The 113,227-nt window shown below is 72.0% G+C and carries 102 protein-coding genes, 1 tRNA gene, 1 other RNA gene, 5 pseudogenes and 1 riboswitch (2 of these 110 only partly in view); of the genes and pseudogenes, 54 read left to right on the top strand and 55 right to left on the bottom strand.

Annotated elements, in window-relative coordinates; translation table 11 throughout:
- Together AMK33_RS28155 and AMK33_RS28150 are read left to right on the top strand one after the other, a co-directional pair.
- A protein-coding gene (locus AMK33_RS28155; protein ID WP_073935771.1) for a DUF475 domain-containing protein crosses the window boundary here: on the top strand, positions 1 to 73 show its final stretch. 1,067 nt of this gene lie to the left of the window's left edge; only the last 73 of its 1,140 coding nucleotides appear in the window; the start codon falls outside the window, past its left edge; the stop codon is at positions 71 to 73.
- A gap of 126 nt (positions 74 to 199) precedes the next feature.
- Positions 200 to 937, top strand: coding sequence for a TerD family protein (locus AMK33_RS28150; RefSeq protein ID WP_073935770.1), 738 nt, complete (start codon positions 200 to 202; stop codon positions 935 to 937).
- A 30-nt stretch (positions 938 to 967) separates the two neighbouring features.
- On the opposite strand, the gene AMK33_RS28145 is transcribed toward AMK33_RS28150, so the two are convergent.
- The gene (locus AMK33_RS28145; protein ID WP_073935769.1) at positions 968 to 1,909 is read right to left on the bottom strand and encodes a TerD family protein; all 942 of its coding nucleotides are present in this window, start codon (positions 1,907 to 1,909) and stop codon (positions 968 to 970) included.
- 173 nt (positions 1,910 to 2,082) lie between these two features.
- On the opposite strand from AMK33_RS28145, the gene AMK33_RS28140 reads away from it, so the two are divergent.
- The 3 genes from AMK33_RS28140 to AMK33_RS28130 are packed head-to-tail and all read left to right on the top strand — an operon-like array spanning position 2,083 to position 6,724.
- Positions 2,083 to 3,249: an HpcH/HpaI aldolase/citrate lyase family protein gene (locus AMK33_RS28140; RefSeq protein ID WP_073935768.1), complete on the top strand. Its 1,167-nt coding sequence runs from the start codon at positions 2,083 to 2,085 to the stop codon at positions 3,247 to 3,249.
- Between the two features lie 29 nt (positions 3,250 to 3,278).
- Positions 3,279 to 5,912 carry a phosphoribosyltransferase gene (locus AMK33_RS28135; RefSeq protein ID WP_073935807.1) on the top strand — a complete coding sequence of 878 codons (2,634 nt, stop codon included), beginning with the start codon at positions 3,279 to 3,281 and terminating at the stop codon, positions 5,910 to 5,912.
- Positions 5,912 to 6,724: an HAD family hydrolase gene (locus AMK33_RS28130; protein ID WP_073935767.1), complete on the top strand. Its 813-nt coding sequence runs from the start codon at positions 5,912 to 5,914 to the stop codon at positions 6,722 to 6,724. The genes AMK33_RS28135 and AMK33_RS28130 overlap by 1 nt, the downstream gene beginning before the upstream one ends.
- Positions 6,725 to 6,758: 34 nt before the next feature.
- On the opposite strand, the gene AMK33_RS28125 is transcribed toward AMK33_RS28130, so the two are convergent.
- Positions 6,759 to 7,553 (bottom strand): DedA family protein, encoded by a 795-nt coding sequence (locus AMK33_RS28125; protein ID WP_073935766.1) that lies wholly within the window; start codon positions 7,551 to 7,553, stop codon positions 6,759 to 6,761.
- 131 nt (positions 7,554 to 7,684) lie between these two features.
- Between AMK33_RS28125 and AMK33_RS28120 the strand changes: the two genes are divergently transcribed.
- Together AMK33_RS28120 and AMK33_RS28115 are read left to right on the top strand one after the other, a co-directional pair.
- Positions 7,685 to 8,827, top strand: a complete 1,143-nt coding sequence (locus AMK33_RS28120; protein ID WP_073935765.1) for a sensor histidine kinase — start codon at positions 7,685 to 7,687, stop codon at positions 8,825 to 8,827.
- A complete protein-coding gene (locus AMK33_RS28115; protein WP_073935764.1) occupies positions 8,818 to 9,462 on the top strand; it encodes a response regulator transcription factor in 645 nt (214 codons plus the stop codon). Before AMK33_RS28120 ends, AMK33_RS28115 begins: the two co-directional genes overlap by 10 nt.
- 61 nt (positions 9,463 to 9,523) lie before the next feature.
- Here the strand turns inward: AMK33_RS28115 and AMK33_RS28110 are convergent, their stop codons facing one another.
- From AMK33_RS28110 to AMK33_RS28090, 5 genes and pseudogenes are all read right to left on the bottom strand, one after another.
- Positions 9,524 to 9,739, bottom strand: coding sequence for an FmdB family zinc ribbon protein (locus AMK33_RS28110; protein ID WP_073935763.1), 216 nt, complete (start codon positions 9,737 to 9,739; stop codon positions 9,524 to 9,526).
- 37 nt (positions 9,740 to 9,776) lie between these two features.
- Complete coding sequence (locus AMK33_RS28105) at positions 9,777 to 11,207, bottom strand: hypothetical protein (protein ID WP_073935762.1); 1,431 nt, start codon at positions 11,205 to 11,207, stop codon at positions 9,777 to 9,779.
- A gap of 74 nt (positions 11,208 to 11,281) precedes the next feature.
- Positions 11,282 to 12,100 (bottom strand): DUF4097 family beta strand repeat-containing protein, encoded by an 819-nt coding sequence (locus tag AMK33_RS28100; protein WP_158075144.1) that lies wholly within the window; start codon positions 12,098 to 12,100, stop codon positions 11,282 to 11,284.
- Between the two features lie 190 nt (positions 12,101 to 12,290).
- Positions 12,291 to 13,784 carry an IS607 family element RNA-guided endonuclease TnpB gene (tnpB, locus tag AMK33_RS28095; protein ID WP_073935761.1) on the bottom strand — a complete coding sequence of 498 codons (1,494 nt, stop codon included), beginning with the start codon at positions 13,782 to 13,784 and terminating at the stop codon, positions 12,291 to 12,293.
- Positions 13,781 to 14,365: pseudogene (locus AMK33_RS28090) on the bottom strand (IS607 family transposase). The gene tnpB and the pseudogene AMK33_RS28090 overlap by 4 nt, the downstream one beginning before the upstream one ends.
- Before the next feature lie 155 nt (positions 14,366 to 14,520).
- On the opposite strand from AMK33_RS28090, the gene AMK33_RS28085 reads away from it, so the two are divergent.
- Positions 14,521 to 14,592, top strand: a tRNA-Val gene (locus tag AMK33_RS28085).
- 91 nt (positions 14,593 to 14,683) lie between these two features.
- Here AMK33_RS28085 and AMK33_RS28080 read toward each other — a convergent pair.
- A complete protein-coding gene (locus tag AMK33_RS28080; protein WP_073935760.1) occupies positions 14,684 to 15,025 on the bottom strand; it encodes a hypothetical protein in 342 nt (113 codons plus the stop codon).
- Between the two features lie 66 nt (positions 15,026 to 15,091).
- Here AMK33_RS28080 and AMK33_RS28075 point away from each other — a divergent pair, with 66 nt between their 5' ends.
- Positions 15,092 to 15,325 carry a DUF2277 domain-containing protein gene (locus tag AMK33_RS28075; RefSeq protein ID WP_073935759.1) on the top strand — a complete coding sequence of 78 codons (234 nt, stop codon included), beginning with the start codon at positions 15,092 to 15,094 and terminating at the stop codon, positions 15,323 to 15,325.
- A 174-nt stretch (positions 15,326 to 15,499) separates the two neighbouring features.
- Here the strand turns inward: AMK33_RS28075 and AMK33_RS28070 are convergent, their stop codons facing one another.
- The 4 genes from AMK33_RS28070 to AMK33_RS28055 all read right to left on the bottom strand — a co-directional run bounded on the left by AMK33_RS28070 (position 15,500) and on the right by AMK33_RS28055 (position 19,487).
- Positions 15,500 to 16,102, bottom strand: coding sequence for a DedA family protein (locus AMK33_RS28070; RefSeq protein ID WP_073935758.1), 603 nt, complete (start codon positions 16,100 to 16,102; stop codon positions 15,500 to 15,502).
- Between the two features lie 310 nt (positions 16,103 to 16,412).
- Positions 16,413 to 16,865, bottom strand: a complete 453-nt coding sequence (locus tag AMK33_RS28065) for a DoxX family protein (RefSeq protein ID WP_073935757.1) — start codon at positions 16,863 to 16,865, stop codon at positions 16,413 to 16,415.
- A 250-nt stretch (positions 16,866 to 17,115) separates the two neighbouring features.
- A complete protein-coding gene (locus AMK33_RS28060) occupies positions 17,116 to 18,762 on the bottom strand; it encodes an alkaline phosphatase D family protein (RefSeq protein ID WP_073935756.1) in 1,647 nt (548 codons plus the stop codon).
- A gap of 80 nt (positions 18,763 to 18,842) precedes the next feature.
- Entirely contained in the window at positions 18,843 to 19,487 is a 645-nt protein-coding gene (locus AMK33_RS28055) for an HNH endonuclease family protein (RefSeq protein WP_073935755.1), read from the bottom strand.
- 404 nt (positions 19,488 to 19,891) lie between these two features.
- Here AMK33_RS28055 and AMK33_RS28050 point away from each other — a divergent pair, with 404 nt between their 5' ends.
- Entirely contained in the window at positions 19,892 to 20,473 is a 582-nt protein-coding gene (locus tag AMK33_RS28050; RefSeq protein ID WP_073935754.1) for a TMEM165/GDT1 family protein, read from the top strand.
- 206 nt (positions 20,474 to 20,679) lie between these two features.
- On the top strand, positions 20,680 to 21,342 hold the full coding sequence (locus AMK33_RS28045) for an HAD-IA family hydrolase (RefSeq protein ID WP_073935753.1): 663 nt from the start codon (positions 20,680 to 20,682) through the stop codon (positions 21,340 to 21,342).
- Positions 21,343 to 21,753: 411 nt separating this feature from the next.
- Here the strand turns inward: AMK33_RS28045 and AMK33_RS28040 are convergent, their stop codons facing one another.
- Positions 21,754 to 22,845: a peptidoglycan-binding domain-containing protein gene (locus tag AMK33_RS28040; protein WP_079194993.1), complete on the bottom strand. Its 1,092-nt coding sequence runs from the start codon at positions 22,843 to 22,845 to the stop codon at positions 21,754 to 21,756.
- Between the two features lie 161 nt (positions 22,846 to 23,006).
- On the opposite strand from AMK33_RS28040, the gene AMK33_RS28035 reads away from it, so the two are divergent.
- Positions 23,007 to 25,127: an MDR family MFS transporter gene (locus AMK33_RS28035; RefSeq protein WP_073935804.1), complete on the top strand. Its 2,121-nt coding sequence runs from the start codon at positions 23,007 to 23,009 to the stop codon at positions 25,125 to 25,127.
- Positions 25,128 to 25,175: 48 nt separating this feature from the next.
- Here the strand turns inward: AMK33_RS28035 and AMK33_RS28030 are convergent, their stop codons facing one another.
- A complete protein-coding gene (locus AMK33_RS28030; RefSeq protein WP_073935752.1) occupies positions 25,176 to 25,667 on the bottom strand; it encodes a GNAT family N-acetyltransferase in 492 nt (163 codons plus the stop codon).
- Between the two features lie 158 nt (positions 25,668 to 25,825).
- On the opposite strand from AMK33_RS28030, the gene AMK33_RS28025 reads away from it, so the two are divergent.
- Positions 25,826 to 26,500, top strand: coding sequence for a hypothetical protein (locus tag AMK33_RS28025; protein WP_073935751.1), 675 nt, complete (start codon positions 25,826 to 25,828; stop codon positions 26,498 to 26,500).
- 3 nt (positions 26,501 to 26,503) lie between these two features.
- Positions 26,504 to 27,376 (top strand): hypothetical protein, encoded by an 873-nt coding sequence (locus AMK33_RS45280; protein ID WP_073935750.1) that lies wholly within the window; start codon positions 26,504 to 26,506, stop codon positions 27,374 to 27,376.
- Here the strand turns inward: AMK33_RS45280 and AMK33_RS28015 are convergent.
- Positions 27,365 to 27,796: a J-domain-containing protein gene (locus AMK33_RS28015; protein WP_073935749.1), complete on the bottom strand. Its 432-nt coding sequence runs from the start codon at positions 27,794 to 27,796 to the stop codon at positions 27,365 to 27,367. The two genes, AMK33_RS45280 and AMK33_RS28015, sit on opposite strands and share 12 nt — an antisense overlap.
- 101 nt (positions 27,797 to 27,897) lie before the next feature.
- Between AMK33_RS28015 and AMK33_RS28010 the strand changes: the two genes are divergently transcribed.
- Positions 27,898 to 28,290, top strand: a complete 393-nt coding sequence (locus AMK33_RS28010) for an FHA domain-containing protein (RefSeq protein WP_073935748.1) — start codon at positions 27,898 to 27,900, stop codon at positions 28,288 to 28,290.
- A gap of 24 nt (positions 28,291 to 28,314) precedes the next feature.
- On the opposite strand, the gene AMK33_RS28005 is transcribed toward AMK33_RS28010, so the two are convergent.
- On the bottom strand, positions 28,315 to 28,992 hold the full coding sequence (locus AMK33_RS28005; RefSeq protein WP_073935747.1) for an O-methyltransferase: 678 nt from the start codon (positions 28,990 to 28,992) through the stop codon (positions 28,315 to 28,317).
- A 79-nt stretch (positions 28,993 to 29,071) separates the two neighbouring features.
- A complete protein-coding gene (proP, locus tag AMK33_RS28000; protein WP_073935746.1) occupies positions 29,072 to 30,487 on the bottom strand; it encodes a glycine betaine/L-proline transporter ProP in 1,416 nt (471 codons plus the stop codon).
- A 390-nt stretch (positions 30,488 to 30,877) separates the two neighbouring features.
- On the opposite strand from proP, the gene AMK33_RS27995 reads away from it, so the two are divergent.
- The gene (locus AMK33_RS27995; protein WP_073935745.1) at positions 30,878 to 32,929 is read left to right on the top strand and encodes a bifunctional glycosyltransferase 87/phosphatase PAP2 family protein; all 2,052 of its coding nucleotides are present in this window, start codon (positions 30,878 to 30,880) and stop codon (positions 32,927 to 32,929) included.
- Between the two features lie 190 nt (positions 32,930 to 33,119).
- Positions 33,120 to 34,616: a DUF4246 domain-containing protein gene (locus AMK33_RS27990; protein ID WP_073935744.1), complete on the top strand. Its 1,497-nt coding sequence runs from the start codon at positions 33,120 to 33,122 to the stop codon at positions 34,614 to 34,616.
- A gap of 77 nt (positions 34,617 to 34,693) precedes the next feature.
- Here AMK33_RS27990 and AMK33_RS27985 read toward each other — a convergent pair whose 3' ends face one another.
- The 7 genes from AMK33_RS27985 to AMK33_RS27955 form a co-directional block, all read right to left on the bottom strand.
- Positions 34,694 to 35,113, bottom strand: coding sequence for a transglycosylase SLT domain-containing protein (locus AMK33_RS27985; protein WP_073935743.1), 420 nt, complete (start codon positions 35,111 to 35,113; stop codon positions 34,694 to 34,696).
- Positions 35,114 to 35,419: 306 nt separating this feature from the next.
- Positions 35,420 to 36,262 carry an ECF transporter S component gene (locus AMK33_RS27980; protein ID WP_073935742.1) on the bottom strand — a complete coding sequence of 281 codons (843 nt, stop codon included), beginning with the start codon at positions 36,260 to 36,262 and terminating at the stop codon, positions 35,420 to 35,422.
- The gene (locus AMK33_RS27975; protein ID WP_073935741.1) at positions 36,259 to 37,914 is read right to left on the bottom strand and encodes an ABC transporter ATP-binding protein; all 1,656 of its coding nucleotides are present in this window, start codon (positions 37,912 to 37,914) and stop codon (positions 36,259 to 36,261) included. Before AMK33_RS27975 ends, AMK33_RS27980 begins: the two co-directional genes overlap by 4 nt.
- Entirely contained in the window at positions 37,911 to 38,963 is a 1,053-nt protein-coding gene (locus AMK33_RS27970) for an energy-coupling factor transporter transmembrane component T (RefSeq protein WP_073935803.1), read from the bottom strand. The genes AMK33_RS27975 and AMK33_RS27970 overlap by 4 nt, the downstream gene beginning before the upstream one ends.
- A 274-nt stretch (positions 38,964 to 39,237) precedes the next feature.
- On the bottom strand, positions 39,238 to 39,876 hold the full coding sequence (locus AMK33_RS27965; protein ID WP_073935740.1) for an SCO2322 family protein: 639 nt from the start codon (positions 39,874 to 39,876) through the stop codon (positions 39,238 to 39,240).
- Positions 39,873 to 41,090, bottom strand: coding sequence for a prenyltransferase/squalene oxidase repeat-containing protein (locus AMK33_RS27960; RefSeq protein ID WP_073935739.1), 1,218 nt, complete (start codon positions 41,088 to 41,090; stop codon positions 39,873 to 39,875). The genes AMK33_RS27965 and AMK33_RS27960 overlap by 4 nt, the downstream gene beginning before the upstream one ends.
- Positions 41,091 to 41,234: 144 nt before the next feature.
- Positions 41,235 to 41,292: riboswitch (cobalamin riboswitch) on the bottom strand.
- Positions 41,293 to 41,439: 147 nt separating this feature from the next.
- Positions 41,440 to 42,129 carry a TetR family transcriptional regulator gene (locus AMK33_RS27955; protein ID WP_073935738.1) on the bottom strand — a complete coding sequence of 230 codons (690 nt, stop codon included), beginning with the start codon at positions 42,127 to 42,129 and terminating at the stop codon, positions 41,440 to 41,442.
- 206 nt (positions 42,130 to 42,335) lie between these two features.
- Between AMK33_RS27955 and AMK33_RS27950 the strand changes: the two genes are divergently transcribed.
- From AMK33_RS27950 to AMK33_RS27940, 3 genes are read left to right on the top strand one after another with little or no spacing between them, the layout of a single operon-like run.
- Positions 42,336 to 43,892, top strand: a complete 1,557-nt coding sequence (locus AMK33_RS27950; protein WP_073935737.1) for a glycosyltransferase family 4 protein — start codon at positions 42,336 to 42,338, stop codon at positions 43,890 to 43,892.
- Positions 43,886 to 44,644, top strand: coding sequence for a class I SAM-dependent methyltransferase (locus AMK33_RS27945; RefSeq protein ID WP_073935736.1), 759 nt, complete (start codon positions 43,886 to 43,888; stop codon positions 44,642 to 44,644). Before AMK33_RS27950 ends, AMK33_RS27945 begins: the two co-directional genes overlap by 7 nt.
- Positions 44,641 to 45,717 carry a prenyltransferase gene (locus tag AMK33_RS27940; RefSeq protein WP_073935735.1) on the top strand — a complete coding sequence of 359 codons (1,077 nt, stop codon included), beginning with the start codon at positions 44,641 to 44,643 and terminating at the stop codon, positions 45,715 to 45,717. Before AMK33_RS27945 ends, AMK33_RS27940 begins: the two co-directional genes overlap by 4 nt.
- A 200-nt stretch (positions 45,718 to 45,917) precedes the next feature.
- Here the strand turns inward: AMK33_RS27940 and AMK33_RS27930 are convergent, their stop codons facing one another.
- Both AMK33_RS27930 and AMK33_RS27925 read right to left on the bottom strand, forming a co-directional pair.
- Positions 45,918 to 46,211, bottom strand: a complete 294-nt coding sequence (locus tag AMK33_RS27930; protein WP_073935733.1) for a hypothetical protein — start codon at positions 46,209 to 46,211, stop codon at positions 45,918 to 45,920.
- A gap of 73 nt (positions 46,212 to 46,284) precedes the next feature.
- A complete protein-coding gene (locus tag AMK33_RS27925) occupies positions 46,285 to 47,067 on the bottom strand; it encodes a DUF2249 domain-containing protein (RefSeq protein ID WP_073935732.1) in 783 nt (260 codons plus the stop codon).
- 74 nt (positions 47,068 to 47,141) lie between these two features.
- Here AMK33_RS27925 and AMK33_RS43310 point away from each other — a divergent pair, with 74 nt between their 5' ends.
- The 4 genes from AMK33_RS43310 to AMK33_RS27905 all read left to right on the top strand — a co-directional run bounded on the left by AMK33_RS43310 (position 47,142) and on the right by AMK33_RS27905 (position 52,611).
- A complete protein-coding gene (locus AMK33_RS43310; RefSeq protein WP_073935731.1) occupies positions 47,142 to 48,167 on the top strand; it encodes a helix-turn-helix transcriptional regulator in 1,026 nt (341 codons plus the stop codon).
- Complete coding sequence (locus tag AMK33_RS27915; RefSeq protein ID WP_201263094.1) at positions 48,164 to 49,318, top strand: hypothetical protein; 1,155 nt, start codon at positions 48,164 to 48,166, stop codon at positions 49,316 to 49,318. Before AMK33_RS43310 ends, AMK33_RS27915 begins: the two co-directional genes overlap by 4 nt.
- The gene (locus tag AMK33_RS44125) at positions 49,315 to 52,068 is read left to right on the top strand and encodes a multicopper oxidase domain-containing protein (protein WP_079194992.1); all 2,754 of its coding nucleotides are present in this window, start codon (positions 49,315 to 49,317) and stop codon (positions 52,066 to 52,068) included. The genes AMK33_RS27915 and AMK33_RS44125 overlap by 4 nt, the downstream gene beginning before the upstream one ends.
- Positions 52,069 to 52,185: 117 nt before the next feature.
- Positions 52,186 to 52,611, top strand: a complete 426-nt coding sequence (locus AMK33_RS27905) for a putative zinc-binding protein (protein ID WP_073935730.1) — start codon at positions 52,186 to 52,188, stop codon at positions 52,609 to 52,611.
- A 95-nt stretch (positions 52,612 to 52,706) separates the two neighbouring features.
- Here the strand turns inward: AMK33_RS27905 and AMK33_RS27900 are convergent, their stop codons facing one another.
- From AMK33_RS27900 to AMK33_RS27885, 4 genes are all read right to left on the bottom strand, one after another.
- Positions 52,707 to 53,555: a DUF5336 domain-containing protein gene (locus AMK33_RS27900; protein WP_073935729.1), complete on the bottom strand. Its 849-nt coding sequence runs from the start codon at positions 53,553 to 53,555 to the stop codon at positions 52,707 to 52,709.
- A gap of 158 nt (positions 53,556 to 53,713) precedes the next feature.
- Positions 53,714 to 54,667, bottom strand: a complete 954-nt coding sequence (locus AMK33_RS27895; protein WP_073935728.1) for an N-acetylmuramoyl-L-alanine amidase — start codon at positions 54,665 to 54,667, stop codon at positions 53,714 to 53,716.
- An 18-nt stretch (positions 54,668 to 54,685) separates the two neighbouring features.
- A complete protein-coding gene (locus tag AMK33_RS27890; protein WP_073935727.1) occupies positions 54,686 to 55,336 on the bottom strand; it encodes a class I SAM-dependent methyltransferase in 651 nt (216 codons plus the stop codon).
- Between the two features lie 100 nt (positions 55,337 to 55,436).
- Positions 55,437 to 57,173: an MFS transporter gene (locus tag AMK33_RS27885; RefSeq protein WP_073935726.1), complete on the bottom strand. Its 1,737-nt coding sequence runs from the start codon at positions 57,171 to 57,173 to the stop codon at positions 55,437 to 55,439.
- A 225-nt stretch (positions 57,174 to 57,398) separates the two neighbouring features.
- Here AMK33_RS27885 and AMK33_RS27880 point away from each other — a divergent pair, with 225 nt between their 5' ends.
- From AMK33_RS27880 to AMK33_RS27870, 3 genes are all read left to right on the top strand, one after another.
- Positions 57,399 to 57,662 carry a WGxxGxxG family protein gene (locus AMK33_RS27880; protein ID WP_073935725.1) on the top strand — a complete coding sequence of 88 codons (264 nt, stop codon included), beginning with the start codon at positions 57,399 to 57,401 and terminating at the stop codon, positions 57,660 to 57,662.
- Between the two features lie 163 nt (positions 57,663 to 57,825).
- Entirely contained in the window at positions 57,826 to 59,256 is a 1,431-nt protein-coding gene (locus AMK33_RS27875) for an MFS transporter (protein WP_073935724.1), read from the top strand.
- Positions 59,257 to 59,434: 178 nt separating this feature from the next.
- Positions 59,435 to 60,295 (top strand): MaoC family dehydratase, encoded by an 861-nt coding sequence (locus AMK33_RS27870; RefSeq protein ID WP_073935723.1) that lies wholly within the window; start codon positions 59,435 to 59,437, stop codon positions 60,293 to 60,295.
- 69 nt (positions 60,296 to 60,364) lie between these two features.
- Here the strand turns inward: AMK33_RS27870 and AMK33_RS42985 are convergent, their stop codons facing one another.
- On the bottom strand, positions 60,365 to 60,532 hold the full coding sequence (locus tag AMK33_RS42985) for a hypothetical protein (protein WP_167748596.1): 168 nt from the start codon (positions 60,530 to 60,532) through the stop codon (positions 60,365 to 60,367).
- A 670-nt stretch (positions 60,533 to 61,202) separates the two neighbouring features.
- A pseudogene (locus AMK33_RS27865) lies at positions 61,203 to 62,411 on the bottom strand (hypothetical protein); the annotation flags it as partial.
- A 211-nt stretch (positions 62,412 to 62,622) separates the two neighbouring features.
- Between AMK33_RS27865 and AMK33_RS27860 the strand changes: the two are divergent.
- The 3 genes from AMK33_RS27860 to AMK33_RS27850 are packed head-to-tail and all read left to right on the top strand — an operon-like array spanning position 62,623 to position 65,816.
- Positions 62,623 to 63,480, top strand: a complete 858-nt coding sequence (locus tag AMK33_RS27860; protein WP_073935722.1) for a Nif3-like dinuclear metal center hexameric protein — start codon at positions 62,623 to 62,625, stop codon at positions 63,478 to 63,480.
- Positions 63,477 to 64,220, top strand: a complete 744-nt coding sequence (locus tag AMK33_RS27855; RefSeq protein WP_201263095.1) for a zinc ribbon domain-containing protein — start codon at positions 63,477 to 63,479, stop codon at positions 64,218 to 64,220. Before AMK33_RS27860 ends, AMK33_RS27855 begins: the two co-directional genes overlap by 4 nt.
- Positions 64,221 to 64,232: 12 nt before the next feature.
- On the top strand, positions 64,233 to 65,816 hold the full coding sequence (locus AMK33_RS27850; RefSeq protein WP_073935720.1) for a bifunctional RNase H/acid phosphatase: 1,584 nt from the start codon (positions 64,233 to 64,235) through the stop codon (positions 65,814 to 65,816).
- On the opposite strand, the gene AMK33_RS27845 is transcribed toward AMK33_RS27850, so the two are convergent.
- Genes AMK33_RS27845 through AMK33_RS27825 form a run of 5 tightly spaced genes read right to left on the bottom strand, consistent with a single transcriptional unit; the run spans position 65,791 to position 69,347 of the window.
- Entirely contained in the window at positions 65,791 to 66,450 is a 660-nt protein-coding gene (locus AMK33_RS27845; protein WP_073935719.1) for a bifunctional 4-hydroxy-2-oxoglutarate aldolase/2-dehydro-3-deoxy-phosphogluconate aldolase, read from the bottom strand. The two genes, AMK33_RS27850 and AMK33_RS27845, sit on opposite strands and share 26 nt — an antisense overlap.
- A 57-nt stretch (positions 66,451 to 66,507) precedes the next feature.
- On the bottom strand, positions 66,508 to 67,290 hold the full coding sequence (gene yaaA, locus AMK33_RS27840; protein ID WP_073935718.1) for a peroxide stress protein YaaA: 783 nt from the start codon (positions 67,288 to 67,290) through the stop codon (positions 66,508 to 66,510).
- A gap of 26 nt (positions 67,291 to 67,316) precedes the next feature.
- Positions 67,317 to 67,970: a TetR/AcrR family transcriptional regulator gene (locus AMK33_RS27835; protein ID WP_073935717.1), complete on the bottom strand. Its 654-nt coding sequence runs from the start codon at positions 67,968 to 67,970 to the stop codon at positions 67,317 to 67,319.
- 28 nt (positions 67,971 to 67,998) lie between these two features.
- Complete coding sequence (locus AMK33_RS27830) at positions 67,999 to 68,544, bottom strand: hypothetical protein (protein WP_073935800.1); 546 nt, start codon at positions 68,542 to 68,544, stop codon at positions 67,999 to 68,001.
- A 47-nt stretch (positions 68,545 to 68,591) separates the two neighbouring features.
- Entirely contained in the window at positions 68,592 to 69,347 is a 756-nt protein-coding gene (locus AMK33_RS27825; RefSeq protein ID WP_073935716.1) for a MerR family transcriptional regulator, read from the bottom strand.
- Positions 69,348 to 69,480: 133 nt separating this feature from the next.
- Between AMK33_RS27825 and AMK33_RS27820 the strand changes: the two genes are divergently transcribed.
- The 4 genes and pseudogenes from AMK33_RS27820 (at position 69,481) to rnpB (ending at position 72,224) form a co-directional block, all read left to right on the top strand.
- Positions 69,481 to 70,047 (top strand): Uma2 family endonuclease, encoded by a 567-nt coding sequence (locus AMK33_RS27820; RefSeq protein ID WP_107425228.1) that lies wholly within the window; start codon positions 69,481 to 69,483, stop codon positions 70,045 to 70,047.
- Positions 70,048 to 70,070: 23 nt separating this feature from the next.
- Positions 70,071 to 70,931, top strand: a complete 861-nt coding sequence (locus AMK33_RS27815; RefSeq protein WP_073935714.1) for an AraC family transcriptional regulator — start codon at positions 70,071 to 70,073, stop codon at positions 70,929 to 70,931.
- A pseudogene (locus AMK33_RS45275) lies at positions 70,928 to 71,707 on the top strand (DMT family transporter); the annotation flags it as partial. The gene AMK33_RS27815 and the pseudogene AMK33_RS45275, both read left to right, overlap by 4 nt.
- 115 nt (positions 71,708 to 71,822) lie before the next feature.
- Positions 71,823 to 72,224, top strand: an RNA gene (gene rnpB, locus AMK33_RS27800) — RNase P RNA component class A.
- 62 nt (positions 72,225 to 72,286) lie between these two features.
- Here rnpB and AMK33_RS27795 read toward each other — a convergent pair.
- Both AMK33_RS27795 and AMK33_RS27790 read right to left on the bottom strand, forming a co-directional pair.
- Positions 72,287 to 72,769, bottom strand: coding sequence for a hypothetical protein (locus AMK33_RS27795; RefSeq protein ID WP_143203868.1), 483 nt, complete (start codon positions 72,767 to 72,769; stop codon positions 72,287 to 72,289).
- Between the two features lie 55 nt (positions 72,770 to 72,824).
- Positions 72,825 to 73,628, bottom strand: a complete 804-nt coding sequence (locus tag AMK33_RS27790; RefSeq protein WP_073935712.1) for a hypothetical protein — start codon at positions 73,626 to 73,628, stop codon at positions 72,825 to 72,827.
- Positions 73,629 to 74,280: 652 nt separating this feature from the next.
- Between AMK33_RS27790 and AMK33_RS27785 the strand changes: the two genes are divergently transcribed.
- From AMK33_RS27785 to AMK33_RS27770, 4 genes are all read left to right on the top strand, one after another.
- Positions 74,281 to 75,456 (top strand): M23 family metallopeptidase, encoded by a 1,176-nt coding sequence (locus AMK33_RS27785; RefSeq protein ID WP_079194995.1) that lies wholly within the window; start codon positions 74,281 to 74,283, stop codon positions 75,454 to 75,456.
- 656 nt (positions 75,457 to 76,112) lie between these two features.
- Entirely contained in the window at positions 76,113 to 76,364 is a 252-nt protein-coding gene (locus AMK33_RS27780) for a type II toxin-antitoxin system Phd/YefM family antitoxin (protein WP_073935711.1), read from the top strand.
- The gene (locus tag AMK33_RS27775) at positions 76,361 to 76,792 is read left to right on the top strand and encodes a PIN domain-containing protein (RefSeq protein ID WP_073935710.1); all 432 of its coding nucleotides are present in this window, start codon (positions 76,361 to 76,363) and stop codon (positions 76,790 to 76,792) included. The genes AMK33_RS27780 and AMK33_RS27775 overlap by 4 nt, the downstream gene beginning before the upstream one ends.
- Before the next feature lie 169 nt (positions 76,793 to 76,961).
- Entirely contained in the window at positions 76,962 to 77,693 is a 732-nt protein-coding gene (locus AMK33_RS27770; protein WP_073935709.1) for a DUF7873 family protein, read from the top strand.
- Positions 77,694 to 78,217: 524 nt separating this feature from the next.
- Here AMK33_RS27770 and AMK33_RS27765 read toward each other — a convergent pair.
- Positions 78,218 to 78,703, bottom strand: a complete 486-nt coding sequence (locus AMK33_RS27765; protein WP_143203867.1) for a LysM peptidoglycan-binding domain-containing protein — start codon at positions 78,701 to 78,703, stop codon at positions 78,218 to 78,220.
- A gap of 483 nt (positions 78,704 to 79,186) precedes the next feature.
- Between AMK33_RS27765 and AMK33_RS27760 the strand changes: the two genes are divergently transcribed.
- Entirely contained in the window at positions 79,187 to 79,912 is a 726-nt protein-coding gene (locus tag AMK33_RS27760; RefSeq protein WP_073935707.1) for a lytic polysaccharide monooxygenase, read from the top strand.
- Between the two features lie 44 nt (positions 79,913 to 79,956).
- Here AMK33_RS27760 and AMK33_RS27755 read toward each other — a convergent pair whose 3' ends face one another.
- From AMK33_RS27755 to AMK33_RS27740, 4 genes are all read right to left on the bottom strand, one after another.
- Positions 79,957 to 80,781 carry a thioesterase family protein gene (locus AMK33_RS27755; RefSeq protein WP_073935706.1) on the bottom strand — a complete coding sequence of 275 codons (825 nt, stop codon included), beginning with the start codon at positions 80,779 to 80,781 and terminating at the stop codon, positions 79,957 to 79,959.
- Positions 80,782 to 80,837: 56 nt separating this feature from the next.
- Entirely contained in the window at positions 80,838 to 81,185 is a 348-nt protein-coding gene (locus AMK33_RS27750) for a MazG-like family protein (protein ID WP_073935705.1), read from the bottom strand.
- Between the two features lie 293 nt (positions 81,186 to 81,478).
- A complete protein-coding gene (locus tag AMK33_RS27745) occupies positions 81,479 to 82,276 on the bottom strand; it encodes an SDR family oxidoreductase (protein ID WP_073935704.1) in 798 nt (265 codons plus the stop codon).
- A gap of 71 nt (positions 82,277 to 82,347) precedes the next feature.
- Positions 82,348 to 83,349 carry a Gfo/Idh/MocA family protein gene (locus AMK33_RS27740; RefSeq protein ID WP_073935703.1) on the bottom strand — a complete coding sequence of 334 codons (1,002 nt, stop codon included), beginning with the start codon at positions 83,347 to 83,349 and terminating at the stop codon, positions 82,348 to 82,350.
- A 139-nt stretch (positions 83,350 to 83,488) separates the two neighbouring features.
- On the opposite strand from AMK33_RS27740, the gene AMK33_RS27735 reads away from it, so the two are divergent.
- The 3 genes from AMK33_RS27735 to AMK33_RS27725 all read left to right on the top strand — a co-directional run bounded on the left by AMK33_RS27735 (position 83,489) and on the right by AMK33_RS27725 (position 87,520).
- Positions 83,489 to 84,874, top strand: coding sequence for a multidrug effflux MFS transporter (locus tag AMK33_RS27735; protein WP_079194991.1), 1,386 nt, complete (start codon positions 83,489 to 83,491; stop codon positions 84,872 to 84,874).
- Complete coding sequence (locus tag AMK33_RS27730; RefSeq protein ID WP_073935702.1) at positions 84,826 to 86,004, top strand: serine hydrolase domain-containing protein; 1,179 nt, start codon at positions 84,826 to 84,828, stop codon at positions 86,002 to 86,004. The genes AMK33_RS27735 and AMK33_RS27730 overlap by 49 nt, the downstream gene beginning before the upstream one ends.
- A gap of 517 nt (positions 86,005 to 86,521) precedes the next feature.
- Positions 86,522 to 87,520: a small ribosomal subunit Rsm22 family protein gene (locus AMK33_RS27725; protein ID WP_073935701.1), complete on the top strand. Its 999-nt coding sequence runs from the start codon at positions 86,522 to 86,524 to the stop codon at positions 87,518 to 87,520.
- Here the strand turns inward: AMK33_RS27725 and AMK33_RS27720 are convergent.
- A complete protein-coding gene (locus AMK33_RS27720; RefSeq protein WP_073935700.1) occupies positions 87,463 to 87,708 on the bottom strand; it encodes a DUF6243 family protein in 246 nt (81 codons plus the stop codon). The genes AMK33_RS27725 and AMK33_RS27720 overlap by 58 nt on opposite strands.
- A 99-nt stretch (positions 87,709 to 87,807) precedes the next feature.
- Between AMK33_RS27720 and AMK33_RS27715 the strand changes: the two genes are divergently transcribed.
- Positions 87,808 to 88,425 (top strand): TetR/AcrR family transcriptional regulator, encoded by a 618-nt coding sequence (locus AMK33_RS27715; protein WP_073935699.1) that lies wholly within the window; start codon positions 87,808 to 87,810, stop codon positions 88,423 to 88,425.
- Between the two features lie 47 nt (positions 88,426 to 88,472).
- Here AMK33_RS27715 and AMK33_RS27710 read toward each other — a convergent pair whose 3' ends face one another.
- A complete protein-coding gene (locus tag AMK33_RS27710) occupies positions 88,473 to 89,339 on the bottom strand; it encodes a glycerophosphodiester phosphodiesterase (RefSeq protein WP_073935797.1) in 867 nt (288 codons plus the stop codon).
- Between the two features lie 214 nt (positions 89,340 to 89,553).
- On the opposite strand from AMK33_RS27710, the gene AMK33_RS27705 reads away from it, so the two are divergent.
- The gene (locus AMK33_RS27705) at positions 89,554 to 90,294 is read left to right on the top strand and encodes a bifunctional DNA primase/polymerase (RefSeq protein ID WP_073935698.1); all 741 of its coding nucleotides are present in this window, start codon (positions 89,554 to 89,556) and stop codon (positions 90,292 to 90,294) included.
- Between the two features lie 13 nt (positions 90,295 to 90,307).
- Here AMK33_RS27705 and AMK33_RS27700 read toward each other — a convergent pair whose 3' ends face one another.
- The 4 genes and pseudogenes from AMK33_RS27700 to AMK33_RS27690 form a co-directional block, all read right to left on the bottom strand.
- Complete coding sequence (locus AMK33_RS27700) at positions 90,308 to 91,288, bottom strand: hypothetical protein (protein WP_073935697.1); 981 nt, start codon at positions 91,286 to 91,288, stop codon at positions 90,308 to 90,310.
- Positions 91,263 to 91,392 (bottom strand): annotated as a pseudogene (locus AMK33_RS44110) (iron transporter); the annotation flags it as partial. The pseudogene AMK33_RS44110 and the gene AMK33_RS27700, both read right to left, overlap by 26 nt.
- Positions 91,393 to 91,397: 5 nt before the next feature.
- Positions 91,398 to 91,568, bottom strand: a complete 171-nt coding sequence (locus tag AMK33_RS42515) for a hypothetical protein (protein WP_158075143.1) — start codon at positions 91,566 to 91,568, stop codon at positions 91,398 to 91,400.
- Between the two features lie 136 nt (positions 91,569 to 91,704).
- Positions 91,705 to 96,573 carry an FG-GAP-like repeat-containing protein gene (locus tag AMK33_RS27690; protein ID WP_073935695.1) on the bottom strand — a complete coding sequence of 1,623 codons (4,869 nt, stop codon included), beginning with the start codon at positions 96,571 to 96,573 and terminating at the stop codon, positions 91,705 to 91,707.
- A gap of 376 nt (positions 96,574 to 96,949) precedes the next feature.
- On the opposite strand from AMK33_RS27690, the gene AMK33_RS27685 reads away from it, so the two are divergent.
- The 6 genes and pseudogenes from AMK33_RS27685 (at position 96,950) to AMK33_RS27660 (ending at position 107,182) form a co-directional block, all read left to right on the top strand.
- Entirely contained in the window at positions 96,950 to 104,104 is a 7,155-nt protein-coding gene (locus tag AMK33_RS27685; protein ID WP_143203866.1) for an RHS repeat-associated core domain-containing protein, read from the top strand.
- A 547-nt stretch (positions 104,105 to 104,651) separates the two neighbouring features.
- Positions 104,652 to 104,771 (top strand): annotated as a pseudogene (locus tag AMK33_RS44105) (PhzF family phenazine biosynthesis protein); the annotation flags it as partial.
- Positions 104,772 to 104,876: 105 nt separating this feature from the next.
- Positions 104,877 to 105,269 (top strand): DUF5959 family protein, encoded by a 393-nt coding sequence (locus AMK33_RS27675; protein ID WP_073935693.1) that lies wholly within the window; start codon positions 104,877 to 104,879, stop codon positions 105,267 to 105,269.
- An 85-nt stretch (positions 105,270 to 105,354) separates the two neighbouring features.
- The gene (locus tag AMK33_RS27670) at positions 105,355 to 105,636 is read left to right on the top strand and encodes a hypothetical protein (RefSeq protein WP_073935692.1); all 282 of its coding nucleotides are present in this window, start codon (positions 105,355 to 105,357) and stop codon (positions 105,634 to 105,636) included.
- Positions 105,637 to 105,744: 108 nt separating this feature from the next.
- On the top strand, positions 105,745 to 106,545 hold the full coding sequence (locus tag AMK33_RS27665; RefSeq protein WP_073935691.1) for a hypothetical protein: 801 nt from the start codon (positions 105,745 to 105,747) through the stop codon (positions 106,543 to 106,545).
- Positions 106,538 to 107,182, top strand: a complete 645-nt coding sequence (locus tag AMK33_RS27660) for a PhzF family phenazine biosynthesis protein (RefSeq protein WP_073935690.1) — start codon at positions 106,538 to 106,540, stop codon at positions 107,180 to 107,182. Before AMK33_RS27665 ends, AMK33_RS27660 begins: the two co-directional genes overlap by 8 nt.
- Here the strand turns inward: AMK33_RS27660 and AMK33_RS27655 are convergent.
- Together AMK33_RS27655 and AMK33_RS27650 are read right to left on the bottom strand one after the other, a co-directional pair.
- The gene (locus AMK33_RS27655; RefSeq protein ID WP_073935689.1) at positions 107,167 to 107,385 is read right to left on the bottom strand and encodes a DUF397 domain-containing protein; all 219 of its coding nucleotides are present in this window, start codon (positions 107,383 to 107,385) and stop codon (positions 107,167 to 107,169) included. The genes AMK33_RS27660 and AMK33_RS27655 overlap by 16 nt on opposite strands.
- A complete protein-coding gene (locus AMK33_RS27650) occupies positions 107,382 to 108,266 on the bottom strand; it encodes a helix-turn-helix domain-containing protein (protein WP_073935688.1) in 885 nt (294 codons plus the stop codon). The genes AMK33_RS27655 and AMK33_RS27650 overlap by 4 nt, the downstream gene beginning before the upstream one ends.
- A 190-nt stretch (positions 108,267 to 108,456) precedes the next feature.
- Between AMK33_RS27650 and AMK33_RS27645 the strand changes: the two genes are divergently transcribed.
- The 3 genes from AMK33_RS27645 to AMK33_RS27635 are packed head-to-tail and all read left to right on the top strand — an operon-like array spanning position 108,457 to position 110,886.
- Positions 108,457 to 109,080, top strand: a complete 624-nt coding sequence (locus AMK33_RS27645; RefSeq protein WP_073935687.1) for an ATP-binding protein — start codon at positions 108,457 to 108,459, stop codon at positions 109,078 to 109,080.
- A gap of 44 nt (positions 109,081 to 109,124) precedes the next feature.
- Positions 109,125 to 110,309 carry an AAA family ATPase gene (locus tag AMK33_RS27640; protein ID WP_073935686.1) on the top strand — a complete coding sequence of 395 codons (1,185 nt, stop codon included), beginning with the start codon at positions 109,125 to 109,127 and terminating at the stop codon, positions 110,307 to 110,309.
- Positions 110,299 to 110,886 (top strand): DUF4276 family protein, encoded by a 588-nt coding sequence (locus tag AMK33_RS27635; protein WP_073935685.1) that lies wholly within the window; start codon positions 110,299 to 110,301, stop codon positions 110,884 to 110,886. The genes AMK33_RS27640 and AMK33_RS27635 overlap by 11 nt, the downstream gene beginning before the upstream one ends.
- Positions 110,887 to 110,901: 15 nt before the next feature.
- On the opposite strand, the gene AMK33_RS27630 is transcribed toward AMK33_RS27635, so the two are convergent.
- Together AMK33_RS27630 and map are read right to left on the bottom strand one after the other, a co-directional pair.
- The gene (locus AMK33_RS27630; RefSeq protein WP_073935684.1) at positions 110,902 to 111,549 is read right to left on the bottom strand and encodes a biliverdin-producing heme oxygenase; all 648 of its coding nucleotides are present in this window, start codon (positions 111,547 to 111,549) and stop codon (positions 110,902 to 110,904) included.
- Between the two features lie 130 nt (positions 111,550 to 111,679).
- Positions 111,680 to 112,537 (bottom strand): type I methionyl aminopeptidase, encoded by an 858-nt coding sequence (gene map, locus AMK33_RS27625; RefSeq protein ID WP_073935683.1) that lies wholly within the window; start codon positions 112,535 to 112,537, stop codon positions 111,680 to 111,682.
- A gap of 83 nt (positions 112,538 to 112,620) precedes the next feature.
- Here map and AMK33_RS27620 point away from each other — a divergent pair, with 83 nt between their 5' ends.
- A complete protein-coding gene (locus AMK33_RS27620; RefSeq protein WP_073935682.1) occupies positions 112,621 to 112,851 on the top strand; it encodes a hypothetical protein in 231 nt (76 codons plus the stop codon).
- Positions 112,852 to 112,871: 20 nt separating this feature from the next.
- Here AMK33_RS27620 and AMK33_RS27615 read toward each other — a convergent pair whose 3' ends face one another.
- Positions 112,872 to 113,227 carry the 3' portion of a hypothetical protein gene (locus tag AMK33_RS27615; protein WP_073935681.1) on the bottom strand. Its footprint extends 283 nt past the window's final position, so the window shows 356 of its 639 coding nt (coding positions 284–639); its start codon lies off the right edge, out of view — the gene reads right to left on this strand; the stop codon is at positions 112,872 to 112,874.

Below are 113,227 nucleotides of genomic sequence, written 5' to 3'. Positions count from 1 at the left end.
ACGCCGCAACAAGCGGCTCGCGGAAGCCGAGGGAAACGCCGGCGACAAGACTGAGGTCACCTCCGGGGTGTGACAGCCCTTCGGGTGAGGAACGCTCTCGACGGGGCGGCACCGAGGACCACTCCTCGGGGCCGCCCCGTCGGCCGTCCGGGAGTTCCGGCGGCCCGAGCGGGGTTCGGCGACTGGACTTGGGGCGGGAATGGGTTTCCTGGACGGACTGTGGCGCGGACGTGAGAGCGCCTTCGACTCGGGCAGCGCGGCCAGCAACGCCATCGAGCTGACCAAACGACACGGTCAGGTGTCCCTGACCAAACAGGGCGCGGCCACCGGCCATCTGCGGATCAACCTGAGCTGGCGGATGCGGACCTCCGACTTCGGCGGCTCCCAGCGGGAGAGCCTGCTGCGCCACCCCCTCAAGGCGCTCAAACCGCCGGAGGTCGTCGGCCACAGCCAGTCCATGGTCAACGTCGACCTCGACCTCGGCTGCCTGTACGAGCTCCAGGACGGCACCAAGGGCGTGGTCCAGCCCCTCGGCGGCTTCCTCGGCGACGCCAACGCCGCGCCGTACGTCAAGCTCAGCGGCGACGACCGGTTCGGGTCCGGCTCGGGCGAGACCATGTACGTCAACCTGGACCACCGCGAGAACATCAAGCGCCTGCTGGTCTTCGCCTACATCTACGACCAGACGCCCGCGTTCGACCGCACGCACGCCATGGTCACGCTCTACCCCAGCAGCGGCCCGCGGATCGAGATCGGCCTCGACGAACGCCACCCCCAGGCCCGCTCCTGCGCGGTGGTGATGATCGAGAACGTCAAGAACGAGATCCTCGTCCGCCGCGAGGTGAAGTTCGTGTACGGATTCCAGGCGGAGCTGGACCGGCTGTACGGGTGGGGGCTCCAGTGGGGGAGGGGCTTCAAGACGAAGGCCGATCGCTGAGGAGCCCCTGATCGCGCAGGTGCCGGACCGTCAGCGCCCGATGAACTGCGGGCCCTGCGGCGGAAGCCGGAAGTCCGGGTCGGGGGAGGCGGCGGCCGGTGGCGGGAAACCGTACCCGCCCGGCGCCCCCGCGGCGGCCGTGGCGGGCGCCGGCGGGTAGCCGTAGGCGGGCTGACTGGTCGGCTGCGGATAGCCGTAGGCCGGCTGCGTGGCCGCGGGCTGCTGCGGCGGGTAGCCGTATGCGGGCTGCGCGGGCACCCCCGCCGGCTGCTCGGGCGGCAGCGGCCGGGACACCTCGGGCACCGGCGGGGCGAGCGGGGCCTGCGGCTGCGTCAGGGCCTCGGAGGAGGTCCGGTCGGAGGCCGGTACGTGCGCCGTCGGGGGCGGAAGCTGGGTGACGTCCGAGGGATCGGGCTCCTGCGCGGCCTCCGACTCGTCCACCGAGATGCCGAAGTCGGTCGCCAGACCCTTCAGACCGTTCGAATAGCCCTCGCCGAGCGCCCGGAACTTCCAGCCCTCGCCGCGCCGGTACAGCTCACCGCAGATCAGCGCGGTCTCCTCGCCGGTCTCCGGCTTGATGTCGAAGTACGCCAGCGCGTCCCCGTCGGCGGCCTGCGCGTCGTACAGCAGGATGCGCAGGTCCCGTACGCGGTCGAAGGCGACGCCGTCCGCCGACGCGACGAGCAGGATCCGGCCGACACCGGACTCGACACCGGCGAGATCCGTCTGGATCGTGTCGGTCAGGCCCTCGGCTACGCGCTTCTTGCCGAGCCGCCACACCTGCCCGGCAGGGTGCCGTGGCTGGTTGTAGAACACGAAGTCCTCGTCGGAGCGCACACGGCCGTCGGGGCCGAGGAGCAGCGCGGAGGCGTCGATGTCCGGCACCCCCTGCCCGGGCGACCAGCGCAGCACGGCACGTACCGTGGTGGCCTCGAGAGGGACGTTCGACCCCTTGAGCATCGCGTGCGTCATGCGGTCATCCTGCCTTCTCCGTCCTGGTCACGACAACGCGGGGGGTTGGGGTCGACACGGCGGGGTTACCTGAAGTTCATGCCCCGAGGGAACCGCCGACATGGATCCCTACGTACTATTACCGGCCACCTTTTTACATTTCAGTGATTCCCGAGAGGCCACAGGGGAGTTCAATGCGTCATTTCGGTCAGATCGCCCCTGCGGTGCGGAAACGTCTCTTCTACCGGGAGCCCTGCGAGTTCACGCCGGATTCCCCGGCCCGGCTGCTCTCCGCGGCCCTCGGTGCCACGCTCTACAGCCCCGCGACCCGGCCCCTGCTCGCCGACGACGTCGTCAAGCAGGGCGGACGCGGTGTGGTCTCCATGGTGCTGTGCCTGGAGGACTCCATCGACGACGCCGACGTGCCCGCCGGTGAGGAGAACCTCGTACGGCAGTTCACGGACCTGGCCGGGCGGCCCGGGGCGGATCTGCCGCTGCTGTTCATCCGGGTCCGCACCCCCGAACAGATCCCCGACCTCGTCCGCCGCCTCGGCCCCTCCGTCGCGCTGCTGTCCGGATTCGTACTGCCGAAGTTCACCGCGGAACGCGGCCTGCCGTTCCTGGAGGCGCTCGTCACCGCCGAGGCCGAAAGCGGCCACCGGCTCTTCGCCATGCCCGTGCTGGAATCGCCCGAGCTGCTCTACCGCGAATCCCGCGTCGAGACCCTCGAAGGCATCTTCCGCGCCGTCGACAAGTACCGCGACCGCGTCCTCGCACTGCGCCTCGGCGTGACCGACTTCTGCTCCTCCTACGGGCTGCGCAGAGGCCCCGACATGACGGCGTACGACATCCAGGTCGTCGCCTCCGTGATCTCCGACGTGGTGAACATGCTGGCCCGGGCCGACGGCACCGGATTCACCGTGACGGGACCGGTCTGGGAGTACTTCCGGGTCCAGGAACGCATGTTCAAGCCACTCCTGAGGCAGAGCCCCTTCCACGAGGTGCAGGCCGTGGCACTGCGCGAGAAGCTGATCGAACACGCCATGGACGGCCTGCTGCGCGAGATCTCCCTCGACCGGGCCAACGGCCTGCTGGGCAAGACCTGCATCCACCCCTCGCACGTACTCCCCGTGCACGCGCTGTCCGTCGTCAGCCACGAGGAGTTCAGCGACGCCCAGGACATCCTCCGGCCGGAACGCGGCGGCGGGGGTGTACTCAGGTCTGCCTACACGAACAAGATGAACGAGGTGAAACCCCACCGCGCCTGGGCCGAGCGGACCCTGCTGCGCGCCGAGGTCTTCGGCGTCACCAACGAGGACATCGGCTTCGTGGAACTGCTCGCGGCAGGCCTGGCCGAGTGACCGGGACGGAGAAGACTGTGAACGAGGGGATGCGCCACCCGGCGCGTCACGCAACCCGGGCCGGCGAGGACATATGGTCCGGCAGCTGGGTCACGGAGCGGCTCGGCGTCGAACTGGCCGGGGACGAGAGCCTGCCCGGTCTGCTGGGGCTGGCACTGCGCCGCAACCCCAAGCGGGCCCACCTGCTGGTCTCCAACGTCCTCGGCAAGCACGTCCCCCAGTCCCCGTCCGTCGTGTACGGCCACGGCGTCGCGCTCGGCCGCCGGGTGCGGGAGCTGCTGGGCGACTCGGCGGAGGACGCGGTGGTCCTCGGCTACGCCGAGACCGCGACCGGTCTGGGGCATTCCGTCGCCGACGGCCTGGGCGCCGCCCCCTACCTGCACTCCACCCGCCGCCCGGTCGTGGGGACCGCCACGGCCGGCGGCTTCGAGGAGTCCCACTCCCACGCCACGTCCCACCTGCTGCTCCCGGAGGACCCGTCCCTGCTGGCCGGGGACGGCCCGCTGGTCCTGGTCGACGACGAGTTCTCCACGGGGAACACGGTGCTGAACACCGTTCGGGATCTTCATGCGCGGTATCCGCGGGGGCGGTATGTCGTGGTCGCCCTCGTCGACATGCGGTCGCCCGCGGACGCCGGGCGGCTGGACGAGTTCGCCCGCGAGATCGGGGCGCGCATCGACCTGGTGACGACCGCGTCGGGCACGGTGCGGTTGCCTGACGGCGTCCTGGAGAGGGGCCAGTCCCTGGTGGCGCGGTACGAGAGTTCCGCGGGGAGTGGCCGGGCTTCTGCGGCTGCGTCGGGGCCGGTCGCGCAGTTCCCCGCGCCCCTTGAGGGTGCTGCTGGTCCCGCGAGCTTCGAAGCCGACGCTCGGACAAACCCCCCGGGGACGCGGGGAACTGCGCGACCGGCCCAAGACGGCCCGCACCCGAATGACAAGCTCACCACGCGAGTGGACCTGCGCTGGCCGGATGGCCTCCCCGACGGCGGCCGCCACGGCTTCACCCCCACGCACCGAGCCCGCCTCGAACACGCACTCCCCGACATGGCGGCCCGCCTCGCAAAGGCACTCCCCGATGACGCGCACCGCGTCCTCGTCCTCGGCTTCGAGGAGCTGATGTACGCCCCGCTGCGCCTGGCGGGCGAGCTGGAGCGGACCATCCGCGCCGACGTGCGTTTCTCCACCACCACCCGCTCGCCCGTCCTCGCCGTCGACGACCCCGGCTACGCGATACGCACCCGCCTGGTCTTCCCCGCCCACGACGACCCCGCCGACGGCCCCGGCGAGCGCTACGCCTACAACGTCGCCGGCGGCGGCTTCGACACCGTCGTCGCCGTCGTCGACTCGGCCGCCGACACCCCCGCACTGCACGCGCCCGACGGCCTGCTCGCCCGGCTCGCCGCGCACACCCCGCAGGTCCTCCTCGCGGTCGTACCGTCCTACGTACCCGCACCCCAGGACGCCCCCACGGACGCCCGACCGGACGCCCCCGAAAGGCCCGCCACCATGCTGCCCGAGCCCCTCAGAGGCCCCGCCTTCTCCTCGTACGCGCCCGAGGAGGTCGGCTGGCTGCTCCAGGACCTCTCGGACGTGACGCTGGAGGCGCCGACCGAGGAGCGCGAGGAGGCCATCCAGAGCGGCGGCGCCCACTACGCGGAGTCGCTGCCCGTGGAATACCAGCCGAGCGAGCAGTATCAGGAACTGTTCCACGCGGCCCTGGACGAGTCGGCGGCCCGCCTGGCCCACGCGGTGGGCGTGGTCACCGAGACCGTGCTCGCCGAACGGTCCCCCCGCCCGGTGCTCGTCTCCCTGGCCCGCGCGGGCACCCCCGTGGGCATCCTGATGCGCCGCTGGGCGCAGTACCGCCACCATCTCGACCTCCCCCACTACGCTGTTTCGATCGTCCGCGGCCGGGGCATCGACGCCAACGCGCTGCGCTGGCTGGCCGCTCACCACGACCCCCGGGACGTGGTCTTCGTCGACGGCTGGACCGGCAAGGGCGCCATCACCCGCGAACTCGCCCAGGCGGTCCAGGAGTTCGAGAAGACCGAGGGCGTCACCGGCTTCGACCCGGAGATCGCGGTCCTGGCCGACCCCGGCTCCTGCGTCCGCACCTACGGCACCCGCGAGGACTATCTGATCCCCTCCGCCTGCCTCAACTCCACGGTGTCCGGCCTGATCTCACGCACCGTGCTCCGCGCCGACCTGGTCGGCCCGCACGACTTCCACGGCGCCAAGTTCTACCGCGAACTCGCCGGCGCGGACCTCTCGGTGGCCTTCCTGGACGCCGTCTCCGCCCGCTTCCCGGAGGTCACCGACGCCGCCTGCGCCCAGGCCAAGGAGCTCCTCTCCACCGACCGCACCCCCACCTGGGAGGGCTGGGCGGCGGTCGAACGCATCAGCGAGGAGTACGGCATCCACGATGTGAACCTCGTCAAGCCCGGCGTCGGCGAGACCACCCGGGTACTGCTGCGCCGGGTGCCCTGGAAGGTGCTCGCCCGGGCCGGAGCCGGCAGCGACCTCGACCATGTACGCCTCCTCGCTCAGCAGCGGGGCGTCCCCGTCGAAGAGGTCGACGGACTCCCCTACACCTGCGTCGGACTGATCCACCCCCGCTACACCCGTGGCGCCACCGGTGCCGACGGCAAGGCGGTGACCCGCTGATGCCCGTCATCGTCGCCAGCGACCTCGACCGCACACTCATCTACTCCGCCGCCGCCCTCGCCCTGACCATGCCGGACGCACGGGCACCCCGGCTGCTGTGCGTGGAGGTCCACGAGAGCAGGCCCCTGTCCTATATGACGGAGACGGCGGCCCAGCTCCTCACCGACCTCGGCGACGAGGCCGTGTTCGTCCCCACGACGACCCGCACCCGCAAGCAGTACCAGCGCATCAACCTCCCCGGCCCGCCGCCGACCTACGCGATCTGCGCCAACGGCGGACACCTCCTCGTCGACGGCGTGTCCGACCAGGACTGGCACGCCCGGGTGCTCGCCCGGCTGGCCGACGAGTGCGCCCCGCTGTCCGAGGTGCAGGACCATCTGCTGCGGACCGCCGACCCGGTCTGGGTGCGCAAGCACCGGGTCGCCGAGGACCTCTTCGCCTACCTCGTCGTCGAGCGGGAACTGCTGCGCGAGGAGTGGGTGAAGGAACTCGGGGAGTGGGCGGAGAACCGCGGCTGGACCGTGTCCCTCCAGGGCCGCAAGATCTACGCCGTGCCCAAGCCCCTTACCAAGAGCGCGGCCATGCGCGAGGTCGCCTGTCGCACCGGAGCCGATCTCACCCTCGCCGCCGGCGACTCCCTCCTCGACGCCGACCTGCTCCTCGCCGCCGACCGGAGCTGGCGCCCCGGTCACGGCGAACTCGCCGACGCCGACTGGACGGTCCCCGCGATCAGGGCCCTCCCCGAGCGGGGCGTCCTGGCCGGCGAGCGCATCCTGCGCGAGTTCCTGCAGACGGTGCGCTCACCTCGGTGAGACCGTACGACCGAGAGGCCGTGCGGCCGGGGCGTCAGCGGTGACGTCGCAGGCTCATCGTGTCGGCGGAGTCGTACCCGTGGGCGGGTGCGTCCCCGTCGGCGTGATCGGCACCGGCGGCCGGGTGCGACGGGCGTATGTGATCCGTGCCGGCTCGCCCGTCCCGCCGCCGCCGGCGGCGGCCGTCGCCCGAGCGCAGCAGCCGCAGGACCACGAACGCCACCAAGGCCAGCGCGGCCACGCCGAGGACCACCTTCGAGTACGCCGACACGATGGTCGACACCTGCTCCCAGTTGTCCCCCAGCGCGTACCCCGCGAGCACGAACGCGGTGTTCCAGATCGCGCTGCCCAGTGTGGTCAGACCGAGGAACAGCGGCAGCCGCATGCGCTCCACACCGGCCGGCACCGATATGAAACTGCGGAAGAGCGGAATCATCCGGCCGAGGAACACCGCCTTCGGCCCGTGCCGCAGGAACCAGGCCTCCGTCCTCTCGATGTCCGCGACCTTCACCAACGGCAGCCGCTCCGCTATCGCCACCGTCCGGTCCCGGCCGAGCAGCGCGCCCACTCCGTACAACGCGAGCGCGCCGATCACCGAGCCGGCGGTCGTCCACAGCAGCACGGCGAGCAGACCCATCCGCCCACTGCTCGCGGCGAACCCCGCCAGCGGCAGGATCACCTCGCTGGGGATGGGAGGGAAGAGGTTCTCCAGCGCGATGGCGAGGCCGGCCCCGGGGGCGCCCATGGCGTCCATGAGGTCGTTGACCCACTGCGGTCCGGCACTCCCGTCCGCTGCCGCTGTGATCGTGTGCGCTGCGATGGCTGTCATGCCTGCCACGCTAGAGAACCGGAGCTGAAGGAACGCTGAGGAAAGCCGCACGATGCCCTGCGGTACTCCACAGCCGCAATTGCGGTTTTCCGCAGTGTGCCCCCATGCCGCGTCCGACTAGCCTCGCGATCATGCGAGACATGGTGCGGCGCGTGACGCGGTGCGCGGTGGGGCTGATCTGGGGCGCCGCCGCGGCCGTCGTCGAGCTGCTCTACACCGTCCTGGCCGGCCTGCTCCTCCTGCTCGTCGTGGCCTGGCCGCGCGGCCGTCGCGCCGTGCTCCGCCCGGTCCTCGCGGGCGCGCGGAGACTGACGGAACTGAACCGCACCCGGCTGCGGACATGGCTGAGAGCGCACACCTCGCCCGCGTACGAGGACACGCAGGCCCTGGGGTACCTGGCCTGTCGCTGGACCCTGGGAGTCCTGGGCGCGGTGGTGATGCTCTCGGTGGCGATCGGCCTCGGGTACGGCACGTCGTGGCTGTACCTCTGGCTGCTGGTCGACGAGATACGCACGCCCGGAGCGGTCACCCTCACCTCCCTCGGAGGGCTCTTCCTGCTCTTCCTCGCCGTCCAGGGCATAGTCGGCGTGGCCGAACTGGAGGGGAAGCTGGCCCGCCGCCTGCTGGGCCCCCGCCACCAGGACGCGCTGGAGCAGCGCATCGCCGAACTGTCCGCGAGCCGCGCGGCCGTGGTCGACGCGGTGAACGACGAGCGGCGGCGCATCGAGCGGGACCTGCACGACGGAGTGCAGCAGCGTCTGGTCGCGCTCGGCATGCTGCTCGGCCGCGCCCTGCGCAGCGAGGACCCGGCCCGCACGGACCGGCTGCTGCGCCAGGCCCACGGGGAGAGCCGGCACGCCCTGGACGACCTGCGCGAGGTGGCGTGGCGGATCTACCCCACCACGCTGGACGAGGCAGGGCTGCGGGCGGCGCTGGAGACGGTCGCCGAGCGGGCCTCCGTCCCGGTACGGGTGGAGTACGGGCTCACCGGGGAGCCCGAGCGGGCGGTGGGGACGGTCGTCTACTTCGTCGTCTGCGAGGCCGTCACCAACGCGGTGAAGCACGCGACACCGACCCGGATAGTGGTCGAGGTCGGATCGAAGGAAGGAGCGTTGTACGTGAGTGTCGAGGACGACGGCAAGGGCGGTGCGAACGCGACGGGCAGCGGACTGTTCGGCCTCGCCCGGCGGGTTGCCGCACTCGACGGTCGTCTGGAGGTGCGCAGTCCGCCGGGCGGACCGACCCTGGTGACCGCGGAGCTGCCATGCGCCTGATCCTGGCCGAGGACTCCACCCTGCTCAGAGAGGGCCTGGTGCGGCTGCTGGCGGAGGAGGGACATCAGGTGCTGGCCGCGGTCGGCAACGCGGAACTGCTGCTGCGGGCGGTCGCCGAGGACCCGCCGGACGTGGTGGTCGCCGATGTGCGGATGCCGCCCACGCACACCGACGAAGGACTGCGCGCGGCCCTGGAGATCCGCCGGCGCTGGCCGTCCGTGGGCGTGCTGGTGCTCTCGCAGTACGTGGAGAAGCGGTACGCGACCGAGCTGCTGACCGGTGAGTCGGAAGGAGTCGGCTATCTGCTCAAGGACCGCGTCGTCCAGGTCGACGAGTTCCTGGACGCCCTGGAGCGGGTGGCGCAGGGACGCGCCGCCTTCGACCCGGAGGTCGTACGGCAACTGCTCGGCCGCACGACCCACACCGACCCGCTCGCCCGCCTCACCGCGCGGGAGCAGGCGGTGCTGGCCGAGATGGCGCAGGGGCACACCAACGCCGCCATCGCGCGGCGGCTGCACATCTCGCAGAGCGCGGTGGAGAAACACACCAACGCGATCTTCGACAAGCTCGGACTGACAGGAGGTGAGGGCTATTCACGCAGGGTGCTCGCGGTGCTGCGCTACCTCGGCAGCTGACGCGCGGCCGACGTGCGGCCGGCGTGCGGCCGGCGTCCGGTGCCGTGGCCCTCGGCGGGGATCAGCCGCAGCAGCCGCCACCGCAGCAGCCGCCGCCACCACCGCCCGCGCGGGGAGCCGGGGCCGCGGCGGTACCGGCCACCGCGACCGTGGAGAGGAGCTTGACCGTGTCGTCGTGACCCGCCGGGCAGGCCGCGGGCGCGGAGGACTCCGCCATGGGGCGGCTCAGTTCGAAGGTGTCGCCGCAGGTCCGGCAGCGGTACTCGTAGCGAGGCATGGGCACAGGTTAACCGGCTCGGCCGGCCCTGTGAGGGTCAGTGCGCGGCGCCGCCGCGTTCCTCCCGGATCCGGGCCACCACACGGCTCACCGTCGCCCGTACCTCCTCCGTCTCCGTCAGGAAGTGCCAGTAGTCGGGATGGCGGCCCTCCAGTCCGGCGACGGCCCGCTCCAGACGGGCCACGGAGTCGTCCAGGGGGCGGGCGTGGCGCGGGTCGGGGGTGTTGCGGCCGGCCATGGCCAGACGCTGGGCGTCCCGGATGGCGAACCGGGTGCGTTCGATCTCCTGCCCGGGGTCCTTCTGCACCGCGTTCAGCCGCCGCAGCCGGTCACCGGCGGCCGACACCGCCTCGTCGGTCGTGTTCAGCAACGCCCGCGCGGTCGACAGCAGAGCGGTCGCGTCCGCCCAGCGCTGCTCCTCGCGGGCCGCCCGGGCCTCGGCGAGTCTCGCTTCCGCCTGGCCCACGTTCTCCGAGGCGACGTCGGGGACGTGCTGCAGGTCCTGCCAGCAGGCGGCGGTGAAGCGTCGGCGCAGTTCGCTGAGGACCGGTTCGACCTGTTCGGAGCGGGTGGTGAGGGCCTGGGCGCGGGTGCGCAGGGAGACCAGCCGGTGGTCGATCTCGGCGGCCCGTTCCGGCAGCCGGTCGGCTTCGACGCGGACCGCCTCGGCCTCGCGCGTGACCCGCTCGGCCCGCTCCAGGGTCCCCGGCACGCCGTGCTGCCCCGCGCCCTGGTTCAGCTTGGTCAGCTCCGGGGAGAGCGCGGCGAGCCGGGCGGCGAGGTCGTCGGCCCTCAGGCCCGATCCGCGTGCGGTGTCGAGGGCGTTCGAGGCGGCGAGCAGTGCCTGCCGGGCGCGTTCGACGGCGGGCGCGAGCCGGGCGAGCTGGGTCTCGGCCTTGCCTAGGAGGGAGTCGAGCCCGTCGGTGAACCGGTCCAGCTCCTGCTTGACCCGGCCGAGCTCGTCCTTGGCGGCGGTCAGCCGGTCGCGGGCCTGGGAGGCGGCCGAGGCCTCCAGGTCGTCGCGGTCCAGGTCATGGGCGTCGACGGCGCTGATGTACCGGTGGCTGGCCTCGTCGATGCGCCGGCCGAGCGCCTCGAAGTCGGCGACGGCTCGGCGGGCGGCCGGGGAGTCGTCGACCGCGGTGATCGTCTCGATGGAGATCCGCAGGTCGCGCTGGGCGGTGTCGAGTTCGTAGAAGGCGGCGGCCGCCGCGTCCTTGGCGGCCTGCGCCTCGGCCCGCTGGTTCTCGGCCCGCCCGCCGAACCAGCGCCGCGTCCCGCCCCCGGCGAACGCGGCGGGCAGCACCAGCGCCGCGACCAGCGGCATCCCCACGAGAGCGAGCACGTCCCGCAGCGCGCCGCGGGCCCGGCGGACACCCGGTCGCGGAGGAAGAGGAGGCACGGCACGACGCACGCGAGGCACGCGCGGCTCCGACGGCGAGTACGGCTGCGCTGGTGTCGCCGTCACATCCCTCTCCCGTACTGTCGTTCGCCCTGCCCGATGTCATTCTCCCACCGGTGAAGGACGAAGACACGGGTCGGTCAGTTCGCCGTGCGGACGGTGAGTTTGCCGTCGCCGGTGCGCGCGGTCACCACATGGGAGCTGGAGTCGTCGCGGGGCACGGACACGTCCTCGGCGCCGTCACCGGTCTCGGTGTCCACGCGGTAGGAGGCCCGCGGCAGGTCGATCGTCAGGGAACCGTCGCCACTGCGGGAGTCCACCAGGTCGGGTACGGCGGCCAGTTCGAGGTGGACCGAGCCGTCACCGCTGTGGGTGCGCACCGTACGGGAGGAGACCTCCGCGCGCACGGACCCGTCACCGGTGCGCAGTTCCAGCGGCCCGGTGGAGTCCGTGACACGGACCGAACCGTCCGTCGTACGGATGCTCAGCGCGTCGCGGAAGCCCCGCGCCCGCACGCTGCCGTCCTTCTCCTCGACCTTGACGGAGACGCCGCGGGGTACCTCGATGCGGTGCTTGGTGGAGCAGTTGGCGACGAGCCCGGAGCACTTCTCCCGCAGCACCAGCCGGTCGCCGTCCATGGACCAGGTGACCTCCGGGTCCGTGCCGATGGCGACGGTGCCCTGGAACCACCGGGTGACCCCGACCTTGCCCGAGGGGTTCTCGTCCGAGGCGACGATCTCGAGGGCGGAGTCGTCGGAGTCGATGGTGAGGGTCCTGCCGGGCAGGTCGAAGGACCGGTGGTCGGGATCGTCGTCGTCGGCGGCCGACGCCCCGCAGGCGCTCACGCCCGCGACGATCACCACGGTGGACCCGGCGAGGGCGAGGACGCGGGTCCACGCGGCGCGGCGGCCGGAGGCGGGGCCGGTGATCCGGGCGGTACGGGTGGTGGTGCGGGTCATGACGGTCTCCCCCTGGGACGGACGGTGGCGCTCGCCGGCGGTGTCCGGGCGCTCTTCGACCGTACGGACGGGGAGCCCGCGGGGGGATCCGGGTAGCTGGTGGATCCGGGGTGGGGATATCCGTTGCTTTGAGTCTCAGTGACTCTCAGCATTCCGGGTGTTTCCGCCTGGAAGGTTCGTGACGGTGTCGTCAGAGTACGAGTTGCTCGTGTCCGGTGTCCTGTCGACGATCTCTCGTTTCCGTCCTCTGGCGGGGTGTTGCGCCAGCCGCCCGCGTGCCCGTCCCCTTGCGGGTTCGGGTGGTGCGGGTCTTCTGCTCGGCTCCACGAGGCTTCGGCACCACCGCCAGGGTGGGGCCCGGGTCTCCGGCCACTCCGGTACCCGTTTCACGGTTGGCCACCGCGAGAGCGGCCAGGTTGTGGCCTGCGTTCGCGTCCCGGTCCAGGGCGAATCCGCAGGCGTCGCACTCGAAGACACGCATGCCGAGGGGCAGCTTGGCTTTCACCACACCGCAGCGGGAGCAGGTCTTCGAGGAGGGCATCCAGCGGTCGGCGACGATCAGACGTCCACCGTGGCGCTGGGTCTTGTAGGTGAGCTGGCGCCGCAGTTCCCCGAATGCCGCGTCGGAGATACGGCGGGACAGACGCCGGTTGCGGACCATGCCTTTGACGTTGAGGTCCTCGACCACGACGGTGCCGTACTCGGCGGGGATATGCGCGGTGGCCTGGTGGAGATGGTTCTCCCGCAGGTTCGCCACCCGGTGGTGCACCCGGTTGCGGACGGCGTCGGCTTTCTCCCAGCGGCGGGACGGGGCCTGCCCGGTGCGCCGGTCCGGGCCGCGTCGGCGGGAAACGGTCCGGGATGCCTTCCGAAGCTGCGTGAGGGCCTGGTCGTAGTGCTTGGGGTTGGCGACTTCGCGGACTTTGCCGGTCGAGTCCGCCATGACGAGGAGCGTCTTCACGCCGAGGTCGATCCCGACCGCCGTGCCGGGCCGGGTGGCAGGGGTGATGGTGCGGCGTTCCTCGGTCTGCAGGACCGCGAACCAGCGGCCCCGTTCGAACCGCACCGTCACCGACAGAATCCGCATCCCGCCGGCGCTGATCGCGTCCACGAGAGGCTGGGCGTTCTCGTGAAGGCGGATCCGACCGAGGCGGGGCAGGACGATATGCCGCCGGTCATCGAGACGAATGGTGCCGGTGGTGAACCTGCACGCCAAACGGGCCTTCCGCTTCGACTTCAAACGAGGCCTGCCCATTGCCACGCCCTTGCGCTCACCGCGCCGGGACCTGGCGTAGTTGTCGAACGCGGCGGCAGCGTTTGCGAGGCCGGTGTTGTAGGCCTCTTTGGAGTTCTGCGCCCACCACTGGCGCAGGAACGGGTCGGTGTGCTTGGCCTCGTTGAACGCCTTCCGCAACGAAGGCAGCGACCACGACCGCCACGGAACACGCTCTGCTTCGCAGATGCCGTAGGTCTCCTCCGCCGCACGCTGCGACCAACTTGCCAGTACATGCCGCACCGCCCAGTTGTAGGCGACCCGCGCCGCTCCGCAATGCGAGGCCAGAGCCCGCAAGACGGACGCGTTGGGGTCGAGGGCGAGCCTGTGGCCCACGACGTGGAAGCCGGGCCGCGCCTCGAACCTCCGGCGCTTCTCCTTCCCGCTCCCGGCGGACTCCGCCCCGCTCACCCGGTCGTCTCCGCCGCCGGGGCGGTGGCCTCGGCGACAGCGCGAGCGGCACGGTCCTTCGCCGTCCGCTGCCCGTACAGCCGGGTGCACAGCGACGTGAGGACTTCGGTGATGTCCCGGACCAGGTCGCTGGTCGGCTCCTGCGGATCGAGCACCACCAGGCGCCGGCCGGAAGCCGACAACGCCGATTCCAGATGCTCGACCCCGAAACGGGCCAGCCGGTCGCGATGCTCCACGACGATGACGGCAACGGCCGGATCCGACAGGACGCGGTGCAGCTTGGGCCGCTTCCCGTCCAGCCCGGAACCGACCTCGGTCACCACCTCGGCGACGGAGAGCCCCAGCCCGCCTGCTTCCCGCACGACGCGGGAGACCTGCCGATCGAGATCCGCCCTCTGCTCAACGAACGAGACACGGCAATACGCCACCGTCCGCCCAGTGACCTCGGGCGAGGACTCTTCGACCAGTCACATACCGGACGGCGTCTGCACGACAGGGACCGGCATACGGCCCTCCTTCGCCCACGACCACGCGGTCTGGTAGTGCACGCCATTACGCGCCGCCCACTCGGAAAGCTTCACACCATCAAGATAAAGACTGATGAAGACGGATAACCACTGATAAAGAATGCGACTATTGTTCCCTCCCTCCCGGTGATCGCCGGTAGGCGGTGTGCCGGTCCGTGCCCCCGGCCATGTAGGCTGTCCACTCGACCTGGGCGCACGGCCCGGGTCCCGGGTGCGTAGCTCAGGGGTAGAGCGCCTGCCTTACAAGCAGGATGTCGGCGGTTCGAAACCGTCCGCGCCCACCGGGACACAGGGCCTCCGGAGTCGCTCCGGGGGCCCTTGTCGTTGTGTCTCCCCGGCTCTTCCGCCCGTCCGTCCTTCCTTCCGCCAGTCCTACGAGGACTCCTTCGTCTCCTCGCGGGTGTGCTTGAGCCGGGAGCGGGCGTGCATGCGATCGGCGCCGGTGAGTTCGGCCCAGTAGCGGTGGGTGCTGACGAACACCGCGAGCTCGTGCTCCCGCTGCCGGAGCTTCTCCACCTCGGCCTGTTCGTCGGCGGTCCAGCCGGGTGAGGCGGGGCGCTCGATCTTGCGCCAGCCGTTGTCGTCGCTGAAGCCGTCGAGGGGCTCGACCGACCAGGGGAGCCGCTTCAGCAGGGCGGACAACTCGCCCTGGACCTGTCGCAGTTCCTCCTGACCGGCGAGGAGGTCACTCGGAAAATCGTAGGTCGCAGCCACGATTCAATAATACGCCTGTTCGATTTTGGGTGGCGAGTTACCGAGGGGGCGCGTCAGACTGAAGGCATGTGCCGGAGTATCAAGACCCTGCGTCCGCCCGTGCAGCCTGAGGAGGCCACGGAAGAGGAGATCCGGGCTGCCGCCCTGCAGTACGTGAGGAAGGTGTCCGGGTTCCGGGCGCCGGCCGCCCATAATCGCGAGGTGTTCGAACGGGCGGTGGAGGCGGTTGCCTTGGCGACGGCCGAGTTGCTGGACGGGTTGGAGGTGCGTGGGGGCGCGGCGCGGCGGGCGGCGGGGTAGGGCCTCGCCGGTGCCGGTGCCGGTGCCGGTGCCGGTGCCGGTGCCGGTGTCAGGGCTGGGCGGGGGGTTGTTTCGCAGCCCGGCGTTCGCGGGGTGGGCGCTGTCCCGGCGGTGCGGTTGCCCGTAGTGACGAGGCGGGGTGGGCGCTGTCCCGGCGGTGCGGTTGCCCGCGGCTCAGCCTGCTTCCGAAGGGCGTGGGCGGCGGCGCATCAGGTAGCCCGCGCCTGCGCCCGCTGCGAACAGCGCGCCCACCGATACCGCCGTGGCCAGCCAGGTCGCGCCCAGCCAGTGGGCGCCGAAGTAGCCGAGGGCCACGCTGTACGTGGCCCAGGACAGCCCGGCCAGGGCGGACCAGGGGAGGAAGTCGCGGGCGCGGTGGCGTGCGGCGCCGGCGCCGAGGGAGACCACCGAGCGTCCGGCCGGGGCGAAGCGGGCGAGGACGACCAGGGCGCCGCCGCCCCGGGCGAGCGCCGCGCCGAGACGTTCCTGCGCGCTCTTCAGCCGCCGCGAACGGGCGATCGCCCTGTCCAGCCGGGCGCCACCGCGCCAGGCGAGACGGTAGGCCACCAGGTCGCCCAGGACGGAGGCGGTGGCGGCGCACAGCGTCAGCACCAGGATGTCGGGCACGTCGGTCGCCGTGCCCGCGGCCGCCGCCGTGGCCGCGGTGATCACCAGTACTCCGCTCGGCAGGACCGGGAGGAACACGTCGAGCAGGACCGAGAGGGCCACCACCGCATAGATCCATGGGCTGCCGACCAGCGACCCCAGACTTTCCACCCGAACTCCCCGTGGCTCCCCCGCAGGGCCGCGCCGTGCCGCGCTGACGCGGGGAGCGGCAGGAGTGGCAGGAGTGGCCGATGACAGCCATACAGCGTACGCCCGGTGAGTGACAGAAAGGTCACGGGGGGTTCGTGTGGTCAGCGCCTGGCGTTCCCTTTCTCTTTCCCTGCGCAAAGGGGAAGGGTGCCCTCCCCCTTTGCGCAGGGAGGGCACCCGTGCGGCCCGTGGGTTCGTGCACCCCGTGGGTTCGTGCGCCCCGTGGGCCCGTGCGACCTCGTGGGCTCGTACGCCCCCATGGGGAGGACGGTCAGGCCGTCACCGGGGTCCGCTCCGCCTCCCGTTCGCCGTTCGCCGACGAGTGCTTGGTGAACAGGCGGTCCAGGCCGAGGGCTCCGGAGCCGGTGAACACCAGCAGGAACATGGCCCAGCAGTACATGGCCGCGCCCTCGCCGTTGTTCTCTATCGGCCACAGGGCCTGGGGCTGGTGGACCTTGAAGTACGCGTAGGCCATCGCGCCGGACGAGATGAACGCGGCGGCGCGGGTGCCGAGGCCGAGCAGGACCAGGGTGCCGCCGACGAGTTCGATCAGGGCCGCGTACCAGCCGGGCCAGGTGCCGGTCTCGACGGTGCCGCCGCTGCCGTCCGCGCCGCCGAACAGGCCGAGCAGGTCCACGGCGCCGTGGCAGGCGAAGAGCAGTCCGATGACGATGCGGAACATGCCCAGGGCATATGGCTGGGCGCTGTTGAGGCGTCCGGTCATGTGGGGGGTCTCCTTCGGTCAGGCCGGTCCCCGGGTGGGGCCGGTCCGGGGGACGGAACCGAGTCGACTCCCCACGTTAGGTGTCCCTAACTCATACTTGCAAGTTCAACATTTAGCCCTCGGGTTTGCCCTGGTTCGGCTGTTCAGGCGCCCGCTCCCGCCGGTCAATACGGCGTCCACCCCGCCGTCATGACCATCGGCGTGACCGAATCCACACCATGGTTCACAGGCGACTCACAGGTTCCGGACCTCATCGGCTCAGCCGGGTCTCCGTCACGCTCCTGAGATACGTCCCGGTCTCCTCCTGCTGCGCGTGCTCGAGGCGCAGCACCGCCGAACGCCCCTGGGTCGTCAGCGTCATGAGCTGGTTGCCGAACCAGGGTCCGCCCGTTTTGTGCCAGGTGACCGGCGGCGGGCCGAGGCGGCCGTGCCGCGCGAACAGGCGGCCGAGGAGCCGGGCGGCCCCGCCCCAGCCCACGCGGAAGCCGAGCCTCATCGACAGCGGAATGGAGTTGTGGACCGGCGAGCAGGTCAGCTGCACCACCCGGGAGTCCGGCCCGGCGCCGTCCGGCCAGCTCGGCTCGGCGACATAGGCGTGGTGGACGTCCCCGGAGAGCACGCACACCGTCGCCGGCGCCTGTGGCCCCGTACCGGCCTCGGCGATCAGTTCCGCCAGCTCGCCGAACGACTCCGGGAAGGCCGCCCAGTGCTCCAGGTCCGCCGCGCGCCGCAGCTTCTCCCCGAGCCGCGCCCAGCGGACGCCCTTGTCGCCCCGGCACAGCGCGGAACTCCACGCCTCGACGTCGTGCACCAGATGGGGCAGCAGCCAGGGCAGGGACGTACCGATGAGCAGGTGGTCGTAGGAACCGCGCTCGTCCAGGGCCTGTTCGCGCAGCCAGCCGGCCTCGACCGCGTCGAGCATGGAGCGCCGGCCCTCCTCCAGGACGCGGGCCGCGCGGCTGTCCACCATCACCAGGCGCACCCGGCCGAAGTCGCGCCGGTAGCTCCAGCGCACGGTGGCCGCGTCCGCCTCGGCCGTGGAGGCGAAGGCGCGCAGCGCGTCGGTGCCGTCGTCGGCCGCCCGGACGGACGCGTACAGCGGGTCGGCCTCCAGCTCGGCGGGGGAGAGGTTGCCCAGGTGCTGGTACACCCAGTACGACATCAGGCCGCTGAGCACCCGCTCGCGCCACCACGACGTGGCACGCATGTCGGCGACCCAGGAGGCGGAGGTGTTCCAGTCGTCGATCACGTCGTGGTCGTCGAAGACCATGCAGGTGGGCACGGTGGACAGCAGCCAGCGCACCTGCGGGTCGAGCCAGGACTCGTAGTAGAGGTGGGTGTACTCCTCGTAGTCCGCCACCTGGCTGCCCGGGGGCTCGTCCAGGTCGCGGCGGGCGGCGAGCCACTCGCGGGTGGCGTCGGAGGTCTCGTCGGCGTACACCTGATCGCCGAGGAGCAGCAGGACGTCGGGGCGTTCGCCGTCCGGGTCGGCGGCGATGCGTTTCGCCAGGGCGTCCAGGGCGTCCGGGCCGACCGGGTCGGGCTCCCCGGTGGGCGGCGAGGCCCAGCGGCAGGAGCCGAACGCGATGCGCATACGGTCGTCCGGGCCCGGGGTGGGGATGACGGACGGCGGGAGCGACGGGAAGGGGTCCTCGGCCGGCGGCCACACCCGGGTGTCGTCCAGGAAGACCTCGTACGGGGTGGCCGTGCCCGGTGTGAGACCGGTGACGTGGACGAGCGCGTAGTGGTGACCCGCGATGCGGAAGGTGCCGGCCGTCCCTCCGGTCCCGTCCGCGCAGCGCACCTCGACGGTGCCCGGGTGGCCGGTCTCGACCCAGAGGGTGGCGGACGAGCCGTCGATGTACCTCAGCAGTGGTCCGAGCCGCAGTCCGGCCATGGTGACCCCTTCCTCCGTCGCCCCGTACGGTACGCAGCGACGGAGGCCGCCGGGGAGATTTGCGCGCCCGGCAATTCGTCTCAGCAGCTCGCGAGGTGGTTCTGCAGGGCGGACTTCTCGGCGGAGTCGACCGACAGGTCGTAGTAGTACTTCACCTGGACCCAGGCGCGGACGTAGGTGCAGCGGTAGGCCGAGCGCGACGGCATCCAGGTGGCCGGGTCCTGGTCGCCCTTGGACTGGTTGACGTTGTCCGTGACGGCGAGGAGCTGCGGGCGGGTCAGGTCGTTGGCGAAGGACTGGCGCCGCGAGGTGGACCAGGAGCCGGCGCCGGAGTCCCAGGCCTCGGCGAGCGGGACGAGGTGGTCGATGTCGACGTCGGAGGCGGCGGACCAGGTGGCGCCGTCGTACGGGGAGTACCAGCTTCCGCGGGTGGCGGCGCAGGAGGAGTCGGTGACGACGCCCGAGCCGTCGCGCTTGAGGACGGTCTCGCGGGTGTTGCAGGTGCCGGACTGGGTGATCCAGTGCGGGAAGAGGTCGCGGTCGTAGCCGGTGCGGTCCTCGGCGCGGACGTCGAGGGCGGCGAGGTAGCCGCGGGCGGTGGTGGCGCTGACCGGGGTGGGGAGGGCGGCGGAGGCGGTCGGTCCGTTGAACAGGCCGACGGAGGCTATGAGTCCGGTGAGCGCCGCGACTATGCTGAGCTGTCGACGCGCGTAGAGCTTCGGCATGCGAACTCCCTTGTGTGGTGGGGCCGTTGACGTGCGGGCAGGGGAATGCTCGGCACGCCGGGTGGCCGGGAGGGGTGGATCCGGTAAGAAGCTAATGACGTGTGCATGACACGTCTATGGTTCAGGCGTGAAGTTTCCGCGTACGAGGTCCGGCGCGGACCTCGCGTACCATGGACGGCGCAGAAGGGGAGTAGCTCTTCGCCGGACCGTCGACATACTGCTCAGCTCGCCTGAGCCGGCGCCCGGAGGCGGGCCTCGTGACGCGAGGTCGGCCAGCGAGACCTTCGGCAAGCAGTGCACGCCCGTGCCGTACGGCACGGGTGCCGCGTGTGCTGCCGTGCCGAGGTGTCCCGTGGAATCGCACAGCACTCTCGGTGGGGCAGTCCCGACCGATTGAGGAACCGTTGATCAGCCTGACCGTGACGGCCGTCGTCTTCGGCGTCGTCTTCCTCGCCGAACTGCCGGACAAGACCGCGCTCGCCGGCCTCGTCCTCGGCACCCGCTACCGCGCCTCCTACGTCTTCGCCGGCGTCGCCGCCGCCTTCGCGCTGCACGTCGCGCTCGCGGTGGCGGCCGGAAGCGTGCTCACGCTGCTGCCGCAGCAGATCGTGCACGCGATCACCGGTGTGCTCTTCCTGGGTGGCGCGGCGGTGCTGCTGATGAAGAAGGACGAGGACGAGGAGGAGGTCCGCAAGCCGGAGAACCAGTCCTTCTGGAAGGTCTCCGGGGCCGGATTCATGCTGATCCTGGTCGCCGAGTTCGGCGACCTGACGCAGATCATGACGGCCAACCTCGCCGCCCGCTACGACGACCCGCTCTCCGTCGGCCTGGGTGCGGTGCTCGCGCTGTGGGCGGTCGCCGGGCTCGGCATCGTCGGCGGAAAGGCGCTGATGAAGCGGGTTCCGCTCAAGCTGATCACGCAGATCGCGGCGCTGCTGATGCTGGGTCTGGGCGTGTGGAGCCTGTGGGAGGCGATCGCCGGGTGACGCCCCGCCGCGCGGGCCTTGTGCGGTGACGGCGGGCCGAAACGTCGGTGAACGGTCGGCGAAGGAGGTGGCGGGATGCCGGGTTTGTTTTGTACCGTGGATGAACAAAGTGGCTCCCGCCCGTTTTCCCTGACCGGCGGGCGGGGTCACTCTGTCCCCCGGGCCACCCCGCCCGAAGCCCCCTCCTCCGCGCCTTGGAGCTGCCGATGACGGCCACCGCCGTACTCACCGCCCGCGCCCTCCTGCTGGACATGGACGGCACCCTCGTCAACTCCGACGCCTCCGTCGAACGCGTCTGGCGGCGCTGGGCCGACCGGAACGGGCTCGACGGCGACGAGGTCATGAAGGTCGTGCACGGGCGCCAGGGATACGCCTCGATGGCCCTGCTGCTGCCCGGCCGCCCGATGGAACAGAACCACGCCGACAACGCCCGCATGCTCGCCGAGGAGACCGCGGACACCGAGGGCGTCGTCGAGGTACCGGGCGCCCGCGCGTTCCTCGCCTCCCTGAAGGGGCTGCCGCACGCGCTCGTGACCTCCGCCGACGTCGCCCTGTCGACGGCGCGGATGGCCGCCGCCGGGCTGGAGCAGCCCGACGTGCGGGTGACGGCGGAGTCCGTCGGCGCGAGCAAGCCCGACCCCGAGGGCTTCCTGAAGGGCGCGGCGGAACTGGGCGTCGACCCGGCCGACTGCGTGGTCTTCGAGGACTCCGGCGCGGGTATCGCCGCGGGCCGCGCGGCCGGGATGCGGGTCGTGGGAATCGGCCCCCGGGCTGGCTTCCACACCCCGGACGCGCTCGTACGCGACCTGACCCAGGTACGGGTGGAGGCCGCGGCCGACGGCACGATCCGGTTGCACATCACGGAGTAGGTCTCAGGGGGCCGCGCCCTTACGGCCCGGGCTTCCGGCGCCGGGCACGTCCGGGGCGCGGCCCGTACCCGACCCACCCGACGTGCCGCGGTCACGATACGGCCCGGGGCCCGGACGGCCGCGACTCGCGCGGGCCCCGCCCGCAGCGGCCTCCGAGGCCTCGCGGAGCCTCTTCCGGTTGCCGCGGGCGTCGTGCGGTCCGGTGCTGGGCCGGTTGTGGCACCGTGCGGGCTTCGTCCGCAGTTGCTTGCGGGGCGGCGGGCGGGTGCTTTCCCGGTTGCCATGGACGGACGCCGCGTGGGCCTCGCGCGTAATGGCTTGCGAGGCTTTGCGGGGCGGCGGGCCGGGTGCTCTCCCGCTTGCCACCGGCGTCGTACGGTCCGGTTGTGGCCCCGCGCGGCTCCAGGGGCGTTACGGCTCCTGGGTTTCCGCCTCCAGGCGGGCCCGGGTTTCCGGGCCGTAGACGCTCAGTTCGGACTGGAGGCCCCGGGACCACTGGTAGTTGCGCAGGGCTTCCTCCAAGCGGCGGTTGAACTGGCCGTTGATGTCGTCGTTGTAGAGCCACTTCTCCTTCAGGCGGAGCTGGAGTTCGACGACCTCCGTGCCGCGGTCGCCGCGGCGCAGTACCGGGCCGGTGCTGCCGGCTTCGTCCTCCTCCGTGTCCTCGGCGGAGTCGGTCGGTGCCGTGGTCGTCGGGGTCGAGGACGGTTCGGCGGACTTCGACGGGCTCGCCGACGTGGTGGACGCCGACGGTGACGGTGAGGCCGACGCGCTCGCGCTCGCCGACGGGGAGGCCGACGGGGCGGCGGACGACGACGGCGCGGCGGAGGACGCGCTGGTCGACGGCTCCGCGGAGGGCGAGGAGGACGACGGGTCCGGGACGCTCGCCCTGATGTCCTCCGGTGCCGCGCTGTCCCGGGACGGCGTCTCGTAGGAGAACACTCCACTCGCCCATCCCGCCGCCCCCACCACGATGACCACGGCCCCGGCGACCGCGAGCAGCGCCCCGCGGCGGCGCCGGTGCGGCGGTGCCTCGTCGGCGCGCGCCGGGCCGGGCGTGGCGGGGACGGCCGCGAGGGGCCGTGTGGTGTCGAACAGGTGCAGATCGGTGGCGTTCGGCCGGGCCGTCCCGGGCGCCAGCGGCGTCGGGAGGACGGACGTCGAGTCCGCCGCGCCGGGCGCCGCCTCCGCCGGGACGGCACGCAGGGTCATGGTCTCGTCGGCCGCCCCCGAGGCGCCGGGCTCCTCCGCGGACGGAGCGGACGCCCCCGCCGCGCCGGCGGCCTCCATCGGCCCGTCCGGCGTACTCCGCCCGGCCCCGCCGTCCAGCTCGACGTACGGCCGTATGCGCAGCGGATCGAAGTCCTCCGCGGCTGCCGCCTCCGCCGTACGGGCGTCGCGCAGGGCGTCGGACGCACGGGCGGTGCAGGCGCACGACGGCGTGTTGTCGCTGTTTCTGGGCGCACCGCACTCCGGGCACGGGTTTCCGTTCGGCTGTTCCACGTGTTCGTCCCTCCCCTCGCGAACTCCAGAGATTATGCAGATCTTCTTCACAGCCCCGCCCGCGCGCCCCCGGAATCCAAAATTCCGGGAGGACTCAACAGGCCATAACAGGTCACACCGATCACGATGGACGGTGGAACCAGTTTTCTGTGGAGGTCTTCATGGCCGGGGACGCGCGCCGTACGACGCCGAAGGTGAGCAACGCGGGGCCCGCCCCCGGCGCCGGACCACCGGGCCGTGACGCCGGCGGCCGTGACGGCGGCGGCCGTGACGGCGGCGACCGGGAGCACGTGTCCGGGAACGTCGTGGTCTCGATCGGCGCCCTGCTGCTCGGCCTGCTGCTCGCCGCCCTCGACCAGACCATCGTCGCCACCGCGCTGCCCACCATCGTCAGCGAACTGGGCGGCCTGGAGCACCTGTCCTGGGTGGTCACCGCGTATCTGCTGGCCTCCACCGCCGCGACCCCGCTGTGGGGCAAGCTCGGCGACCAGTACGGGCGCAAGAAGCTCTTCCAGACCGCCATCGTGATCTTCCTGGTGGGCTCCGCGCTGTGCGGCGCGGCGCAGGACATGCCCCAGCTCATCGCGTTCCGCGCGCTCCAGGGCCTGGGCGGCGGCGGGCTGATCGTGCTGTCGATGGCGATCGTCGGCGACCTCGTCCCGCCCCGCGAACGCGGCCGCTACCAGGGCCTGTTCGGGGCGGTGTTCGGCGCGACGAGCGTCCTCGGACCCCTGCTCGGCGGACTGTTCACCCAGCACCTGAGCTGGCGCTGGGTGTTCTACATCAACCTGCCCGTCGGGATCGTCGCGCTCGCCGTGATCGCGGCGGTGTTGCACATCCCGCGCCGGCGGACCAAGCACGTCATCGACTACCTCGGCACCTTCCTCATCGCCTCCGTCGCCACCTGCCTGGTACTGGTCGCCTCCCTCGGCGGCACCACCTGGGAGTGGGCCTCGCCGCAGATCATCGGGCTCGCGGTGCTCGGCGCGCTCCTCGCCGTGGCCTTCGTGGCCGTGGAGCGGCGGGCCGCCGAACCGGTGCTGCCGCTGAAGCTGTTCCGGGTGCGCACCTTCACGCTCTCCGCCGTGATCAGCTTCATCATCGGCTTCGCCATGTTCGGCGCGATGACCTACCTGCCGACCTTCCTCCAGGTGGTCCAAGGCGTCACCCCCACCATGTCCGGCGTGCACATGCTGCCGATGGTGGCCGGCATGCTGCTGTCCTCCACCGGTTCCGGCCAGATCGTCAGCCGCACCGGCCGCTGGAAGGTGTTCCCGATCGCCGGCACCGCCGTCACCACCCTCGGGCTGCTGCTGCTCCACCAGCTCGACGCGGACAGCTCCACCGCCGAGATGAGCGCCTACTTCTTCGTCTTCGGCCTCGGACTCGGCCTGGTGATGCAGGTCCTGGTGCTGATCGTGCAGAACGCCGTCCCCTACGAGGATCTCGGCGTCGCCACCTCCGGCGCGACCTTCTTCCGCTCCATCGGAGCCTCGTTCGGCGTCGCCATCTTCGGCACGATCTTCGCGAGCCGTCTCGGCAGCGAGCTCACCGACGCCTTCCGGGGGGCGCAGCTCCCGCCCGGCGTCTCCGCCGACTCCCTGGAGGCCGACCCGCGCGGCATCGCCGCCCTGCCGTCCGCCCTGCGCCCGCCGGCGCTCGACGCGTACGCCACCGCCATCACCGACGTCTTCCTGTACGCCGTACCCATCGCCCTCCTCGGATTCGCGCTGGCCTGGTTCCTCAAGGAGGACCGGCTGCGCGCCTCGGTCACCGCGCCCGACGTCACCGAGACGCTCGCCAGCAACCCCGTCGAGCGGTCCTCGTACGACGAGGTGTGCCGCGCGCTGTCGGTGCTCGGCACCCGCGAGGGACGCCGCGAGATCTACCGGAAGATCACCGACCGCGCGGGCTACGACCTGCTGCCCGCGACGAGCTGGCTGCTGCTGCGCATCAGGAAACACGGCTCGGTGGAACCGGCCCGGCTCGCCGAACGCAGCCCCATCCCGCTGAACGTCGTCCTCGAGGCCGCCCGCCAGGCCGAGATACGGCACCTCGCCGTGCGCCGGGGCCTCGACATGGTGCTCACCGACGAGGGGCGCGAGGTGACGGAGCGGCTGGCGCGGGCCCGCGAGGAGTCGCTGGCCGAACTGCTCGGCGACTGGTGGGGGCCGGACCGCCCGACCGACCTGGTGCGGCTGGTGCACGAACTGAACGACGAGCTGTGCGGCTCCCGGAGCGAACGCCCGCACGACGAACGGGCGGTGACCCGGACCGGCTGAGGCGCGTCCTCAGCCCAGTTCCTCAGCCCAGTTCCTCAGCCCAGTTCCTCAGCCCAGCTCCTTGGCGAACCAGTGCTCGGCGTAAGGGTCGGCATTGTGCGGCTCGGTCTCCGCGTAGCCGAGCCGGGCGTACAGCGCCCGTGCCTCGACGAGGTCCCCGCGCGTGTCCAGGACCATCCGGGTGGCGCCCGAGGCGCGGGCCGCGTCCTCGGCGGCCCGCACCAGCAGCGCCGCCCCGCCCCTGCCCCGCATCCCCGCGTACAGGAACACCCGGGTCAGCTCGGCCGTCGTACCGGACGGCAGCCGGACGCCCGCACTGCCGGCCGGCTCACCCGCGTACCGCGCGACCAGCAGCAGGCCCTCCGGCGGCGCGAGGTCGGCCCCCGACACGGCGGCGATCTCCCGCTCCAGCTCCTCGGGGGCGGTCCGCCGCCCCTCGTGCAGCAGGTACCAGCGGTCGCTGACCTCCGTGTAGTACGCCCGCCACAGCGCGGCGGCGACGGGGGAGTCGTACGGTTCCGGGGCTACGGTCCACACCATGCCCGCATTCTCGGCGGGTCCTCCGGTGGGCCCGCAAGCGAATAAGCCGTGGCGGACCGTGACGGCCCCGAACTGTTTGTGCGTGAACCTTCGGGCAACCCGGAAGACGAACCGGCTCGAGAGGAGTGCCGGTCCGGCCGAGAACCCGGAAGGCATCCATGTCCACTGGCCTGATCATTGCGTTGATCGTGATTGTCGCGGTCGTTGTCGCCGCCGCGGCCGTGCTGACCCTGCGCGCCCGCGGCCCGCGGCACGGCACCGGCCTGAAGCGGCGCTTCGGACCCGAGTACGACCGTGCAGTCGCCCGGCACGACGGGGACACCAAGGCCGCCGAGCGGGAGCTCGCCGAGCGCGTGGAGCGCCACGGCGACCTGCGCGTACGGCCGTTGGAGCCCACCGAGCGGGAGAGGTACGAGGTGCGCTGGACGGCCGTCCAGGAGCGGTTCGTCGACGCGCCGCGCGACGCGGTCGCCGAGGCGGACCGGCTGATCGCCGAACTCGCCGCCGCCCGTGGCTTCCCCGCCGACGGGCACTACGAGGAACAGCTCGCCGCGCTGTCCGTGCACCACGCCCACCATGTCGAGGGCTACCGGCGCGTGCACCGGGTGGCGCAGGCCCGCGCGAACGGCGCGCACGACGGTGGTGCGGGCACCGAGGAGATGCGCGAGGCCGTCGTCGAGGCCCGCGCGCTGTTCGAGGAACTGGTGCGCCCGTCCCGGCACGAGGCCGGACGCCACCGTGCCGGCGCGGACGGCGACCGTACGTCCCCGGCCGCCGACCGTGGCCACCGCACACCGTCGTTGTTCCACCGGCACCAGGCGAAGGAGAGCTGACCGATGACCGACGCGACCCGACGCCCCGACGACACCCCGCCCGTTGAGGGGCACCGCACCGCCCCCGGCACCCGGGGCGACGCCTCAGCCCCCGACGCCCGGAGCGACGCCCCGGACCCGGGCGCCCGAGGCTTCGGCACCCGTGAAGGTGCCGGCCGCACGTCCCCCGGCCCCCTGGGCGAGGCCTCGGTTCCCGGTGCCCGGGGCGGTGCCCCGGACACGGGTGCACGCGGCTTCGGCGCCCGCGAGGAAGTCGGCCGCACCGCTCCCGGTGCCTGGGGTGACGCCCCTGACACGGGTGACACGGGAGCCCGCGGCAGCGGCTTCGGCGCCCGCGAGGAAACCGGCCGCACCGCCCCCGACGGCGAGGGCCCGCCGCCCGCCGCACGCCCGAAACCCGACACCACCGCCCCTGTCGGCACCGGCACGCACCACGACGCCGACCGGACCCCCACGGGCACCGGCACCGGTCCGCACCACGACAGTGACCGGACCCCCACGGGCACCGGCACCGGTCCGCACCACGACGGTGACCGGATCTCCGCAGGCACCGGTACCGGTCCGCACCACGACGCCGACCGGACTCCTGCCGCCCGTCTCCTCCGGCTCGACGACACCGACAAGCTCACGGCGCGGTTGCAGCACGCCGTGGCCGGGTTCGTCGACGCGCCGCGGGACGCCGTGCAGGAGGCCGATCGCGCGCTGGAGGAACTCACCGCGCGCTTCACGGACGCGGTGAACGAGCGGCGCCGTACCCTGCGGCGGTCCTGGCAGACCGACGGCGCCGAAACGAGCGGGACCGCGACCGACACCGAGCAACTGCGGCTCGCCCTGCGGGACTACCGCGAGCTGGCGGAACGGCTGCTACACGCTTGAGCCGTCCGACCCGCCCGCCGCCGCCCGGCGCTCCCGCCACTGCCGTACGACGTCCTCGACGTCGTACGGCTTCTTGCCCAGCGGGGGGCCGGGCGGCGGCTTGAACATCATGTCGCTGATCTTCGCGTTGATCTCCGTGAGGATCTTCCGCACGATCCGTTCCGAGGGCGCCGCGAGGGCCGCCTCCAGCGCGTCCTCGGCCTCCTTGCGCAGGGCCAGCGTCGGCGGCAGCACCGAGAAGCCCTCGCGGGCCATCTTCCGCTTGACCCACCACAGTTCGTCGTAGGTGGTCTCGACCTCGCGGGGGAGCGGCTTGCCCACCCCCGCCAACTGCTCGAACTCGCCGCGGGCCTCGGCATCGCGGATCTGCTTGTCGACCCAGGACTCGAAGTCGACGCCGGGTGGCTTTCGCTCGGTCATGAGGCCATTGTGCCGGACGCCGTGGAGCCGGGCGTTTTATCATTCGGCGGCAGCGGGGCCGGGCCTCTCCGGTCCGCCAGGACGTCTCAGGAGGAGCCCACGTGCTCGAACTCACCATGGCCGCGGTGTCCGCGGCGGAAGCGGGCGCCACGGCCGGCATGCTCATGGCCGACGCGCCCAGCGAGCCGGGCACCGTGCTGCGGGTGGGCCGGGACAAGTCCCTGTGCCGGCTCTCCACGCCGGACGACTGGCTGTTCGTCTCGCGGGTCCACCTGGAGTTCCAGTGCGCGCCGGACGGGACCTGGCAGCTGACCTGGCTGCGCGGCTCCCTGCCCGAGCCGTCCTCCGAGGTGCGGCTGACCATCGGCGAGTACGCCCACCCCGTCACCTACGGCGGCACCGTGGCGCTGCCCCGGGGAGGCAGCGGCGAGGTCGTCGTCCAGGACCGCACCGCCCCGCGCAGCGTCAACGTGGGCTTCTACCACGAGGTCTGAGACACGCGGCCCGGAAGCACGGGCTCACGCCAGCACCCGGGCCAGCGCGAAGCCGTCGTAGTCCTTGGCGCCGACCGTCTGGATCGCAGTACCGCTCAGCCGGGGGTGGCTGCCGATCAGGTCGAGGGCGGCTCGGGTGCCCAGCACGTCCGGGTCGGTGTTGTCCGGGTCGGCCACCCGGCCGCCGCGCACCACGTTGTCGAGGATGATCAGGCTGCCCGTGCTGGTCAGCTTGAGCGCCCACTCCATGTAGTGCGGGTTGTTCACCTTGTCGGCGTCGATGAAGACCACGTCGAACGGCGGCGGGTTCTCGTCGGCCAGCCGGGGCAGCGACTCCAGCGCCGCGCCCACCCGCACCTCGACCTGCTTGTCGAGCCCCGCGCGGGCGATGTTGCGGACGGCGACCTCGGCGTGGCCGGGGTCGTACTCCAGGGAGACCAGCCGCCCGTCGGCGGGGAGGGCGCGGCCCAGCCAGATGGTGCTGTAGCCGCCGAGCGTGCCGATCTCCAGGATGTTCCTGGCCCCCTGCAACTGGGCGAGGAGCTGGAGCAGCTTGCCCTGCAGGGCCGAGACGGCGATCGGCGGGAGCCCGGCGGCGTCGCTGTCGCGCAGGGCCGCCGCCAGGGCGTCGTCGGGGGCGTCGGGCAGGAGGCGGCCGGTGAAGTAGTCGTCCACCTTCTGCCAGAGCTGCGACTCGCTCATGCACCTGTACCTTCCGTACGGCTGGTTAGCCTGTCTAACTAGTGCCGCTGAGGAAGATACGCCGTGCCTCCGCTCCCCGTCAGGCGTTCTCCCGGTGTGTCCCGGCCGCCTCGGCCTCCAGTGACGGCGCCGACCCCGGCAGCGGGCGGCCCGCCGACTCGGCCATGCGCCACACCGCGAAACCGCCGATCACGGCCGCCGCCATCATGTAGTAGGCGGGCATCATCATGTCGCCGGTCGCGCCGATCAGGGCCGTGACCACCAGCGGGGTGGTGCCGCCGAACAGGGACACCGAGACGTTGAAGCCGATCGACAGCGAGCCGTAGCGCACCCGGGTCGGGAACAGCGCGGGCAGCGCGGACGGCATGGCCGCGGTGAAGCAGACCAGGAGCAGGCCGAGCGCGCCCATGCCGACGGCGACCGCGAGCAGACCGCCGTCGCGGATCAGCAGCAGCGCCGGCACGGACAGCACCAGGAACCCGGCGCAGCCGGCCGCGATCACCGGACGGCGGCCGACCCGGTCGGTCAGCGCGCCGGCGAACGGCTGGACGATCATCATCAGCACCATCACGCCGAGCACGACGACCAGGCCGTGCGTGGCGTCGTACCCCAGCTCACTGGTGAGGTAGCTCGGCATGTACGACAGCAGCATGTAGTCGGTGACGTTGAAGACCAGCACCAGGCCCACGCACAGCAGCAGCGCGCGCCACTGGCCGGTCACCATCTCCCGCAGCGGCACCTTCGGGCGTTCGCTCTCGGCCTTGGCGACCTCGGCCGCGAACGCCGGGGTCTCCTCCAGGCGCATCCGCAGATAGAGGCCGATGATGCCCATCGGGCCCGCGATCAGGAACGGGATCCGCCAGCCCCAGGAGAGCAGGTCGTCCGACGACAGCAGCGCGGTCATCAGGGTGACCAGGCCCGCGCCGCCGATGTACCCGGCGAGGGTGCCGAACTCCAGCCAGCTGCCGAGGAAGCCGCGCCGCTTGTCGGGGGCGTACTCGGCGATGAAGGTGGACGCGCCGGCGTACTCGCCGCCGGTGGAGAAGCCCTGCACCAGCCGGGCCGCCAGCAGCAGGATCGGGGCGCCGACGCCGATCGCGGCGTAGGACGGGATCAGGCCGATGGCGAAGGTGCCCGCCGCCATCATGATCATGGTGAGGGCGAGGACCTTCTGTCGCCCCACGCGGTCGCCGAGCGGGCCGAAGACCATGCCGCCGAGCGGGCGGACCAGGAAGGCCGCGGCGAAGGCGCCGAACGTGGACAGGAGCTGGGCGGTGGGGTTGCCCGAGGGGAAGAAGACCTTGCCCAGCGTGACCGCGATGTAGCTGTAGACACCGAAGTCGAACCATTCCATCGCGTTGCCGAGCGCCGCCGCCTTCACGGCGCGCCGGACGAGCGCGGGGTCGGTGACGGTGGGGGCGGGGGTGTGCGCGGCGCCGGCCTCCGGGGAGGCCTTCCGCGTGGACGGGGGAGCGGCGACCGTGGCAGTCGTCAAAACTTCGCTCGCCTACCTTTCGACGGGGACAGGGGCGGGTCCGCGCGGCGGCGCTGTCGGGCGGTCCGAAGAGAACGACGATAGGCGCACTTGGCCCCTCTACGGGCGGTATGCGAATAGCTGCATACTGCACATAAATGTGGTGTACGCAGGAGCGCAGCCCCGCTGGGTGCGCCCCGTCCAGTGGTCCGTTGTGACCCTTCTCGCGTCATTCGCGGACAGCGCGATCCCCCACGGACTATCGTCATCCGGACAAAAGTGAGAATGACGTCAGGTGGGGCCGCGGTTTCCCGCGTCTCTGTCCAGGGGCGGGCGAGCCCCACCGGGTTCGCGAGCGAATCCCCACGCACGGGACGCGCGGAGCGGAACGGGGCGGGAGGTCGGCGAGGCGTGGCGAACGCGGAGCGCAGTGAGCGACCGGCGGAGGCTCTCGGGGCGACAGCCGCCGGCGGCACCCGGGCACGGCTGCGCGCCGCGCGCCTGGCCCTGTGGCTGCTGGCCACCGTCCTCGCCGCACGCCAGGTCGCCGTCGTCCTCACCACACCGAGCGGGGAACGGCTGACCGCCCTGGAGACCTGGGTGGGCCCCGAGGGCGTCCTGCACGTCAGCGGCTCCCTCTACGACTCCACCCGGTTCACCGGCACCCCCTTCAGCGGGCTCGTCCTCAAACCCCTCACCCGCCCCGCCGAACAGGCCCTCGGCTGGGGCTGGACCTTCGGCACCCTGCTCCTGGTCGTCGCCCTCGGACTGACCGCCGCCCGCGCCCTGCCCCAGCCGGTCGGCCGCCGCACCGCGCTCCTCGCCGGGCCCGTCGCCATCAGCCTGCTCATGCTGTCCCTGCCGGTGCGCAGCACCCTCTGGCTCGGCCAGACCAGCATCATCCCGGTCCTGCTCGTCCTGCTGGGCTGCTTCGTCGCGCGGGGACAGCGCGTCAGTGGCGTACTGACCGGTGCCGCCGCCGCCCTCCAGCCCACCCTCCTCCTCTTCGCCCCGCTGCTGTGGTTCACCGGCCGCCGCCGGGCCGCCGCCGCCACGGGCGTCACCTTCGCCACGGCCACCGCGCTCGCCTGGGCCGCGATGCCGCGCGACTCCCACACCTACTGGGTGCACCACCTGGCGGGCACCGGCCTCGGCGGCCCCGCCGACGACCTCGCCAACCAGTCCCTGCACGGCGCCCTGCTCCGCCTCGGACTCCGGGGCCCGCTGGAGATCGGCCTCTTCCTGCTGCTCGGCGCCGCGGTCGTGACCCTCGCCCTGCGCCGCGCGGTGCGCTACGCCCACGACGGCCAGCTCCTGCTCGCGGTCGCCGTCACCGGCTGCGCCGCCATCGTGGTCGCCCCGACCGCGTGGCAGCACCAACTGCTGTGGGTGCTGCTCGCCGCCGTCGGCCGGGCCGGCAGACGCGCCCGCGACCGCCTGGTGTGGCCCGTCGCCGTCGTCCTGGTGATGACGCTGCCGGCGAAGACGATGCTGCCGAACATGGCGTTCCTGCACCCGCTGCGCGACAACACCGTCCTCCTGGCCGCCCTGGCCGCCGCCACCGCGGTCCCCTTCCTCTCCCGCGGCTCGCCGTACTTCCGCGCCCCGGTCCCGACCCCGTACGCCCCGCCCGTCCCGGCCCGCTTCGGGTTCGTCCCGCTGCTGCCGTTCCTGCGCCGGGTGCTCATCCGCCCGAACCTCCTGCTCGAGATCCTGCTGATCCGCGTCACCTACACCGCGTACGCCCAGGTCCGCCTCGCCGTGACCGGTGGCAGCAACTCGGCGGGCCGCGTCCGCGCCGAGGAACACGGACAGCAGATCCTCGACCTCGAACGCCTGCTCCACATGGACATCGAGCACGCCGTCAACCACGCCGTGGTGAAGATCGGCTGGCTGCGGGAGTTCTTCGACTTCTACTACACGTCGTTCCACTTCGTCGTCCCGCTGACCGTCCTCGGCCTGCTGTACTGGCGCCGCCCCGTCGACTACCGCTGGGCCCGCGCGAGCCTGGGCTTCGCCACCCTCCTCGCCCTGGTCGGCTTCTGGCTCTACCCGCTCGCCCCGCCCCGTCTGATGCCCGGCCTCGGCATCGTCGACACGGTCCACGGCGTCCAGGACTTCACCCAGCCCGACTACGGCACCCTCACCCGCCTCACCAACCAGTACGCGGCGATGCCGTCGCTGCACTTCGGCTGGTCCCTGTGGTGCGGACTGGTGATCGCGGTCATCGCGCCGAAGCCGTGGATGAAGGCCCTCGGTCTCCTCCACCCCCTGTTCACGGCCTCCGCGATCGTCACCACCGGCAACCACTGGATCCTGGACGCGGCCGGCGGCGCGGTCGTCGTCGGCGCCGGCTTCGGACTGACGTACCTGCTCCAGGGCCCGCGCGCCCGTACGGTCGTGGCCGCCGCCGAGCTCGGCAGCGAGCCGTCGACGCCGGCGAAGGACCGTACTCCGGGCTGATCCGGTACCCGTCGGCCGCCTTCACCCGCACCCCGCCCGACAGCCGCGGCGACAGCAGGGCACAGCGCCGGTCCCTCTCCTGGTCGCGAACCGGTGGTCGCGAACCGGGCAGCACGCGACCACGGCTGCGGTGTCAGTCCGCTGAAGTATTCTTCCCGCCACCGCACACCGACCGTGAGGACCAAGAGAATTGACCGGCCTGTCCGCTTTCCCGCTGCCCTTTCACGCTTCCCGTTCCATATCGTTCGCGAAGCCCCGGACACTGCGGGAACTTGAGATGATGCGGTGCAGCTCGCACATCCGGGCGAAGCCGGAGTGGTTCGACAAGATGAACGACGCCGACATCGTCGCCAGGTGGACGCGGGAGGCGCTCGCCCAGGGTCTCACCGAAGCGCAGGTTCGTTACGTGCTCGACGAACTCCGGCATTACGCCGCGCTGCGGGACGGGCGAACCGGCGTCGAGGTGTCCGCCGTCGACGGGGTGTGGCAGTCGGACACACTGGTCGACGACAAGCTCAGGTCCCGGTTGCGCGAGGCGGTCCGGGTTCTGGAGCAGGTCCCCGAAGCAGAGCGGGACTGGCATCCCGGATCCGACGGCCAGGTCCTGGATCTGGTGCATCCCTCACTGTTCTGCCTGGTGAGAGAGGTGAGCGGGGCGCCCGAGCGGGCTTGGCGGAACTCTACGGACCGCTACTCGAAGTACGAGTTCTCGGAGAGGTTCCAGTGGCTGCCCACGGACGTCGACGTCAATGACGACGGAGACGTCGCCTTCCGTTCGTACGTCAACAACGTCCATCCCGAGACCCATCACGAACTGGCCTCCGTCCTGCCGGACCTGTTCGCGCGCTTCCGCCCGCTGCTGGAGAACGTGCTCACCGATCTGCGCCACCCGCGCCCCCTGCGGATCAAGGCCGACCCCTACTCCTGGTACGACGAGGACCCGAACGAGCCGGTCGAACCCGACGACGATGACGACGAGGCCTACGACGCGTACGAAACGGCCATGGACGAGTGGTGGGAGAACCGCCGCCCGGTCGTCCCGGACGCCCCGGACTTCACCCCGCCCGAGCCGCCCGACGACTCCGACCGGGTCGACCTGCGCGGCCGTCGTCTCCAGGTCATCGTCAAGCTCGCCACCATTCACCTCACCCCGGACAAGCCCGAGTACCAAGGCGGCTCCTGGCATGTCGAGGGGATGCTGAACGAGCGGATCGTCTCGACCGGCATCTACTACTGGGACAGCGAGAACATCACCGAGAGCCGGCTGAGTTTCCGGGCGGCGCTCGACGACCCGCGCTACGAGCAGAACGACGACAACGGCATGCGCGAGGTCTACGGCCTGGAGAACGAGGACGCGCTGAACCAGGTGCTGGGATCGGCGTCGACGCCGACGGGCCGCTGCCTGGCGTTCCCGAACGTCCTGCAGCACCGCGTCGGCTCGTTCCGCCTCGCGGACCCCACCCGCCCTGGACATCGCAAGATTCTCGCGTTCTTCCTGGTCGACCCGTCGGAAAAGATCGTCTCGACCTCCGATGTGCCACCGCAGCAACCGTGGTCCGACACCTCGACCATGACGCTCGAACAGGCCAAGGGCTACCGCGAAGAACTCATGCGGGAACGCAAGTTCTTCGTCGACGAACACAACGAGCAGCTCTACGAGCGGGAATTCTCCCTCTGCGAGCACTGAGGACCGAGGCGGGATGACGAAGGCGGCGGCCCCGGGGATCGTGGGGTCGCCGCCTTCGGTATGGGGGTGTGGTGCTGTCAGTACCAGTGGTTGGCCTGCCAGAAGGACCAGGCGTCGCAGGCGCTGCCGTAGCGGTCCTTCATGTAGTCCAGACCCCACTTGATCTGGGTGGCGGGGTTGGTCTTCCAGTCGGAGCCGGCCGAGGCCATCTTGGAGGCGGGCAGGGCCTGGACCAGGCCGTAGGCGCCGCTGGAGGCGTTGGTGGCGCTGGGGTTCCAGCTGCTCTCGTGCTGGACGATCTTCGAGAAGCACTGGAACTCGGCCGAGTTGCCGATCATCTTCTTCGCGGTCGCCTGGGCCGAGGAAGCGCTCGTCGTGGTCGCGGCCTGGGCGGGCGCGGCGGCGATCAGGGTGCCGCAGGTGGCGGCCGCGAGGGCGGCGCCGGCGAGGGCCTTCTTCGGGGTGGCGACGGTGCGGAGGAGGTAAGCGGCGGACACAGGCGGCCTTTCGGTCGGGAGCTGGGAGGTCGCCGTACGCCCGGTGCCGTACGGATGTCGTGCGGCGGGGGCATGTGTCGGCGCCGCGACCCGTGAGGGACGTCGGCGCCTGGCGACCGCTCCACGGAAACAAATCCCGGCATTGCTCGCAAAGGTCCCTTTTACTAAGCGCGGTCGCAGTGGGGGACGGGGTATGGGGGTGTTCGCGGCAGCGCTCGCGGGGAGCCCGGCTACGGCCCTGCTTCGTATGTGACCCGGGTCATGTGGGGTCCTTCACCCACTCGTTCACGGGGCGCGAGCGGCTGCTCACCGAGTGGTGTCCGTGAAGGCGACCGGCGCCTCGAAGGCCGCCCGGCGGGTGGCGCGGCGCAGGGCCTTCAGGACAGGGGTGCCGAGGGTGAGGGTCAGGGCGACCGTGACCAGGGCCCTGCCCAGGTCCCAGCCGAGGGACGTGGCCAGGCAGTACGCCAGGAAACGGGCCAGGTTGGCGGGGAGCGACGCGTCGGGGGAGAAGGAGATGTTCGAGGCCAGGGCGGACATGAAGGGCCAGCCCGCCATGTTCATCACCGTGCCGTAGGCGAAGGCCGCCAGGAAGCCGTACACCGCGAGCAGGCAGAGCTCCGCGCGCCCGCGCAGCCGGTCGGCGCCCGGCAGCAGGGCCGCGCCCATCGTGAACCAGCCCATCGACAGCATCTGGAACGGCAGCCAGGGGCCGACACCACCGGTGAGCAGGGCGGACGCGAACATCGTCACCGAGCCGAGGACGAAGCCGAAGCCCGGGCCGAGGACCCGGCCGCTGAGGACCATGAGGAAGAACATGGGCTCCAGGCCGGCCGTGCCCGCGCCGATGGGGCGCAGGGCCGCGCCCGTCGCCGCGAGGACGCCGAGCATCGCCACCGACTTCGGGCCCAGGCCCGATTCCGAGATCGTCGCCGCCACGACCGCCACCAGCAGGACGAGGAGGCCCGCGAAGAGCCACGGTGCGTCCTGGGCGTGGGCGTTCACGGAGGAGTCGGGCGGGGCGAGGAAGGGCCAGCCGACGCCCGCCACGCCCACCGCGCTCACCAGGGCGAGGGCCGCCCATGAGCGGGGGCCCAGGCGGACGGCCCGGGTCTGGCGCTGGGTGGGCGTGCTTTCGGCGGCGGTCATCGCAGTGCCTCCCGGACCTGGGAGACCGTGAGCCAGTGCTGCGGGGCGAGGATCTTCGCCACCTGCGGGGCGAAGGACGGGGACGTCACGACCACCTCCGCCGCCGGGCCGTCCGCGATCACCTCGCCCTCGGCGAGCAGGACCACCCGGTGGGCGAGTTCCGCCGCCAGTTCCACGTCGTGCGTGGCCATGACGATCGCGTGGCCCTCGGCGGCCAGTCCGCGCAGGATCGTCACCAGGCGGGCCTTCGCCGCGTAGTCCAGGCCGCGGGTCGGCTCGTCGAGGAGGAGCAGGGGCGGGCGCGCGGTCAGGACGACCGCCAGGGCGAGGGTCAGGCGCTGCCCCTCGGACAGGTCACGGGGGTGGGTGTCGTCGGCCACCGAGGGGAGCAGCTCCGTCAGCAGGGCGCGGCAGGTGCCCGGCTCGGCGCCCGCGTCCTCGTCGGCGGCCGCGCACTCCGCCGCGACCGTGTCGGCGTACAGGAGGTCACGGGGTTCCTGCGGGACCAGTCCGACGCGGCGGACCAGGTCGCGGGGGCGGGTGCGGTGGGGGACCGCGCCGCCGGTGCGGACCGAGCCCGAGGAGGGGGCGACCAGGCCCACGAGCGCGCTGAGCAGCGTCGACTTCCCGGCGCCGTTGCGGCCCATGAGGGCGATCGTCTCGCCGGGGACGACGGCCAGGTCGACCCCGCGCAGGGCCTGGACGCGGTCGCGGCGGACCGCGAGGGAGCGGACCTCGGCCACGTGGGCGGGAGCCGGGGTGTCGGGCTTCCTGCGCGGGAACAGGCGTCTGGTGGCGGTCGGCGGCGGCGCGGGCTCATGGGCGGGCGGTCGCCTGTCGGCGAGGCGGTCGCGCAACGGGCCCGCCCTGCGTCGGGCGTCGCGGACCGTCAGGGGGAGGGGGGACCAGCCGGCCAGGCGGCCCAGGCCGACCACCGGGGGGTGGACGGGGGAGACCGCCATCACCTCCGACGGGGTGCCGAGCCACGGCCGCTCGCCGGGGCCCGGCAGCAGGGCCACCTGGTCGGCGTACTGGATGACGCGTTCCAGGCGGTGCTCGGCCATGAGGACGGTGGTGCCCAGGTCGTGGACCAGGCGTTGGAGGACCGCGAGGACCTCCTCGGCCGCCGCGGGGTCGAGTGCGGAGGTCGGTTCGTCGAGGACCAGGACCCGGGGGTGCGGGGTGAGGACCGAGCCGATCGCCACGCGCTGCCGCTGGCCGCCGGAGAGGGTGGCGATGGGGCGGTTGCGGAGATCGGCGAGGCCGAGGAGGTCCAGGGTCTCCTCGACCCTGCGGCGCATCACGGCCGGGGGGACGCCCAGCGACTCCATGCCGTAGGCGAGTTCGTCCTCGACCGTGTCCGTCACGAAGTGGGAGAGCGGGTCCTGGCCGACCGTCCCCACGACGTCGGCGAGTTCGCGCGGCTTGTGGGTACGGGTGTCACGGCCGGCGACCGTGACCCTGCCGTGCAGGGTGCCGCCGGTGAAGTGCGGGACCAGGCCGCTCACCGCGCCCAGCACCGTCGACTTGCCTACGCCGGACGGGCCGACGAGCAGGACCAGTTCGCCCTCGGGGACCTCGAAGTCGACGCCGTGGACGGCGGGTTCGGGTGCGCCGTCGTACGTCACCGACACGTTCTCGAAGCGGATCACGTCGTCGGCTCCTTGCGGGTGTCCGTGCGCTTGGGCTCGGGGGCGGGGGTGATGAAGGCGGGGAGCAGGCCGATCAGGACGGCCGCCGCCGGCCACAGGGGGAGCGTGGGCGCGACGAGCGGGACCACGCCGGGGTGCAGGGCCGCCGGGTCGCGGGAGGCGGCGAGGGTGAGGAGGGCGGCCACGGCGACTCCGGACGCCGTGACCAGCCAGGCGCGGATGTCCCAGGGGTCCGGGCGGTAGCGGGTGCGCAGGGTGCGCCGGCCGCCGAGCCACAGGCCCGCGAGGGCGGCGGCGACACCGGCGAGGAGGACGGGCAGGCCGTAGGTGCCGCCCTCGGCGGTGAGCAGTCCGTACGTTCCGGCGCAGACGCCGAGCAGACCGCCGAGGGTGAGGGCGGCGGTGGTACGGCGGACGGCGGGAGGTACCTGGGCGGTACGGCCGTATCCGCGGGCGTCCATCGCGGCGGCGAGGGCGACCGAGCGCTCCAACGCGCCCTCCAGGACCGGGAGTCCGACCTGGAGCAGGCCGCGTATGCCCTTGTCGTGCCGGCCCCGCAGCCGGCGGGCGGCGCGCAGGCGCTGGACGTCGGCGATCAGGTGGGGCGCGAAGGTGAGGGCCACGACGACGGCCACGCCGAGTTCGTACAGGGCGCCGGGGAGCGATTTGAGGAGGCGGGAGGGGTTGGCGAGGGCGTTCGCGGCGCCTACGCAGATGAGGAGGGTGGCGAGGCGGAGGGCGTCGTACAGGGCGAAGGTGAGGGCTTCGGCGGTGACCTTGCCGCCGAGGCGGATGCCCTGGGCCCAGTGGGGGAGGGGGACTTCGGGGAGGTGGATGAGGGTGTGCGTGCCGGGGATGGGGGAGCCGAGGATCACGGCGAAGGTGAGGCGGATGAGGATGACGGCCAGGGCGAGTTTGAGGAAGGCGCCGTAGGAGCGGGACCAGGGGGTGTGGGGGCGGCGGGTCGCCACGACGTAGGCGGAGACGGTGATGAGGAGGGTGAGGAGGAGGGGGTTGGTGGTGCGGGTGGCGGCTGTGCCGAGGGCCAGGGACCAGAGCCACCAGGCGCCGGGGTGGAGTTGGGAGTGCCGGTGCTGTGGCTGGGCGGGGGGTGTTGCGCGGCCCGGCGTTTGCGGGGTGCCTCCCCCACTCTCGGCTTCTCCCCCACCCTCGGCTGCGCTCGGGCGGGGGGACCCCCATGAGCGGGGGGACCCCCATCGCCCACCCGTGCCGCCCTGGGGGTACCTCCCAGGCCCTTTCGGGCTCTGGGGGAGGCACGATTGCCCGCAGTCGGGCGAGCAGGCGTGCCCGCAGCTGCGGAAGCTAGCCACGGCGGCGGGCCTGCCAGATGGCTGCTGCTCCGAGGAGGGCTACCGCGGCGATTCCGGCTATCAGGCCCACTGACGGGCCGCCCGAGTCGTCCGGCTCGGGCTTTTCCTCTGTGGGAGCGGGGGCCTTTTCCGCCGAGACCTGTTCTCCGCAGCCCTTCTTCGGGTAGCCCGCTATCGCGCAGAGCAGTGCGTTGGTGTCGTAGCGGAGGGGTTTGGCCACCGAGGCCAGGGCCTCGGCCGTGGTGGCGTCCTCGGGGACCTGGGCGCAGGCCGTGCGGCCGGCCGGCGGGGTTTCGCCGGACGGGGCGTCGGCGGGGGTGCCGAAGTCGATGACCAGGGCCACGCGTTTCCTGCCGTCGGCCGCCGGGGTCTTCGCGCAGATGGTGTCGAAGTCGGCGGTGCCGCGCGGCTTCGTCGCGTCGGCGGAGTTCTCGCTGACGGAGAAGCGGAAGCCGTGGACGTCGCCGTCGGCGGGGCGGGCGAGGGACGGGCCCTGGTTGGCGTACGCCCATGCCGTGCCGTCCTGTTCCCAGAACGACCAGTAGCGGTAGCCGGCGGCCCCCGCCTGGCCCGCTCCCGCCAGCAGGGGCAGGAGCGCGGCCAGGAACAGTACGGCGGCCCGGCGGATCACGGCTGCTGCCGCTTCGTACGGCCGCTGATCAGGAAGCCGATGCCGATGCCGGCGACCAGGCAGATGCCGATGATCCACCAGACGCCGAAGCCGGACTCGGACTCCTCGTCCTTCCTCTCGTCGGACTTGGCCACCAGGGTCTTCTCGGCGGCCGGGCCGGTCGCGCCCAGTTGCTTCACCAGGTCCGTGCCGCCGAAGTCGCGCGGGTCGGCGCCGGTCGCGTGGGCGGCGAAGATGAGCTGGGCGTAGGCGGCGGGGCCGCTCTGTGCCGCCCAGTCGGCGGCGTTCTTCTCCAGCCAGGACAGGGACTTGTCGGCCTGCTCGCCGGCGCCCTGCGCGGCGAGCGCGACCACCGCGTCGGCGGTGTTGCCGTAGTCGGGCTGGTCCTCGGCGCCGGCGAGGGCTGAGGTGAGGTGGCCGTTCTCGGCGAGTGCGCCGGTGAGGTAGGCGGCACCGTTGGCGGCGGCCTGCTCGGGGCCGTCGGCCTTCTCGCACGCCGCTTCCTCGGTGCCGTCCTTGCCGGGTTCGACGACCAGGCCCGCACCGAGCGAGCCGATGACCCCCGCCGCCGTCGCGTCCGCGTTGGCGACCAGCTCGCCCTTCTTGTCCGGCTGGAAGGCGAACGCGCCCGCGCCGTCACCCTCGCAGGGCAGCGCCAGCCTCAGCAGGGCGTCGTAGGGGGACTTGCCGTCCTTCTTCACCTCGGCAGGCTTCTCACCGGCGGCCGCGAGCGCGCCGATGACGACGGAGGTGGAGTTGGTGTCGCTGGCGCCACCCGCCACGTAGCCCCAGCCGCCGTCCTTGTTCTGCGCGGACTTCAGCCAGCCGACGGCCTTCTCCGTGACGTCGTCGTGGCCGCCGAGCGCGGCGAGGGCCTGGACGGCGGCGGCGGTCTGGTTGGTGTCGACCATCGTCTTCGCGTCGCACGCCGCGGCGGTGTCGGCGCGGTACGGGGCGAAGGAGCCGTCGGCGCACTGCTGCCCGGTGAGCCAGTCGACGGCCGCCTTCGACGGCTCGACGCCCACCGTGTGCTGGGCGAGCAGGGCGAGCGACTGGCGCCAGACGCCGTCGTACTGCGGGTCGCTGTCGCCGTACAGGGCGGAGGGGAGCGCCTGGGACGGCGACGGGGACGGGGAGGTGTCGGCGGCGGCCGGGGTGGCGGCGCCGATCACGGCGACGGCGGCCAGGACCGCTGCGCTGCGGCGAACATTCATGATCGGCGGGTGCCTTCTTCCCTGCGGGGAACCGGGCAGCGCGGGACACCCCGGCGGCTCGGCTCCGTATACCTCGACGGTGCCGGTGCCCGGCGGATCCGCCGGGCACGTGAGCCGGTCACGAACCGTGCGGGGCAGTCCGGCTCACCGCCCTGGCGGACGGTTCACGGTTGCGGGTCAGCGCCGGAATTGCACCGGCTTCCCCCCGTACGGTGTGATGACGACGCCGACACTCTACCCGCCTGCGGGGAAGGGGCCAGGGGTGGCTTCGATGAGCAGGGTCACGTCAACCGTGGGACGCGCAGCGCACCCGCGCACCCCGGAAAGGCTTCGAAGGTCTCACCGGTGATCACCGATGGCCGTCAGCGGCCGTCAGATCCATCAGGCGGCACACCGTCTCTATGTCGATCTTGACCTGGGCGATGGAGGCGCGCCCCGAGAGCCAGGTGATCAGGGTCGAGTGCCAGGTGTGCTCGATGACCCGGACGGCCGAGAGCTGCTCGGGCGTGGGATCGGTGAGCTCCATGGCGTCCAGGATGATCATCGTGGTCTGCCGGGAGACCTGGTCGACCTCCGGGCTCACGCTGCGGTCCGCGAACGTCAGGGCGCGCACCATCGCGTCGGCCAGGTGCGGCTCCCGCTGGAGCGCGCGGAAGGCCCGCATCAGGGTCTCCGCGACCCGCTCGGCCGGGGTGTCGCCGGCCGGCGGCTTCTTCCGCAGCGTGCCGTGCAGGGTCTCGAGCTGGTCCTGCATGGTCGCGACCAGGAGATGGATCTTGGACGGGAAGTAGCGGTACAGCGTGCCGAGCGCCACCTGCGAGGACTCCGCGACCTCACGCATCTGCACCGCGTCGAAGCCGCCCCGGCCGGCCAGTTGCGCGCACGCCCGCAGGATGCGGCGCCGACGCGCCTCCTGGCGTTCGGTGAGCGGTGAGGCCGGGGCGGGCCGCGCGGTGCCGGCTCCCGTCGCCGCCGCCTTGCCCGCCTTGTCCGTTGTGGCTGCCCTGGCCGCCTTGTCCCTGTTGGCTTCCGTAGGCATGGGTCCCGTCCGTGACAGTCGGTGAGGGTGGATGATCAGACAGCATGGCATGCCGTCCGTCGTGGCGTGAATCACCTGATCCACTGCTCCCAGTACCCCTACCTGCCGGTAGATTCAGATCCTCCGAACGATCAACTCTGAAACTTGTTCTAGATTAGCGTCCCGGCGTAATCTCGCGGGACAGTGCAGGGAGAAGGGGGCCCAGAGTGACCGCTGAGGCCAGTCAGGCCGGGCCCTCGCGGGGTCCCGCATCCGACGGCTTGCGACCGCTCCGCATCGCACTCCTCACCTATAAGGGAAACCCGTTCTGCGGCGGGCAGGGCGTCTACGTACGCCACCTCTCCCGCGAACTCGCCCGCCTCGGACACCGCGTCGAGGTCATCGGCGCCCAGCCGTACCCCGTCCTCGACGAGATCCACGACGGGGACCGCGGCGAGGCCTGCGGCGGCCCCACCCTCACCGAACTGCCCAGCCTCGACCTCTACCGCCAGCCGGACCCCTTCCGCACCCCGAAGCGCGACGAGTACCGGGACTGGATCGACGCGCTCGAGGTCGGCACGATGTGGACCGGCGGCTTCCCCGAGCCGCTGACGTTCTCCCTGCGCGTCCGACGTCATCTGCGCGCCCGGCGCGGCGACTTCGACGTCGTCCACGACAACCAGACCCTCGGCTACGGCCTGCTCGGCGACCTCGGCGCCCCCCTGGTGACCACCATCCACCACCCCATCACCGTCGACCGGCGGCTGGAGCTGGACGCCGCCGGGACCTGGCAGCGGCGGTACTCGGTGCGCCGTTGGTACGCCTTCACGCGGATGCAGAAGCGGGTGGCGCGGCGTCTGCCGTCCGTGCTCACCGTCTCCGGCAGTTCCCGCCAGGAGATCGTCGACGATCTCGGCGTACGGCAGGACCGTATCCACGTCGTCCACATCGGCGCCGACACCGACCTGTTCGCGCCCGATCCGTCGGTGCCGGTCGTACCGGGCCGGATCGTGACCACGTCCAGCGCGGACGTGCCGCTGAAGGGGCTGGTCCACCTCGTCGAGGCGCTGGCGAAGGTGCGGGCCGAGCAGCCCGAGGCGCACCTCGTCGTGGTCGGCAAGCGGCCCGTGGAGGGGCCGGTCGCGCAGGCCATGGAGCGGTACGGCCTCGAAGGCGCCGTCGAGTTCGTCAAGGGCATCTCGGACGCCGAACTCGTCGACCTGGTGCGGTCGGCGCAGGTCGCGTGCGTGCCGTCGCTGTACGAGGGGTTCTCGCTGCCGGCCGCCGAGGCCATGGCCACGGGCACCCCGCTGGTCGCCACCACCGGCGGGGCGATTCCCGAGGTGGCCGGCCGCGACGGGGAGACGTGTCTCGCCGTACCGCCCGGCGACGCGGGGGCGCTGGCCGCCGCGCTGACCCGGCTGCTCGGCGACCCGGAGCTGCGCGCCCGGCTCGGGGCGGCCGGACGGGAGCGGGTGCTGCGGCACTTCACCTGGGCGCGTGCGGCCCAGGGCACGGTGGCCCGCTACCGCGAGGCGATGGCGGACGCGGGCCGGGGTACGGGCGCCGCCCGCTCCGGTGCCCCGGCTGTCGACCGCGCCGGGACCCGGCCCGCGGACCGTGCCGCGGCCGGGGCCGTCGACCACCCCGCGCCCGCGACCCCCGGCCGCCCCGACGTCCCGGTCGCCGGGGACGCCGGTCCCGACACCCCCACGGACACGGCCGCCGCCGTCTCCGTGCACGCAGCCGACACCTCCGACCGCGAAAGCAGGGCCACGTGCTGACCGTCGACTTCTCCCGGTTCCCGCTCGCCCCGGGCGACCGCGTCCTGGACCTCGGCTGCGGGGCCGGCCGGCACGCCTTCGAGTGCTACCGGCGCGGCGCGCAGGTCGTGGCGCTGGACCGGAACGGCGAGGAGATCCGCGAGGTCGCCAAGTGGTTCGCGGCGATGAAGGAGGCCGGGGAGGCACCCGCCGGGGCCACCGCCACCGCCATGGAGGGCGACGCCCTCGCCCTGCCCTTCCCCGACGAGTCCTTCGACGTCGTCATCATCTCCGAGGTGATGGAGCACATCCCGGACGACAAGGGCGTCCTCGCCGAGATGGTGCGCGTGCTCAGGCCCGGCGGCCGGATCGCCGTCACCGTGCCGCGCTACGGCCCGGAGAAGGTGTGCTGGACGCTGTCCGACGCCTACCACGAGGTCGAGGGCGGCCACATCCGCATCTACAAGGCGGACGAACTGCTGGCGAAGATCCGCGAGGCGGGCCTGCGGCCGTACGGCAGTCATCACGCGCACGCGCTGCACTCGCCGTACTGGTGGCTGAAGTGCGCGTTCGGCGTGGACAACGACAAGGCGCTGCCGGTACGGGCGTACCACAAGCTGCTGGTCTGGGACATCATGAAGAAGCCGCTGGCCACCCGGGTCGCGGAGCAGGCGCTGAACCCGCTGATCGGCAAGAGCTTCGTGGCGTACGCGACCAAGCCGCACCTGCCGCGCGCCGCGGCCGGGGCCGGGGCCGAGGCGGACGCCACGTGACGACCCCCCGGACCGAACACCTGGTCCTGCCCGGGGTCCTCACGGCCGGCCAGGCCGCCGCGACCGTCGCCGGCATCCTCGCGGTGCAGCGGGAGGACGGGGCGATCCCCTGGTTCCGGGGGCACCACCTCGACCCGTGGGACCACGTCGAGGCCGCGATGGCCCTGGACACGGCGGGCGAGCACGCCGCCGCCGAACGGGCCTATCTGTGGCTGGCCCGGCACCAGTTGGCGGACGGCTCCTGGTACGCGGCCTACGCCGACGGCGACCCGCTCGACGTCACCGACCGGGGCCGGGAGACCAACTTCGTCGCCTACATCGCGGTCGGGGTGTGGCACCACTACCTCTCCACCGGCGACGACACGTTCCTGGACCGCATGTGGCCCGTGGTGTGCGCGGCGGTGGAGTTCGTGCTGCGGCTGCAGCAGCCCGGCGGGCAAATCGGCTGGCGGCGCGACGACGACGGCACGCCCACCGCGGACGCGCTGCTCACCGGCTCCTCCTCCGTCCACCACGCGCTGCGCTGCGCGCTGGCCGTCGCCGAGCAGCGCGAAGAGCCGCAGCCGGACTGGGAGTTGGCGGCGGGCGCGCTGCGGCACGCGATCCGGCACCACCCGGAGCGGTTCCTCGACAAGGACCGCTACTCCATGGACTGGTACTACCCGGTGCTCGGCGGCGCGCTCACCGGCGCGGAGGCCAAGTCCCGTATCGAGGAGGGCTGGGACCGTTTCGTCGTCCCCGGGCTCGGGGTGCGCTGTGTGGTGCCCAACCCGTGGGTGACGGGCGGCGAGTCGGCCGAACTCGCCCTGGCCCTCTGGGCGATGGGCGAGTCCGACCGCGCGCTGGAGGTGCTCCAGTCGATCCAGCACCTGCGCGATCCGGAGACCGGCCTGTACTGGACGGGCTACGTCTTCGACGACGACGCGATCTGGCCGCGCGAACTGACCACCTGGACCGCCGGTTCACTGCTCCTGGCGGTCGCCGCCCTCGGCGGCCACGAGGCCACCTGCGCGGTGTTCGGCGGCGACCACCTGCCCAGGGGGCTGGACCCCGACTGCTGCTCGCTCGCCTGAGCCGACCGGACGACCGCCTCGGTACCGGCGCAGCCGCCCGGTGACGGCGTGGCCGATGAAGAGGCGGACGACGGCGGCGAGCCCGTAGCCGGCGACCGCGCGGGCCCACGCCTCGTCGAAGGTGCTGTGTTCACTGGGGGCGCCCCCAGACCCCCGGGTCACGTGACCAGTCGGGCGTGGTGTCCGGGGCCGGGGGTGGCTCAGTACCGGCGCAGCCGTCCGGCGATGGCGTGGCCGATGAAGAGGTAGACGACGGCGGCGAGTCCGTAGCCGGCGACCACGCGGGCCCAGGCTTCGTCGAACGTGAAGAGGTCACGTGACCAGGTGGCCAGCCAGTTGGCCGCGTCGTGGACGAACTGCACCAGGTCGTTGCCCCGGTTGGCGTCCAGCAGGTACATCAGAATCCAGAGTCCGAGGATGACGGCCATGATGTCCGCGATCACCGCGACGACCGTCCCTGCGGAGTTGGAACCAGTGCGATATCGAGGGGACATACTTTCCGACTGGCCCCGGATGCCCGGTTGAAACCTGTAACGTCCGGGACCGGCACGGAAGTTCGGCGTGGGCTCAGCGGTGGGTGAGTAGCAGGCGCCACGCCTCCGGGCCGCGCTGCTGGTAGTCCACCGCGAAGACACCGGGGTGCCGGTCCTCGATCTGGCGCAGCAGCGGCAGCGGGTCGTGCGGTGCCACGAGCACCATGGCCCGCCCGGCCGGTACGGCACCGAGCGCGCCGAAGACCGTGGCGTGCCGCAGTGCGTGCGGGACTTCCCGGACGTCGAGTTCGGGCACCTCCGCGTCGTCCGATCCGCCGCAGCCGCACGTACCGCCGCAGCCGCCGCCCGTGGACTCGTCCGCGGCCTCCTCGCCGCCGCCGAGCAGTTCGCGCATGCCGCCCAGCAGGTCGGCCAGTGAGATGTCCGGGGCGCCGGCGAGCAGCGGCAGGACGAGGTCGTTCTCCTTGGCCAGGTGCTCCTCGAACAGGACCTGGAGGGCCCGGCCGTCGGCAGCCGCCCGTACGGCGGAGTCCGCCTCGCGCAGCGCGTCGACCAGGGCGGTGAGCCTGCGGTGCTCGGCGAGCATGCCGTCGATGAGGAGACGGGCCTCGGGCAGGTCGCGGGCGGCGGTGTAGAGGGTGCCTTCCTCGGCGACCGCGTGCGGGAGCAGGTCCCGGTCGCAGAAGGCGACCAGTCCGGCGCGGACCTCGTCGGCCGCGGCCGGGTCGCGGTCCGCCGCGGCGACCAGCATGGCCACCCGTCCGGCCAGCTCACCGGCCAGCTGGGCGTGATGCGCCTCGACGGCTTCGACGGCCGCCGCGTCCTTGGGGTCCGATGCGAGGGTCAGAGTGCTCATCAGGGGGCCGTTCCTTCCAGCCGTCGACGACCCGTCCGAACGGCGCGGGCCGATGCCTGCAATATAGTACGGACATGACCGTGGAAAATAACGGCCCGCTTCCCGGCAGCGGATCGCACCGCGTCCCGCTCTCCCGGCAGCGGCGCGGTGTCCTGCAGTACCTGCGCGGACAGTCCGGTTCCGTCACCGCCACCGCGCTCGCCCAGGTGTGCGCGCTGCACGTCAACACCGTCCGCGAGCACCTGGACGCCCTGGTGGACGACGGTCTGGCCGCCCGCGAGCGGTCCGCCCCCGCCGGGCGCGGCCGTCCCGCCTGGCGCTACCGGGCCCGCCCGCCGCAGGAGTCCCCCGCGCGGGAGTACGCGGGGCTCGCCGCCGTACTGGCCGCGCGGATCGCCCGTACCAGCGCCGATCCGCGCGGGGACGCCCTCGCCGCGGGCGAGGACTGGGGGCGGGTCCTGACCGACGGGCAGGAACCGTCGGCGGATCCGAGGGAGGCGAGGGAACGGCTGCTGGACCTCCTCGGAGAGATCGGCTTCGCCCCGGAGGCCGACGCGGAGGCGCGCGAAGTACGGCTGCCGCGCTGCCCCTTCGTCGAGACGGCCCGTGAGCATCCCGGCGTCATCTGCGGCGTCCACGAAGGACTGGCCCGGGCCGCCCTCGGCGCCCTGGGCGAGAACTCCCAGGAGATCGAACTACTGCCCTTCGCCGAACCCGGCGCCTGCCGCCTCCACCTGGACACGGACCCTGCGCCGGGCGCCGGGACCCGGTCGGATGTCGACCTCGCGCCGGGCACCGGAACTCCGTCGGATGCCGGTCCTGTGCCGGACAGCGGTCCCGTGCTGGATGCCGGTCCTGTGCCGGGTGCCGGTCCTGTGCCGGGTGCCGGTCCTGTGCCGGGCGTCGGTCCCGTGCCGGGCACCGGAACTCCGTCGGATGCCGGTCCTGTGCCGGACAGCGGTCCCGTGCCGGGTGCCGGGGCACCGTCGGGCGCTGGCTCTGGCTCTGTGCCGGATACCGGTCTCGTGCCGGACGCCGGCCCCCCGCCAGCCGCCGCCCCCGAGCGGCGGAGCGGCATCGAGTCCGGGGAGACCCCGTGATCCCCGTGATCCCCGTGACCCCCGTCACCCCGGCCGCCCGGCGCGTGGGCGCACGCCGTGCGCCCCTGTTGCTGGCCGCCGGTGTCTGTCTGCTCGCCGGTCTCGATGCCGCTCTCGTTCTGCTCGGGCTCCCCGCCCCGTTCACCAGTGACCGTCTGCGCCAGGTGCACGGGGTGCTGCTGGTGCTGGGCTTCGTCGGCACGCTGGTGGCGTTGGAGCGGGCCGTCGCGCTGGGCGGGCGGTGGCCCTACCTCGCACCTGGCGCGCTCGGCGCCGGAGGGCTGCTGCTGCTCGCCCCCGTGGACCTTGCCGTCCCGCGGCTGCTGCTCGTCGCCGGGGCCGCCGTACTGACCGCGCTGTACGTGCGGTTCTGGCAGCGGCAGCCGGGCGCCGCCCTGCTCGCCCAGGCGGCGGGCGCCGTGTCGGCGCTCGGCGCGGCACTGCTGTGGCTGGGCGGACTCGACGTCCCGCGCCTGCTTCCCTGGCTGGTCGCGTTCCTCGTGCTGACCATCGCGGGCGAGCGGCTGGAACTCGCCCGGGTGGCCCTCCTGGCGCCCCGCGCGGAACCAACCTTCCTGGCCTGCGTCGGCGCCGTCGCCACCGGCGTCGTCACCACCCTGATGTGGCCGGCCACCGGCACGCTCCTGCTCGGCGCGGCCCTGCTCGCGCTGGTCGCCTGGCTCGTCGTGCACGACGTCGCCCGCCGGCTGCTGCGTTCCACGGGACTGCCCCGCTTCTCCGCCGCGTGCCTGCTCGCCGGGTACGCGTGGCTGGGCCTCGCCGGCGCCCTGTGGCTGCTGGGCGGCCCGGTCGCCGAGGGGAGCCGTTACGACGCCGTGGTGCACGCCGTGTTCCTCGGCTTCGTGATGTCGATGATCATGGCGCACGCCCCGGTGATCCTGCCGGCCGTACTGCGCCGCCCCCTGCCCTACCACTCCGGGCTCGCGGTGGCGGCCTGGCTGCTGCACGGCTCCCTCGCCCTGCGCGTGGTGGTCGGCGACCTGCGGGACGTCCGAGGGGCGTGGCAGCTCGGCGGGGCGCTCAACATCGCCGCGGTCCTGCTGTTCGTCCTGACGGCGGCGACCGCGTCGGTGACCGCCGGCCGACGCGCCGCCTCCGCCACCCCCGCCGACTCGAGGAACCCCCGGTGACCACGCAGCTCTCCTCCCCCACGGCGAACGGCCCCGCTCCGAAGCCGCCCGGACGCTCACCACGCGCCCTGTGGCACCTCGGCGTGAACGCCGTCGTGGTGGTCTGGCTGGGGCTGTTCGCCGTGGTCGGGAGCGCCCACCACTTCCTGCCGCACGCCTTCTGGCTGCTCGTCCACACCCTGCTGCTCGGGGCGGTCACCAACGCCGTCGTCATCTGGTCGGGGCACTTCGCCGCGTCCGTGCTCCGGCTGCCGGAGGCGAACCGGGGCGCCCCCGCCGCGCTGCGGCTGGTCTGCCTGAACGCCGGAGCCGTCGCCGTCATCGGCGGCATGTTCACCGACCGGTGGCCCGTCGTGCTCGTCGGCGGCTGTCTGGTCGCGGCCGCCGTCACCGCCCACGCCGTGTGGCTGGTACGACTGCTGCGGCGGGCCCTGCCCGGCCGGTTCTCCATGACCGTGCGCTACTACACAGCCGCCGCCGCCCTGCTGCCCGTGGGTGCCGCGCTGGGCGTCGTCATGGCCCGCGGCGAACTCGGCGGTGACCTCCCGGAACGGCTGCTGCTCGCACACGAGATGATCAACCTGCTCGGCTGGGTCGGCCTCACCGTGGCCGGAACGCTGATCACCCTGTGGCCGACGATGCTGCGCACCCGGGTGGCGGACGGCGCGGAACGGGCCGGACGCCGCGCCCTCCCCGTGCTGCTCGCCGGGCTCGGCGCGGCCGTCGCCGCCGCGCTGCTCGGCCCCCCGCCGCTGGCCGCTCCCGGTGTCGTCGTCCACGCCGCCGGACTGGTGATCGCCGGCATCCCCTGGGTGCGCGAGGCCCGGGCCAAGGTCCCGCGTTCCTTCGCCGCCTGGTCGGTGGCCGCGGGCAGCCTCTGGCTCGCGGGGGCACTGCTGTTCCTGGCCGGCACCCTCCTCTCCACGACGTCCTGGATCACGGTGGGGGAGCGTACGTCGTTGCTCACCGCCCCGCTCGCCGCCGGCTGGATCGCCCAGGTGCTGCTCGGCGCCCTCGGTTTCCTCGTCCCCGTGGTCCTGGGCGGCGGCCCCACGGCGGTACGCGCCGCCACCGCCGGACTCGAACGGGCCTGGCCCGCCCGGCTGACCGTCACCAACACCGCGCTGCTGCTCTGCGTCCTCCCGGTACCGTCCGTGGTCCGGGTGATCTGCTCGGTGCTGCTGCTGGTGATGCTGCTGTACTTCCTCGTCCTGCTGGTGCTCACGGTCGTACGGGGCATACGGAACCGCCGGAAGGGGACGGCCGGACCGGCCCCCGCGGCCGAGCCGGTACCCGCGCCCGGACCGGCCCCCGCGGAGGCGCCGGCGCGCCCGCACCGCGTGCTCGGGGGCGTGGCCTTCGGGCTCGCCGTGGTGATGCTGGCCGTCGCGGGCGGCGGCGCGGCGGACGTGCGGTCGCTGCCGATCCTGGAACGGTCCGCCGCCACGAGCGCGGACGGCGGGGAGGTGACGCCGACCGGCCGCACGACCACGGTCGAGGTGACGGTACGGAACATGCGCTTCTCCCCGGCCTCCGTCGACGTGCCCGCGGGCGACCGTCTGGTGATCGAACTGCACAACACCGGTACCGACACGCACGACCTGGTGCTGGAGACCGGCGCCCGCACCGACCGGATCGCCCCGGGGAAGCGGGCCACGCTGGACGCGGGCGTCGTCGGCCGGGACCTCGACGGCTGGTGCTCGGTGGTCGGGCACCGGCAGATGGGCATGGTCTTCGGGGTACGGGCCACCGGTGACGGTGACGGCGGTACCACGTCGGAAGGGAGCGAGGAGAACGGGGAGAACGGGGAGACCGCGCACGACCACGGCGGGACGGCATCCGAGGGCACGGGCGAATCCGCCGCGGACGCCTTCGACCCGATGGCCGAACCGGCCGACGGCTTCACCGCCCGCGACGCCCAACTGCCGTCCGCCGCCGAAGGATCCGCTCCCCAGGTGCACAGGCGGACCCTCACCGTGAAGGAGGCGGAGGCCGAAGTCGCCCCCGGCGTACGGCAGACGCTGTGGACTTTTGACGGAACGGCCCCGGGGCCCGTGCTGCGCGGCCGGGTCGGAGACACCTTCGAGATCACCCTCGTCAACGACGGGACCATCGGCCACTCCGTCGACTTCCACGCCGGGGCACTGGCACCGGACGAACCGATGCGCACCATCCAGCCCGGCGAGTCACTGACGTACCGCTTCAAGGCCACCCGCAGCGGGGTGTGGATGTACCACTGCTCGACCATGCCGATGTCCCTGCACATCGCCAACGGCATGTTCGGCGCCGTCGTCATCGACCCGCCCGGCCTGCCGCGCGTGGACCGCGAATACCTCCTGGTCCAGTCGGAGTTCTACCTCGGCGAGCAGAACGGCACCGCCGACGCCGACAAGGTGAACGCCAAGGAACCCGACATGGTCGCCTTCAACGGGTACGCCAGCCAGTACGACCACGACCCGCTGACGGCGAAGACCGGCGAGCGCGTACGGATCTGGGTGCTGACGGCCGGACCGAACGTGCCCAGTGCCTTCCACGTTGTGGGCGGGCAGTTCGACACGGTGTTCCGTGAGGGCGCGTACGACCTGCGGCCGGGCGGTGCGGAACGCGGCGGCGCGCAGATCCTCGATCTAGCCCCCGCGTCGGGCGGGTTCGTCGAGCTGACCCTGCCCGAGGCCGGCGACTACCCGTTCGTCACGCACATCATGAGCGACGCGGAACGCGGTGCGCACGGCATCCTCCGCGTGCGCTGACCGGGCCGAACGGCCCTGGGCCGGCGCCCCGACGGACCCATGTGCCCGTCGGGGCACCGTTCCTAGGCTGGCGGGGAGCGCACCGCGCGATCCCCGCCGCCCCGAGTGAGGCCCTCTGTGAAACGCCGCCGTGATCTGCCGCTCGTCTACTCCTGCTCGGGCTGTTCGAGCGCGGCCCAGATGACCAACTGGATCGCGGTCCAGCTCGACCGGCGCGGCATCGCCGAGATGTCGTGCATCGCGGGCGTCGGCGGGGACGTCCCGAGCCTGGTCCGCAAGGCCCGCGGTGACCGGTCGGTCGTCGCCGTCGACGGATGCGTGCTGCAGTGCGCCCGCAACTGCCTCGCCCGGCACGGCGTCACGCCGGCCGTGCACCACCTCCTCAGCGACGACGGCGTGCGCAAGCGGCCGGGGGAGGACTTCGACCCGGAGCAGGCGGAGCGGGTGCTCGGCGGGCTGATCGAACGGATCAGGGAAGGGACCCGCGGCGTACCGGAACCGGCCGAACCGGCCGAACCGGCAACGGAGTCCGTCGGCCGCTGACCCTTTCCGGGGCTCAGGCCGCGTCCGTCCGGCGGAACGACAACGCCCCCCGCCCGGAAGGGCGGGGGGCCGTGACGAGAAAGGGCCGGGGCCGGTCAGCCGCGCTGGATGCCCGAGGTGTCCTGGAGGACGCCGCGGCGGCCGTCCTGGGTCTGGGCGACGAGGGACGGACCGCGCTGCTCGACCGCCAGGTACCAGGTACCGGGGGCCAGTTCGGCGATCGGCGTGGGCGAGCCGTCCTCAGGGAACAGCGGACGGGGCACCGGCACCGCGAACCAGAACGGCGAGAAGTCACCGGCGGGCGCCGGAGCGGGCTGACCCGGCTGCGGCTGACCCGGCTGGGGCTGGCCCGGGAAGGGCTGCTGCGGCTGACCGGGCTGACCCGGCTGCGGCTGACCGCCGAACGAGGCCTGCTGCGCACCCGGGTAGCCGTAACCGCCGGGCGGCTGAGCGCCGTACGGCTGCGGGGCGGCGGGGCGGGCGGGCGGGAGGAGGGCGCCCTTGAGGGCGGGCACCAGGGGGGTGGCGACGGCGGCGGCGGCCATGACGAGCGTGGCGATGAGGGCCAGGATCAGACCGGTACCGGCGTCGGGGCCGTCGGAGGAACCGGGACCCACGTTGTCGATGCCGCCGGCCACGTCGAAGATGTTGCCGAGGGCGCTCCAGGCGGCGAACACCGTGAAGGCGATGCCGAACTGGCCGAGGTCGAGCCCCGCGACCTTCGGCGGCTGCGGCAGACCACGGGCGACGACGATGAGCGCCGTGCCGATGATGCCCGCCAGCACCACTCCGAGTACGACCGGGCCGCTGCCCCACAGGCTGGGGAGGTCGTAGTCGTCGGGTGCGCCGTCGACGGAGTAGAGGTCGAGGAACGACGCGATGAACAGCAATACCGCTGCTCCGATCACCACGCCGTCGCCTCGAGTGAGGGAGCGGATATTCACTTCAGGTCCTTCGTAGGTCGTCTCGTCGTCGGAAGAGGCGTCGCTGTCACCATGTCGCCCGAAGGTTCCGGTGTGAAGCGCGGGGGTGGCCCCTCATCGTCCGGACGACACTACCGTCCGTGCGATCGGGCTGTCCGCCCGGATCAGCGCGCTGATCCTCACCCGCGCAGGAAACTCACGATTCCGTCGGAAATCCCTTGCGCCGCTTTCTGCCGCCAGGCACCGCTGGTCAGCAGTGCCGCGTCCTTGCTATCGCGCATGTTGCCGCACTCGATGAACACCTTGGGAACCGTTGACAGATTGAGACCGCCCAAGTCCTTACGTGTGACGAGACCGGTACCGTCGCCGACGTAGTTGGAGGGCGCGCTGCCGGTGACGCGGACGAAGTTGCCCGCGATGCGCGTGCCGAGGTCGTCGGACGGCCCGACGATGGCGCGGGTGTCGGCGGCACCGGCGTCGACGGCGCCGGGCAGGATCACGTGGAAGCCGCGGTTGCCGGTGCCCGAGCCGTCCGCGTGGATCGAGACGACGGCGTCGGCCTTCGCCTCGTTGCCGATCCGGGCCCGCTCGTCCACGCACGGTCCGAACGGCCGGTCCCCGTCCTGGGTCAGCTTCACGGTGGCGCCCTGCTTCTCCAGGAGCGTGCGCATCCGGTGGGCGACGTCGAGGGTGAAGTCGGCCTCGGCGTAACCGTCGTTGGTGGACGTGCCGGTGGTGTCGCACGCCTTGCGGTTGGTCCCGATGTCGACCTGGCGGTTGATCTCCGCGGTGTGCTTGAAGTTCTCCGGGTTGTGCCCTGGGTCGATGACGACGACCTTGCCCTCGAGGGGACCGCTCGCGGCGGCGGGGGCGCTCGGCTTCTCGTCCTCGGAACTCGCGGACGGCGCCGGCGACGACGTACGGGACGAGGCGGAAGCGGAAGCAGGTGCGGAGGGGGAGGCGGAAGCGGTGGTGCTCCCCGATCCCTCGTCGTCCCCGGACCCGCCCACCGCGGCGTACACCGCCCACCCGAGCAGCGCGCCCGGCACCAGCGCGGCGAGCGCCACGGTCAGGGGCCCGCGCCGGGACCGTCGGGGCTGGGGCGGATCGAAACCGGGACCTGTGTACGACACGCAGCCACCCTAGCGGTGTCAGATGCCCGTGCCGGTACGGCGCAGTACGCGCAGGGATCCGGTGGCCGAGACCTCGGTGAACGCGCCGGACGCGAGGGCACGGAGGTGGACGCGGTAAGGAGCCTGACCGGTGAACTCGTCCACCGGGTCGGGGAAGACGTCGTGGATGACGAGGAGGCCGCCCTCGGCCACGTGCGGGGCCCAGCCCTCGTAGTCGGCGGTGGCGTGTTCGTCGGTGTGGCCGCCGTCGACGAAGACGAGGGCGAGGGGGGAGGCCCACAGGGCGGCGATGCGCGGGGAGCGGCCGACCAGGGCCACCACGTGCTCCTCCAGGCCCGCCCGGTGCAGGGTGCGGCGGAAGGTGGGGAGGGTGTCCATCAGGCCCAGCTCGGGGTCGACCGTCTCCGGGTCGTGGTAGTCCCAGCCGGGCTGCTGCTCCTCGCTGCCGCGGTGGTGGTCCACGGTGAGCGCGGTGACGCCGGCCGCGCGGGCCGCGTCGGCGAGCAGGATCGTGGAACGGCCGCAGTAGGTGCCGATCTCCAGGAGCGGCAGCCCCAGCCGGCCGGCCTCGGCCGCCGCGGCGTACAGGGCCAGGCCCTCGTCCACGGGCATGAAGCCCTTCGCCGCCTCGAACGCGGCCAGGATCCCGGGCCCGGGTGCCATCGACATGGGGCTTGCCTCTCCCGAGGTCGTACGTGTGTGCACGGGCCCATGCTGCCGTACCCCCTGCGCGGGTGGTGCGACAGGGGGTACCGGCGGGTAACAGGGGTCAGGCGGAGACCGTCTCGCCCGGCAGGGACAGGTCCAGGTCGACCGGGCGTCCGTCGCCCTCGTGGCGGGCCGGGGAGGCGAGCGGGGCGTGGCCGGTGGCGCGGGCGGCCAGGACGTACGGGCCCTGCGCGGGGACGGGGAGGGCGTACGTGCCGTCGTCGGCGGAGACGGTGGCGCCCGCCCGGCGGCCGTGGCGGTCGATCAGGGTGACCTCGGCGCGGGCGACGGGCGCCCCGGTGGCGTCCAGGACCCGGCCCCGGAAGCCGCGCAGGGCCGCCTCCGCGCGCTCCAGGTTCGCGTCCTCCTCGCTGCTCGCCCGGAGCCGCGGGTGCTGCTCCGACGGGCGCCGGCCGGGCAGGAACAGGGCCAGGGCCAGACCCACGGCCACCGCCGCCGTCGCGATCAGGAAGGAGATCCGGAAGCCGTGCGGGGTCGGGATCTCCACCCCGCCCACGGTGTCCGCCGTGTTGGCCAGCACCATGCCGATGACGGCGCTCGACACCGACGTACCGATGGACCGCATCAGGGTGTTGAGGCCGTTCGCCGCGCCCGTCTCCGAGGCCGGCACCGCGCCGATGATCAGCGCGGGCAGGGAGGAGTAGGCGAGGCCGATGCCCGCGCCGATGACCACCGAGGTGACGACGGTCTGCCAGGCGGCGTCCATCAGGCCGAGGCCGCCGCCGTAGCCGATCGCGATGATCACCAGGCCGAGGATGAGGGTGGTCTTCGGGCCGTACCGGGCGGACAGCCGGGCGTAGACAGGGGCGGTGAACATCATCGTCAGGCCCAGCGGGGCCACGCACAGGCCCGCGACCACCATCGACTGGCCGAGCCCGTGACCGGCGGGGAGCTGGAGGAGCTGGGGCAGGACCAGGGAGACGACGAAGAAGGAGACGCCGACCATGATCGACGCGAGGTTGGTGAGCAGGACCTCGCGGCGGGCGGTGGTGCGCAGGTCCACCAGGGGCGCGGGGACGCGCAGCTCCATCAGGCCCCAGAGGAGGAGCACCACGGCCGCCGCGCCGAACAGGCCCAGCGTGGTGCCGGAGGCCCAGCCCCAGTCGCTGCCCTTGGAGACGGGGAGCAGGAACAGCACCAGCCCGGCGGACAGGCCCAGCGCGCCCGGCAGGTCGAAGGTGCCCTTGGCGCGCACCGGGGATTCCGGTACGGCGGTCAGGGTGAGCGCGATCGCGAGGACGCCGAGGCCGGCGGCGCCGAAGTAGAGGGCGTGCCAGTCGGAGTGCTGGGCGACCAGCGCGGCGGCGGGCAGCGCGAGACCGCCGCCGACGCCTATGGAGGAGCTCATCAGGGCCATCGCCGAGCCGAGGCGCTCACGGGGCAGCATGTCGCGCATCAGGCCGATGCCGAGCGGGATGGCGCCCATCGCGAAGCCCTGGAGGGTGCGGCCGGCGATCATCAGCAGCAGGTCGTCGGTGAACGCGCTGACCAGCGCGCCGACCACCATCACCGCGAGACTGGTGACCAGCATGCGCCGCTTGCCGTAGAGGTCGCCGAGGCGGCCCATGATCGGGGTGGCCACGGCGCCGGACAGCAGGGTCGAGGTCAGTACCCAGGTCGCGTCGGCGGGGGTGGTGTCCAGCAGTCGCGGCAGGTCCTTGATGACCGGGACCAGCAGGGTCTGCATCACCGCGACAACGATGCCCGCGAAGGCGAGCACCGGGACCACGGCCCCGCCCGCTCTGCCGGAGGGACGGTCGGTCGTCGTCTGCGTCATGGAAAGGTGCCTCCAGGGCCGGCCGTGTGCGGGGTACGTGCAGACCGAACCCCGTACACCGAGGCAACTATTCCGATGCTTCGAACCACTAACGAATTCTTGACCGTTCCTTTGTAATCAAGAAATTCTCGACATTTATCGCATTCGAGTCTGTTAACTGAAGAAAGGGGCACTACGGACGGTGTGAAAGCGACTGCTGGGACCACTGAGATGAGGGAGACAGCAATGCGCAAATTCCTAGGCACCGTCGTCATCGGCGTTCTCCTCGCCGTCGCCCCGGCCGGCGCGGCGTTCAGCCAGACCACCGAGCAGACGGGCCAGCCGACCACAGCCACGGTCGTACAGGCGCAGGACGACAACAACGACGACGACGGTGGCGGCAACGGCGGGCTGTGGGGCCTGCTCGGCCTGCTGGGACTGGCCGGACTCATTCCCCGTAAGAACAAGCGCGAGCACCACCGGGACACCAGCGGCGCCACCCGCATGTGACGGCCGGCCCCCGCTCCGGCGAAGAATCCCGTCCGCCCCCGGCCGACCGGGGGCGGCGAGTTCGCGCCCGGGCCCGGGGCCGGGTCAGAGTCCGCGCCCGGGTCCGGAGACCTGGTCCACGTCGGACGAAAAGCCGATGCCTGGGCGGGGTCCGGTTGAGAGCATGGCGCACATGCTCGAAACCACCGACACCGCCCGCAGGTCCGCTCGCGCCACACCGCCCATGTGGCTGGTGGTGGGGCTCGCCTGTGCCGGGCAGTTCCTCGTCGTCCTCGACATCTCGGTGGTGAACGTCGCCCTGCCGTCCATGCGCGGCGGGCTGGCGCTCGGCGAGCAGGGCCTGCAGTGGGTGGTGAACGCGTACGCCATCGCCTTCGCCGGCTTCATGCTGCTCGGCGGGCGCGCCGGTGACCTCTACGGGCGCAAGCGGATGTTCCTCGTCGGCCTCGGCCTGTTCACGCTGGCCTCGCTGGCCGGCGGGCTGGCCCAGGACGGCTGGCAGTTGCTGCTGGCGCGGGCCGTGCAAGGACTCGGGGCGGCCGTCCTGGCGCCCTCCACGCTCACCATCGTCACCTCGGCCGTGCCGGAGGGCGCGGCCCGCGCCCGGGCCATAGCGACCTGGACGGCCGTCGGGGCGGGCGGTGGCGCGGCCGGCGGATTCGTCGGCGGGGTGCTCGTGGACGCGCTGTCGTGGCGGTGGGTGCTGCTGATCAACGTACCCGTCGGAGCGCTCGTGCTGGCCGGGGCCGCCCGGTGGCTCACGGAGAGCAGGACCGGGGACGGACGGCGGCTCGACCTGCCGGGCGCGCTGCTGGTGACGGCGGGTCTCGCGACCCTCGCGTACGGCATCTCACAGACCGAGGCCGAGGGCTGGACGGCGGCGGCCACGCTGGTGCCGCTGTGCGCCGGGCTCGTCCTCCTCGCCCTGTTCCTCCTCGCCGAGGCACGGGCCAAGGCCCCGCTGATGCCGCTCGGACTGCTGCGGCTGCGGTCGGTGGCGTCGGCGAACGTGGCGATGCTCATCAGCGGCTCCGCCATGTTCTGCATGTGGTTCTTCATGACCCTGTACGCGCAGAACGTGCTCGGCTACACCCCGCTGGAGGCCGGACTGGCGCTGGTGCCGAGCTCGCTCGCCGTGATCATCGGCTCCAAGCTCGCGCCCCGGCTGATGCGGACGGCGGGACCGCGCACCGTGGCCGTGCTCGGCACGCTGATCGCGGCGACCGGCTTCGGCTGGCAGTCGACGATGACCGCGGACGGGGCGTATCTCACCGCGATCATGTTCCCCGGCATCCTGATGATGCTGGGCGCGGGCATCGCCGCCACCCCGCTGGCCTCGCTGGCCACGTCCGGCGCGGCACCGGAGGAGGCCGGCCTGGTCTCCGGGCTGATCAACACCTCCCGCACGATGGGCGGCTCCCTGGGCCTCGCGATCATGTCCACGATCGCAGCGGCCCACACGGGTCCCACCCGCACCCCACACTCCCTGACGGAGGGCTACGCCCTGGCCTTCCGCACCAGCACGGCACTGCTGGCGGCAGGAGCGGTGGTGATGTGGCTGTGGCTGCCGAGGAGAACGACGGTGCAGGACTGAGCACAACTGCGGGCAGCCACGCCGCCCCAATGCGGGCAATCGTGCCTCCCCCAGTGCCTCAAGCGCCTGGGAGGCACCTCCAGGGCGGCACGGGCGGGCGCGGCGGCACCCGGCAAGCGCCGGCAGAGCGACCCACCCCCGCCCAGCCACAACCACCGGGAACGATGTCAGGAACCCCATGCCCATCGACGCAGCCAAGGCCCTAGCCGCCCCACCCCGCACCACCCACATCTCCTGGACCCCCAAAGACGTCCTCCTCTACCACCTGGGCATCGGCGCAGGCCACCCCACCACCGCCCCCCACGAACTGCGCTACACCCTCGAATCCCGGCTCCACGTCCTACCGAGCTTCGCCACCGTCGCAGGCGGCGGCCCACCCGGCGTGACCGGTGCGCTCTCCCTCCCCGGCATCGACGTGGACCTCGCCCACGTACTCCACGGCGGCCAGTCGCTCACCGTGCACCGCCGCCCCCTGCCGGCCGAGGGCACCGCCACCACCACCGCCCGTATCACCGCCGTCCACGACAAGAACACAGCGGCCGTCCTCGTCATGCGCACCGAGGCCGCCGACGCCGACGGCCCGCTGTGGACCGACGACGCGCGGATCCACGTACGCGGTGAAGGCGGCTGGGGCGGAGACCGCGGCCCGTCCGTGCGGCACGAGCCGCCCACCGGGCGGCCGGACCGGACCCTCGAACGCGCCGTCCGCGAGGACCAGGCCCTGCTCTACCGCCTCTCCGGCGACTGGAACCCCCTGCACGCCGACCCGGAGTTCGCCGCGCGCGCCGGGTTCGAACGGCCCGTCCTGCACGGCCTGTGCACCTACGGCATGACCCTCAAGGCGGTCGTCGACACCCTGCTCGACGGCGACGTCACCCGCGTCCGCTCCTACGCCACCCGGTTCGCCGGGGTCGTGTACCCGGGCGAGACACTGCGGATCCGGATGTGGCGCGGGGACGGCGCGGTGCGGGTGGTCGTCGGTGCCATCGAGCGCGGCGACGCGCCGGTGCTCGCCGATACGACGGTCGAACACGACTGAGCCGGGTCCCGGCCGTCATCGATGACGGCCGGGACCCGGCTCAGTCGCGGACCGGTGTCTGACGTGGTGTCAGGCTGCCGAACCCGCGTACTCGTTCGCCTGTTCCGGCCTACGGTGCCGGCCGCGCGGGGACGCTTCCGCGTCCTGCGTGGAGACCGGGCCCCGGTGCTTGCCGTGTCCGGCAGCGGCCTGCCCGCCCTCGGCGGACTGCGACTCGTTCGTGCTGACGTCGTTCATCGGAAGGAACTCACCCCGTAAACATGATCTTTCCTACAGCCGGGCGAGTGTAACCGGCACACCACCACCCGGATCCAGGCGGCCACGCCGACCGCCACTACTTCGTTACAAGCCGCCCCAAAGGCGCCTGCTGCAAGGGAACGGGACGAGGAGCGGCGGGGGTGCCGTGCGCGGGAAGTCCGGCGTGGAACGGACTCCGCTCGTCGGCCATGTGCTCGACGCAGGGCTGCAGTTGACCGTCCACCATGTGCGCGGTGCACAACGGAAGCCGCCCCTCGGCGATGTGCACGACGTACGACGACAGCCGACCGTCGGTACGCATGGCGTAGGGCGGGAGGAGATCTTCGGCCAGGGGGCCGACGGGGGAGGCGAGCCGGCCTTCGGCCGTGGGCGCGGCGTTGGAGGGGGCCGGGTCATCGTCCATGGGCGCGGTGGCGGACGAGTTGTGGTCTTCGGCCATGGGTTCGGTGGTGGCGAGTCGGCCTGTGGTCATGAGTGCGGCGTTGGAGGGGGTCCGGCCTTCGTTCATGGGCATGGTGTCGGAGGCCGGTCGGCCCTCGGTCGTGAGCCCGGCGGTGAAGGGGGTCCCGTCTTCGTCCATGAGCCCGGCAGCGGATGGGTTTCGCCCACCGGCCACGGGACCGGCCGGAAAAGCGAGTCGGCCTTCGGTCATGGGCGCGGCCGCGGACGGCATCCGGTCTCCGGCCACGGGCCCCACGGCGGAGGAGCGCCGGCCGTCAGGCGCGGAGCCGGGCACGGGTCCGGTTTCCAGCCAGGCGGCGGCGGATGCCGGCCGGCCCGGAGTCTCCCGGAGGTCCACCACCGGACGGACGTCCAACCCCTCCCGCCGCCGCTCCTGCCCGGGCGCCCGCAGCCCGGCCACACCGCACGGCACCGCCCCGGTGGCGTACGGCAGCCGCAGTACCCCGTCCGCGGTCCACAACCCCGCGCCGGCCAACCACCCCGCCGGCGCCGGAAAATGGTGCACCTGCCGTTCCGCCGGCCGCCACACCCCGACCCAGCTGCCGAACGCGCCGTCGACGCGCAGTGCCACCGCGCAGCCCTCCGGCGTCAGCATCTGCCCCGGCTGGATCGCGAACGGCGTGACCGCGCAGTCCGCCAGCCGCAGGCACTCCGGGAAACGCACCGGCAGCGTGCTGCCCAGCACCCCCCAGCCCAGCCGGGCCCGCCCGGGTGACGGCGCGTCCGAGCGGATCAGCAGCAGCCCGCTGTCCGGGTCGGCGAGCAGCACCCGGTCGTCGCTCCCGTCGGCGATCTGCAGCAGCGGGGACATCTCGCCGCCGCGCTCCAGGTCCACCACGACCGCCTTGGTGCGCCCGCCGGTCTCCCGGTCCAGCGCCAGCATCCGCCCCTCGCGGTCCAGCCACACCCCGCCCGAGCAGCGCCCGGGAACCTCCGCGAGCTGCTCGGGCCCGAACGTGCCGCCCGCCACCAGCCACACCACCGTCGACCGCCGGCCCACGGCGAGGGCGTACGCCCGCTCCCCGCCCGGCGCGGGCGGCAGCAGCCGCAGCCGGGTGCCCTCGTCCGGGCACTCGACCGTGCCCAGCGGCAGCTCACCGGTGCCGGGGCCGGTCGGGTACAGCAGGGAGAAGGCGTGCCGTCCGCCCACCAGCCGGTGGATGAGGACCCGCCCGTCGCTCAGGGGCTGCACCTCGGTGCCGGGTTCCTCGGGCTGGTTGCCGGGCAGCGGCACCGCGTAGGGCTCGGGGCCGTCCAGGGTCCAGCGCTCCGGGAAGAAGGAGTCGCCGGCGAGGGCGAGGCGTGCGGCGTAGGAACCGTCGGCGGTGATGGCGCAGCCCGCCCGTCCGGCTCCCTCCTCGTGTCCCGCCGCAGGTTCGATGGCACAGACCGTCATCGTTCGGTCACCTCCGGTGACGAAAGTAGGTCGCGCACGCACAGACGGCGGAGCGGTGGGCCCGCACTTCACACGTAAGGGTGCTCCAGGAACGATTCGCCTGAGGAAGGAGCGGACGTGTGCTCCATGGGTCGTGGTGCCGGCCGTGACGCCGGCCGGCGAGAGCGGCGCCGGTTCGGGCGCACAAGGCCGCCCAGGTAGCCTTGGCAGCGTGCCCCGTCTGTCAGAAGTCATCGCCGCGCTGGAGAACCTGTGGCCCGCCGAGCGGGCCGAGTCCTGGGACGCGGTCGGCACCGTCGTGGGCGAGCCCGACCAGGAGGTCACGCGGGTCCTGTTCGCCGTCGACCCGGTCCGGGAGACCGTCGACGAGGCGGTGAAGCTCGACGCCGACCTGCTGGTCACCCACCACCCGCTCTATCTGCGCGGGACGACCACGGTCGCGGCCTCCACCTTCAAGGGCCGCGTGGTGCACACGCTCATCAAGAACGACATCGCGCTGCACGTCGCCCACACCAACGCCGACACCGCCGACCCGGGAGTCTCGGACGCCCTCGCCGGCGCGCTGGACCTCAGGGTCGTACGGCCCCTGGTGCCGGACCCGACCGACCCCGAGGGCCGCCGGGGGCTCGGCCGTGTCTGCGAGCTGGACCACCCGCTGACCGTCCGCGACCTCGCCGCCCGCGCCGCCGGACGCCTCCCCGCCACCGCGCAGGGCATCCGTGTCGCCGGCGACCCCGACGCGCTCGTGCGTACGGTCGCCGTCAGCGGCGGCTCCGGCGACAGCCTCTTCGACCACGTCCGGGCCGCCGGCGTGGACGCCTTCCTCACCGCGGACCTGCGCCACCACCCGGCCTCCGAGGCCCGCGCCCACAGTCCCCTCGCGCTGCTCGACGCGGCGCACTGGGCCACGGAATGGCCCTGGTGCGAGCTGGCGGCAGCCCAGCTCGACGAGATCTCCGACCGTCACGGATGGGACCTGCGGGTCCACGTCTCGAAGACGGTCACCGACCCCTGGACCGCCCACGCGGCGTCTCCCGCCACCACCGACACATCTGGAGCCCCCAACTGAACGCCGCGCCCGCCGACCAGATCCGACTCCTCGACGTCCAGGACCTCGACGTCCGCCTCCAGCAGCTCGCGCACAAGCGGAGGTCGCTGCCCGAGCACGCCGAGATCGAGTCGCTGAACCGGGACCTCACCCAGCTGCGCGACCTGCTCGTCGCCGCGCAGACCGAGGAGAGCGACTGCGCCCGCGAGCAGACCAAGGCCGAGCAGGACGTCGACCAGGTGCGCCAGCGCGCCGCCCGCGACCAGAAGCGCCTCGACTCCGGTGCCGTCTCCTCGCCCAAGGACCTGGAGAACCTCCAGCGCGAGATCACCTCCCTCGCCAAGCGGCAGGGCGACCTGGAGGACGTCGTCCTGGAGGTCATGGAGCGCCGCGAGTCCGCGCAGGAGCGGGTCGCCGAGCTGACCGAGCGGGTCGGCTCCGTGCAGGGGAAGATCGACGACGCCACCGCGCGCCGGGACGCGGCCGTCGAGGAGATCGACGGCGAGGCGGCCTCGGTGACGAAGGAGCGCGAGGTCGTCGCGGGTTCCGTGCCCGCACCGCTGCTGAGCCTGTACGAGAAGCTGCGCGAGCAGCAGGGCGGCATCGGCGCGGCGAAGCTGTACTCCCGTACCTGCCAGGGCTGCCGCCAGGAGCTCGCCATCACCGAGCTGAACGAGATCCGTTCCGCCGCCCCCGACACGGTGGTGCGCTGCGAGAACTGCCGGCGCATCCTGGTGCGTACGTCCGAGTCGGGGCTGTAAGGGATCCTGGCGATGCGGGAGTTCATCGTCGAGGCGGACGGCGGGTCACGGGGCAACCCGGGGCCCGCGGGCTACGGGGCCGTGGTGGGTGACGCGGCGACGGGGGAGACCCTGGTGGAGGCGGCCGAGTACCTCGGTGTCGCCACGAACAACGTCGCCGAGTACCGGGGCCTGCTGGCCGGCCTGCGCGCCGCCCGTGAACTGGACCCGGAGGCACGGGTCCACGTCCGGATGGACTCCAAGCTCGTCATCGAGCAGATGACGGGCCGCTGGAAGATCAAGCACCCGGCGATGAAGCCGCTCGCGGCGGAGGCGGCGCGGGTCTTCCCGCCGGAGCGGGTCACCTACGAGTGGATCCCGCGCGCCCAGAACAAACACGCCGACCGCCTGGCCAACGAGGCGATGGACGCGGGCAAACGGGGCGAGGCGTGGTCGGCGGCGACCTCCCGCGCCGCCCTCGACATCCCCCACCCCGAACCATCGGGCCCACCGGGCGACGCGACAGCGGGCGCGGCCCGCGCCCGGGCGGCACTGGCATCGGCACCCGGCACTTCCACCACCGACGCGCGGCCCGCAGAGGAGCCCCCCACGTCCGGCGAGGCCGCCGGGACCGAAACCGCGTCCGCCGGCGCCACCGCTTCCGGACCCGACGGCGTGAGAGCCGACGCGGAGGTACGGGCCACGCGGGCAATCGGAACCGGTGCCGCACCCGTCTCCGGGGAGATCGGGACGGGTGCCGCGGCTGAGGACGCGCACGCTTCCGGGGCCGCCGGTGCCGACGCCGATGCGCGGACCGCGCGGGCGACCGGAACCGCCACCGCACCCGAGGCCACCGATGCCGCCTCCGGCGCGTCCGGAACCGGCACCGCGTCCGAGGTTGCCGGCGTCAAAGCCAAAGTCAAAGCCGACGCCGACCTCCGCGCCGCGCGGGCCGTCGCCACGCCCAGTGCCGGGTGGGCGCCCGCCGATCTGGGGCCGCCCGCGACCTTCGTGCTGCTGCGGCACGGGGAGACCCCGTTGACTCCGCAGAAGCGTTTCTCGGGCAGCGGCGGCAGTGACCCCTCCCTCTCCGGCGTCGGCCGGGAGCAGGCCGAGAAGGTCGCCGAGTTCCTCGCCCGGCGCGGGACCGTCCAGGCGGTCGTCGCCTCGCCCCTCGCCCGTACGCGCGAGACCGCCGGCATCGTCGCCGCCCGTCTCGGGCTCGACGTGGCCGTGGAGGACGGGCTGCGCGAGACGGACTTCGGCGCGTGGGATGGCCTCACCTTCGGCGAGGTCCGCGAACGTCACCCCGACGACCTGAACGCCTGGCTGTCCTCCCCGGACGCCGAACCCACCGGCGGCGGCGAGAGCTTCGCGGCCACCGCCGCCCGGGTCGCCGCCACCCGCGACCGGCTGACCGCCGAGTACCGCGGCCGTACGGTCCTGCTCGTCACCCACGTGACACCGATCAAGACCTTCGTACGCCTCGCCCTGGGCGCCCCGCCCGAGTCCCTGTTCCGTATGGAACTCTCGGCGGCCTCGCTCTCCGCCGTGGCGTACTACGCCGACGGCAACGCCAGCGTCCGCCTGTTCAACGACACCTCGCACCTGCGCTGAGCCCCGCCGCCGCACGCGCCAGCGCCTCGATGCGGCCCCAGTCCCGGGCGGCCACCGCGTCCGCCGGAAGCATCCAGCTCCCGCCCACGCACCCCACGTTGGGCAGCGCGAGGTAGTCCGGCGCGGAATCGGGACCGATGCCCCCGGTCGGGCAGAAGCGGGCCTGCGGAAGCGGACCGGCGAGCGACTTCAGGTACGCCGTGCCGCCCGCCGCCTGCGCCGGGAAGAACTTCATCTCCCGCACCCCCCGCTCAAGGAGCGCCACCACTTCGGAAGCGGTGGACACCCCCGGCAGGAACGGCACCCCGGACGCCCGCATGGCATCAAGGAGTACGTCCGTCCACCCCGGGCTGACCAGGAACCGCGCCCCGGCCGCCACCGCCTCGCCCACCTGTTCCGGCGTGATCACCGTCCCGGCGCCGACCACGGCGTCCGGTACCTCACCGGCGATCGCCCTGATCGCGTCGGGCGCGGCGGGCGTCCGCAGGGTCACCTCGATCGCGGGCAGGCCCCCGGCCGCCAGCGCCCGCGCCAGCGGTACGGCGTCGGCGGCGTCCTCGATGACGACGACGGGCACGACGGGGGCGAGATCCAGCACGGAGGAGGAATCCGGGGAGGGCAGGGGAGAGCGCATGACGTCATCCTGCCCGCCTCGGTGCGCACTGCGCAAAGCTCATTGCAGAGGATGCAATCAGTGCACCTCGTCCACCAGCACGTCCAGCGCCCACGCCGCCCCCGCCCTGGCCGGTGCCGTGGCCTCCACCTCGTACCGGAGGTCCCGCAGCGCCTCCACCAGCCCGGCGGGGTCCTTCGGCGCGGCCCCGGCCGTCAGCAGGCTCCGTACGATCCGCCCCTTGGTCGCCTTGTTGAAGTGGCTGACCACCTTCCGCGTCGGCGCGTGCAGCACCCGTACGGTCGCCGTCCGCGCCGCCACCTCGCCCTTCGGCTTCCAGGCCGCCGCGTACGCCGCCGACCGCAGGTCCAGCACCAGCCCGTTCCCGGCCGCCTCGGGCAGCACCTGGGCCATCGGCGCACGCCAGTGCCCGCCCAGCGCGCCGAGGCCGGGCAGCTTCACACCCATCGAGAGCCGGTAGGAGGGAATCCGGTCGGTGACCCGCACCGCGCCCCACAGCCCGGAGAAGACCAGCAGGGACGCCGCCGCCCGCCGCTTCGCCGCCGCGTCCAGGGACGCCAGGTCCAGGGCGTCGTACAGCACCCCGGTGTAGATCTCCCCGGCGGGCCGCGCCCCGGCGGTCCGCAGTTCCGCGTTCTTCGCGACCTCGCCCCGCAGCCCCTCGCTCAGCCCGAGCACCTCGCGCGCCTTGTCCTCGTCACCGGTGCACAGGTCCACCAGTTCGGCGAGGGCGGACTCCCGCGCGGCGGCCAGCCCCGGCAGCGACAGCGACTCGGGCTTCAGCGGGGCACCGCGGCCGGAAGCGGCCTTCCCTTCGGACGGCGGCAGCAGGACAAGCACACGTACTCCTTCGATCGAGCTCGAAGTCAGCGTACGGCGTGTGCCAGCGTGTCCAGTTCGGCGCCGTAGAGCACCGCCGGATCGAAGCCCATGCCGGTGAAGTGCCCGGCCAGTTCCAGGGACAGGACACCGTGGAGGCGGGTCCAGAAGGACAGTGCGCGGCGCAGGGCGGCCGGGTCCGCCGGATGGTCGCCCGCCCACTGACGGTGCTCGGAGAGGTGGACCTCCAGGGGACCCTCCTCGGAGCCCTCGCCCAGCCGGGCGGCGGCGTCGAGCATGTGCCCCATGATCTCGCGGGCGATCAGGGTGATGTCCTCCGGGGCGTGGTAGCCGGGTACCGGTGTGCCGTAGACGAGGAAGTAGCGCTGCGGGTCGTCGAGCGCCCACGCGCGCAGCGCGCGCCCCAGCCCGTCGAGGTCCGCGCCGGACGCGGCGGCGGCGCGGAAGGCGTCGGCGAGCCCGCGGTAGGCGTCCCGGATCAGCTCGGTGATCAGCTCGTCACGGCCGGCGAAGTACCGGTACAGCGCGGGCCCGCTCATCCCCATCTGCTTGGCGATGGAGTTGAGCGACAGCCCCGGCGCCCCCGATGCGGCGATCTGCTCCCAGGCCCGCTCCTTGATCTCCGCGCGCACCTGGGTGCGGTACCGCTCGCGGGGCGTCTCCTTGCCCTTGCCCACCACGTGCCGTGTCCCTCCGACAGCCGTCCGGTTAGACGCTATCACCGAGGAGAGTGGGTGCAGCGAGCGCGCGTACGAGCCCGTCGGAGTCGTCCGCGTGGAAGCGGACCACACGGATCTCGCGGGGACGCCCGAAGAAGGTGACGTGGGTGACCGGCTCGGCGAGCTCGACCGTGACGGTCGTCTGCGAACCGACGGCGAGATCGAGTTCCCCCTCCGCCGCATCGTGCGTCATCCGCAGCTCACGCCGGACCGAGGCGATCCGCCCGACCGGTATCCGCAGATCGACGTGGACGGCCCGGCGCACCCGCAGCACACCGTCACCCACCACATGAGGCCGCACGACGGACGCGGCGTGCAGCGCGACGACGAAGACGACGGTGTACACGTCCAGGAAGAGCACCACCGCGTGCACCGTCGGCCAGTCGCCCAGCAGCACGGACAACGCCACCGTCTCGACCACGCACACGAACGCGAGCCCGTACATCATGGCCGTCTGTCCGCGCGCGTACCCGAACGCCGTCCCGCCGCCGACACCGTGCCTGCGCCGGGCCACCCACAGCCAGAGGCTCATCATCAGCCGCAGCTCGTGCCGGACCAGCGCCCCCACCACCCGTACGCCCCTCACGACCGCCCCTCCGTGACGATCCGCAGCATGCGGCGGAACGCCTCCGCCTGGGCCGGCGCGAAGTCGGCGTAAAGGGCCCGCAGGAAGCCGTCGGCCTCCCCGAGGTCGGTCCCCTCCGGGACCAGCCCGTCCGGCACGGACGCGGCGAGGGCGCGGGCGGCCTCCTCCACCCGCGGATCGTCCGGATCGGCGTCGGCGAGCGCGTCGAGCATCCCGTACAGGGCACGCGCCCGCTCCGCCCCGCCCGGCGCGCTCACCGCCCCGCCGAGCAGCCTCACCAGCCGCTCCCGCTCCTCCGGCGGCGCCGCGGTCTCGATCAGCGCGAGCATCTCGCGGTCCTTGACGGCCATGGGGGAGTCGGCCAGATGGGCCGTGTCCCGGAACAGCGCGGCCAGCTCCGGCGAGACCGGCCCCTCGGCGCTCAGCCCGCCCTCGCTCTCCAGCAGGGTCCGCAGCCGCGCCCGCCGCTCCCGGATCGCGGCCTCCTGCCGCGCCAGGTCCTCGTCCAGCTCCGTCAGCACCTCGACGAGCTCCTTCCCCGCGTCGTCCGCGAGCACGTCCCGCACCTCGGTGAGCCCCAGCCCCAGCTCGGTCAGCCGTCTGATCCGCGCCAGCACGACGGCGTGCCGCAGCCCGTAGTCCCGGTACCCGTTGCCCAGCCGCTCCGGCTCCGGCAGCAGCCCCGACTGGTGGTAGTGCCGCACCGCCCGCGTGGTGACACCGACGGCCGCGGCGAGTTCTCCGATCCGCATGACCCCAGTAGAAACGTTGACGCTGCGACAGGGTCAAGCGAACCCTGTCGAGTGAACGAACCCCGCCCGTCCCCGAGGCGAGCCCTCCCTGTGCGAGTCTGACCGGCGATCGAAAGCGAGGCACGGCAGCGTGATCACATACGACCCGATCTCCGAGGACCTCCTCCTGGACTGGTTCGTCGGTCTGAACACCCCGGAGGGGTTCCGGGCAGAGCTCATCGAAGGAGAGTTCCTCCTCAAGCCACTGCCGGACGGGTCGCACGAGCACTGCCTCAGCCGGATCGCGAGCCGGATCCACACCGGCTCCCGCACCGCCATGGCCTTCTCCGGGAACAAGGGCCTGAAACTGAGGAGCGCGCACGCCTGCCCACAGGACCATGTGATCCCGGACGGCACCCTCGCTCCCAGAGACCTACGGCTCTACAGGGGAGCCGATCCCTGGATGCCCTGTGCGGGCGTCGCCATGGTGGTCGAAGTGACCGATGCCAGACCCGAGACCGACCGCGAGACCAAGCCGCGCTGCTACGCCCGCGGCGGCATCCCCCTCTACCTCCTCGTCGACCGCGAAGCCTCCTCGATCACGCTGTTCGGCGACCCGGAGAAGGACGAGTACCGCGAGCGGCGCACCCGCCCCTTCGGCAAACCGATCACCCTCCCCGCCCCCTTCGGATTCGACCTGGACACCGCCGACTTCCTCTGATCCCCTGTGGGCGGGGGTGCGAGGTGACGGACGTACGGGAACAGGCACGCTGGACCAGGGCGCGGCTCGGGCGGTGCGGTCCTCCCCTCGACCTGCTCACCGCCCGCTTCAGCCGGCACGAGTACGCCCCCCACGCCCACGACGAGTTCACGGTCGGCGTCACCGTCGGCGGCCTGGAGACCATCGCCTACCGGGGCGGGCGCATCGTCTCCGGACCGGGCTCGATCGTCGTCCTGGAACCCGGCGAGATGCACACCGGCGGCCCCGCCGCCCCCGACGGCTACTCCTACCGCGCCCTCTACGCCGCCCCCGCCCTCCTCACCGACGGCACCCTCGGCGGCAGCGGCCTCCCGCACTTCCGCGACCCCGTCCTCGACGACCCCGAACTGGCCGCCGCCCTGCGCCGCGCCCACACGGACGTGAGCTCCTGCCCGGACCCCCTGGAGGCGGAGTCCCGTATCCCCTGGCTGCTCACCGCCCTCGCCCGCCGCCACTCCACCGCCCGCGCGGACGACACGGCGGTCCCCGGCGCCGGCACCGTCGCCCTCGCCGTCCGCGACCGCCTCGCCGACGAACTGCTCGCCCCGCCCTCCCTCGCCGCACTCGCCGCCGACCTCGGCCTCTCCCGCTACCAGCTCCTGCGCGCCTTCCGTACGACGATGGGGGTGCCCCCGTACGCCTGGCTCGCCCAGTACCGGGTGACCAGGGCCCGCACCCTCCTGGACGCCGGAGCGCGCCCCGCAGAGGTGGCCGGCCTCGTCGGCTTCGCCGACCAGGCCCACCTGACCCGCTGGTTCCGCCGGGTCCTCGGGGTGACCCCGGCGGCGTACCGCAACAGCGTTCAAGACAGCGTCCGCCGGCCCGGCCGACACTCACCTCCATGACTGCACGCGGCTGGGCCCTGTTCTCCCTGATGGGAGTGGTCTGGGGCATCCCCTATCTGATGATCAAAGTGGCGGTGGACGAGGTGTCCCCGTCGACGGTGGTGTTCGTACGCTGCGCCCTCGGCGCCGCCCTCCTGCTCCCCTTCGCCCTGCGCCAGCCGGGGCTGGCCCGGAATGTGCGGACGTACTGGAAACCGATGCTGGCGTTCGCGGTCATCGAGATCATCGGTCCCTGGTACACCCTGACCGACGCCGAACGCCATCTGTCCAGCTCCACGGCGGGTCTGCTGATCGCGGGCGTGCCGATCGCCGGCGTTCTGCTGTCCCGCTTCTTCGGCGCCGCGGAGTCGCTGGGCGTCCGCCGGATCACGGGCCTCGCGCTCGGCCTCGGCGGCGTGGGCGTCCTCACCGTCCCCCATCTGACCGGCGGCGACGCCCTCTCCCTGGCGGAGGTCCTGGTGACGGTCGTCGGCTACGCCACGGCCCCCCTGATCGCCGACCGCCACCTCAAGAACGTCCCGACGCTGCACCTCATCACGCCCTGCCTGGCCCTGGCCGCCCTGGTCTACGCTCCCGCGGCGGCCGCGACCCGCCCGGCGGCCCTGCCCTCGGCCGACACCCTCGCCGCCCTGGCCGCCCTCGGCGTCGTCTGCACGGCGGTGGCCTTCGTGGCCTTCCTGGAGCTGATCAAGGAGGCGGGCCCGATCCGCGCGTCGGTGATCACGTACGTCAACCCGGCGATCGCGGTGGCGGCCGGCGCGCTGCTCCTGGACGAGCCCCTGACGGGAGGCGTCCTCGCCGCCTTCGCCCTGATCCTCACCGGATCGGTCCTGGCGACGGCCGCCGCACCGAAGCCCCGCCCGCGCCCGGTACCATGGTCGGCACGGCAGACGAGCCGGGCGGGCGGCCGCGTGGAGTCCCTCACGGGACTTCCCGAGGAACGTCCGGGCTCCACAGGGCAGGGTGGTGGCTAACGGCCACCCGGGGTGACCCGCGGGACAGTGCCACAGAAAACAGACCGCCCGGCGCTCAGGCGCCGGGTAAGGGTGAAACGGTGGTGTAAGAGACCACCAGTGCCCAGGGTGACCTGGGCAGCTAGGTAAACCCCACCCGGAGCAAGGTCAAGAGGAGACACCCCGGTGTCTCTGCGCGGACGTTCGAGGGCTGCCCGCCCGAGTCCGCGGGTAGACCGCACGAGGCCGGTGGCAACACCGGCCCTAGATGGATGGCCGTCGCCGGCGGGCCCGCGAGGACCCGCCGGAACAGAACCCGGCGTACAGCCCGACTCGTCTGCCGCCACCGGCGGCTCCGCCGTGGAGAGGGCCTTCGGCCCGTGTCGGAGGCCGCGGCGCCCCTCAGCCGTACGCCGCCGTGTCCCACTCCCGCCCCGGGACGGTTCCCGACATCCAGGACAGGTCGGCCGGCTCGATCTCCAGCACCACGGACGGGACCCGGTCGGGGTCCTGCCACAGCGCGCTCCACGCTTCCAGGAAGGCGGCCTGCCAGGCGCCGGCGTCGGTCGGGTCGAAGCCGCGTGCGCGCAGCTCGGCCTCGACGGCCCGCCGGGCCGCGCCCTCGTCGAAGGGCAGACGGTGCCGGGCGGTCACGGAGACCGCCGCGATCACCCGGTCCGCGTACGCGGCGAGGGCGACCGGGTCCCAGTACGCTCTCGGCCCGGCCTCGCGCTCCAGCCGTTCGGGGTCGGTGTCGGCCAGCAGCCGCATCGCGAAGGCCGCGGACGCGGACGGTTCCCCGGCGTCGGGATGGATCGCCGACAGGGTCAGCTCGACGGTGTCGGCGCTCACGCGCGTGACGCGCACCCGCCACAGACTCGCCAACGAAGGCTCCCTTCCTCGTGAGTGCCGCCGCCCTTCCTGTGCGGGCGGCCGCCCGTCAGGTGGTGATTCTGCCGGTGGCGATCAGATTGGCCAGGGTGGCCAGCTGCCTGTCGTTGTCGATGCGCTCGGCGAACGTGACGGCACCTCGCGGCCGGAACCGCATCTGCCCGAACGCGTGGATCACGGACTCCTGGGCTCCCAAGGCGCCCGCCTCGTCCACCAGTCGGGCGAACTCCCCGTTGCGGGCGCCGCCCGCGCCGATCGACTGGAGGAAGGTGGCGTCGTCCGTCTCCCATCGGCGGTTCGCGGTGACCTGGATCAGATCCGGGAGGGTCATGGTGGCGGCGGCCAGCGCCTGGCCGAAGTCGGTCGGCTGAGGGTCCCTGAAGTCGAACGGGCTTACGGCGGGGAGGGCTTTCCAGCCCCCGGCCGTGGGGTCGTACCGCTTGAAGTTGATCGTGAGGGACCGGACGAAGTGTTCGGCGAAGGACTGCTGGTACTGCGTGGTCCGGGGATCGACCGTCCGGTAGTCCACGTCGACGCCGAAGTAGACGTAGTGGCGCGGGGCGTTCGCCGCCAGGGCGGCGTTCGCGGTCGCCACGGCGTTCAGCTCCCTCTTCAGCGCGCTCTCGACGCCGGCCTCGTACCGGCTGTTGTCGCGCTTGGAGGCGGGCACCAGGTTGTTCTGCGTTCCCGGGCCGCCCGCCTGCATGTTGATGAGGTGGAAACGTATCCAGAAGTTCGTCAGGCCGAGTTGGCGGATGTAGGGGTAGCCGGTGGGGTCGACGGCCGGAGGCGAACCGGTCAGCGAGCCGTCGCTGATCATCTCGATGGACGTCGTCCGGCCCGTGGAGTCCACGACGGGATGGATGAACGAGTTCTGCGGAACGGCGTTCGTGTTGTGGACGACACGCTGGACCTGCCGCCGCCGGCCGGTACCCCCGCCCGTCCGCGCCTGTCCGGAGGCGTGCGCCGGTCCCGTTGCTGCCGCAGGCCCTGAGCCCGCGTATCCTGCTCCCGCGCCCGCATCGCTGCTCTCCCTCGCCCTCGGCCATGCAAAGCCCCCGCCACGCTTCCGGTCCGAACGGCACGTACACCAGGGCCGTACGAGCAGACTTGAGGGCAGAGTGTTCCGTCCTTCGCGCACACTCACCTCCGACGGCCCTCGCGCATGGCGTACTTGTGGATGCCCACCACCCGCCGGGCGGACTCCGGCACGGTCGGCCGGAGCGGGACCCGCCTCGGCCACGTCCGGGGCGGCCGGCGCTGCCGTGCCAGGCACCGGTGGTGCCCCATCGGGCAGTTCACCCTGTCCTCGCGGCCGGTGACGTCGCGTCACGGGACCGCTAGCGTCTGAGCGTGAGCCGATACACCCCGCCGACATCACGCCCCACCGTGGCGCCCTCCTGGAGCCGGCCCGGCACGTGACCAAGGACAGGGAAGGCACGGCGTACCCCCTCGCGGCGGGGACGACCGGGCACGACGACGACCTCCGGCCGCGCCCCGGACCCATCGGGCGTGAAGCCGCTCGGAACGGGTCCGCGGGCGACGACACGGCACAGCCCGAACCGCAGGCGCCTGCCACGGAGCCGACCGCCACGGAGCCGACCGCCGCGGAGCCGACCGCCGCGGAGCCGCGCCGTCGCCGTCGTCGCGGCCCCGGCCCCTTCACCCTGATCGTGCTGCCCGGCGTGGTGACGCTCACCGGGGTCTTCGCCTTCCTCTCGCTGAGCGGCGCCCTCGACACGGCCCTGCCGCAGGACCAGGCGCCAGGGCAGTCGGAGTCGGCCGTCAGCAACGTGGACGGCTCCTACGTCCCCTGGCTGCGCAAGGCGACCGCGGACTGCGCGGGCGTCACCCCCGCGCTCCTCGCCGCGCACATCGACCGGCTCTCCGGGTGGCAGGACGACACCGCGAGCCTCTCCGAGCAGGGCATCGCCCGTTTCACGGACGCCGGCTGGAAGACCTGGGGCCGGGACGACGACGGCAACGGCACGTCCTCGCCGCGCGACGCGGTGGACGCGATCATGGCGCTGGGGCGGCAGGACTGCTCCCTGGCGGAGAAGATGACCGCGCTGCGCACCCAGGGCACCGTCAACGGCGACGTCGCCGACCTCACGCTCGCCGCGTACGCGACCGGGGCGGACCAGGTCGAGAAGGCCGGCAAGGTCCCCGACCCGGCCCGCGCGTTCGTCGCCGAGGTCAAGGAGCGGCTGCCGCGGTACGACGCCCTGGTCCGGCAGAACCCCGAGCAGGAGGGCGGCCCGGCCGCCGGCGCGCTGCTGACGCCGCCCGTCACCACGCTCACCGTCACCTCGCCGTTCGGTTCGCGGGCGCACCCGTTGACCGGGGTCACCAAACTCCACACGGGCGTCGACTTCGGCGCGCCGCAGGGAGCCCAGGTGTCCGCGTCATGGGAGGGACGGGTCGAGTTCGCCGGCCTGACCTCGGCCTACGGCTACCGCGTGGTGATCGACCACGGCACGGTCGACGGGAAACGGCTGGAGACCACCTACAGCCACCTGTCCGCCCTCCAGGTGACCACCGGCCAGAGCGTGACCACCGGCCAACCCGTCGGGTTCGTCGGCTCGACGGGCCTGTCCACCGGCCCGCACCTCCACTTCGAGGTCCTCCTCGACGGCCAGTACACGGACCCGACCGCCTGGCTCGGCGGCGGCGGGCGGTGAGCCGGTTCGCGGCGCCCTGGGACGAGCGGCCCCGCCGGCGAAGAAACGGCCGGACGCGGTGGACACCCGGGTGACCCCGGCAGCGGCCCGGCACGGCAGCGCGGTCGTCTTCACCACCGACCCGGGGGACATCCACGCCTGCCTGACGGTTCTCGCGCCGACGGACGTGCACGTGGTCGCGGTCTGACGACCGGGAGCGTTGTACGCGTTCGGGCGGCGTGTGCAGGCGGGGTGAGCGGTGCCCCTCGGCGAGGCGGGGGAGTTGGGCGGACCGACCGGTGCACCCGGTGCGACCCGAGAAGAAGGAGTCACCCGTGTTCGTCCACTCCGACCGCCTCCCGACGGGAACGCCGTGCTGCACGGCAACGTCCCCGGCCGCGACTTCCACTTCCGCCTCGCGCTCCTCCCACCGGACCCCGCTCCACCACCGTCCGCGTCGAGGTCACCGACACCCGGGGCGAACGGGTCCCGCCCCGGCCGGGCGACCCCCGGCCCGAGGTCCCGGCCGTCGACGAAACGGGCCGGGGCCTCCTCCTCGTCACAGCGCTCGCCACCCGCTGGGACTGGCACCCGCGGCCGGACGGTCCCGGCAGGGCGGTCTGGGCGGAGCGCGCGCTTCCCGGTGTCTGCCCGCAGCCGGTAGTACCGTGTAGTACATGGAGACGACCGCGCGTGACTTCAACCAGAACGCCTCGAGGATCCTTGCCGCGGCCGAGCGCGGCGAGCGGATCACGGTGACCAAGAACGGGCGGCTGGTCGCCATACTGTCGCCGGTCGCGGAGGATCCCGTACCCGATCACCCCACGGACCCGATGGGTGACGACGACGACATCCCCGTGTTCCGCAGCGGCTCCAGGATCGACTGGTCCGAGGGGCGCGGCTCCTACCTGGAGGGGTTCGGCGTATGACCGTGCTGATCGCCGGCACCTCGGGCCTGTTCTCCCTGTTCGACGCGGACGCTCCCGAGCACGCGGCCTGCCGTAAGGCCGTCGCGGACGCCTCCCACCTGGTGGTGAGCCCTCTGGTCCTCGCCGAGCTCGACTACCTCCTCAGCACACGGGTCGGGCCCCAGGCCGCGCACGCGGCGCTGGGCCACGTCCGGGACCGTGCAGCCGTGCGCAGGTACGCGGTCCCGGAGATCGAACCGCACCTGTCGGCGGCACTGGTCACCATGCGCAGGTATCCGCAGATCGGTCTCACGGACACGATGAACGTGGTGATGGCGGCCGAGTACCACACGGACGCGATCCTCACCCTGGACCGCCGTCACTTCCGCATGGTCCGCCCCCTGACCGGACACACGGCGTTCCGGTTGTGGCCCGACGACTGCCAGTGACCTGCCGTACCCGGTGCACGCGCCCGCCGGTAGGAGAGGTGTGCCCTGTGGCTTCGAGGCGAGCCCCAGAGCACGGGCATGTCCGGTGCGGCCGGGCGCGGCGATAAAAGGGAGTGCGGGCGTTCGAGCCGGTGGGATACGTTCCTGCCTGTTCGAAGGGGGGCCCGTCATGGCGAAGTTGAACCAGATCATCGCGGTCGAGAAGGGTGTCAAGAGCAAGTCGCTCCAGGACATCACCGCGGCGCACCACAAGGTGCAGAAGCCGGCGCTGCTGGCCGGTATCTCGCGTACGTACCAGCCGAAGGACGAGGAGGGCGAGCAGTTGCCGCCCGAGTCGACCCGGGTGCAGGTGCAGGGCGAGGACGTGCTGCGGGAGATGGCCGCCTCGCTGACGCGGTTGTTCGACGTGACCGCGACGAAGGACTGGGCGAACTGCGCGGCCCGCGCGGACGTCACCGTCGACGGGCGGACGATCGTCGCCGATGTCCCGGTCAGCTACCTGCTCTTCCTGGAGAAGCAGCTCACCGACCTGCACACCTTCGTCAAGAAGCTGCCCACCCTCGACGCCGCCGAGTCCTGGTCCCACGACCCGTCCACGGACTGGTGGAAGACGGACCCGGTGCGGACCATCCGTACGAAGAAGGTGCCCCGCAACCACGTCAAGGCGGAGGCGACCGAGAAGCACCCGGCGCAGGTCGAGGTGTACTACGAGGACGTGCCCATCGGGTACTGGACCACCGTGAAGTTCTCCGGAGCGCTCCCCGCGCGGCGGGTGAACGAGCTGGTGGAGCGGGTCGAGAAGCTCCAGCAGGCCGTGAAGTTCGCCCGCGAGGAGGCCAACGGCGCCGAGGTCACCGACCGGCGGGTCGGCGACGCGGTGTTCGGCTACCTGTTCGGCTGACGCCGGGCGAGGTGGCCACCACGATCGCCCCCGCGTGCGAGCGCGGGGGTGCGCTACCGACGCGGGCCGGAAATGAGGACCGGTCCGCGTGATGAGCGCAAGCTGACACTGAAGTTCAGCCTGAAGAAGCGGTGACAGTGAAGGTTCGAGTCCTTCCCCCGGCACAACAGCCCGACACCGGGCCGGGGTGGCCCAACATGGCAGAGGCAGCCGCGGTCAATCTCAGACTCTCGCTCCAGTCTCAGCATCGCCGCCGATCGCCGGATCGACCGGGGACGGACGAACGCCGTCGGATGCGAGTTCGACTCTCGCCTGCGCCTCTTGCCTGGCGCGGTAGTTCAAAGGAAGAACACGACGGCATGATGACTGATCCGTCCTCTTAAACGCCGCCGGCGTGCGCAATTGGGTGGCATCCCCAGGGGCCCGGGAGCTGGATACGACTCCCGGGCTCCGCCACGTCCGGCTACCGCGGACCGACTCCCTTCACCGGGTCCGCCCCGTCGGAGGCGCCCCGGTGAAGTCCGTCAGCCTTGGGCGGGCAGGTCCGGGACCGCCTCCGTCAGACAGGCGACCGGGTCCTCCTCCTCCATGACGCAGGTGACGAGCGGCTCGAGAAGCTCGAGGAGCGCACCGCTGGAGACCTCCTCCGGGAAGTCGACGTGCTCCAGCAGCAGGGGTACCTGGTCGAGCAGCCCGAGGAAGCAGTCACCGATGTCCTCGGGTGCCTCCGCTCCGGGGCAGAGCGAACCGCCGATCAGCTGCGGGTGCTGGGCCAGAACGCGTTCCAGGGCCGCACGGACGGCCTTCTCGCCGGCCTTCATCGCGGCGGGGTCCGGGACGGCCAGCTCGGTCTCGGGGAAGATCCAGTGGCCGATGTCGCTGCCGTCGCGCCCGTGGTCCCGCGCGGTCTTCTCGATCGTCCTGGCGTTGGCCCCGAAGAGGACCCACCATTTCATCCCGTCGCCGTAATGGTCGTCGGCGATCTCCCACAGGGTGTTTCCGCTTGCCACGGTGTGGGTCTCGTGACGTGTCGTCCGGTCCTTCGTGTGCCCGGCCGACGACCGGTGCGACCGGGCCGGGTCCTCCGTGGCCGCTGCCTGACTCGTGGCCAACAGCATCGAGCCGGCCGCCAAGCCGCTGATGAGGGTCAGAGCCGGACCGCGGCGGCGTATGTGCCGCATGTTTCGCCTCCCGAGGTGAACGCATACTGTGACAAATCCTCACGCTAAGTCGCAGTGCGTGGTGCGGCGCGGGCGCTGAGCCGATCGGCCCTGTCCGCCGATTCCCTTTGTGTGAACCCTTGACCGTTCCCGGTTCATCGGTATGGTCTAGACCTAGTCGCTGAGGTCTAGACCTCTATTCCATCCACCCGAGCCCCGGTCAGGCCGTCGGTCGGGCGAAGGTGCGGGGCGCGTGCGGCGGCGCCCACGGCACGGTCGGCAGTGCCGCCCTCACGGGCGGCATCGACGTACACCGAAGGAAAGGAATATGTCATGGGCACGAAAAGACGAGTGGCGGTCGCCGTCGGAGCGCTGGTCGCTCCCCTGCTCGCCGTCAGCCTCCCGGCCGGCCCGGCCTACGCCCACGGCTGGGTGACCGACCCCGGCAGCCGGCAGGACCAGTGCGCCGAGGGCGTCGTCGACTGCGGGCAGATCCAGTACGAGCCGCAGAGCGTCGAGGGCCCGAAGGGCCTGCGCAGTTGCAGTGGCGGCAACAGCCAGTTCGCCGAACTCGACGACGACAGCAAGGGCTGGCGCGTCACCCCGGTCGGCACGAGCCACACCTTCAACTGGCACCACACCGCCCGGCACGCCACCGACACCTGGCAGTACTTCATCGGCAACACGAAGATCGCCGAGTTCGACGGCAATGGCGCGCAGCCGCCCGCGGACGTCGCCCACCAGGTGGACTTCGGCGGCTTCACCGGCCGTCAGAAGGTCCTCGCCGTCTGGAACGTGGCCGACACCGGCAACGCCTTCTACGCCTGCATCGACGTCAACGTCGGTGGCAGTGGCGACGGCGGCGGTGACGGCGGTGGCGACGGAGGCGGCGAACCGGGCGACTGCGCCGCGCCGGTCTGGAACGCCGCGAACGTCTACACCGGCGGAGACACCGTCTCCCACGACGGCCGCACCTGGCGCGCCAAGTGGTGGGTGACGGGCGAGGAACCCGGCACCACCGGGGAGTGGGGCGTCTGGGAGGACCTCGGGGCCTGCTAGCCGTTCCCCGCTGAAGCGGACCGGTGCGGCGCGCGCCGCACCGGTCACCCGTCGCGGGTCGGCGCCCCCGGCGACGGCCGCACCGTCAGGATCTGCTGGGCCCGGCCCACCGGGCCGTCCACGTCGTGGAGGACCGTGCTGGTGAGGCCCTGGCCGGAGGGGCCGAAGGTGACCGTGGTGTCCAGGCCGGTCCAGGTGCCCCGCGGCTGTCGGTGGAGGTGGACGGTCAGGTCGACGTTGGGGAACATCCACTCGGTGGGCGGCTGCCGTACGGCGATGCCGTTGGCGGTGTCGACGAGGGCGAGGTACGAGGCGAGCGGTCCGGCGGACTCGCCGGCGACGAGGTCCAGGGGTGTGGAGACCCAGGCGGTCGTGCGGCCCGGCCGGGGCGGTGCGACCGGGCGGACGTCCAGCTCGGCGATGTATCCACCGGGCCAGAGGTCGGACATCGGCCACGGGGCGAGTGACTCGGGGGCGGGGAGGCGGTCGTCCGGGCCGCCCGCGACCGCGGTGGTGTCGAGGCCGGCCAGGAACCAGGCGCGGGCCCGGACGACCGGGCGGCCGGCTGTGCGTACGACCGCTTCGAGGAGCTCGATGGTCCGGCCGGGGCGGACGGTCTCCACCCGTATCTCGCACTCGTCCAGGGCGAGGCGGCCGAGGATGTCGTAGCTGATCCGGGAGAGGAGCAGGCCGTCGTCCGCACCGGCGGCGGCCCGGTGGCGGTCGAGGGCGTGGGCGACCAGTCCGCCCAGCGGGCTGAAGTGCTGCTCGTCCGGGTCCCAGGCCCCGCCCGCGTGCGCCGTCGGCTTGTAGCGGTGGTCGTCGATGCGCTCGAAGTAGCTGCCCCGGGGCGCGGTGGAGGTGGGCAAGGGACGTCTCCTTCGGGTGCGGGAAAGTGCACCCTACATTCATCCGGTACCCGGCGTCAGGCGCCCAGCGAGCGGTGCCTGACCCGCTCCAGATGGCCGGTGAAGACCTCGCGGGCGTCGGGGGTGAGGGTGCGCAGGGCCACCAGCGCCGTGACGGCGACGTCGCACAGCTCCGACTGGACGTCGTCCCAGGTGTGCGTGGTGCCCTTGCGCGGGTTCTGGCCGGTCGCCCCGATCACCGCCTCGGCGACCTCACCCACCTCCTCGGACAGTTTGATGATCCGCAGCAGCAGACCCTCCCGGCCGTCGGCCGGACGGTTCGCGTCCAGCCAGCCGCACAGGCCGTCGATGGAGTCCCACAGGTCGGCGGTCGGGGGAGGGGGCGGGGTCGGGTGGTCGCTCATGGAGGCCGAGCCTGGCACACGGCACTGACAGGCACCGGCGCCGAGCGACGGCCGCCGGACGGTTCACGCGGCAGCCGTTCCACCCACCGGCGCGTACCCGCGGTCCCGCGCGGGTCCACCCCCAACCCGGTGGCGTGGAACGGCTGCCGCCTCCCCCCTGGACATGGCCTGCGGAAGCCACCTGCTCCAAGTGTGAAGCTTTGGTGTAGGAGTGTTGAGCATAAGTCCGCGACTGGCCGCAATAGTGCGGACGTTGGAATTCCGTTTGTGCGGGGTCCGCTCGCCGGAAGGGCTCAACCCCGGCCCACGTACGGCATCGTCGTCGCCAGTACGGTCGCGAACTGCACGTTCGCCTCCAGCGGCAGCTCCGCCATGTGCCGCACCGTACGGGCCACGTCCGCGACATCCATCACCGGTTCCGGGGCGGTCTCCCCGTTCGCCTGGAGCGCCCCGGTCTCCATGCGCTCCGTCATGTCGGTCGCCGCGTTGCCGATGTCGATCTGGCCCACCGCGATCCGGTACGGCCGCCCGTCCAGCGAGAGGGACTTGGTGAGGCCGGTCAGCGCGTGCTTGGTCGCGGTGTAGGCGACCGAGAGGGGGCGCGGCGTGTGCGCGGAGATCGAGCCGTTGTTGATGATCCGGCCGCCCTGCGGGTCCTGCTCCTTCATCTGCCGGTACGCCGCCTGCGCGCACAGGAACGCCCCGTTGAGGTTGGTGTCCACCACGTGCCGCCAGGCCTCGTACGGCAGTTCCTCCACCGGCACCCCGCCGGGGCCGAACGTCCCCGCGTTGTTGAACAGCAGGTCCACCCGGCCGAAGCGTTCGACGGTGGCCGCGAACAGGGCGTTCACGTCCTGCGGGCGCGACACGTCCGTCCGTACGACCAGCGGCTCGCCGCCCGGCCCGCTCCCGGCTGCCTCCCGTGCCGCCAGCGCCGCCGTCTCCTCCAGCGTCTCCTCACGGCGCCCCGCCAGCGCCACCGACCACCCCCCGCGCGCCAACTCCACCGCCACCGCGCGCCCGATGCCGGAGCCCGCCCCGGTGACCACGGCGATCCTCGTCCGTCCGTCCGTCTGCTGCCTGGAAGTCATGAGGTCGGAGCGTAGGGGAGGGAGCCGGGGTCCGGGCGGCCTGCCCGGACCCCGGCTGCCGGGGGTGTCGCTCAGCGGGTCTCGCCGGGGTAGCGGACGCCGACGCGGTCCCGGATCGTGTCGAGCGTCCGCATCACGGCGAGGGTGCCGTCGAGCGGGACCAGCGACGACTCGGTCTCGCCGGCCCGCAGGGCCCGCATCACCTCGGCGGCCTCGTGCTTGAGGCTGGCGCGGGGGCCGTCGGCCGGGTCGGCCGTGAACTCCTCGGCGTCACGGCCGTCCCGGTGCAGCACGAAGCGTTCCGGGAAGAAGAAGCCGTACGGGATGTCGATGCGGCCCTGCGAACCGGTGATCGATGCGGAGGTGGCCGTACCGCCCACGATGGAGCAGTGCACCGAAGCGAGAGCACCGCTCTCCCACGAGAGCAGTGCCCCCGTCTGGAGGTCGACGCTCTCTTCCGAGAGCACCGCTCGCGCCGTGATGTCCGACGGCTCCCCGAGCAGCAGCTGCGTGAACGACACCGGGTACACCCCCAGGTCCAGCAGCGCGCCCCCGCCCAGCGCCGGGTCCCGCAGCCGGTGCGACGCCGGGAACGGCCCCGCCAGGCCGAAGTCCGCCTGCACATGGCGCACCTCACCGATCGCGCCGTCGTCGACCAGCGCCTTGAGCCGCCGCACCATGGGGTGGCAGTACATCCACATGGCCTCCATCAGGAAGCGCCCGCCGTCCCGCGCCAGCGCGACCAGCTCCTCCGCCTCCCGCGCGTTCAGCGTGAACGGCTTCTCGCACAGCACGTTCCGCCCGGACTCCAGCATCAGCCCGGCCGCCGCGCGGTGCGCCGAGTGCGGAGTGGCGACGTAGACGACGTCGACCTCCTCGTCGTGCGCCAGCGACTCCCAGTCGCCGTACGCCCGCGCTATCCCGAACCGCTCGGCGAACGCCTTCGCCGGCTCCGCCGACCGTGACGCCACCGCCACGACCTCCGCGTCCGGCATGTCCACGAGATCCGCCGTGAACGTCGCGGCCATCCCCCCGGTCGCCAGAATGCCCCAGCGCACCTTCTGCTCTGTCATGCGTCCCGCCCTGCTCGTGTCGTTCGTCACATCGTGAACGAATGTCGATGGAAGCGCTCCCATGACATCGCCGTTGACGCCGAGCACTCCGTACGAGCTGAGAGCATAGGGAGCCGATGCACGGAAAGGGAGGGGCCACATGCCCGAGGGTGGGGCGTCCATATCGAGCTCGGCAGCGAACCCGGCAGCGGACCCGGCGGCAGGTCCGACACCGGAATCGACACAGAACAGGGCACCGGACCCGGCCCGGAGGGCCGCCGTCCCGGACCTGACGGCGGCCGAGGCGGCGCTCCGCGCGACCACTGGCCGCCGCACCAGCCTGCTGGTCACGCTCGTACTCGGCGGCCTGACCGCCACGCCACCCCTGGCGATGGACATGTACCTCCCGGCCCTGCCGGAGGTCACCCAGTCCCTGCACGCGCCCGCCGCCACCGTCCAGCTCACGCTCACCGCCTGCCTGGCCGGCATGGCGCTCGGGCAGCTCGTGGTCGGCCCGATGAGCGACCGGTGGGGCCGCCGCCGGCCGCTGCTCATCGGCCTCGCGGTCTACGTCGTCGCCACCGCGCTGTGCGCCTTCGCGCCGACCGTCGAACTCCTCGTCGCCTTCCGGCTGGCGCAGGGCCTCGCGGGCGCGGCCGGCATCGTCATCGCGCGGGCGGTCGCCCGTGACCTGTACGACGGCGTGGCCATGGCCCGCTTCTTCTCGACCCTCATGCTGATCTCCGGGGTCGCGCCGATCGTGGCGCCGCTCATCGGCGGGCAGATCCTGCGGGTGACGGACTGGCGGGGCGTGTTCGTCGTCCTGACCGTCGTCGGGGCGCTGCTGACGGCCGTCGTCTGGGCGAAGCTGCCGGAGACCCTGGCCCCCGCCGACCGGCACGACGGAGGCGTCGGCGAGACGCTCGGCTCGATGCGCCGGCTGCTCACCGACCGCGCGTTCACCGGCTACATGCTCACCGGCGGCTTCGCCTTCGCGTCCCTCTTCGCGTACGTCGCCGCCTCCCCGTTCGTCGTCCAGGAGATCTACGGCGCCTCCCCGCAGACGTTCAGCCTGCTGTTCGGGCTCAACTCGATCGGGCTGGTGATCATGGGGCAGGTCAACGGCAAGATCCTGGTCGGCCGGGCCCGGCTGGACAAGGTGCTCGGCCTGGGGCTCGTCGTCGTGGTCGTCGCGGCGGTCGCGCTGCTGCTGATGTCGCTGGGCACGTTCGGCGAGGTCGGGCTTGTGCCCGTGGCCGCCGCGCTGTTCGTGCTGATGTCCGCGATGGGCATCGCCCTGCCGAACACGCAGACACTCGCCCTGATGCGCACCAAGCACGCCGCCGGCTCCGCGTCGGCGCTGCTCGGTACGACGTCCTTCCTCATCGGCGCGATCGCCTCCCCGCTGGTCGGGGTCGCCGGGGAGGACACCGCCGTCCCGATGGCCGTCGTCCAGCTCGTCGCCGCCCTCGTGGCGCTGGCCTGCTTCCTGGGAATGTGCCGTCCGCGCAGCGGGTGGGCCGGCGCGAAGGGCGGGGGCATCTGAGCGCGCCCAGACTGCGCCACGGCACACCGGAACGGGCCGGGCTCGACGCACCGGAACTCCGTCACCTGGTCCGGGAGATCCACGCCCGGACCAGCGGGGAGCGCCCCTGGGCGGCGGGCGCCGTCGTGGTCGTCGGGCGCGGCCCGGTGCTCGCCGTGGAGGAGGCGGCGGGCTGGGCGGTGCGCTACGCGGCGTACGACGAGGAGACGGACACCCCCGTCGAACTGCCGCCGGCCGAACGCGTCCCGATGACCGTGGACACCCCCTTCGACCTGGCGTCCCTGACCAAACTGTTCACCTCGGTGGCGGCGGTGCAGCAGATCGAGCGGCGCACGCTGGGCATCGACGCGCGCGTGGGCGCGTACCTGCCGGACTTCACGGCGGCGGCGCGACACGGGATCACCGTCCGCCAGTTGCTCACCCACACCTCCGGACTGCGCCCCGAACTCCCGCTGTACGACTGCGCCGACGACGCGGAACGGCTGGCGCTGCTGCGCGCGGAGCGGCCCGCCGGGGTGCCCGGCACGTACTGCTACTCCGACCTCAACATGCTGCTGCTCCAGCACGTCCTGGAACGCGTCACCGGCCGCACGCTCGACGTCCTCGTGCGTGACGGCATCACCCGGCCGCTGGGCATGACCGCGACCGGCTTCGGGCCGTGCCCGTCCGCGGCGGCGACGGAGGACCAGCGGCGGCCGTGGGCCAAGGCGGACCGGGGGATGCTGCGGGGCGAGGTGCACGACGAGAACGCGTGGGCGCTGGGTGGGGTGGCGGGCCACGCGGGGCTGTTCTCCACGGCCGGGGATCTGGCGGTCTTCTGCCGCACGCTGCTGGCGGGCGGTTCGTACGGTCCCGCCCGCATCCTCGGTCCCGACTACGTGGACCTGCTGTTCACCCGGCCGGGCCTGGGCTTCGCCCTGGACCAGCCGTGGTTCATGGGGGAACTGGCGGGGCGGGGGGCCGCGGGCCATACGGGTTTCACGGGTACGTCCCTTGTCCTCGACCGTGTCACGGACACGTACGTGATCCTCCTGGCGAACACGGTCCACCCCCGGCGTCCGGTGCCGCCGGACAGCGGGCCGAGGGCGGAGGCGGGGACGCGGGTGGCGCGGGCGGTACGGGGGATGTGAGGGGCCCTCTTCTTGGGCGGGGGTCGGCGTGTGCGGGGCCGGTGCTCGCGGGGCGCCCCGCGTGGGTGTGGGCCGGGGGTGGGGTTGCGCGGCCCGGCGCTTACGGGGTGCCGTCGCGCCCACCCGTGCCGCCCTGCGGCACGATTGCCCGCGGAGGGCGGGGGAGGTTGCGCCCACCCGTGCCGCCCTGCGGCACGACTGCGCGCGGAGGGCGGGGCGCAGGCGCGTACGGTCCGGAGCGCGTGCCACGGTGGGCGCACCGCAGCCGCCCGCGGCGGGAAGGGGACGGGGCGGGGGTGGCCGCCCGCAGTGGCTGGCGCGTCCGCACCCCGCACCCCCTCCAGGAAGCACAGTCGCGCCAGTCCGAGGACGGACACCCCCGACCCGGCCCCGACCCACCCACCGACCGCAGGCGCTACACCAGCCCCCACCGGAGCGAACGCTGCGCCGCAGGCATGGGACGCCCGCCCCCCACCGGCCGGGCCGAGGTTCGAGCCGGGCGCCGTAGAATCTCCGGGTGAACGCCCCCGCCTCCTCCCTGCCCACCGCCGACACCCTGCGCACCGCCCTCGCCGGGCTGCTCGACGGGATTCCGGCGCGGCAGGCCGCGCAGGCCGTTGAGCGGCTGATCGCCAATTACCGGGGTGCGACCCCGACCGAGGCGCCGATTCTGCGGGACCGGGCCGATGTGGCCGCGTACGCCGCCTACCGGATGCCCGCGACGTTCGAGGCGGTGCGGTCCGCGCTGGAGGCGTTCGCGGACGCCGTAACCGGGTGGGTGCCCGGTGACCATGTGGACGTCGGCGGCGGCACCGGCGCGGCGGCCTGGGCGGTGAGCGCGACCTGGGACGGAGAGCGCCCCGTGACCGTCCTCGACTGGGCCGAGCCCGCCCTCGCCCTCGGCCGGGAACTCGCCGCCGCCAACCCCGCCCTGCACGCCACCCGCTGGCACCGCTCTCGTATCGGAACAGCGCTCACCATCGAGAGCACCGATCTCGTCACCGTCTCCTACGTCCTCAACGAGCTCACCGCCCCCGACCGCGCCGCCCTCGTCGACGCCGCCGCCCACGCCGCGCAGGCCGTCGTGATCGTCGAACCCGGCACCCCCGACGGCTACGCCCGCGTCATCGAGGCCCGCGACCGCCTGATCTCCGCCGGCTTCCACGTCGCCGCCCCCTGCCCGCACAGCGCCGCCTGCCCCATCGCCCCCGGCACGGACTGGTGCCACTTCTCCGCGCGGGTCAGCCGTTCCTCCCTGCACCGCCAGATCAAGGGCGGTTCCCTCGCCTACGAGGACGAGAAGTTCAGCTACGTCGCCGCCACCCGGCTCCCGGTCACCCCGGCCCCCGCCCGCGTCGTCCGCAAGCCGCAGATCCGCAAGGGCCAGGTCCTCCTCGACCTGTGCGAGAAGGACCCGGCCCTGCGCCGCACCACCGTCACCAAACGCCACGGCGACCTCTACCGGGCGGCCCGTGACACCGACTGGGGCGACCCCTGGCCGCCCACCGACGGCTGATCCGGCGCCGCGCCGCCACCTCCTTCCCGCTGCTCCTGCAGCTTGCGCAGCAGTTCCCGCTTCTGGGCCCGGGGGTCGACCCCGCCCCCGATCCGGCCCCCGCGTCCGCCCCCGCGCAGGGCCTTGCGGCCCAGGTGCTGCCGGGTGCCGCCGACGCCCAGCATGTTTCCGGCTCCACCTCGGGTCATGACGCTCTCCTCTCATCAATACGATACGTATCGTCTCGTCTTCGAACACCCCCACTGTCCGGCGAGACGCACCGTCTTGTCAACTGGTAAATTCGACCCATGTCCGCGAACCAGTCCGCCCCCGACGCCACCCGCCGCAGCGAGCGCTCCCGGCGGGCCATCTACGACGCCGCCCTCGCCCTGGTCGCCGAGATCGGCTACCCGAAGACCACCATCGAGGGCATCGCCTCCCGAGCAGGCGTCGGCAAGCAGACGATCTACCGATGGTGGTCGTCGAAGGCGGACGTACTCCTCGAAGCCTTCCTCGACATGGGCGAGCAGGCCGCGGAGGCCGCCGGCCAGGCCCCGTACACCTTCCCGGACACGGGTGACCTCGCCGCCGACCTCAAGCACGTCCTGCGCGCCACGGTCGACGAACTGCGCGACCCCGCCTTCGAGGCCCCCTCCCGCGCCCTGGCCGCCGAGGGCGTCGTCAACGAGGAACTCGGCCGCGAGTTCGTCGCCAGACTGCTGGAACCCCAGCTCCAGCTCTACGTCGACCGCCTGCGCTCCGCCCAGGACGCCGGGGACGTCCGCCCCGACGTCGACCCCCGCATCGCCCTGGAACTCTTCGTCTCCCCCCTCGCCCAGCGCTGGCTCCAGTACACGGCCCCGATCAGCTACGAGTACACCGACACCCTCGTCGACTACGCCCTCAACGGCATCGCCCCCCGCTGACCGGACCGGACCGGACTTGACCGAACCGAACCGGGCGGCCGGTGCCCTCACCGCCCCAGCGCCGCGCTCACCCTCCCCGGCACCCGCGCCGGATGCCGGGCCAGCCGCCCCGGCGCGTCCGTGATGATGCCGTTGCAGCCCAGGGCCAGGGCGCGGTCGCGCTGGCTCGGGGTGACGACCGTGTGGGCCCACACCCGGGGGATGCCGGAGCGCACCGCGCGCCGCAGATCGGCGTCCCGCGCCTTGACGTCGACGTCGAGCAGATCGACGTAGGAGCGCCACCGTTCGGGCCGGTCGGTGCGCATCTGGCGGGCCGAGCGCCACAGCTGGGTCAGCAGCCCCAGTCGGTGGACGCGGCGGGCGACCTCGGGGTCGTTGGTGTTCACGAACACCGAGCGGGTCAGACCGCGGGCACGGATCAGCGCGGCCAACCGCTCCACACCGCGCGGATCCTTCGCCTCCAGCATCAGCACGATCCGCCCGCCGAACCGGTCCAGCACCTCGGCGACCGTCGGCGGCCGCTCCGAGCGCCAGCTCCCCGGCAGCCGGTCGCGCGGACGCAGCCGTACGCCCCGCCACTCCCCGGCGTCGAGGCCGCGCACCTCGCCGCCCAGGAAGGTCGTGCGGTTCAGGGTCGCGTCGTGGAAGACCACCGGCGTGCCGTCCCGCAGCACCCGCGTGTCGAAGTCCAGCACCTGCGCCGTACCGCGCCGGAACGCCGCCATCAGCCCCGACATGCTGTTCTCCGGCACCTCGCGCGCCCCGCCCCGATGGGCGACGTACGGGATGCGCGGCAGCGAGTCCACCGTCAGCGGCCCGCCGCCCCACTCCAGCGGCCCCGGAGGGCCCGTGAGGGTCAGCGCGACCACGGAAGCCACGGCCGCCAGGCCCGTCGACGCGACACTTGTGACCATGACGACCACGGTAGGTCCGCAAATCACCGCAGGCCGCCCTATGGCACCCGAAAAGGTGCACGCGCCCGTGCCGCGCGTGCACCTTTCACCACCCCTCGTCCCGTCGGGGCCCCCTCGCCCCACCTGCGCCGATTGTGCGCTCCGACCCCCCGGCGCGCACGATCGTGGGACCATGGGGCATGCTGTTGGGCACGACGGCGAGGCGAGGGGATAGATGAGCGCGGAGTTCGGTGGCCGGAACGGACGGCAGGGCAGGCTCTCCCAGTGGCTGCGCGGACGCCGCCCGAAGCAGGCCCCCGCCGACGAGAGCGGCCGTGAGGCCCTGCTGTTCGCCGCCGCCGGAGCGGGACTGCCGCTCGCGCCCGCCGCCCACCCCGCCGCCGGATACGGCTGCTCCTGCGACCGCGTGGGCTGTCCCACCCCCGCCCGGCACCCGGTGTCGTTCGCCTGGCAGACGCAGTCCACCACCGACCGCGCCCAGATCGAGCGCTGGGCCCGCCACCAGCCGCAGGCCAACTTCATCACCGCCACCGGCATGGTGCACGACGTCCTCGACGTCCCCCTCGACGCCGGCCGCGAGGCGCTCACCCGCCTCCTCGACGCCGGCGTCGAGGTCGGCCCCGTCGCCGAGAGCACCGACGGCCGGATGCTGTTCTTCACCCTCACCCGCGGCACCCCCGAGGACGAGGACGAGTGGTGGCCGTGCGAGCTGGACTGCCACCCGGAGACCATGGACGAGCACCCCGGCCTGCGCTGGCACTGCCGCGGCTCCTACGTCCTCGTCCCGCCCGCCCGTCTCCCCGGCGACGACGGCGGGTCGGTGCACTGGGTACGCGGCCTCGAGCATCCGCTCCCGGACCCGCTGAGCCTGCTGGAGGTCCTCACCGACTCCTGCGCCCGCCACGCCGTCGAACAGCCCGACCACGCGGCCACGGCCTGGCCCCTGCGCCACTGACAGCGGGCCGCCGCTACTCGCCCTTCGCCGACGTCAGCCCCTGGATCCGCCCCAGCACCTCCACCGCGCCGTCGCCGGCCGGATCCAGCACCACCTCGTTGGAGACGAACTCCATCGTCAGCGACTGCCGTATCTCCCCGGTCGTCAGCGCCAGCACGTCCTTGTTCGGCGTCGGCACCGACGCCCCGGCCGCCGCGGTCTGCTTCTCGAAGTGGCGGGTGGTGAAGAACACCAGCGCCCCGCCGTCCTTCGTGCGCAGCGCCAGCGGCGCGTAGTCGCCGTTCGTCATCGGCTCGTCGATGTACTGCGTGGCCAGCCCCGGCCGCGACGACTTCTTCTCGCGCTGCGCCCGCCACTCGCTGGTGTGCGGCCCGTCGGCGAAGGAGTCCCCTTCGCCCTTCAGATACGTGACGTAGTCCTTGCTCAACTCGCCCGGCTCCACCGCCAGTTCCGCCGAGTTCGCGGGTACGGCCTCGGCCCACCCGTCCTTGTCGGTCTTGAACTCCGGTATGTCGTCCGGGGCGACCAGCGTCAGATACGCCGCTTCCCAGGTCCGGTCCAGCCCGTCCCGGGTGAACACCAGCAGCCAGCGCGACTCGCCGCCCTTGTTGCCGGCCGCGTCGGCGAGGAACCAGCGCGGCCAGCCTGCCTTCTTCGGGATGGTGAACTTCGCGTCCGTCAGCTCCAGCGGCGTGTGCGAGGCGTTGCCCTCCGGGCTGTTGGCCCGCCCGGCCTTCAGCCGCGCCTCGTCGATGTCGGCGAGGGCACCGGTGGTGTGGTCGGCGTCCAGGGAACTGTCGTACGCCTTGTCGGCCTCGTTGTACGCGGCCGTGAACTCCTCGAGTGCCTCGGCGGCTTCGGCGCGGGTGGTGGCCGGGAGCACCTCGCGCTCACCGTGCACCACCACACAGCCGCTCGCCGTCACCGACAAAGCGGTCACGAGCACGCACTTGTCAAGCCTGCGGAGCCTACGAGAGCCGAGATCCCTGCTCATCCGGTTCCCCTCACCTTCCCCTTCCCGGAGGCGAACCCTACCGGGGCGCGAAACGGCGCGAGCGCCGGGACCGGAACCAGCGGCCACACCGTGACCTGGAGGACGGCCGTCAGCGCCGGGCCGGGTCGGACGGCCGGCGGGGAAGCACCAGCACCGCACCCGTCCGCGGATGCGGGAACACCTCGACGGGCTGCTCGTACACCTCCGACAGCAGCCGCTGCGTGAAGACCTCCTCCGGCGGCCCGCCGGCCGCGACCCGGCCGGCGCGCAGGCGCCGCACGACGATCGAGTGGACGCGGGAAGGCGAAAGCGTCCCCCGGCGCGTCGGTGGGAGTGCCCGCTGCTTCTCGACGCACAGCCGCCGGGCGCCCGCAGTGGGTGCCCGGCGGCTGTTGTTCACCCTTCACGCAGAGGCGTCACCAGGTGCCCGGCTCCGCGTACCAGGAGCGCTGCGGGTTCTCGAACGTGCCGTCCTCCCGGGAGGGGAAGGTGAACGCCCGGGTGGCCCCGATCGCGTAGTTGTACATGACCAGGACGTCGGCCCGGCCGTCACCGTCGGCGTCGCCGGAGACCGGCATGCCCGAGTTGCTGGCGTACCAGGACTCCGGCTGGGACCTCCAGCCCGCCAGGGGCTCGCCGAAGCCGCCGTCCGACTGCGCCGTGAAGGTGTGCAGCGCGGTCACACCGCCGTCGTGCCGGTACATCACCGCGGCGTCGGTGCGCTTGTCGCCGTTGTAGTCGCCACTCGTCAGCTCGACGCGATCGCGCTCCCAGCTTCCCGGCTCCACGTTCCACGACTTGAACGGCTGGTCCAGGGTGCCGTCGGCCTTGGCGGTGAACGTCCACAGGGCGGCGGCGCCCGTGCTGTAGCCGTAGAACGCGATCAGGTCGGCCCGGCCGTCGCCGTTGGCGTCCCCCATCGTGTAGCGGGCGTTCTTGGCCCACCAGTTCCCGTCACCGGAGTTGAAGCCGCGCACGGGGTTGTCGAACCCGCCGTCGGCACGGCCGAGGAACTTGTGCAGGCCCATCTGGCCGTCGTCGTAGTCGTAGACGGCGGTCATGTCGACCCGGCCGTCGCCGTTCACGTCACCCGCCTGGACCGAGATCACCCGCTCCATGTACCAGCTCTTCGGCGGCATGACCGCGCTCTTGAGCGGTTTGAACCCGCCGTCCTTCTGCGTGACGAACGTCCACATGGCGACCGACCCGTCCGCGTAGCCGTAGAACGCGACGACGTCGGTGAGCTTGTCGCCGTTGACGTCGCCGGCCGTCCACTTGGCACGGGCGGCGTCGAAGCTCCCCCGGTTGCTCGTCCAGACCTCCTTCGGCGGACGCACACCGCCGTCGGATTCGGCGGTCAGGACGTGGATGCCGGTCGACGCGTTCCCGTAGTCGTAGACCGTGATCATGTCGGTGCGCCCGTCGCCGTTCACATCACCGGCGAGGTCCGTCCGCAGGTGCGCGGTGCGGTCGTCCGGCTTGTGCTCGGTGGTCGTGCCGCTCGTGCGGTTCCAGCGGACGTAGCCGTTCTCGAAGTCGGCCCGGACACCGCCGGTCACCTGGTACTCCCCGGAGACGGGGAAGCCCAGCCAGCTGTTCTCCGACTTGAGCTCGGTCCACTTGCGCATGATGGCGTTGTGGACGGGCCAGGCGCCGGTCGCCTTGCTCCAGTAGATCGCCGTGCTGTGCGTCTCCTCGTCCCGGAACCGGAACCGCTGGTACGCGCCCGCCTTGGGCGTGGTGGCCTTCTCGCCGTCGATCGGGTAGCCGACGCGCTGCGGGCCGCCCAGTGCGAGGTACCGGGTGTAGATGCCGCCCTGCACCTCGTGGGCGCCGGTGCCGGAGGAGTAGTAGATGGCGCTGCCCTTGCCGGACTTGCTGAACGTGCTGAAATAGCCGACGCCGTCGCTGGTGCGGCGCTCGCCCGCGGTCGGATAGCCGAGGACTCCGCCCTCGCGGCCCAGCTCGGTCCACTTCGTCCAGATCGCGCCGCGCACCTCCCACGCGCCGGTGTCCGGGCTCCAGTAGACGGACCGGTTGTTGACGGTGGTGCCGGGTGCCTGGAAGTGCGTGTACCGGCCGACCTTGTCGGGCGCGGTGACGACGTCGGTGCTCGGGTACCCGAAGCCCGCCGGGCCGCCCAGCGCCTTGTACTTGGCGAGGATCGGGCCGCACAGGGTGCGCTTGCCGGTGGCCTTCGACTCGAAGGTCTCACAGGTGCCCCACGGGGTACCGCCGGTCACCAGCGGGCGGGCCGGGCCGAAGGCGGAGCCGTCGGCGAGCGCCCGGCCGGGGAACTCGACCGCGCTGCCCACCCCGTCCCGGGACCACAGGTCCGGGAACCCGTCGCCCTCGAAGTCGCCGTTCGTGGTGAGGTGCGGGTGGGCGGATCCGGTGAAGCCGCTGCCGATGGACGTGGCACGCGCGGCCGGGTCGGCGTACACGCTCAGGTCGGCCGCGGTGACGTCGTCCTGCACCGGGTTCTTCCGGCTGGTGTACTGGTGGATCCGGCCGCTGCCGACGTCGCGCGCCCACAGTTCGGGCAGGCCGTCGGCGTTGAGGTCGCCGGGGGCGAGGAGCGTCATGTTCTGCCAGTCGGCGTTGCCGAGGGACACCGGCTCGACCTCGTCGATGAGCGGACTGCCCTGACTGCCCAGGTAGAGCCAGAGCTCGGCGCCGGCCTTGACGAGCAGGTCGGGCGCGTCGTCGGTGTCGACCCTGCCGTCGGCGTTGTCGTCGTTGACGCTGCCGATCGACAGCACCTGGTCGGCGTTCCTCCAGTGGTTGGCGTCCTCGACGGCGACCTCCAGCGGCCAGCGACCGGTGTCGGTGCCCCCGAGCTCGCCGTCGCCGCGGTTCGTGTAGACCCACAGCTCCTTGACCCCGGGGTCCTCCAGGCCCGGCCGCAGGGCGACGAGGTCCTCGTAGTAGTCCTCGTTCCAGCTGCCGCGGTGGGTGATCACCGCGTCGCCGAAGGACGCCTCGTCGGCCGTGCGGCCCACGCCGAATTTGCCGTTGCCCTGGCCCGGATGGATCCACAGGGCGCCGCTGCCGGGGTCGACGGTCCACATGTCGACGGTGGTGTCGCCGTTGAGGTCACCGGGCCTGTCCCGCTCCGGGGCGCGCGTCGGGTAGAAGAGGTACGTCTTCAGGTCGGACCGGTTGCCCGCGGCGTCGAGGCTGCGGACGTACAGGTACTGCGGGCCGGCGTTGAGCGGTGTGTAGGTCACCGGCTCCTTGGCGGGTCCTCCGGCCTTGGTGGCGTCGACGAACCTCTCCCGGGTGTCGGAGTCGGTCCACCAGACGTACCGGGTGACGTCGGTCACGCCTTCCGCGGTGAACTGGAACTTCCCCGCCGTGCGGGCCGGGTTGCCGTCCTTCTCCGCGGGGAACTCGGCCGAGGTCACGCCGGGAAGCTTCGCGGGCCGGGTCTTGTCGAAGGTGAAGCCGCACCGGCCGGCCCAGGGGCCGTTGGCGGTGCCGTCACTGGCTCTCACGTCCCACCAGTACGTGCCGGACGCGAGGTTCTCGGTGGGGATGCGCAGACTGGCGACCGAGCCGCGGCTCGCCTTGACCTTGGCGGTCACGGGCGAGGAGTCGCCGCTCGGCGCGTAGTGGAACTCGGCGACGAGGTTGTTGTCCTCGGCGTCGTTCACCTTGGCACGCAGAGTGATGTAGTCGGTCGTGCCGAACGTGCCGCCGGTGCAGGGCACGGACGGGTCGGTGGACCGGCCGCTCGGCTTGGACGGAACCGTGTTCAGGTACGTCGACACGCGCACCGAGTGCGGGTCGAACTTCCGCCAGGAGACATCGACTTCGGAGCTCTTCGCGGACATGACGAAGGCCCACGAACCCCACTTCTCCTTGGCCGCCTTGCTGATCGCGTCGGTCACGTCGAATTCGACGAGACCCGCCTTGTCGGCGGGGCAGTTGCGGCCGCCGAAGGATTCACCGGAGGAGTCCACCAGGGCGCCCCACTTGGGCTGTCTGTTCCAGGTGATGTTGGTGGGGAGGGACTTGCCGATCGTACGGACCTGAACGGCGCCCGACTTGCAGGACCAGGAGCCGGCATGGGTCTGCTTGATCCGGAGCGTCGAACGGATGATCTGTTTGCCCCAGGTGTTCGACGTGGACACCCGGAAATAGGTGTTCGCCCGGACTGTTCCGCCGCGCTGGGTGTCGTTGGCGACACCGACCCGCGCGAAATCGGAGATCGTGCCGCCGTTCCAGTAGACGGTGTCGTCGGAGTTGGCGTAGCCGGTGTGCTTGTACGCGATGGACCAGGCGTTCTTCCAGGCGTCCTTCGCCCACACGGGGTCGATGACGACGGGGAACACGGTGTCCGGGTCGTCCAGGAGCCGCTGGTCCGGGCGCAGGGTCAGCACGCGGTCCGTCAGTTCGACACCGATGCCCGCCTGCCGGGAGCCCTCGGTCGCGCCGGTCAGCGTCTCGGGGAGGGGGCGCGGTGCCGGATCGGCGTGCGCGGCCGCCGGCGCCGGGCTCGCCGCGCGGACCACGGACGCGGAGCGTGCCGCACCGGCCTTCGCGGGTTCCTTCGCCGCCGCCTTCGGCGTTCCCCCGGCAGGCGCCGCGGCCGGGTCCTCGGATCCGGCCGAGTCCCACATCCGCGGTTGCGGCGCGGAGAAGACGGCCGTTCCGGTCGGGTCCACGGCCTCCAGGCGGCCGTCCGCTCCGGCCTTCAGGTCGAGGCCCTTGCCCGAGTGGCCGAAGGTGACGGCGTCCAGCGCCGGGTTCTTCGCGGCCTCGGCGTTCTTCACCACGAGCGCGTGGGAGAAGGACTCCACGTCGGCGGTGACCGTGAGGTCGACGCCGGGCAGGACGTCGGGGTAGGTGGCCGTGCGGCCCTCGAGGACCGGTTCGGGCAGTTCGCCCGGCCAGGTGAGGGAGATTTCCCGTCCGTCCCTGACCATGGTGGCGAAGGCCCCGTCACCGCCACCGGAGAACGAGACGGACATTCCCGTGGCCGCGGGTGCGACCCGGCCGTTCTCCGTCTCGGAAAGGCGGGTGTCCACGGGGACGAGCTTTCCGCCCTGACGCACGCGGACCGGTATCAGCGCGCGTTCCACGGTGAACGTGCCGTCGGGGTTGGCGAACGTCTCGTCCGTTTCGGTGCGTGCGGACACGATCTCGACGCGCCGGTTTTCTTCCGCGGCCTTCTCGACGGCCGCGTCGGTCTCCTCGCGCAGTTTTTCGGTGAGCGTGGTTCCGGTACTCTCCGACGCCTTCTCCTCGGACGCTGCCGCGGTCGTCGGTGAAAGGGTCACCATTCCTGCTGAAAGAGCCATCAGCAACGCTGCTGATATCGCCTTCCCGAATGTTCCCCCCGGGCCGTTGACGGGCCCTCTCGGTCTGTTTCTCATACGGTTTTCTACCGCCCGTTTCCTTGCAGTACCTCGGTCGATGTGCACGGGCGGCGCGCAGACTTCCGGTACGAAGTATTCCGTTTCCCCCGGCCCCACGCTCCGTCGCTCAGCGTGACAAAGGCTGGTCGCGCGCCCCCCGCCGAGCTTTCTAGCAGGCCGGATGGCGTGCACGCGACCCAAGCCCGGAAGGGGAGTCGGGGGTGGGGCGAGGGATGAACCGAGTGGTAACTTTCGCACCGACTGTTTTTCACGGGGGATCAAAACTGGGGAATTCTCTATGTCAAAACGGAGTGGGCACAGCCATGCCCGCAGACGAATACGCACGGCGATGCGCTGGTCACTGCCGGCACTCGCCGTGTCGCTTCTGCTGACCGGCCTTCCGGCCATGACCCCGGACGCCCGCGCGGCCGGCGGCACCCTGCCCGCACTGCAGAAGCTCGTGAACGTGCCGGGTGAACCGGCCGAAAAGGGTTCCGGATCCAGCCCGGTACCGAAGCGGACCTGGACCGGGTCCCCCTCGGTGACCTGGCCGGAGGCGGACTCCGCCGAGGTCCGGCTGGTGGCGGGGAGCGGGGCCGCGGCCCCGCGTGTCCGCGCCGGCTCGCTGCCGGTCCGCCTGGCCGCCGCCACCGGGGACCGCGCGGAGGCCGAACGGCCCGTCACCGCCCGGGTCGAGGTCGCCGACCGTGCGGCCACCGACAAGGCCGGCGTCGACGGCGTCCTGCTGGAGGTCGGCCGTACCGACCGGACACCGGCGGCCGCGCCGGTGCGCGTCGAGCTCGACTACAAGGGGTTCCGCAACGCCTATGGCGGCGGCTGGGGTTCCCGGCTGACGTTCGTCGCGCTGCCCGCGTGCGCGCTGACGACACCCGACAAGGCCGAGTGCCGTACGCGCACACCGGTCGCCACGGCCAACGACCCGGCGAAGGGCACCCTGACGGCCACCGTCGAGGCACCCCCGGCCACGACGACCGCATCCACGGGCGCATCGGTCAGGACGGCGTCGGCCGTGTCCGCGCGGACCGTGGCGAAGGCACCGAGCGCCGCCGCCGGGTCCATGGTGCTGGCCGCGACAGCGGCGCCCAACGGTCCGTCCGGTGACTACCGCGCCACCTCCCTCAGCCCTTCCGGCTCCTGGCAGGCGGGCGGCTCCTCGGGCGACTTCACCTGGTCGTACCCGATGGAGATCCCGTCCTCGCTGGGCGGCCCCGGCCCGACCCTCGGGCTGAACTACTCCTCCGCGAGCGTCGACGGCCGCTCCTCCGCGTCCTCGCAGCAGAGCAGCTGGGTCGGTGACGGCTGGGACACCGGCGCCAACTTCATCGAGCGCCAGTTCGTGCCGTGCTCCAACGACCGCAAGGAGGGCTCGGGGTACAACAACCCCAAGCACCCCACCGGCGACCTGTGCCAGGGCCCGCCGGTCGTCACCCTGTCGCTGAACGGCAGCTCCACGCAGCTCGTCCTCGACGACAAGACGAAGAAGTGGGTCCCCGCCGGGGACGACGGCTCACGCGTCGAACTCCTCAAGGGCGTCGCCAACGGCGACAACGAGAAGGAGTACTGGCGCGTCACCGACGAGGAGGGCGTGCAGTACTACTTCGGCATGGACCGGCTGCCCGGCTGGGCCTCCGGCAAGGCGGAGACCAACTCCGCCTGGTCCGTGCCGGTGTACGGCAACCACCCGAACGAGCCCTGCCACAAGGCCGCGTACGCCGACTCCGTCTGCGACCAGGTGTACCGCTGGAACCTCGACTACGTCGTGGACCTGCGGGGCAACGCCATGACGTACTGGTACGGCAAGGAGCGCAACCACTACGGCTCCGACGTCACCCGCGAGGGCAAGTCCACCAACCGCGGCTACGACCGCGGCGGCTGGCTCAAGCGCATCTCCTACGGCCTGCGCAGCGACGACCCGTTCGCCGCCGCCCCGGCCCAGGTGGTCTTCGAGGTCGCCGAACGTTGCGTCAAGACGGCCTCGTTCGACTGCGCCGAGGGCAAGCTCACCTCCGAGGCCAAGTGGGAGGTCACCCGCAACTGGCCCGACGTGCCCGCCGACCAGTTGTGCGCCGAGGGCAAGGAGTGCAAGGACCGCTACGCGCCCACGTTCTTCACCCGCAAGCGCCTGACCTCCATCACCACCGAGATCCTCCGGGACGGCAAGCACCAGCCGGTCGACACCTGGGCCCTCACCCAGGACTTCAAGTCCACCGGTGACGGCGGCGTCGCGGGCGACTACCCGCTGTGGCTCAACGCCATCCGGCACACCGGCAGGAACGGCACGCCGGTCTCCCTGCCCCCGGTGACCTTCCAGGGCAAGCAGCTCCCCAACCGGGTCGACAACGACAGCGACGGCAACCCGCCGTTCCTGCGCTGGCGCGTGGAGACCATCCAGACCGAGACGGGCGCACGCATCGCGGTCGAGTACGCCGCGCCGGAATGCTCCACCGAGACCAGCCCCAAGAAGCTCCCGGCCGCGCCGCACACCAACACCATGCGGTGCTACCCGGTCGTCAACGAGGTCCCCGACCCCACCGACGAGACCGGTCTGAAGAAGAAGTACTTCACCGACTGGTTCCACAAGCACCGCGTCGACGAGGTCCGCGAGGAGGACAAGAACGGCACCTCGCCGACGAAGGTCACCACCTTCCAGTACGCCGGTGACCCCGCCTGGGCCTACGACGACGACAGCGAGCTGCTCAGCGAGAAGGCCCGCACCTGGTCGCAGTGGCGCGGCTACGGGAAGGTGCGCACGCTCGTCGGCACCGCACCGGACGAACGCTCCCAGGTGGAGACGGTCTACTTCCGCGGCATGGACGGCGACAGGCTGCCCACCGGCAAGCGCGAGGTGACGGTCAAGGACAGCGAGGGCGGGACGGTCGACGACCACAAGCTGTTCGCCGGCCAGATCCGTGAGTCGCTCTACTACGACGGCGAGGGCGGACCCCTCCAGTCCGCCACCCTCTACACCCCCTGGGTACGCGGCCCCACCGCCACCCGCGAGCGCACCGAGGGCGCCGAGCCGCTGCAGGCCTGGATGGCCGGCACCAGCAGGATCGCCTCCCGCACCGTCCTGTCGGACGACCGCGGCCAGCGCCGCACGGCCGTCGAGCACGCCTACGACAGCCGCGGCCGCCTGGAACACACCACCGACCGCGGCGACCTGTCCCGCGGCGACGACGACACCTGCACCCGCTACGAGTACGTCAACGACGCCGGCAAGCACGTGTACACGCCGCAGAAGCGCGTGGAGACGCTCACCAAGTCCTGCGACGCCAAGGACGTCGCCCGGCCGGCCGACGTCGGCAGCGACAAGGTCATGTCGTACGACGCGGTCTACAACGTCACCAAGGTCGAGTCCCTGGCCGACTACAAGGACGGCAAGCCGGTCTACCGGCTGGACGGCTCGTCGGCCTTCGACAAGTACGGCCGCATCACGTCCACGACGGACGTCGACGGCAACACCACCCGCACGGCCTACGTTCCCGCGTCGGGCTCGTTGCCGGTCAAGACGGTCGTCACCAACCCCAAGGGCCACACCGACACCACCGAGCTGGACCCCGCACGCGGCCTGGCGCTCGCCAAGGAGGACACCAACAAGCGCCGTCAGGTGCTGGAGTACGACGCGCTCGGCCGCCTGGTGAAGACCTGGTCACCCGACCGCGACCCGGCCACTCAGACCCCGGACGCCGAGTTCGGCTACACCGTCACCCCGGACGCGCCCGTCGTCATCACGACCAAGAAGCTCCTCGATCGCGGCGACTACCGGGTCACGTACGACATCTACGACGGCGCACTGCGCCTGCGCCAGACCCAGCAGCCGGCGCTCGACGGCGGCCGGGTCATCACCGACACCTTCTACGACAGCCGCGGCCTGGTCTGGAAGGAGAACGGCGCCCACTTCAACGACAAGGCCCCCTCGTCCGAACTGTGGAACTCGGACGACAACAAGGTCCCGGCCTCCACCCGCACCGAGTACGACGGCCAGGGCCGCCCGGTCGCCACCATCGCCCGCAAGTTCGGCGAGGAGACCTGGCGCACCACCACCACGTACGGCGGCGACTGGGTCGCGGTGGATCCGCCCGAGGGCGAGATCCCCACGATGTCCCTCGTCGACGCACAGGGCCGCAAGACGGAGCTGCGCCAGTTCAAGGGCGAGGGCCCGTCGGGCGCGTACGACAGGACGACGTACGCGTACGAGCGTCGCGGCATGCTGGAGTCCGTCACGGACCAGGCAGGCAATGAATGGTCGTACAAGTACGACCTGCGTGGCCGCGTGTACGAGACGAAGGACCCCGACAAGGGGATCACGAGGACCACGTACGACGACGCCGACCGCATCCTGACCACCACGGACGGCCGTGACCCCGCGAAGACGATCGCGTACGCGTACGACACGCTGAACCGGCCCCTCGCGACGTACGAGGGCTCCCTCAAGGGCCGCAAGCTCACCGAGCGGACCTACGACACCCTTCCGGGCGCCCTCGGCATGCCGGTCTCCACGATCCGCTACGTCGACGGCAACGCCTACAAGCAGGAGGTCACGGGCTACGACGAGGAGTACCGCCCTCTCGGCTCCAAGATCACCATTCCGGAGTCCGAGGGCAAGCTCGCCGGCGAGTACGTGTACAGCAGCACGTACACCAAGACGACCGGCATGCCCCAGACGATGACGCAGCCCGCGGTCGCCGGCCTCGCCAAGGAACGGACGTCGCTCGGCTACAACGGCCTCGACATGGTCACCACGATGGCCGTCGCGGGCAAGACGTTCGTGGCGGGCACGGAGTACACACCGCTCGGTGACGTGGTCCGCACCCGGGTCGGCCCGGCGGGCAAGCAGCTCGTCACGAGCCGCGAGTTCGACGAGCAGACCCGCCGCCCGCTCCGTACGGTCTTCGACCAGGAGGTCGGCACGACGGGCACGGCCCGGATCAGCGACGTCCGCACGGCGTACGACGACTCCGGCAACATCCTGAAGATCACGGACGCCCAGGGCCCGAACCCGACGGCGGCCACGACGGACACGCAGTGCTTCGCGTACGACTACCTGCGCCGGATGACGGAGTCCTGGACGTCGGCGAAGGCCGACGAGTGCGCCAACCCGGCGGCGGGCCCCTCGGCCGAGCCGCGGGTCGGGGGACCGAACCCGTACTGGACGTCGTACACGTTCGACGCGGCCGGCAACCGGAAGACGGAGGTCAAGCACGACGTCACCGGTGACACCACCAAGGACGTCACGCGCGAGTACGAGTACGCCGAAGGCGGCTCCACCACCAGCAAGCTCCTGAAGGTCCACACCAAGGGACCCGAGGGCGAGCGCCAGGACTCCTTCGGCTACGACAAGGTCGGCAACACCACCCGCCGCACCGTGATGGGCACCACCCAGAACCTGGAGTGGGACGTCGAGGGCCGCCTGGAGAGGGTGACCGAGGGCACCGGCGACGAGGCCGAGTCCACCTCGTACGTGTACGACGCGGGCGGCAACCGTCTCATCCGGCGCGACCCGAACGGCACGACCCTGTACCTGCCGGGTACGGAGGTCCAGCTGGACAAGGCCGGGAACGTCGTCAAGGGCACGCGCCACTACCAGCACCCCGCCGGCCCGGCGATGGTGCGCACCGCCGAGAAGGGCAAGATCACCACCTCCTACCTCCTCTCCGACCACAACGGCACGGCGACCGTGGCCGTGGACGCCACGGCGGGCGCGGTGACACGTCGCGCGTTCACCCCGTTCGGCGAGGTGCGCGGCCAGAAGCCGTCGATGTGGCCGGGCGAGAAGGGCTTCGTCGGCGGCACGATGGACGAGTCCACCGGACTCACCCACCTCGGCGCACGGGAGTACGACCCGGCGATCGGACGGTTCATCTCGGTCGACCCGATGATGGACGTGGCCGAGTCGCAGACGATGAACCCGTACGCGTACGCCAACAACAGCCCGGTCACCTTCAGCGACCCGTCCGGCCAGTTCTGGGGCTTCTTCAAGGCCATCCAGACGGCCATCAAGCTGTACAAGAAGGCCTACGCCGCACTCACCGGCGGCACGCCCCCGGCCCCCTCCAAGCCGGCGCCCAGCGTCAGCAAGAAGGACGTGGAGCGGGCCAGGTGGCTGAAGAAGCAGTCCAAGATGGACATGGTCATGCACGTGGCCAAGGAGGCGGTGAAGGAGGCCAGCGGCTACAACGACATCGTCGACTGCCTCAACGGCGCCCTGGGCACCTGCGCCATGATCGCCCTCGAGGCCGCGGTCCCGTTCGCGGGCAAGGCCAAGCGCCTCCTCAAGGCCCTCGACAAGGCCTGGAGCGCCTACCGCAAATGGGAGGACGAGGTCCGCTGGGCCACCGGCATCATCAGGCGGGCCGACGAGGACGCCAAGGCCATGGCCAAGTACACGGAGGACATGGCCGAATGGAAGAAACAGGCTGACGCCGCCAAGGCCGCGAAGAAGGCGAAAGCCGAGGAAGCCGAAGCGACAGCCGCCAAGAAGGCCGACAGCAACGGCGACGGCGGCGGGGGCGACGGCACCCAGTCCGCCGGCGAGTCCTGCCGGGTGAACAGTTTCACGCCCGAGACCCCGGTCCTGATGGCCGACGGGCGGAAGAAGCCCATCAAGGACGTCAAGCCCGGCGACAAGGTGGTGGCCACCGACCCGGAGACCGGCAGGACGGCGGTCAAGGAGGTCACGGCCCTCATCATCGGCAAGGGTGCGAAGAACCTCGTCGAGATCACCATCGACACCGACGGTGAGAAGGGCGAGAAGACCGCCAGGACCACGGCCACCGACGGCCACCCGTTCTGGGTGCCGGAACTGCGCGAGTGGGTCAGCGCCACGGACCTCCGGTCCGGCGACTGGCTGAAGACGAGCGCGGGCACCCGCGTCCAGATCAGTGCCGTCAAGCGCTGGACCCAGCAGGCCACGGTCTACAACCTGACGGTCGCGGACATCCACACGTACTATGTGCTGGCGGGCGCTGCGCCGGTCCTGGCTCACAACTGTGGAGACAGTGTTGTGCTGGGAGTCGGTGAGCATTCGGACGCTCTCGCTGCATCACGCCGGGCCGCAGGAGACAGCGGAGCTCACACTTTCAATGACAGCAACTACGGAGACGTCGCCGAGAATGGTCTCCCTGCCTGGATGAACGGTGTTCAGCAAGCCGTTGGCAACTCAAACACCAGGCTGACCGTGACGCTCGACGGTCTCCCCGGAGCCACCCCCGCCGAAGCGTTCGCGAATGCTTATATTCGCGGAGTGCAAGGTGGGCTGAAGATGGCGACAAAGTCGGGATACGGAACAGCGTGGGAGATGAGTGTGATCGGCAGGAACGTCGTGATGGGGAATCGGAATTGGGATTCAATCAACTGGTACTGGAACGGACTTCCGGTAACGATGCACATGCCTGACTTCATGGCATTGCGTGCAGGGGCGGGTATCAAGTGAAGGTGCTGTTCGAGTCGGACAGAACGTTCATGGTGTGGAGCTTTAGTGCGTCACATCGACAGCTGATCCTGCGCAGTAATCCCGATCGTATTGCCCGGACCGTCACAAGGGTAGAGGTCTACTTTGGGCATGTTGAATTCATGTCCATCCGATCCGCATACTCAAGTCTTGTCGTTTCGGAAGCCGGGCATGATGAAATCGCGCAAATATCTTCAAGGGTTCCGAATGATTTGAGGCCTAGTGGCGCTTATCTCCTGGAAGGGAATCTTCGGAGCTTCGTGATGTCCGCCAAGCCTGTCTGGCGTGAAGCCGAGTGCGACTTTGACGCGCCATCACTTTTCGAATTCCTGGGGTAGGTGAGTGGGCAGGACCCCGTAGTTCAACCGCGATTCGCCAGTTGAGCCGGTCCGGATCGTGATGGGTGGCGGGTACGCCTGCAGGCACGGTCCTTGGTGATCGTGGAGTGTCGAATTGCGAAGGGCCCGGCCGGGACCACACCCCGGCCGGGCCCTTCGCCGTTCTTTCGCGTGCCACACCGAGCCCTCGTTCCGTGTTCGTTGACGACCCCGAGCGTGGGGTGGTCGGCATCTGCATGTCCATGTTGCGTCTGCCCTTCGCCGGTTATTCCTGTGTCAGCGCGGCCCGGCTGAACGCGGTCCCGCGTCTACACGTACTATGCGCTGGCGGGGGCGACGCCGATCCTGGTGCTCAATTTCGGTGACATTGGCCACGGATAAGTGCTTTCTGGTGAACGGCGCAAAGGGAGACGGATATGTTTCCGTTTGAGCTCGTACGGCTGACCGACTTCGAAAACGAAGTCAGGATCACTGTGCAGTCGGCAATGGATGACGCTTCCTGGGAGGCGAGAATCGAGATCACCAGCCTGTTCGTCAAGGGTAGTACTCTCCTCGTTCTCTCCCGGGCCAAGCTGGATTCCTGGGGGCAGGCACTGGAGGCGCTGTCCATGGGGCAGGACATCACGTGGATGCGGACGGCTCGCGGCCCTACGGTGAGCGTCCAGCTCGAAGGCGAACGGGATTGCCCAGAGGTTGTCGTGGAGGACGAATCCATATCTATGGTGACCGTCCGCATCCCGATTGCCCTGGAAGATGGGTGGATCGCCGACCATCAAGTACGGGTCCGCCGCTTCATCGAAAACCTGTGACAGTTGGAAGCGGCAATGGTCCCGGGGACGGGGCTGCCACTCCCTTGAGCATGCGAGGTGGGAAAATGCGGTTCGAGGGGCGACTATGAGGCGTTTCTCCGTAGAGGGACGCGACTACTTCGCGCTCGTCGTCCTGAGTGACCACAACGACTTCGATGCCATGGAAGTGGTGGAGTGGGTCGAGGGCGCACCGGGTGGGACACTGCTCGAATTCCGTATGGATGACACCTCGGCACGGCTGAGTTTCATCCGGCCGGACATCGACATCGCCCTGCTCAGGGCGGCGGTGGACGTCTTCCGGGAGGAGTTCTTCGAACCCAGATGGGCTTCCGGGGCTCCTTGCCCTCCCTGGGGAGAAGCACGGTGAAAGGGGCCAGGGGACGGCCACAAAAATGGTTTCCGCCCGTTCCGGCCGTCACTCAGACTTGACCCCGTGACGAGGTGGACCAGACAGCCCCAGCCGGGAGGCGGGCTGGTGCTGGCCGTTTTAGGTCGGTCCGGTCCGCCCCCGCTGCGTTTCGAGACGGCGGACGGGGGCCGGATGCTGCTGCGGCAGCAGGACCGGCCGTTGCTGCTGGGCCGTGCGCACACCGACGGCTGCTGCCGTGACCTCTCCCTCCACCGCCTCGATGGCTACCGCTCCCCGCTGCCGCCCCTGCGCTCGACCACGCAGCGTTCTGCCATCGACTGGCCCCACCAATACGCTCGTTGGATGGAGGAGTCCCCCGCCCACCCGGTGCATGACGGACGCTGGCACCTGTCCCCGCGGGCCGCGTTCGCCCCGGGTATCTGGACCGAGGACCTGGTACGCGACTGGCCGGGCGGCAGCCTGGAGCTGTACTGCGGCGGCGGCTGGCACGGCGTCCTGCCCCTGCGCCGGCTGTCACCACCCGACGCCCCGCGCGTGAAGGCGTACCGCAAGCACGCCCGCGAGGGCACCCTGGCACCCGTACTGCTGTGGTGGGTCACCTTCCTCGACGGCTGGCTGATCCTCGACGGCCACGACCGTGCCGTCGCCGCGCTGGCGGAGGGCGGGGAACCTCCCTGTCTGGAGCTCATACGACTGACTGGCGACGAGGAGTGGCGGCGGCAACTGGAGTGTCTGACGCACCCGGCGGACGAGGCCCGGCGGACTGCCGTGGAACACCGGTACGCCGACACGGTGGCCTCCCTGCCGTACGACGGTGCCCCGACCTTCACCTGGCCCCTGGCCGGTGGCGCCCCGACCTGGGACGACCTCGCCGCCCGCACGGTGCTTGAATGCCCCCGTGACTGACTACGACGTGCTGCGCGTCTTCTGCGGACCTCGCGGCGGGTACGGCAATGAACTGGGTGTCGTGCGCGACGGTTCCGTGATGCCCGAGCGGGAGGACCGGCAGGCGTTCGCCGAGAAACTCGGCTTCAGCGAGACCGTGTTCGTCGACGACCCCGAGCGCGGGGTGATCGACATCTACACCCCCACCCTGCGCCTGCCCTTCGCCGGCCACCCCTGCGTCGGCACGGCCTGGCTGCTTGACGTGCCCGAGCTGGTCGTCCCCGCCGGGGTGGTGGGCGCCCGGCAGGACGGGGAGTTCTGCTGGATCGAGGCGCGGGCGGAGTGGGCGCCGCCGCGCACCCTGCGCCAGTACGCGAGCGCCGCCGAGGTCGACGACCTGCCCGTGCCGCCGAAGGGGGAGTGGGTCTACGCCTGGGCCTGGCTGGACGAACCGGCCGGCCGCATCCGGGCCCGCGCCTTCCCCGGCCGCGACGACGGCATCGACGAGGACGAGGCCACGGGCGCGGCGGCCCTCCTCCTCACCGACCGCCTGGGCCGAGCCCTGAACATCACCCAGGGCACGGGCTCCCAGATCCTCACGGCCCCCCAGCCGGAAGGGTGGACGGAGATCGGCGGCCGCGTCTACCTGGAACGCTGACCGCTCCACTGCCCGACGAAGACGCCCCAGGCGTCTCGGCCGAAGGGGATCGCCGGGCCGGCCGGGTTCTTGCTGTCCCGGACGGGGGCGAGGGCGGGGACGTTGTGGGCGAGTTCCAGGCACTCGTTGTTGCCGCCGCTGTGAGTACTGCTACGCCACTCCGCGTCCGTCAGGTCTCGTATGCCGTGGCGTGCGGTGTTCATGCTCTGTGCTCCTCGGCCCTGCGTCGGATGACCGTGCGGGATTCCACGGGGGAGAGCGCAGATGTGCGAGCGGCGTCGAACAACTCCTGGTAGCGGGCGACTTCGGTCTCCCGCTCCAGCCACATCGAACCGGTGGGGTTGTCCGCCAGCACCACGTCGAGCGCCGCTTCCTCCTGGAAGCCCAGTACTACGTACGGCCCGAACATACTCGCATGGGCTCCACGGGAGAACGGCAGGACCTGGACAGTCACGTTGGGCTTCTCGGACGCGGTCAGAAGCTGTTCCAACTGCGCCGCCATCACCTCCGGTCCACCGACCTGCTGAAGAAGCACGGCTTCGGACAGCACCGCCCACAGTTCGAGCGGGGAGTCGCTGACGAGGCGTTCCTGGCGGGCGAGGCGTACCCGGACGAACTGTTCGATCTCGTCCGCCGTTTGCCACTGGTGCGAGGCAACGGTCACGGCGCGGATGTACTCCGGGGTTTGCAGCAGGCCCGGCACCAGTTGTGCCTGGAAGGTGCGGATGGTTCCGGCCATGGCTTCGAGCGCGATGTAGTCGCGATAGGTGTCGGCCAGCACCGATCCGTACTGGTTCCACCACCCCTGCCTGCGCCGGCGGTTGGCCTTGCGGGCGAGCGTGCTGAGCCGCCCGCGGAGTTCGGCGTCCGTGGCTCCGTACGCGAGCAGCATCGCGGTCAGGTCCGGGATGCGGACTGTCACGCGGCCGTTCTCGATGCGGCTGATTTTTCCCTTGGTGCAGTCGAGTGCGTCGGCCGCCTGCGTGGTGGTGAGTCCGGCGGCCTCGCGCAGCCGACGTAGTTCGTCGCCGAGTTGGCGTCCGAGGACGGTCGACGGGCTTGAAGCGGTGGTGTTCGCAGACATGGCAACACCTCTAGCAGCGGAATGGATGGGATGTGCGTGCCATAACTCGAAAGGTGGAATATCCGACGCATCTCAACTGGAAACGTTGCTAGTCGGCATGGTGCGCGTTCAACCTGTCGGTGTGTGCCATCCCAACGGGACGCGCAGCAAGCGGATTTCGCCGCAGACGTCGAATCCTGAGGAGATCCCCATGACCTCGTCGAACGACATCACCTTCCGTCTGCCCCGCAGTCGCCGCAGCGTCCCCCGCGCCAGAGCGCTGCTGCACGCCGTGCTCGGCGACTGGGGCGTGGGCCAGGAAACCCTCGACAACGCCGAGTTGGTGCTCTCGGAACTCGTCACCAACGCGTTGCGCGTCCCGGCGCCGGGGGATCGGCAGGTGGGCGTGCGGATCAGCCGTTCCGTGGCGGACGGGCTGCTGCGGATCGAAGTGAGTGACGCCGGAGGCGGGCGGCCCGAGGTGCGGGAGCCCGGCGAGGACGAGACCGGCGGACGAGGGCTGCTCCTCGTCGCGGCGCTCGCCCATCGGTGGGGCTACGAGACGCGCCCCGCCGGGATCGGGAAGACGGTGTTCGCGGAGCTGAAGGCTCCCGACATCGTGGCCGCACCCGAGGTGCGCGAGGTGGCGGCGGTCATGGTCCGGGCCGGGCAGGAGGTCAGGGTGTGGGGCGGGTGGCGCACCGTCCTCCGTGTGCGCAGCGAGCAGTACGCGGCCGGCGGGCCCGCCGTGGTGCTGGAGTTCGACAGCGGCCCGGCGCTACGGGTGCACGCGGCCGAGCCGCTGGCCGTACGGACCGGAGTGCGCTGCCGATAATGTGGCGCAGTGTACATGTGGCAGTTCGGAGAGGAGGTGGCAGGGTGATCACGCGGATCGAGATCGACGGGTACAAGTCGTTCGACGACTTCGCCCTCGACCTGTCGCCGTTCACCGTCCTGGTGGGAGCCAACGCCTCGGGCAAGTCCAACCTGCTGGAGGCCGTCGACCTGCTGGGCCAGCTGATCCGGGAGCCGACCGGCCAGACCCTGGTCGACCACGCCCGCCGGGGTGGCCCGAAGGAACTGTTCCGGCGCGGGCCGGACGGTGCGCCGGTCGGGGGCATGCGGTTCGCCGCCCATGTGCTGGTGCACGGTGACACCGGGTACTGCCATCTCCGGGTCGAGGCCCGGGTGACGTACGTGGATCCACCGGACCCCCTGCGCGTCGACACCGAGGTGCTCAACGTCCATGACCACTACGCGGGCGCGGACTGGACCCCGCCCGCATTGCCGTACTTGAACCTCGACGAAACCGGTCAGCTGCACTGCACGGAAGTCCCCGTACAGGACGCCGCGTACCGCAGGGAGCTGGCCGGGGCCACCAGGAACTGGCGGATCCTCGAACCTTCGCCGAAGGCGATGCGCGTCGTCTCCTCCACGTACGACACCGCGCCCCTCGCGGAGGACGGCAAGAACCTCGGGGCCGTCCTGGGGCGGATCGCCCGGGACCCGGAGCGCTGGTACGACTTCCGCGCCGACGCCGTGGCGCTGCTCCCCGACCTCGTGGACATCACGGTGGAGGCGAACGCCGAGTGGGGGCAGTGGGACGTCTGGCTCCAGCACCGGCACGAGCACCGTGTGATCCCTGGCGCCGCGTCGGCGGGCACCCTGCGCGTTCTGGCGCTGCTCGCCGCGGCCCACGACCCCGCACATGAAGGGCTCCTCCTGATCGAGGAACCCGAGAACGGCCTCCATCCCACCCGGGTCCCGCAGCTGCTGTCCCGGCTCAAGGGCAGAACCAGCGACCCGGCGACGCTCACCGCCGGTGACGGAAGGCAGATCCTGATCACCACCCACTCGCCGGTCGCGCTCGCCGCCGCGCTGGAGGACGCCCCGGACTCGGTGGTGTTCCTGGACACCGTGACCCGGTTCGGTGACGGTCATCCGCCCCGTCGGCTGAGCCGGGCGCGGAAGGTGGCGGAGAGCGGCGAGCGCGGGACGTTCGTCACCCCCCTCGAAGTGCGGAAGTACCTCGATCCCCTGGGACGGTACGCGCGTGGGGCGTAGGTATCTCAGTCTCGCCCTCCTGACGGAGGGGGCCAGTGACCAGTGGTTCCTCGTTCCGCTCGTCGACCGGCTGATCGCCGAACTCGCCCTTGAGGCGCCGGTCGGCTTCGACTACTCGGGAGTGGTCGCCGGCGAGTGCTTCACCGTGGCGCACCGGGACCTGGTGGCGCGTGAAGTGACCGACCTGCTCCGCTACTTCGACATCGTGATGGTCCACCACGACCACAACGAGCGGGGCAAGGTCGATGCCGTCCGTGAGCGGTTCCCCGACGACGCGCACCGCATCGTGGCCCTGGTGCCCGTGCGGGAGACCGAGGCGTGGATGCTGGCGGACCCCGAGGCGCTCAGCGAGGCCGCACCCACGCGTGACGCCGCGTGGGAGCTGCCGTACGACGTGGAGAAGGTGGCCGACCCGAAGGCCGTGCTGAAGGCGGCACTGGGCGGGCGGCGCGACGCGGAGCGGGACTTCGGCCGGCTGGGGCAGACGGTCGCGCTCGACGCGCTGAGCAAGGTGCCCGCGTACCGGCGCTGGACCACTGAGTTGCGCGGGGCCATGGAGCGACTGCGGTTCCTGTGACCCCGGCCACCGGAGTCACGCCGACAACGGGAACTCCTCGCCCAGCGCCCGGAACACGTCCGTGTTCAGCGCGAACGCCCGCTTGCACTCCGCCACGATGCGCTGCTTCTCCAGGTCGTCCACCGGGACCGAGTCCAGGAGTTCGCGGTAACCCCGCTTGAAGGCCGCAGGGTTGGAGATCTCCTCGAAGACGTAGAAGCGGACGCCGTCGCCCTTCCTCGCGAAGCCCCAAGTCTTCTCCGCCTTGTCGCGGATGATCTGGCCGCCGGAGAGGTCGCCGAGGTAGCGGGTGTAGTGGTGGGCGACGTAGCCGGACGGCCAGGCGCGGGCGCACTCGGTGACTCGGGCCGCGTACGTCTGCGTGGCGGGCAACGCGGTCAGCGACGAGCGCCAGTCGGGGCCGCGCAGGTGGGCCAGGTCGCGTTCCAGGGAGGGCAGGCGGAACAGTTCCGGCCGGACGAACGGGCCCGCCACCGGGTCCGGGGTCAGCCGTTGCGCTTCGGACTCCAGGGCCTCGTACACGAACCACAGCTGCTCGGTGTAGCGCGCGTACGCGTCCACGCCCAGTCGGCCGCCGAGCAGATCGCTCATGAACGTCGACGTCTCCGCCTCCATGTGCTGCTCGTGGGAGGCGGTGCGGATGAGGGTCGAGAAGGAGTCCATGGGTTCAGATCTTCTATGGTTAGGCTTACCTAAGTCAATGGCTTGCCGACGGACTGTCGGTAACTCCCCACCCTGCCACGGCATGGGAAAGCCCGCCCCCCGAGGCGGAGGGCGGGCAGGTCGGGCCGCCCTACGGCAGCGTCAGGATGTCCGCGCCCGTGTCCGTCACCACCAGCGTGTGCTCGAACTGCGCCGTGCGCTTGCGGTCCTTCGTCACGACCGTCCAGCCGTCGTCCCACATGTCGTACTCGTGGGTCCCCAGCGTCAGCATCGGCTCGATGGTGAAGGTCATCCCCGGCTGGATCACCGTCGTCGCGTGCGGACTGTCGTAGTGCGGGACGATCAGGCCCGAGTGGAAGGACGAGTTGATGCCGTGGCCGGTGAAGTCACGGACCACGCCGTAGCCGAACCGCTTCGCGTACGACTCGATCACCCGGCCGATGATGTTGATCTGCCGGCCCGGCTTGACCGCCTTGATCGCGCGGGCGAGGGACTCGCGGGTGCGTTCCACCAGCAGGCGGCTCTCCTCGTCCACCTCCCCGACCAGGTACGTCGCGTTGTTGTCGCCGTGCACCCCGCCGATGTACGCCGTCACGTCCAGGTTGACGATGTCGCCGTCGCGCAGCACCGTCGAGTCCGGGATGCCGTGGCAGATCACCTCGTTGACCGACGTGCACAGCGACTTGGGGAAGCCGCGGTAGCCGAGCGTCGACGGGTAGGCGCCGTGGTCGCACATGTACTCGTGCGCCACCCGGTCCAGTTCGTCCGTCGTCACGCCGGGCGCGATCAGCTTCGCGGCCTCCGCCATCGCCCGCGCGGCGATCCGGCCGGCGGTGCGCATCGCCTCGATCGTCTCGGGCGTCTGCACCTCCGGACCGGTGTACGGCGTCGGGGCGGGCTTGCCGACGTATTCGGGACGACGGATGTTCCCGGGCACGGAACGGGTGGGGGACAGCTCCCCAGGGGCGAGCAGCGACTGGCCAGACATGCCAGCGAGTCTAATTCAGCGGCGACGGGGGACCATCTTCCTGGCGAGACGGTGAGACGGTGAGACGGTGAGAGGAGCCGGTCATGCCCCTGTTCAAGAAGCGGACGGTCGGAAAGCCGGGCGAGTGGTACTACTGCCTGGAGCACAAGAAGGTCGAGGAGGGGCCCGACTGTCCCGGCAAGGACCGCTTCGGCCCGTACGCCAGCCGCACCGAGGCCGAGCACGCCATGGAGACGGCCCGCGAGCGCAACCTCCAGTGGGAGAACGACTCCAGGTGGCGCGACGCCCCCGCGGGCGAGCGGGACGACGACTGACCGCACCGGCGCGGGCCGCGCTACCAGCGCGTCGGCGGCGGGGCCGTCAGCAGGTCGGCCAGCCGCGACAGGCGGTCCCGGAAGCGGCGGGGGCCCCGGCGGGCCGGCAGCGCGTTCTCGCCGGCCGCCGCGCTGACCAGGTGCTGCACGGTGTCCAGGTCCAGCTCGGAGCCGTCGGGCACGGGCAGGATCTCGTGGGCCATCGCCGGGAGCTCACCCTCACCGGGGCCCAGCGACAGCACCGTCGCCCCGGCCCGGCGGGCGTCGCACACCCGTTCCAGGAGCGGGGCGGCCACCTCCCCGGCCGCTTCCCCGGGCGCCTCTGCGGCCGTCTCCCCGGGCGCGACCACCAGCAGCGTCTCACCCCGCCGCGCCG

The sequence above is a fragment of the Streptomyces sp. CB02400 genome (assembly GCF_001905725.1).
GTDB classification, from domain to species: domain Bacteria; phylum Actinomycetota; class Actinomycetes; order Streptomycetales; family Streptomycetaceae; genus Streptomyces; species Streptomyces atrovirens.
Note: the sequence above shows the minus strand (reverse complement) of the source record. Positions and strands in the feature narration are given on the sequence as shown.

Excerpts from the sequence above, each read along its gene's own strand:
- AMK33_RS28150 (WP_073935770.1), top strand. The coding sequence starts at position 200 with ATGGGTTTCCTGGACGGACTGTGGCGCGGACGTGAGAGCGCCTTCGAC.
- AMK33_RS28145 (WP_073935769.1), bottom strand. The coding sequence starts at position 1,909 with ATGACGCACGCGATGCTCAAGGGGTCGAACGTCCCTCTCGAGGCCACC.
- AMK33_RS28140 (WP_073935768.1), top strand. The coding sequence starts at position 2,083 with ATGCGTCATTTCGGTCAGATCGCCCCTGCGGTGCGGAAACGTCTCTTC.
- AMK33_RS28135 (WP_073935807.1), top strand. The coding sequence starts at position 3,279 with ATGCGCCACCCGGCGCGTCACGCAACCCGGGCCGGCGAGGACATATGG.
- AMK33_RS28130 (WP_073935767.1), top strand. The coding sequence starts at position 5,912 with ATGCCCGTCATCGTCGCCAGCGACCTCGACCGCACACTCATCTACTCC.
- AMK33_RS28125 (WP_073935766.1), bottom strand. The coding sequence starts at position 7,553 with ATGACAGCCATCGCAGCGCACACGATCACAGCGGCAGCGGACGGGAGT.
- AMK33_RS28120 (WP_073935765.1), top strand. The coding sequence starts at position 7,685 with ATGCGAGACATGGTGCGGCGCGTGACGCGGTGCGCGGTGGGGCTGATC.
- AMK33_RS28115 (WP_073935764.1), top strand. The coding sequence starts at position 8,818 with ATGCGCCTGATCCTGGCCGAGGACTCCACCCTGCTCAGAGAGGGCCTG.
- AMK33_RS28110 (WP_073935763.1), bottom strand. The coding sequence starts at position 9,739 with ATGCCTCGCTACGAGTACCGCTGCCGGACCTGCGGCGACACCTTCGAA.
- AMK33_RS28100 (WP_158075144.1), bottom strand. The coding sequence starts at position 12,100 with ATGACCCGCACCACCACCCGTACCGCCCGGATCACCGGCCCCGCCTCC.
- AMK33_RS28075 (WP_073935759.1), top strand. The coding sequence starts at position 15,092 with ATGTGCCGGAGTATCAAGACCCTGCGTCCGCCCGTGCAGCCTGAGGAG.
- AMK33_RS28065 (WP_073935757.1), bottom strand. The coding sequence starts at position 16,865 with ATGACCGGACGCCTCAACAGCGCCCAGCCATATGCCCTGGGCATGTTC.
- AMK33_RS28060 (WP_073935756.1), bottom strand. The coding sequence starts at position 18,762 with ATGGCCGGACTGCGGCTCGGACCACTGCTGAGGTACATCGACGGCTCG.
- AMK33_RS28055 (WP_073935755.1), bottom strand. The coding sequence starts at position 19,487 with ATGCCGAAGCTCTACGCGCGTCGACAGCTCAGCATAGTCGCGGCGCTC.
- AMK33_RS28045 (WP_073935753.1), top strand. The coding sequence starts at position 20,680 with ATGACGGCCACCGCCGTACTCACCGCCCGCGCCCTCCTGCTGGACATG.
- AMK33_RS28035 (WP_073935804.1), top strand. The coding sequence starts at position 23,007 with ATGGCCGGGGACGCGCGCCGTACGACGCCGAAGGTGAGCAACGCGGGG.
- AMK33_RS28030 (WP_073935752.1), bottom strand. The coding sequence starts at position 25,667 with ATGGTGTGGACCGTAGCCCCGGAACCGTACGACTCCCCCGTCGCCGCC.
- AMK33_RS28025 (WP_073935751.1), top strand. The coding sequence starts at position 25,826 with ATGTCCACTGGCCTGATCATTGCGTTGATCGTGATTGTCGCGGTCGTT.
- AMK33_RS45280 (WP_073935750.1), top strand. The coding sequence starts at position 26,504 with ATGACCGACGCGACCCGACGCCCCGACGACACCCCGCCCGTTGAGGGG.
- AMK33_RS28015 (WP_073935749.1), bottom strand. The coding sequence starts at position 27,796 with ATGACCGAGCGAAAGCCACCCGGCGTCGACTTCGAGTCCTGGGTCGAC.
- AMK33_RS28005 (WP_073935747.1), bottom strand. The coding sequence starts at position 28,992 with ATGAGCGAGTCGCAGCTCTGGCAGAAGGTGGACGACTACTTCACCGGC.
- AMK33_RS27980 (WP_073935742.1), bottom strand. The coding sequence starts at position 36,262 with ATGACCGCCGCCGAAAGCACGCCCACCCAGCGCCAGACCCGGGCCGTC.
- AMK33_RS27960 (WP_073935739.1), bottom strand. The coding sequence starts at position 41,090 with ATGAATGTTCGCCGCAGCGCAGCGGTCCTGGCCGCCGTCGCCGTGATC.
- AMK33_RS27955 (WP_073935738.1), bottom strand. The coding sequence starts at position 42,129 with ATGCCTACGGAAGCCAACAGGGACAAGGCGGCCAGGGCAGCCACAACG.
- AMK33_RS27930 (WP_073935733.1), bottom strand. The coding sequence starts at position 46,211 with ATGTCCCCTCGATATCGCACTGGTTCCAACTCCGCAGGGACGGTCGTC.
- AMK33_RS27925 (WP_073935732.1), bottom strand. The coding sequence starts at position 47,067 with ATGAGCACTCTGACCCTCGCATCGGACCCCAAGGACGCGGCGGCCGTC.
- AMK33_RS43310 (WP_073935731.1), top strand. The coding sequence starts at position 47,142 with ATGACCGTGGAAAATAACGGCCCGCTTCCCGGCAGCGGATCGCACCGC.
- AMK33_RS27890 (WP_073935727.1), bottom strand. The coding sequence starts at position 55,336 with ATGTCGATGGCACCCGGGCCCGGGATCCTGGCCGCGTTCGAGGCGGCG.
- AMK33_RS27885 (WP_073935726.1), bottom strand. The coding sequence starts at position 57,173 with ATGACGCAGACGACGACCGACCGTCCCTCCGGCAGAGCGGGCGGGGCC.
- AMK33_RS27880 (WP_073935725.1), top strand. The coding sequence starts at position 57,399 with ATGCGCAAATTCCTAGGCACCGTCGTCATCGGCGTTCTCCTCGCCGTC.
- AMK33_RS27875 (WP_073935724.1), top strand. The coding sequence starts at position 57,826 with ATGGCGCACATGCTCGAAACCACCGACACCGCCCGCAGGTCCGCTCGC.
- AMK33_RS27870 (WP_073935723.1), top strand. The coding sequence starts at position 59,435 with ATGCCCATCGACGCAGCCAAGGCCCTAGCCGCCCCACCCCGCACCACC.
- AMK33_RS42985 (WP_167748596.1), bottom strand. The coding sequence starts at position 60,532 with ATGAACGACGTCAGCACGAACGAGTCGCAGTCCGCCGAGGGCGGGCAG.
- AMK33_RS27850 (WP_073935720.1), top strand. The coding sequence starts at position 64,233 with ATGCGGGAGTTCATCGTCGAGGCGGACGGCGGGTCACGGGGCAACCCG.
- AMK33_RS27845 (WP_073935719.1), bottom strand. The coding sequence starts at position 66,450 with ATGCGCTCTCCCCTGCCCTCCCCGGATTCCTCCTCCGTGCTGGATCTC.
- AMK33_RS27830 (WP_073935800.1), bottom strand. The coding sequence starts at position 68,544 with ATGATGAGCCTCTGGCTGTGGGTGGCCCGGCGCAGGCACGGTGTCGGC.
- AMK33_RS27825 (WP_073935716.1), bottom strand. The coding sequence starts at position 69,347 with ATGCGGATCGGAGAACTCGCCGCGGCCGTCGGTGTCACCACGCGGGCG.
- AMK33_RS27780 (WP_073935711.1), top strand. The coding sequence starts at position 76,113 with ATGGAGACGACCGCGCGTGACTTCAACCAGAACGCCTCGAGGATCCTT.
- AMK33_RS27775 (WP_073935710.1), top strand. The coding sequence starts at position 76,361 with ATGACCGTGCTGATCGCCGGCACCTCGGGCCTGTTCTCCCTGTTCGAC.
- AMK33_RS27770 (WP_073935709.1), top strand. The coding sequence starts at position 76,962 with ATGGCGAAGTTGAACCAGATCATCGCGGTCGAGAAGGGTGTCAAGAGC.
- AMK33_RS27760 (WP_073935707.1), top strand. The coding sequence starts at position 79,187 with ATGGGCACGAAAAGACGAGTGGCGGTCGCCGTCGGAGCGCTGGTCGCT.
- AMK33_RS27750 (WP_073935705.1), bottom strand. The coding sequence starts at position 81,185 with ATGAGCGACCACCCGACCCCGCCCCCTCCCCCGACCGCCGACCTGTGG.
- AMK33_RS27745 (WP_073935704.1), bottom strand. The coding sequence starts at position 82,276 with ATGACTTCCAGGCAGCAGACGGACGGACGGACGAGGATCGCCGTGGTC.
- AMK33_RS27740 (WP_073935703.1), bottom strand. The coding sequence starts at position 83,349 with ATGACAGAGCAGAAGGTGCGCTGGGGCATTCTGGCGACCGGGGGGATG.
- AMK33_RS27735 (WP_079194991.1), top strand. The coding sequence starts at position 83,489 with ATGCCCGAGGGTGGGGCGTCCATATCGAGCTCGGCAGCGAACCCGGCA.
- AMK33_RS27720 (WP_073935700.1), bottom strand. The coding sequence starts at position 87,708 with ATGACCCGAGGTGGAGCCGGAAACATGCTGGGCGTCGGCGGCACCCGG.
- AMK33_RS27715 (WP_073935699.1), top strand. The coding sequence starts at position 87,808 with ATGTCCGCGAACCAGTCCGCCCCCGACGCCACCCGCCGCAGCGAGCGC.
- AMK33_RS27710 (WP_073935797.1), bottom strand. The coding sequence starts at position 89,339 with ATGGTCACAAGTGTCGCGTCGACGGGCCTGGCGGCCGTGGCTTCCGTG.
- AMK33_RS27705 (WP_073935698.1), top strand. The coding sequence starts at position 89,554 with ATGAGCGCGGAGTTCGGTGGCCGGAACGGACGGCAGGGCAGGCTCTCC.
- AMK33_RS27700 (WP_073935697.1), bottom strand. The coding sequence starts at position 91,288 with ATGAGCAGGGATCTCGGCTCTCGTAGGCTCCGCAGGCTTGACAAGTGC.
- AMK33_RS27685 (WP_143203866.1), top strand. The coding sequence starts at position 96,950 with ATGTCAAAACGGAGTGGGCACAGCCATGCCCGCAGACGAATACGCACG.
- AMK33_RS27675 (WP_073935693.1), top strand. The coding sequence starts at position 104,877 with ATGTTTCCGTTTGAGCTCGTACGGCTGACCGACTTCGAAAACGAAGTC.
- AMK33_RS27670 (WP_073935692.1), top strand. The coding sequence starts at position 105,355 with ATGAGGCGTTTCTCCGTAGAGGGACGCGACTACTTCGCGCTCGTCGTC.
- AMK33_RS27655 (WP_073935689.1), bottom strand. The coding sequence starts at position 107,385 with ATGAACACCGCACGCCACGGCATACGAGACCTGACGGACGCGGAGTGG.
- AMK33_RS27650 (WP_073935688.1), bottom strand. The coding sequence starts at position 108,266 with ATGTCTGCGAACACCACCGCTTCAAGCCCGTCGACCGTCCTCGGACGC.
- AMK33_RS27645 (WP_073935687.1), top strand. The coding sequence starts at position 108,457 with ATGACCTCGTCGAACGACATCACCTTCCGTCTGCCCCGCAGTCGCCGC.
- AMK33_RS27630 (WP_073935684.1), bottom strand. The coding sequence starts at position 111,549 with ATGGACTCCTTCTCGACCCTCATCCGCACCGCCTCCCACGAGCAGCAC.
- map (WP_073935683.1), bottom strand. The coding sequence starts at position 112,537 with ATGTCTGGCCAGTCGCTGCTCGCCCCTGGGGAGCTGTCCCCCACCCGT.
- AMK33_RS27620 (WP_073935682.1), top strand. The coding sequence starts at position 112,621 with ATGCCCCTGTTCAAGAAGCGGACGGTCGGAAAGCCGGGCGAGTGGTAC.